At 38.8% G+C, this 115,343-nt stretch carries 105 protein-coding genes and 2 pseudogenes (2 of these 107 cut by a window edge); 41 read left to right on the top strand and 66 right to left on the bottom strand.

Annotated features, from left to right (window positions below):
• Positions 1–37, bottom strand: the beginning of a protein-coding gene (locus J2X69_RS02025; protein ID WP_310097642.1) for a hypothetical protein. The gene continues 1,745 nt to the left of window position 1, outside the view; 37 of the gene's 1,782 nt are visible here — the first part of the coding sequence; it begins with the start codon at positions 35–37; the stop codon falls past the left edge of the window.
• A 1,221-nt stretch (positions 38–1,258) separates the two neighbouring features.
• Between J2X69_RS02025 and J2X69_RS02020 the strand changes: the two genes are divergently transcribed.
• Positions 1,259–1,819, top strand: a complete 561-nt coding sequence (locus J2X69_RS02020; RefSeq protein ID WP_310097639.1) for a helix-turn-helix transcriptional regulator — start codon at positions 1,259–1,261, stop codon at positions 1,817–1,819.
• Here J2X69_RS02020 and J2X69_RS02015 read toward each other — a convergent pair.
• Positions 1,794–2,948: an ATP-binding protein gene (locus J2X69_RS02015; RefSeq protein ID WP_310097634.1), complete on the bottom strand. Its 1,155-nt coding sequence runs from the start codon at positions 2,946–2,948 to the stop codon at positions 1,794–1,796. The genes J2X69_RS02020 and J2X69_RS02015 overlap by 26 nt on opposite strands.
• Before the next feature lie 744 nt (positions 2,949–3,692).
• Here J2X69_RS02015 and J2X69_RS02010 point away from each other — a divergent pair.
• From J2X69_RS02010 to J2X69_RS02000, 4 genes are read left to right on the top strand one after another with little or no spacing between them, the layout of a single operon-like run.
• Complete coding sequence (locus J2X69_RS02010; RefSeq protein ID WP_310097631.1) at positions 3,693–4,706, top strand: CBASS cGAMP-activated phospholipase; 1,014 nt, start codon at positions 3,693–3,695, stop codon at positions 4,704–4,706.
• A 2-nt stretch (positions 4,707–4,708) separates the two neighbouring features.
• Positions 4,709–4,957 (top strand): cyclic GMP-AMP synthase DncV-like nucleotidyltransferase, encoded by a 249-nt coding sequence (locus tag J2X69_RS24830; protein ID WP_409014374.1) that lies wholly within the window; start codon positions 4,709–4,711, stop codon positions 4,955–4,957.
• Complete coding sequence (locus J2X69_RS02005; protein WP_310097627.1) at positions 4,926–5,660, top strand: hypothetical protein; 735 nt, start codon at positions 4,926–4,928, stop codon at positions 5,658–5,660. Before J2X69_RS24830 ends, J2X69_RS02005 begins: the two co-directional genes overlap by 32 nt.
• Positions 5,653–6,312, top strand: a complete 660-nt coding sequence (locus J2X69_RS02000) for an SEC-C metal-binding domain-containing protein (RefSeq protein WP_310097624.1) — start codon at positions 5,653–5,655, stop codon at positions 6,310–6,312. Before J2X69_RS02005 ends, J2X69_RS02000 begins: the two co-directional genes overlap by 8 nt.
• A gap of 124 nt (positions 6,313–6,436) precedes the next feature.
• Here J2X69_RS02000 and J2X69_RS01995 read toward each other — a convergent pair whose 3' ends face one another.
• The 11 genes from J2X69_RS01995 to J2X69_RS01945 form a co-directional block, all read right to left on the bottom strand.
• Positions 6,437–7,387, bottom strand: a complete 951-nt coding sequence (locus tag J2X69_RS01995) for a diguanylate cyclase domain-containing protein (protein ID WP_310097622.1) — start codon at positions 7,385–7,387, stop codon at positions 6,437–6,439.
• Positions 7,388–7,548: 161 nt separating this feature from the next.
• Positions 7,549–7,902, bottom strand: a complete 354-nt coding sequence (locus tag J2X69_RS01990; protein ID WP_310097619.1) for a hypothetical protein — start codon at positions 7,900–7,902, stop codon at positions 7,549–7,551.
• Between the two features lie 253 nt (positions 7,903–8,155).
• Positions 8,156–8,794 carry a hypothetical protein gene (locus J2X69_RS01985; RefSeq protein ID WP_310097616.1) on the bottom strand — a complete coding sequence of 213 codons (639 nt, stop codon included), beginning with the start codon at positions 8,792–8,794 and terminating at the stop codon, positions 8,156–8,158.
• Between the two features lie 271 nt (positions 8,795–9,065).
• Complete coding sequence (locus J2X69_RS01980; RefSeq protein ID WP_310097614.1) at positions 9,066–10,523, bottom strand: P-loop ATPase, Sll1717 family; 1,458 nt, start codon at positions 10,521–10,523, stop codon at positions 9,066–9,068.
• A gap of 643 nt (positions 10,524–11,166) precedes the next feature.
• Entirely contained in the window at positions 11,167–12,498 is a 1,332-nt protein-coding gene (locus tag J2X69_RS01975) for a 5-methylcytosine restriction system specificity protein McrC (RefSeq protein ID WP_310097611.1), read from the bottom strand.
• Entirely contained in the window at positions 12,495–14,471 is a 1,977-nt protein-coding gene (locus J2X69_RS01970; protein WP_310097608.1) for an AAA family ATPase, read from the bottom strand. Before J2X69_RS01970 ends, J2X69_RS01975 begins: the two co-directional genes overlap by 4 nt.
• Before the next feature lie 10 nt (positions 14,472–14,481).
• A complete protein-coding gene (locus J2X69_RS01965) occupies positions 14,482–14,907 on the bottom strand; it encodes a hypothetical protein (RefSeq protein WP_310097605.1) in 426 nt (141 codons plus the stop codon).
• Positions 14,908–14,920: 13 nt separating this feature from the next.
• Positions 14,921–15,190 (bottom strand): hypothetical protein, encoded by a 270-nt coding sequence (locus J2X69_RS01960; protein ID WP_310097602.1) that lies wholly within the window; start codon positions 15,188–15,190, stop codon positions 14,921–14,923.
• A gap of 2 nt (positions 15,191–15,192) precedes the next feature.
• Positions 15,193–17,475 (bottom strand): hypothetical protein, encoded by a 2,283-nt coding sequence (locus tag J2X69_RS01955; protein ID WP_310097599.1) that lies wholly within the window; start codon positions 17,473–17,475, stop codon positions 15,193–15,195.
• A complete protein-coding gene (locus tag J2X69_RS01950) occupies positions 17,453–17,971 on the bottom strand; it encodes a hypothetical protein (protein ID WP_310097596.1) in 519 nt (172 codons plus the stop codon). The genes J2X69_RS01955 and J2X69_RS01950 overlap by 23 nt, the downstream gene beginning before the upstream one ends.
• A gap of 92 nt (positions 17,972–18,063) precedes the next feature.
• On the bottom strand, positions 18,064–19,968 hold the full coding sequence (locus J2X69_RS01945; protein WP_310097593.1) for an SIR2 family protein: 1,905 nt from the start codon (positions 19,966–19,968) through the stop codon (positions 18,064–18,066).
• Positions 19,969–20,579: 611 nt separating this feature from the next.
• On the opposite strand from J2X69_RS01945, the gene J2X69_RS01940 reads away from it, so the two are divergent.
• The gene (locus tag J2X69_RS01940) at positions 20,580–21,617 is read left to right on the top strand and encodes an ATP-binding protein (protein ID WP_310097590.1); all 1,038 of its coding nucleotides are present in this window, start codon (positions 20,580–20,582) and stop codon (positions 21,615–21,617) included.
• On the opposite strand, the gene J2X69_RS01935 is transcribed toward J2X69_RS01940, so the two are convergent.
• The gene (locus J2X69_RS01935) at positions 21,614–24,073 is read right to left on the bottom strand and encodes a S8 family peptidase (RefSeq protein WP_310097586.1); all 2,460 of its coding nucleotides are present in this window, start codon (positions 24,071–24,073) and stop codon (positions 21,614–21,616) included. The two genes, J2X69_RS01940 and J2X69_RS01935, sit on opposite strands and share 4 nt — an antisense overlap.
• A 107-nt stretch (positions 24,074–24,180) precedes the next feature.
• Positions 24,181–24,777 carry a master DNA invertase Mpi family serine-type recombinase gene (locus J2X69_RS01930; protein WP_310097583.1) on the bottom strand — a complete coding sequence of 199 codons (597 nt, stop codon included), beginning with the start codon at positions 24,775–24,777 and terminating at the stop codon, positions 24,181–24,183.
• A gap of 119 nt (positions 24,778–24,896) precedes the next feature.
• Between J2X69_RS01930 and J2X69_RS01925 the strand changes: the two genes are divergently transcribed.
• On the top strand, positions 24,897–25,778 hold the full coding sequence (locus tag J2X69_RS01925) for a TaqI-like C-terminal specificity domain-containing protein (RefSeq protein ID WP_310097580.1): 882 nt from the start codon (positions 24,897–24,899) through the stop codon (positions 25,776–25,778).
• Positions 25,779–25,819: 41 nt separating this feature from the next.
• Here J2X69_RS01925 and J2X69_RS01920 read toward each other — a convergent pair whose 3' ends face one another.
• From J2X69_RS01920 to J2X69_RS01900, 5 genes are all read right to left on the bottom strand, one after another.
• Complete coding sequence (locus J2X69_RS01920) at positions 25,820–29,650, bottom strand: Eco57I restriction-modification methylase domain-containing protein (RefSeq protein ID WP_310097576.1); 3,831 nt, start codon at positions 29,648–29,650, stop codon at positions 25,820–25,822.
• 372 nt (positions 29,651–30,022) lie between these two features.
• Entirely contained in the window at positions 30,023–30,580 is a 558-nt protein-coding gene (locus J2X69_RS01915; RefSeq protein WP_310097573.1) for a DUF1016 N-terminal domain-containing protein, read from the bottom strand.
• A 330-nt stretch (positions 30,581–30,910) separates the two neighbouring features.
• Positions 30,911–31,264, bottom strand: a complete 354-nt coding sequence (locus tag J2X69_RS01910) for a VOC family protein (RefSeq protein WP_310097570.1) — start codon at positions 31,262–31,264, stop codon at positions 30,911–30,913.
• Positions 31,265–31,267: 3 nt separating this feature from the next.
• Positions 31,268–31,873, bottom strand: coding sequence for a DNA alkylation repair protein (locus J2X69_RS01905; protein ID WP_310097568.1), 606 nt, complete (start codon positions 31,871–31,873; stop codon positions 31,268–31,270).
• 324 nt (positions 31,874–32,197) lie between these two features.
• Entirely contained in the window at positions 32,198–33,304 is a 1,107-nt protein-coding gene (locus J2X69_RS01900) for a DUF4932 domain-containing protein (protein WP_310097565.1), read from the bottom strand.
• A 589-nt stretch (positions 33,305–33,893) separates the two neighbouring features.
• On the opposite strand from J2X69_RS01900, the gene J2X69_RS01895 reads away from it, so the two are divergent.
• Positions 33,894–34,637: an SDR family oxidoreductase gene (locus J2X69_RS01895; protein WP_310097562.1), complete on the top strand. Its 744-nt coding sequence runs from the start codon at positions 33,894–33,896 to the stop codon at positions 34,635–34,637.
• Between the two features lie 80 nt (positions 34,638–34,717).
• Here J2X69_RS01895 and J2X69_RS01890 read toward each other — a convergent pair whose 3' ends face one another.
• The 3 genes from J2X69_RS01890 to J2X69_RS01880 all read right to left on the bottom strand — a co-directional run bounded on the left by J2X69_RS01890 (position 34,718) and on the right by J2X69_RS01880 (position 37,502).
• Positions 34,718–35,593: a penicillin-binding transpeptidase domain-containing protein gene (locus tag J2X69_RS01890; RefSeq protein ID WP_409014373.1), complete on the bottom strand. Its 876-nt coding sequence runs from the start codon at positions 35,591–35,593 to the stop codon at positions 34,718–34,720.
• Between the two features lie 276 nt (positions 35,594–35,869).
• Positions 35,870–36,844, bottom strand: coding sequence for a hypothetical protein (locus J2X69_RS01885; protein ID WP_310097555.1), 975 nt, complete (start codon positions 36,842–36,844; stop codon positions 35,870–35,872).
• A 76-nt stretch (positions 36,845–36,920) separates the two neighbouring features.
• Positions 36,921–37,502: a helix-turn-helix transcriptional regulator gene (locus J2X69_RS01880; RefSeq protein ID WP_310097548.1), complete on the bottom strand. Its 582-nt coding sequence runs from the start codon at positions 37,500–37,502 to the stop codon at positions 36,921–36,923.
• A gap of 751 nt (positions 37,503–38,253) precedes the next feature.
• On the opposite strand from J2X69_RS01880, the gene J2X69_RS01875 reads away from it, so the two are divergent.
• The 7 genes from J2X69_RS01875 to J2X69_RS01845 all read left to right on the top strand — a co-directional run bounded on the left by J2X69_RS01875 (position 38,254) and on the right by J2X69_RS01845 (position 43,010).
• A complete protein-coding gene (locus J2X69_RS01875) occupies positions 38,254–38,421 on the top strand; it encodes a type II toxin-antitoxin system HicA family toxin (protein ID WP_310097546.1) in 168 nt (55 codons plus the stop codon).
• A 70-nt stretch (positions 38,422–38,491) separates the two neighbouring features.
• Positions 38,492–38,881, top strand: a complete 390-nt coding sequence (locus J2X69_RS01870; protein WP_146921011.1) for a helix-turn-helix transcriptional regulator — start codon at positions 38,492–38,494, stop codon at positions 38,879–38,881.
• A gap of 1,332 nt (positions 38,882–40,213) precedes the next feature.
• The gene (locus J2X69_RS01865; RefSeq protein ID WP_310097538.1) at positions 40,214–40,444 is read left to right on the top strand and encodes a hypothetical protein; all 231 of its coding nucleotides are present in this window, start codon (positions 40,214–40,216) and stop codon (positions 40,442–40,444) included.
• On the top strand, positions 40,444–40,734 hold the full coding sequence (locus tag J2X69_RS01860; RefSeq protein ID WP_310097535.1) for a type II toxin-antitoxin system RelE/ParE family toxin: 291 nt from the start codon (positions 40,444–40,446) through the stop codon (positions 40,732–40,734). Before J2X69_RS01865 ends, J2X69_RS01860 begins: the two co-directional genes overlap by 1 nt.
• 700 nt (positions 40,735–41,434) lie before the next feature.
• Positions 41,435–41,848, top strand: a complete 414-nt coding sequence (locus J2X69_RS01855) for a hypothetical protein (RefSeq protein WP_310097531.1) — start codon at positions 41,435–41,437, stop codon at positions 41,846–41,848.
• A 36-nt stretch (positions 41,849–41,884) separates the two neighbouring features.
• A complete protein-coding gene (locus J2X69_RS01850; protein WP_310097528.1) occupies positions 41,885–42,388 on the top strand; it encodes a hypothetical protein in 504 nt (167 codons plus the stop codon).
• Positions 42,389–42,500: 112 nt separating this feature from the next.
• The gene (locus tag J2X69_RS01845) at positions 42,501–43,010 is read left to right on the top strand and encodes a hypothetical protein (RefSeq protein WP_310097525.1); all 510 of its coding nucleotides are present in this window, start codon (positions 42,501–42,503) and stop codon (positions 43,008–43,010) included.
• On the opposite strand, the gene J2X69_RS24825 is transcribed toward J2X69_RS01845, so the two are convergent.
• From J2X69_RS24825 to J2X69_RS01835, 3 genes are all read right to left on the bottom strand, one after another.
• On the bottom strand, positions 42,917–43,303 hold the full coding sequence (locus J2X69_RS24825) for a transposase (protein ID WP_409014372.1): 387 nt from the start codon (positions 43,301–43,303) through the stop codon (positions 42,917–42,919). The two genes, J2X69_RS01845 and J2X69_RS24825, sit on opposite strands and share 94 nt — an antisense overlap.
• 23 nt (positions 43,304–43,326) lie before the next feature.
• Entirely contained in the window at positions 43,327–44,424 is a 1,098-nt protein-coding gene (locus J2X69_RS01840) for an MBL fold metallo-hydrolase (RefSeq protein ID WP_310097522.1), read from the bottom strand.
• A gap of 72 nt (positions 44,425–44,496) precedes the next feature.
• Complete coding sequence (locus J2X69_RS01835; RefSeq protein WP_310097519.1) at positions 44,497–44,784, bottom strand: SDR family NAD(P)-dependent oxidoreductase; 288 nt, start codon at positions 44,782–44,784, stop codon at positions 44,497–44,499.
• Between the two features lie 122 nt (positions 44,785–44,906).
• Here J2X69_RS01835 and J2X69_RS01830 point away from each other — a divergent pair, with 122 nt between their 5' ends.
• Positions 44,907–45,254, top strand: a complete 348-nt coding sequence (locus J2X69_RS01830; protein ID WP_255505128.1) for a MerR family DNA-binding protein — start codon at positions 44,907–44,909, stop codon at positions 45,252–45,254.
• A 217-nt stretch (positions 45,255–45,471) separates the two neighbouring features.
• On the opposite strand, the gene J2X69_RS01825 is transcribed toward J2X69_RS01830, so the two are convergent.
• From J2X69_RS01825 to J2X69_RS01815, 3 genes are all read right to left on the bottom strand, one after another.
• Entirely contained in the window at positions 45,472–46,134 is a 663-nt protein-coding gene (locus tag J2X69_RS01825) for an NAD-dependent epimerase/dehydratase family protein (RefSeq protein ID WP_310097512.1), read from the bottom strand.
• A gap of 25 nt (positions 46,135–46,159) precedes the next feature.
• Entirely contained in the window at positions 46,160–46,723 is a 564-nt protein-coding gene (locus J2X69_RS01820; RefSeq protein ID WP_310097509.1) for a TetR/AcrR family transcriptional regulator, read from the bottom strand.
• Positions 46,724–46,802: 79 nt separating this feature from the next.
• Complete coding sequence (locus J2X69_RS01815) at positions 46,803–47,210, bottom strand: nuclear transport factor 2 family protein (RefSeq protein ID WP_310097506.1); 408 nt, start codon at positions 47,208–47,210, stop codon at positions 46,803–46,805.
• 184 nt (positions 47,211–47,394) lie between these two features.
• Between J2X69_RS01815 and J2X69_RS01810 the strand changes: the two genes are divergently transcribed.
• The 3 genes from J2X69_RS01810 (at position 47,395) to J2X69_RS01800 (ending at position 49,052) form a co-directional block, all read left to right on the top strand.
• The gene (locus J2X69_RS01810; protein WP_310097503.1) at positions 47,395–47,646 is read left to right on the top strand and encodes an erythromycin esterase family protein; all 252 of its coding nucleotides are present in this window, start codon (positions 47,395–47,397) and stop codon (positions 47,644–47,646) included.
• Positions 47,647–47,966: 320 nt separating this feature from the next.
• Complete coding sequence (locus tag J2X69_RS01805; protein WP_310097500.1) at positions 47,967–48,542, top strand: Crp/Fnr family transcriptional regulator; 576 nt, start codon at positions 47,967–47,969, stop codon at positions 48,540–48,542.
• A gap of 69 nt (positions 48,543–48,611) precedes the next feature.
• Positions 48,612–49,052 carry a carboxymuconolactone decarboxylase family protein gene (locus J2X69_RS01800; protein ID WP_310097497.1) on the top strand — a complete coding sequence of 147 codons (441 nt, stop codon included), beginning with the start codon at positions 48,612–48,614 and terminating at the stop codon, positions 49,050–49,052.
• Between the two features lie 97 nt (positions 49,053–49,149).
• Here J2X69_RS01800 and J2X69_RS01795 read toward each other — a convergent pair whose 3' ends face one another.
• The 5 genes from J2X69_RS01795 to J2X69_RS01775 form a co-directional block, all read right to left on the bottom strand.
• On the bottom strand, positions 49,150–50,025 hold the full coding sequence (locus tag J2X69_RS01795; protein ID WP_310097494.1) for a YihY/virulence factor BrkB family protein: 876 nt from the start codon (positions 50,023–50,025) through the stop codon (positions 49,150–49,152).
• Between the two features lie 684 nt (positions 50,026–50,709).
• Positions 50,710–51,186 carry a hypothetical protein gene (locus J2X69_RS01790; protein ID WP_310097491.1) on the bottom strand — a complete coding sequence of 159 codons (477 nt, stop codon included), beginning with the start codon at positions 51,184–51,186 and terminating at the stop codon, positions 50,710–50,712.
• A gap of 33 nt (positions 51,187–51,219) precedes the next feature.
• Positions 51,220–52,035, bottom strand: a complete 816-nt coding sequence (locus J2X69_RS01785) for a hypothetical protein (RefSeq protein WP_310097488.1) — start codon at positions 52,033–52,035, stop codon at positions 51,220–51,222.
• An 83-nt stretch (positions 52,036–52,118) separates the two neighbouring features.
• Complete coding sequence (locus J2X69_RS01780; protein WP_310097485.1) at positions 52,119–52,799, bottom strand: hypothetical protein; 681 nt, start codon at positions 52,797–52,799, stop codon at positions 52,119–52,121.
• Between the two features lie 33 nt (positions 52,800–52,832).
• Positions 52,833–53,417 carry a hypothetical protein gene (locus J2X69_RS01775; protein ID WP_310097482.1) on the bottom strand — a complete coding sequence of 195 codons (585 nt, stop codon included), beginning with the start codon at positions 53,415–53,417 and terminating at the stop codon, positions 52,833–52,835.
• A gap of 16 nt (positions 53,418–53,433) precedes the next feature.
• Here J2X69_RS01775 and J2X69_RS01770 point away from each other — a divergent pair, with 16 nt between their 5' ends.
• The gene (locus tag J2X69_RS01770; RefSeq protein ID WP_310097479.1) at positions 53,434–53,646 is read left to right on the top strand and encodes a hypothetical protein; all 213 of its coding nucleotides are present in this window, start codon (positions 53,434–53,436) and stop codon (positions 53,644–53,646) included.
• A gap of 84 nt (positions 53,647–53,730) precedes the next feature.
• Here J2X69_RS01770 and J2X69_RS01765 read toward each other — a convergent pair whose 3' ends face one another.
• Positions 53,731–54,522, bottom strand: a complete 792-nt coding sequence (locus tag J2X69_RS01765) for a hypothetical protein (protein WP_310097477.1) — start codon at positions 54,520–54,522, stop codon at positions 53,731–53,733.
• A gap of 136 nt (positions 54,523–54,658) precedes the next feature.
• Positions 54,659–55,246, bottom strand: a complete 588-nt coding sequence (locus J2X69_RS01760; RefSeq protein ID WP_310097473.1) for an AAA family ATPase — start codon at positions 55,244–55,246, stop codon at positions 54,659–54,661.
• Between the two features lie 935 nt (positions 55,247–56,181).
• Here J2X69_RS01760 and J2X69_RS01755 point away from each other — a divergent pair.
• The gene (locus tag J2X69_RS01755) at positions 56,182–56,409 is read left to right on the top strand and encodes a hypothetical protein (RefSeq protein WP_409014371.1); all 228 of its coding nucleotides are present in this window, start codon (positions 56,182–56,184) and stop codon (positions 56,407–56,409) included.
• Positions 56,410–56,721: 312 nt separating this feature from the next.
• Here the strand turns inward: J2X69_RS01755 and J2X69_RS01750 are convergent, their stop codons facing one another.
• The 4 genes from J2X69_RS01750 to J2X69_RS01735 all read right to left on the bottom strand — a co-directional run bounded on the left by J2X69_RS01750 (position 56,722) and on the right by J2X69_RS01735 (position 60,854).
• Entirely contained in the window at positions 56,722–57,864 is a 1,143-nt protein-coding gene (locus J2X69_RS01750) for an NAD(P)/FAD-dependent oxidoreductase (RefSeq protein WP_310097471.1), read from the bottom strand.
• Between the two features lie 29 nt (positions 57,865–57,893).
• Positions 57,894–58,700 carry an AraC family transcriptional regulator gene (locus J2X69_RS01745; protein ID WP_310097468.1) on the bottom strand — a complete coding sequence of 269 codons (807 nt, stop codon included), beginning with the start codon at positions 58,698–58,700 and terminating at the stop codon, positions 57,894–57,896.
• Positions 58,701–59,082: 382 nt separating this feature from the next.
• Positions 59,083–59,850, bottom strand: a complete 768-nt coding sequence (locus J2X69_RS01740; RefSeq protein WP_310097465.1) for a LytTR family DNA-binding domain-containing protein — start codon at positions 59,848–59,850, stop codon at positions 59,083–59,085.
• On the bottom strand, positions 59,847–60,854 hold the full coding sequence (locus J2X69_RS01735; protein WP_310097462.1) for a histidine kinase: 1,008 nt from the start codon (positions 60,852–60,854) through the stop codon (positions 59,847–59,849). Before J2X69_RS01735 ends, J2X69_RS01740 begins: the two co-directional genes overlap by 4 nt.
• Before the next feature lie 435 nt (positions 60,855–61,289).
• Here J2X69_RS01735 and J2X69_RS01730 point away from each other — a divergent pair, with 435 nt between their 5' ends.
• The 5 genes from J2X69_RS01730 (at position 61,290) to J2X69_RS01710 (ending at position 68,342) form a co-directional block, all read left to right on the top strand.
• The gene (locus J2X69_RS01730; protein ID WP_310097460.1) at positions 61,290–62,618 is read left to right on the top strand and encodes a TolC family protein; all 1,329 of its coding nucleotides are present in this window, start codon (positions 61,290–61,292) and stop codon (positions 62,616–62,618) included.
• Between the two features lie 191 nt (positions 62,619–62,809).
• Positions 62,810–63,913, top strand: coding sequence for an efflux RND transporter periplasmic adaptor subunit (locus tag J2X69_RS01725; protein WP_310097458.1), 1,104 nt, complete (start codon positions 62,810–62,812; stop codon positions 63,911–63,913).
• Positions 63,914–63,915: 2 nt separating this feature from the next.
• Positions 63,916–67,050: an efflux RND transporter permease subunit gene (locus tag J2X69_RS01720; RefSeq protein ID WP_310097456.1), complete on the top strand. Its 3,135-nt coding sequence runs from the start codon at positions 63,916–63,918 to the stop codon at positions 67,048–67,050.
• Between the two features lie 16 nt (positions 67,051–67,066).
• Complete coding sequence (locus tag J2X69_RS01715) at positions 67,067–67,987, top strand: DUF6268 family outer membrane beta-barrel protein (RefSeq protein ID WP_310097454.1); 921 nt, start codon at positions 67,067–67,069, stop codon at positions 67,985–67,987.
• A 16-nt stretch (positions 67,988–68,003) separates the two neighbouring features.
• Positions 68,004–68,342, top strand: a complete 339-nt coding sequence (locus J2X69_RS01710) for a hypothetical protein (protein WP_310097452.1) — start codon at positions 68,004–68,006, stop codon at positions 68,340–68,342.
• A gap of 963 nt (positions 68,343–69,305) precedes the next feature.
• Here the strand turns inward: J2X69_RS01710 and J2X69_RS01705 are convergent.
• The 4 genes and pseudogenes from J2X69_RS01705 to J2X69_RS01695 form a co-directional block, all read right to left on the bottom strand.
• On the bottom strand, positions 69,306–70,436 hold the full coding sequence (locus J2X69_RS01705) for an alpha/beta fold hydrolase (protein WP_310097450.1): 1,131 nt from the start codon (positions 70,434–70,436) through the stop codon (positions 69,306–69,308).
• Positions 70,437–70,582: 146 nt separating this feature from the next.
• Positions 70,583–70,675, bottom strand: a pseudogene (locus tag J2X69_RS24820) (integrase); the annotation flags it as partial.
• Between the two features lie 166 nt (positions 70,676–70,841).
• A complete protein-coding gene (locus J2X69_RS01700) occupies positions 70,842–71,159 on the bottom strand; it encodes a nuclear transport factor 2 family protein (protein WP_310097448.1) in 318 nt (105 codons plus the stop codon).
• A 26-nt stretch (positions 71,160–71,185) separates the two neighbouring features.
• A complete protein-coding gene (locus J2X69_RS01695) occupies positions 71,186–71,998 on the bottom strand; it encodes an SDR family oxidoreductase (RefSeq protein ID WP_409014370.1) in 813 nt (270 codons plus the stop codon).
• A 105-nt stretch (positions 71,999–72,103) separates the two neighbouring features.
• Between J2X69_RS01695 and J2X69_RS01690 the strand changes: the two genes are divergently transcribed.
• From J2X69_RS01690 to J2X69_RS01680, 3 genes are all read left to right on the top strand, one after another.
• Positions 72,104–72,463, top strand: a complete 360-nt coding sequence (locus J2X69_RS01690; RefSeq protein WP_310097446.1) for a helix-turn-helix domain-containing protein — start codon at positions 72,104–72,106, stop codon at positions 72,461–72,463.
• A 99-nt stretch (positions 72,464–72,562) separates the two neighbouring features.
• A complete protein-coding gene (locus J2X69_RS01685; RefSeq protein ID WP_310097444.1) occupies positions 72,563–74,350 on the top strand; it encodes a carbamoyltransferase N-terminal domain-containing protein in 1,788 nt (595 codons plus the stop codon).
• 3 nt (positions 74,351–74,353) lie between these two features.
• On the top strand, positions 74,354–74,503 hold the full coding sequence (locus J2X69_RS01680; protein WP_310097442.1) for a DUF5989 family protein: 150 nt from the start codon (positions 74,354–74,356) through the stop codon (positions 74,501–74,503).
• A gap of 352 nt (positions 74,504–74,855) precedes the next feature.
• On the opposite strand, the gene J2X69_RS01675 is transcribed toward J2X69_RS01680, so the two are convergent.
• The 8 genes from J2X69_RS01675 to J2X69_RS01640 form a co-directional block, all read right to left on the bottom strand.
• Positions 74,856–76,277 (bottom strand): MBOAT family O-acyltransferase, encoded by a 1,422-nt coding sequence (locus tag J2X69_RS01675; RefSeq protein ID WP_310097440.1) that lies wholly within the window; start codon positions 76,275–76,277, stop codon positions 74,856–74,858.
• A 24-nt stretch (positions 76,278–76,301) separates the two neighbouring features.
• Entirely contained in the window at positions 76,302–78,338 is a 2,037-nt protein-coding gene (locus J2X69_RS01670; RefSeq protein ID WP_310097437.1) for a hypothetical protein, read from the bottom strand.
• Positions 78,339–78,341: 3 nt separating this feature from the next.
• Entirely contained in the window at positions 78,342–79,493 is a 1,152-nt protein-coding gene (gene hxsC, locus J2X69_RS01665) for a His-Xaa-Ser system radical SAM maturase HxsC (protein ID WP_310097435.1), read from the bottom strand.
• The gene (gene hxsB / locus J2X69_RS01660) at positions 79,490–80,989 is read right to left on the bottom strand and encodes a His-Xaa-Ser system radical SAM maturase HxsB (RefSeq protein WP_310097433.1); all 1,500 of its coding nucleotides are present in this window, start codon (positions 80,987–80,989) and stop codon (positions 79,490–79,492) included. Before hxsB ends, hxsC begins: the two co-directional genes overlap by 4 nt.
• Before the next feature lie 9 nt (positions 80,990–80,998).
• Positions 80,999–81,373, bottom strand: a complete 375-nt coding sequence (hxsD, locus tag J2X69_RS01655; protein WP_310097431.1) for a His-Xaa-Ser system protein HxsD — start codon at positions 81,371–81,373, stop codon at positions 80,999–81,001.
• Positions 81,374–81,967 carry a peptidoglycan-binding domain-containing protein gene (locus J2X69_RS01650; RefSeq protein WP_310097428.1) on the bottom strand — a complete coding sequence of 198 codons (594 nt, stop codon included), beginning with the start codon at positions 81,965–81,967 and terminating at the stop codon, positions 81,374–81,376.
• A 590-nt stretch (positions 81,968–82,557) separates the two neighbouring features.
• Complete coding sequence (locus tag J2X69_RS01645; RefSeq protein ID WP_310097426.1) at positions 82,558–83,214, bottom strand: ion transporter; 657 nt, start codon at positions 83,212–83,214, stop codon at positions 82,558–82,560.
• 70 nt (positions 83,215–83,284) lie between these two features.
• On the bottom strand, positions 83,285–85,129 hold the full coding sequence (locus J2X69_RS01640; protein ID WP_310097423.1) for a hypothetical protein: 1,845 nt from the start codon (positions 85,127–85,129) through the stop codon (positions 83,285–83,287).
• A gap of 1,370 nt (positions 85,130–86,499) precedes the next feature.
• On the opposite strand from J2X69_RS01640, the gene J2X69_RS01635 reads away from it, so the two are divergent.
• A complete protein-coding gene (locus J2X69_RS01635; RefSeq protein WP_310097421.1) occupies positions 86,500–88,065 on the top strand; it encodes a Fic family protein in 1,566 nt (521 codons plus the stop codon).
• Between the two features lie 971 nt (positions 88,066–89,036).
• Here J2X69_RS01635 and J2X69_RS01630 read toward each other — a convergent pair.
• The 4 genes from J2X69_RS01630 to J2X69_RS01615 form a co-directional block, all read right to left on the bottom strand.
• On the bottom strand, positions 89,037–89,435 hold the full coding sequence (locus J2X69_RS01630; protein ID WP_310097419.1) for a hypothetical protein: 399 nt from the start codon (positions 89,433–89,435) through the stop codon (positions 89,037–89,039).
• A 7-nt stretch (positions 89,436–89,442) separates the two neighbouring features.
• Positions 89,443–90,276 (bottom strand): SDR family NAD(P)-dependent oxidoreductase, encoded by an 834-nt coding sequence (locus tag J2X69_RS01625; RefSeq protein WP_310097417.1) that lies wholly within the window; start codon positions 90,274–90,276, stop codon positions 89,443–89,445.
• Between the two features lie 256 nt (positions 90,277–90,532).
• Positions 90,533–90,901, bottom strand: coding sequence for a nuclear transport factor 2 family protein (locus J2X69_RS01620; RefSeq protein WP_310097415.1), 369 nt, complete (start codon positions 90,899–90,901; stop codon positions 90,533–90,535).
• 59 nt (positions 90,902–90,960) lie between these two features.
• Complete coding sequence (locus J2X69_RS01615) at positions 90,961–91,389, bottom strand: helix-turn-helix domain-containing protein (protein WP_310097413.1); 429 nt, start codon at positions 91,387–91,389, stop codon at positions 90,961–90,963.
• A 137-nt stretch (positions 91,390–91,526) separates the two neighbouring features.
• Between J2X69_RS01615 and J2X69_RS01610 the strand changes: the two genes are divergently transcribed.
• The 4 genes and pseudogenes from J2X69_RS01610 to J2X69_RS01595 all read left to right on the top strand — a co-directional run bounded on the left by J2X69_RS01610 (position 91,527) and on the right by J2X69_RS01595 (position 95,651).
• Positions 91,527–92,396, top strand: a complete 870-nt coding sequence (locus tag J2X69_RS01610; RefSeq protein WP_310097410.1) for an NAD(P)H-binding protein — start codon at positions 91,527–91,529, stop codon at positions 92,394–92,396.
• Positions 92,397–93,057: 661 nt separating this feature from the next.
• Positions 93,058–93,339, top strand: a pseudogene (locus J2X69_RS01605) (IS1595 family transposase); the annotation flags it as partial.
• A gap of 192 nt (positions 93,340–93,531) precedes the next feature.
• The gene (locus J2X69_RS01600; protein ID WP_310097407.1) at positions 93,532–94,548 is read left to right on the top strand and encodes an AraC family transcriptional regulator; all 1,017 of its coding nucleotides are present in this window, start codon (positions 93,532–93,534) and stop codon (positions 94,546–94,548) included.
• Between the two features lie 584 nt (positions 94,549–95,132).
• Positions 95,133–95,651 (top strand): sigma-70 family RNA polymerase sigma factor, encoded by a 519-nt coding sequence (locus J2X69_RS01595; protein ID WP_310097404.1) that lies wholly within the window; start codon positions 95,133–95,135, stop codon positions 95,649–95,651.
• On the opposite strand, the gene J2X69_RS01590 is transcribed toward J2X69_RS01595, so the two are convergent.
• The 3 genes from J2X69_RS01590 to J2X69_RS01580 form a co-directional block, all read right to left on the bottom strand.
• Positions 95,652–97,991, bottom strand: a complete 2,340-nt coding sequence (locus J2X69_RS01590; protein WP_310097401.1) for an outer membrane beta-barrel family protein — start codon at positions 97,989–97,991, stop codon at positions 95,652–95,654.
• Positions 97,992–98,053: 62 nt separating this feature from the next.
• A complete protein-coding gene (locus J2X69_RS01585) occupies positions 98,054–99,307 on the bottom strand; it encodes a HAMP domain-containing sensor histidine kinase (protein WP_310097397.1) in 1,254 nt (417 codons plus the stop codon).
• Positions 99,304–99,987 (bottom strand): response regulator transcription factor, encoded by a 684-nt coding sequence (locus J2X69_RS01580; protein ID WP_310097394.1) that lies wholly within the window; start codon positions 99,985–99,987, stop codon positions 99,304–99,306. The genes J2X69_RS01585 and J2X69_RS01580 overlap by 4 nt, the downstream gene beginning before the upstream one ends.
• A 412-nt stretch (positions 99,988–100,399) precedes the next feature.
• Here J2X69_RS01580 and J2X69_RS01575 point away from each other — a divergent pair, with 412 nt between their 5' ends.
• The 7 genes from J2X69_RS01575 to J2X69_RS01545 all read left to right on the top strand — a co-directional run bounded on the left by J2X69_RS01575 (position 100,400) and on the right by J2X69_RS01545 (position 107,670).
• A complete protein-coding gene (locus J2X69_RS01575) occupies positions 100,400–101,371 on the top strand; it encodes a FecR domain-containing protein (RefSeq protein ID WP_310097390.1) in 972 nt (323 codons plus the stop codon).
• A gap of 87 nt (positions 101,372–101,458) precedes the next feature.
• On the top strand, positions 101,459–104,140 hold the full coding sequence (locus J2X69_RS01570; protein WP_310097387.1) for a TonB-dependent receptor: 2,682 nt from the start codon (positions 101,459–101,461) through the stop codon (positions 104,138–104,140).
• 4 nt (positions 104,141–104,144) lie between these two features.
• Complete coding sequence (locus tag J2X69_RS01565) at positions 104,145–104,984, top strand: DUF4249 family protein (protein ID WP_310097382.1); 840 nt, start codon at positions 104,145–104,147, stop codon at positions 104,982–104,984.
• 115 nt (positions 104,985–105,099) lie between these two features.
• Complete coding sequence (locus J2X69_RS01560; protein ID WP_310097379.1) at positions 105,100–105,693, top strand: phosphatase PAP2 family protein; 594 nt, start codon at positions 105,100–105,102, stop codon at positions 105,691–105,693.
• Positions 105,694–105,728: 35 nt separating this feature from the next.
• Positions 105,729–106,478 (top strand): phosphatase PAP2 family protein, encoded by a 750-nt coding sequence (locus tag J2X69_RS01555; protein ID WP_310097376.1) that lies wholly within the window; start codon positions 105,729–105,731, stop codon positions 106,476–106,478.
• A 44-nt stretch (positions 106,479–106,522) separates the two neighbouring features.
• Entirely contained in the window at positions 106,523–106,855 is a 333-nt protein-coding gene (locus J2X69_RS01550) for a hypothetical protein (protein WP_310097373.1), read from the top strand.
• Positions 106,856–107,088: 233 nt separating this feature from the next.
• On the top strand, positions 107,089–107,670 hold the full coding sequence (locus J2X69_RS01545; protein ID WP_310097367.1) for a YceI family protein: 582 nt from the start codon (positions 107,089–107,091) through the stop codon (positions 107,668–107,670).
• A 487-nt stretch (positions 107,671–108,157) separates the two neighbouring features.
• On the opposite strand, the gene J2X69_RS01540 is transcribed toward J2X69_RS01545, so the two are convergent.
• The 7 genes from J2X69_RS01540 to J2X69_RS01510 all read right to left on the bottom strand — a co-directional run.
• Positions 108,158–108,388 (bottom strand): hypothetical protein, encoded by a 231-nt coding sequence (locus J2X69_RS01540; protein ID WP_310097365.1) that lies wholly within the window; start codon positions 108,386–108,388, stop codon positions 108,158–108,160.
• A 68-nt stretch (positions 108,389–108,456) separates the two neighbouring features.
• Positions 108,457–109,005 carry a YbhB/YbcL family Raf kinase inhibitor-like protein gene (locus tag J2X69_RS01535; RefSeq protein WP_310097362.1) on the bottom strand — a complete coding sequence of 183 codons (549 nt, stop codon included), beginning with the start codon at positions 109,003–109,005 and terminating at the stop codon, positions 108,457–108,459.
• A gap of 87 nt (positions 109,006–109,092) precedes the next feature.
• Complete coding sequence (locus J2X69_RS01530; RefSeq protein ID WP_310097359.1) at positions 109,093–109,929, bottom strand: AraC family transcriptional regulator; 837 nt, start codon at positions 109,927–109,929, stop codon at positions 109,093–109,095.
• A gap of 125 nt (positions 109,930–110,054) precedes the next feature.
• The gene (locus J2X69_RS01525; RefSeq protein ID WP_310097356.1) at positions 110,055–110,234 is read right to left on the bottom strand and encodes a hypothetical protein; all 180 of its coding nucleotides are present in this window, start codon (positions 110,232–110,234) and stop codon (positions 110,055–110,057) included.
• A gap of 157 nt (positions 110,235–110,391) precedes the next feature.
• Positions 110,392–111,513 carry a TlpA disulfide reductase family protein gene (locus tag J2X69_RS01520; protein ID WP_310097352.1) on the bottom strand — a complete coding sequence of 374 codons (1,122 nt, stop codon included), beginning with the start codon at positions 111,511–111,513 and terminating at the stop codon, positions 110,392–110,394.
• A 417-nt stretch (positions 111,514–111,930) separates the two neighbouring features.
• A complete protein-coding gene (locus J2X69_RS01515; protein ID WP_310097350.1) occupies positions 111,931–112,305 on the bottom strand; it encodes a cupin domain-containing protein in 375 nt (124 codons plus the stop codon).
• Between the two features lie 68 nt (positions 112,306–112,373).
• Positions 112,374–115,343, bottom strand: partial view of a M1 family aminopeptidase gene (locus J2X69_RS01510; protein ID WP_310097347.1) — the 3' portion only. 303 nt of this gene lie beyond the right edge of the window; the window shows 2,970 of its 3,273 coding nt (coding positions 304–3,273); the start codon falls outside the window, past its right edge; it ends in the stop codon at positions 112,374–112,376.

The raw sequence follows: 115,343 nt of genomic DNA, 5'->3' as shown, positions 1-115,343 counted from the left end.
GCAGTCCCAGTAAGCAGATGAGTAATGTTTTTTTCATGCTTTTAGTGTTTATGCTGGAAGACGGGAGACGGAAGTGTGTCACGCCCGAACTAAGTCGAAGCGCAGTCTCAGTCGCAGTTTTCAGCAGTCAGTGTTACCGTCACTGCGAGGCGAGGTACGAGCCGCGGCAGTCTCAGTCACTGTAGCCAGTGTTACCCTCACTGCGAGGACGAAGAGCCTGTCCCGATCCGTCATTGCGAGGACGAAGGACGAAGCAATCTCAGTCACAGCCTTCAGTGAGCAGTCGCAGTGAGCAGTAGCCAGTGTTCTGCACTACCGTCACTGCGATCCGCCACAGGCGAGAGAAGCAGTCTCAAGTGTGACCGTCACTGCGAGGCGAGGCACGAGCCGCGGCAGTCTCAAGTGTTACCGTCATTGCGAGGACGAAGGACGAAGCAATCTCAACGTGCTGAGCACATTCTTACGAGATTGCCGCGTCAAGCCACACTCCTATCGTCGTGTGCCTTTCCTCCCTCCTTCGGCGGACAGGCGCAATGACGTTCCACACTAGCCAGGTCTCTTGACTCTAGACTCTACCCTCTTGATACCTGATACTTGCTACTTGCTACTAACAAGACACACCTCTTCTACCCTACTGTCTACCGATAGTCCAGCAATAGTTTTAACCAATAAATAAATGTGTAGTAGCCGATCTGCTCAGAGGCGCGCGCTGCCTCCTTAATCGGCGATGGCCGGAACCCTTAGATAGGATTCTTGGGCTTCAGGGGATATAGGCGATCTACCGCGGCGATGCCCTGCTCCTCTGGTAATGAATAATAGGTAAGAGAACTCTGTGACCCAAAATAAAAATGCGCAGACATATCCTTCTTCCAGAATACTGATCCCGGGAAACAACTTAATCCAGAAAAAATCAAGGTCTGTTCCATTATACTTGGGTTATAACGATAGTCCAAGTTGAGACCAAGCCAAAAGAATAGAGGCAGGTTCTCAAACTGCAAGTTGTAAGGTACGTAGGGAACCTTGCTGACAAATGTCAACTAAAACGCATGCAGAGAGAACCCACCTCTATACTGTAAATATAGAGAGTGGGCTTCTACTCTTTGTCCTGCGTTTTAAGAAATTTCCTACGTTTCTACAACTGGACTCCGACTAGACGCCAGAATTATTAAATTCTATATTCCGCTAATATAAACATTTGTATTCAAAAAAGAAATAAAAACATAAATAATGAGGACAAAAGTTTCTGTGAATTTGCCTGATGGCAATAAAGGAAAAAACAAAGGTTGATTTAAAGCGATTAGCAGAGAATTTACAATCACTTAGAAAGCAAGCCCTAATAACAATCAAGGGAATAGAAGCTTACACAGGAAATGATGGAGGTCATTACCGAAAATATGAGTATCCAGATAATAAAATAACTCCAAACGTTAATACACTTGCTCGATTATCTAAGTTTTACGGAGTAACCATAGATGATCTTTTTAAAACGAAAAACCTAGCTCTAGGATCAGACTTAACGGAATTAGAATTATTCAAAAAGGAATACGGCTCATTTCCGGAATATTTCATGAATTCTTTATCTGTACCTGACTTCATTCGACTAAAGCTATTTCCTCTTCCCGAAATGAAGAGCGGTCTGAAGGTTTCAGAAATTATAGATTTATTCCCTGACGAAGCAATAAGTAGTAAATCCCTCTCCAGAGAGCTATCTCGAATGGTAAATAAAGGAAAACTCGAGCGAGAAGATTCGAGTGGAAAAGGATCTGTCTTTATCTATAAGTTAAAAATGGGCATTACCCAAAAAGACCTAATTGATTAAACTCGATGTCTGGAATAGCCCCAAATTCCCCATTTAGATAATCATTTTTAAAGGATTTATCAGCTCTTGCTCCTTCCTTTAAAATTGAATTTAGTTCAGTCCCCATCTTTGTTCTAGAGATTAATAAAATCTGGTCCCTCCTAAGTAATTTCCTGTCCATAATATCAGTCATTTGATTAATAAAAACCAATTGACTTCCATTGGAATTGAAACTTTCACTACAAAATAGACGAATAATGAATCTGACAAGATGAAAATGCAATCTAGCGTCCATTTCATCAATAATAATTGGATAACCATTTTGTAAGCTATTTATTATTGGGCCAGCAATAGAAAAGAATTTTTGAGTTCCAGCAGATTCTTCCTTCAAATCAAATTCTACTTCATCAACAACTTGTCCATGTAGATCATAAACTTTGTGACTAGTAAATATTTGATATTGTTTGGGAGAATTTTTTCTAACTAATTCTTTTATTTCTGGACTAAAGAACTGCAAGAGATTTTCATCAATATTTACAGCTCTAACTGCAACACCATCGAAATCAAATCCAGCACCCTTGAAGACACTTAGCAAAAAATCATCACTTTTCTTTCTCCCAAAAAGTTGAGCGGTATAACCCGTAAATGAGGGAAAATTAGTTTCGGTAATTACAGTCAGATTATTAAACCAATTAAAAATTTGAGTTGAAATAACTCCGTTTAATTGGGCCAATGTTGAGAGAAATAGAGATTGACTTTTTACAAACTTCTGCTTTCCATACCCCTCTGAAAAATTTGGACTTAGCTCAATTTTTTCCTCAATTCTTTCAAAGTACAATTTTTCAGTAGTCTTAAGGATCAAGTACAAATACTCCCTCCAAACTTTTTTCTTATCAACTGAAAAACCATACTTAAATCGTTGGCCATTTGTAATGAATTCAACTTCAAACTGAGATGGTTCATTTTGAGATTTAACTAAAAGCTTGTAAGGCTCCACTTCAATTTCATTTATTCTGGCATCTTGCTTTGCTGAGTTTAAAACAAAATCTCTAGTAAAGCTTATAGCCTTAATTAAATTAGTTTTGCCACTTGCATTTGCTCCAAATAATGCCAGAGCTTTTAGTAGACTAAGTTTTGGGAAATCTTCCAATTGGATCAAATTTGATTCCTCTAATTGCTTTAAAGACTCGGAAATGAAACTCAGATTAAGTCTCTTGTAAATGGACTTATAGTTTTCTGCAGAGAATTGAATTATCATGATTTCACAGAATTCTGATTTTTTAATGAAATTTCACCCGTTAATTTAAACTTTTTTTTAAAAAAAATCATTAATCTGTAAAATTCGCTTTGAAAATTAAAAGTGAATAAATAACTTTAGATCAATAAGTTAATAGACCAATACTTTATGAGGTAAAAAAAATAATTCAAAAATAAAAACCAGGCAAAAATCACCTGGCTTCATTTTAATTAGGAAATCCACACACAATACTTGTGAAATGGAGGTACGTTTTTATTGGTACTTCAAACTTACCCTCCCTCCTTTTAAAAACCAAGCCTAAAGTGATTTTTTATACACTAGATATATGTGTGTACAAGGCTTTTTATTATTAAAACTTAAGTTCAACTATTTTCCGAACCCTGTCAAAAAAATCGATAAGGATTTAAGGCATTTGCCAATACAACTAAATCCTTTTCGATTCAAAAAAAGCAAGCCATTTGCAGATAATGCAGGTAAAGAAGCAGTGAAGACCATGCCCCAAATTCTTAATCCAAAGAGTTGGCAAGGGATTAAAAGAGGTTTAACAAAAGGGTAATTCATAGAAAAAAGATGGAATACCATTTAAATAAAAGGAGTGAGAAAAAAGAGGGCAAGAAATTTAAATAACCAGCTAATATGTCGAAGCCATTTAAAATACTCTCAATTGACGGAGGAGGTATAAGGGGATTGATCCCAGCTAAAGTACTCATGGAGCTTGAGCGCGAACTACAAAAAACATCTCCAGACAAGAAACTTTATGAACATTTTGATTTAATCTGTGGTACATCGACTGGATCCATTCTCGCTATCGCTATTGCTTTAGGTATTCCCTCTACTGATCTAGTGGCCTTTTACAAGGCATACGCCAATATTATATTTCCAAAATGGTATCTAAAAATTGTTCCTAGGCAAGCCCGGGCTTTCATTACGTCTATCTACAGTAACAAAGCACTACGAAAGAAGCTTGAAGAAATTTTCACTCAAGCGAATGGCGGCAAAGCTCCACTCTTAAATGACCTAAAGACTAGGGTATGCATCCCTGCATTTAACGGGAATGAAGGTCAGATTAATGTTCTAAAAACACGTCACCATGAAGAATATTTAAGAGATTACAAATTACCTGCACATGAAGTAGCACTTGCCAGTGCATCCGCACCAGTATATTTTCCACCACATTCTTTCTCATTCTCGAATGAATTTGGGTCCGGCAAAAACATCAACATGATAGATGGTGGTATTTTTGCCAACAATCCTTCTCTTATCGGCATATTGGAAGCCACGGAGAAGCTGGGGCATTCTTTTTCGGACATTAGTCTATTATCCCTAGGAACAGGAAAGGGAAAACATATTATCAAAACCGGTTGGAAGCCAAAAGACATCTGGTTTTGGCTATTCCCTAAACCAAGACTGCTAGATATAATTCTAGACAGCCAAGCACAAATCACCGAACAATATATCAACTTTTTGAAACGCATCTGTGATAAAACAGATGGTGGTTTTGACTATTTACGGATTCAGTACGATATGGGTGGTGACACTATTGACCTAAATGCATCTGGAAAGAAAGACTTGGACCGACTAGAAGCTATTGGTGATGAATTAGCTAAAAACAATCTCATAAAAATCATTAAACAACTTAAAACAAAGTAAACATGGCAGACTGTCACAATCTATTCGCGGAATATCGAGATGAAATTTCCATTGGATCAACAAAAAAAAACAGAATGATTTCTTCAAAAGACTCACTGCGAAGAAGAATTCGTAAATGGTTCAAGGATAATCATCCCGAGTATGAACCTAAGTTTTACATTCAAGGCTCACATAAGATGAAATCGGGTATCCGTACAAAAGAAGATATCTGTGATCTAGATGACGGAATCTATTTTTTTCAGAAAACCTGATGTAACAGCAACAACTTTGCAAGGTTGGGTTTGGGAAGCGGTGTATGGTTACACTGATACAACACCTGAACACCGCAAGAAATGCGTCCGATCAATTTTTGCAGGAGATTATGAAATTGACCATCCTGTATATTATAAAATTGATGGGGAGAATTACAGAATTGCCATAAAAAATGTTGGCTTTGAAGACAGTGACCCTAAAGAAATGGTCGAATGGTTTCAAAGAAAGAAAGATAAGGAAGGAAAATTGATCAGGCAGGTTATGTACCTTAAAGGATGGGGAGATGACTGTAATCAAAAGATGCCTAGTGGGTTAGCAATGACCATACTAGCCACAAATGCTAAGGAAAAAATCGTGCTTAATGAGCGTGATGATATAACTTTAAGAGACATTCTTAAAGAAATTAAAAAGGAATTGGACAGAGAATTTAAGTGTGTAGTGCCTGCTGTCCCAAACGATAATCTATTTGCCGACTATGATGAAACCCGCAAAAACAATTTCTTAACTTCGCTAAACAGAATCATTGAGGATGCAGATAAAGCACTTCGTGAGGAAAACCAATTGGCTGCAAGTAAACTTTGGAGAAAACATCTTGGTGACCGTTTTCCAGAAGGTAAAGATGAAAAGCAGCAAAACAATTCTCGCCATTCAGCAGCCATTATAGCAGGAGCTTCCACTTCAAATCCATGGGCTTGTGATTAGTGGCTACCATCTCTTCAGAGAAGAGGCCTCTGGCTGCACAAGTAAATACCCAAGTCTACAATATGTAGAGGAAAAGGAAGGTATTCCTACAATTCAAGGGGAATTGATTTTGGAAAGTGATCAGGGCGAGGAAATAGATTCTTATAAAATAAAAATTATTTGTTCGCCTGATTATCCATCAAACTTTCCAATAGTATTTGAAACAGGCGGTAGGATTCCACCAAATATAGAGTGGCATGTACATTCGGATCGACATGCTTGTATTTGCTCTTGGCCAGAAGAATTAATTCTTTGCAGCCAAGGCATAACACTTCTCTCCTTTATTGAAAATCAGGTTACCCCATATTTTTTTAATCAAAAACATCGGGAAGTAAATGGTTTTTTTCTAAGAGAAAGGGCTCACGGAATGCGTGGAAATCTGGATTTTTTTAAGGAAACATTTAGAACAACCAACCTGAGAAAAATTGTAAGCTTCCTTGAATACATTAAGTCAAACCCAGAGCCTAATCGGACAAACGATTGCTTTTGTGGAAGTGGGGATAAATTCAGAAAATGTCATAGAGATGAATTTAGGAAATTCAAGCCTTTGTCGTCAGAGGCAATTGATACATTTATGGGTTTCATAATGACTTGTGAGCTTCACCAAAAGTAAATAAATATAAATTCGGCCATACCCATTTTCCAGACTCAAATTCTCTAAAATACCTAGATTTCTTTAGGAGTAAGTGATGCGACGTAGTTTTGAAATTCATGACCGACCACCATTGCTAGATGTTTTAAATACGAAAAAGTTTATCTGCTTCCTGATATAACCTTAGCCGAAAGTCATTATCATCAAATTTTTTATGTTCATCTAAATACCAATATATTCTTTTTTCATTTTTTTCTTCAGCGGCCAGCACGAAACACTCATGAAGCCTCCGATAGTAAATATCAAAGCTTTCATTTGGATGAATTGGACTAATTGCTGCATGAAAATCCAAGCTTATTTTTTCTCCTACAATTTCCTCAGCCTGTCTAGAAAATTTAGCAAATTCTTTTTTTACCCTATTAATAAATCCAATAGCTTCAAACTGTTCCCCTTTGATGAGAAATATAAACTCATCTCCTTTATTATATTTCCTATAAATCCGTTTCACAAACGAGTCTTGAATTTCTTGCTCCCTTTTATAAATTTCCTCATCACGACGCATGCTATTATATAAACTTTGCGCTATCAATTTCATTATTTTATCTCCTTTGTCATGCCCATATTTCTTATTTATTTTCCCAAAATTATCCAAATCTATTAGAATCAATTGATACAACCTATTACCAAGGTTTTCGATATCCATTCTAAATTTTTTTTCATTAGGTATTCCCGTGTAGACATCGACGACCTCTTTTTTCTTATTATCAGCTAGTAAAAACTCAGCACGATCAAGCTCTTTTTGAGTCATATTACGCTTGTCTTTCTCTCTATAGTAACAAATGTAGACTGTATAAAAAGTAAAAAAATTAGTGACAATTATTAAGAATAAAACAGAATATATATTTAGTATTTCTCCATTAGGGAATAGCTTATTCCACAAATCATCTTTATCAATAATAATAGTAAAAAGTGCAGTAATAACAGTCAATACTATCAGAATATTGGCTATAAGTTTTTTAGGCCCCATATAGTTGTTTAAAGTTATGACTAAAGTTAGTTTAATATCAGCTTTCCATCCCAATACTCTTTTACCCACCTATGCACTGATGAACGAGGTAAAGGTTATCTTTCCAAACGATGGAAGATTTTTCATGAGCGATTTGGGGATTTCAATGTTGAACATCCAGTTTCAGACGCGATGAAGGCTTTTTTAAAGAAGCAGGGTAATTCTAAACTCATCAAATAATCACTACATTTTTAAATTTTCCAAACATTTATTATTTCCTTTACTGATATTCTCTTTTTGATCGTGCCATCCATAGATTTTTCATTGTTCGAAATATAAATGACATGCTTACCTCTATTGATCTCGGAATCACTAGGAAATCTGTATAACCCAAAATCGAGACGCAGCCTTCTAGAAATTATTGGAAATATAATAACAGGACTATTATCCTTACCATGCTCTTTATAATGTGAATTAAAATACTTAATCCACGAAAGTACTCCAATAAACTCGTCATCTGAGATTTCATTTTCTGTTTCATCTTCTAGAGTTATATCATCCGGTAGCCTCTTTCTTATTTCTTTTAAATATGTTTTCTTATTCATTATTTTAATATGTTACTTTTTTTTGTGTGATCATAGTAAATTTTAATACTCCCTTTCTCGACGTAGTGAGTCTATCAGTACAGACACGGCTGATTTTATAAATCCAAACTGGCATTTATTTAATTTTCACTTGAATTCCAGAGGCAATATCCGTAATAATCAAATCAGTTCACCTAAGAGTATAAGAATACTGTGAAACTGAGGTTACATTGATTTTAACGCATACAAAAGAAGACCCTGTTGTGAAATATAGTCAATTAATTCTTTCTTTTTCCTTTTCTTTAGCATTTAGGACTTGTTCAATTTCTTTCGCATCTAAATTTTGTACAAAGGAGGAAAACCCTAAATCAGACATTGTTTCCATCTGATCAAAACAAACAAATCTTATATCAGTTGCAAGTTTTATTTTTTCGCAAGCCACAATTGGATCTACGGATCGATGCTGAACATTATATAGAAGAATATTAAAAGAAATAAGCATATCATGCGGAGCCAAACTTTGTCTTGCCCCAACAACATACGACACATTTGTACAGCAATAGAATAGGCTATATGCAACTTCATTAAGACCACCACGACAACACGAAAGAAAAATAATACAGTCTTCTTCAAGGCATCCTGAACTACATAGTTCAGTTCCGAAATCAAGCCAGTTATAATCGATCTCTCCGTCTTCGCTTCCAAAGCCCTCACGATTACCATGTGAGCTTAGATAGACATAATCGAAAGTAATTCCAGAATATAATATTTTGTCAATTTCTTGATTGCTTTTTGGGCAGTAATCATGGACTTCTATGTCGTAAAGTTCGCATTGAGATTTTATATTGTCACATTCTTGCTTTTCGCCGGCTATACCACAAGCTCGTAGAATAAGTATTCGTTTTCTACTCATAATTAATTATTGATTGTTGTTAATCGGGCCAGTCAAGGGAATTTCACCCTCGCCTTCTCACAGATCCGTGCATGAAACTCTCACCTCACAAGGCTCTTCATGTTTGTAAATCGTTTGGTACTAATAAGTACCTAAGGTTGAACCAATTTCCAATGCTCAAACGAGCTCGATGAGATGAATCACTACAGGCATCCCATCTGCTTCTTGTAGCAGAGTGTTCATATTTCGCGCTACTCACGCGACGAAAATCTAGTTGTTAGCAGCTGCACATTTACATTGAAAGTTGTTCTCTAAGTCCAAGATGAATTACAATTTCTTTATCAAAATCAAGTTCCGCTTTCGTGTCCCTATGAGACCATGTATAATATTCTTTGTTCTTAAACTTGTTGAACCACTTGTTGCCAATAACATTAAATTGAAAAAAGGAAACCATAATTTTTTCTAAGTCTATTCCAGGATAATGCTTTTGTTGACGTTCAAAATAATCTTTTAAATCTTTGAATTTAAAAAAGTGGTGATTGTAATTTTTTAGTAATTTGAATACCAAATCTATTTCGTGCTGCGAAACGTGTCCAAGCATTTCATTGCGAATTTCATCAAATAGATATTCTGAATATTTTGGCTTTAGTTCGATGAGTCCCTTCCACCCAAAATAACTTGAATGCGGATATTTTTCAATAATTAGATTTAGCAAAGTGATAACATCTCTGGGTCTAAACAGAGTTCTTTCTAATACGAATCTAGAGGGTTCTACGCCTTTTACATCTTGAGGGAATAAGGTTTTAAAAACTTCAAAATCCGATTTTTGATTTAAGAATTGGTTTGAACGTTTTGCCTTTTGAACAACTAAATGGATAAGAGGAGAATCAATATTAACTCTGTCTCCCCAATTAATATTAATTGTATTAGTTAATTTAATCTTGTTAAGGTCAGTATCATTAAATAATGAAAAAATATCTGAGCGAATTAGCAAGTTTACTTTTGCATCTATTCTTTTTGACAATAACTCACAGTTTATGGAATCTGTTGTTTTAATTAAACTAATTATTGAATTTTTGTAAAACTCGTCATTTTGAAATCTATCATCTAGTTCATAATATATTAATGTATACTTACTTTTGCTATTATTGAGTAATTTTAATACAACTTTCTCTAGGTCTTCCAAATAAGTTAAGTAACTGCTTTCACTGAACTTGGTTTGTTTATTTAACTCACCACCAATTTGTAAAATCTCTTTCAGGATTGAGCCATTTATTTTTCCTCCCTTGGTTATTTCTATAATTTTCTTTGCATCAATGTCTAGTGAATAATAATTTTCTTTAAAAAAAACTTCAAGCTTTTTTTTATTTTCCAAATCTTGAATTCCATTATCTTCAATAATTACTTTTGCAAAGTCTATCAAAATAATCCATCTCCAAATTGAGGTATATTCATTTGGGGAAATATCATTTGTTTTGAAGTTGATTAATTCGTGAAATCTAAAATCTTTATAAGATTTAATGTCACAAAACCATAACGCATTGTTCTCCGATTGCTTTTTTATGTACTCTGCCAGTATTGTCTTTCCTGCACCTTTTCGCCCAAGTATAATATACTTTTCTGGCTTTAGAATATCGGTATAATTATTATTGTAGTCTACAAAATACTTTTCAAAATCCTGTTTATATAAAGCTTCTTTTTTGCCGTCATTTACACCTAAATAAATGTCTGAAAGTCGTAATTTTGTCATTTGTCTATTTTTTGTGGATCTTTTTTTGTGTTGCTGCTAACATGTTATATCCGCAATTGCGGTTATTTCTTATATGGCCTTACAGACAATATCAACTATAATCTGCCTTCATTCTTTTATTTCCGAAGGTTATCCGACATTAATCGCTTACAAGTAATTACTATCGCTTTATGACTTGATATTATTTACCCACTAAATGATCCTATCTAATCCACATGCCGTCAGCAATAACTACTTCCAGCGGCAGCTTTCCTTGAGCATCTGGATCCGGCTTTGGTGGTGGCTCTGCATTGAGTGGATGCTGTCTGAATCTACCTCACCCCTTCCCTCTCCTAAAGAGAGAGGGCGATCGTGAGCTGTATAATTCAAGCTAGTGCTTCCACTAGATTGAGAGGTTCTCCGGATTTACGCCCGGAAGGATGATAAAAGTTGGCGTAGTTCCCGGATCCTGTCGGTCTCGGTATTTGAGAGCCTCAGGCGATAAAGAACAGTGGCAAGAAAAGGAATAAAATGATAGGAAAACATACCCTGTACTGGGTATTTTTTAAGGAAATGAGAGGAAATGTGAAGGAATTGGAGTGTTTTTTGGTCGATCAGCAGAATTATCACCACCTACTCCGCACCATTCATTAATGATTCAAGATTATTCATTCTTAGTTTTATGCAAGGGCAACTTTACTCCCACTTTCCATACCTTCTCGTATTGTATCACTTCGTTATCCTTTTTTGCCAACTCGCTGAGATCATCGCAGTGTAAATTCAAATCAGGATAAATTATCACGCATCCCAGTAGCAAGTCTTTATCAATGACTTTAAGCCGACTTCGAATCTTCCTTAGTCTTGCATATCCACTTACTTGCCGAATGTCAGTATGCAACCCATGATGACTTTTCCCGATATAGCCAGGCTTATATTTAGCATCAATGACTAAGGAATCTTGATCATCAAAGAATAAGAAATCCAACTCATTCCCATAGGTTCTTTCATGGTAAGTGATTTTAGATCCAAATTCTTTCTTCAACTTCCCCAAAACATACAGCTCAAACAGCTTACTCATATCAATCCAGTAAGGGGGAGTAAGAATAGTATTTTGATCTTGTACAGCATTAAGATTATAGCTGAAACGCTGTAGGATGAGCTTCGCCAACTCAGTAGCTTTTTCGTAGTTCTTATAAAAGGAATTGAGTTTGAAATGCTTTATTTCGTGAAGTTGAATTTCTTCCGAAACCTCTTCAAATGCTGGTTGAATAAAATTGAAGGTCTCCTGAATATATGCTTCTGACTCAAACCCCTTGATTGTTGTAAGATATCGCCTAACGAACGTTAGCGTTTTTTTCAATAGTCGATTATCCAACCCATCTACGCCAAATTCCTCATACTGGCAGAATGTATTTAAGTTTTTGTTCTTGACGAGATTTTGCTTAATCGTTTTACTTACTAATACTTTCCCCTTAACTTTTGCGTAAAGATTTCGCTCAGTTTTGTAATAACTTTTCTTTAGACCTTTTTTGACTATATCCTTTACTTGATTCAGGAATTGGATCATAATCAGTGGAGAAATCAAATCCTGATGCTTCTGCAAAGGTATCCATAGACTTTCAAACTTAATTTCAAATAGCTCTTGTGTATGATCGCGAACTTCTGGTTCTTCAAGTGCCTGGAACAACATTTTTAAAACATCAACACGAAACAACTCCTTCTCTTCCTGCACTGGCTTACACTCTTCACCTGATTCTTGATCAAATTTCGTATTTAGTTTAGATTCAACATACAGCCAATGCTCCCCCTCTTGAGTAGGAATCCAGTCTGCACCAACATAGTAAGAAGTGGATATGTCAATTTTACTCTCCTTTGCCACGAAGGATGCGCATACTCCATCTTTTCTCTTCTTTTTGAATAAGATTTCCTTTGAAAAATCACTTTCAGAAAAATCAAATGATGTAGATATATGCTCTCGTAGAGAAAACGGTTTCATAGCTCATCCAATTCCTGAATCACCTTTTGTACAGGATCATCTGAAATATCTTCATTACTTCTTAAGATCCCATCCTTTACATATTCTTTGAGAAGTGGAAGCACTTCGTACTTCATTTTGATCTTTATCTCATCCACCGCTGTCTGTGAGTCTGCTTTATCAGTCAGGAAGTAACTATGGCCAATCCAAACATCTTCTGGCTTGAAGTCCGCCATTAAGGTTTCTGCTCGCTTCGGAGTTGCTTTATCCGAGATCACCTCAGCATAGTTCGAAACAAACAACTTAGAAACATTTTCAAACATATGCTTCGCTAATGGATTTAAAATTGGATCAGTAGAAGGCAATACATCTACAAACGCAAACCTCCTCCGTATTGCATAATCGATATGCCCTACGCTCCTGTCTGCAGTATTCATTGTTCCTATCACATACAAATTTGGAGGGATAATCATTTTCCTATCGCCATCTACTTCATACATAGATTCTATTGGTTCCCCACGATACTCCAAACCATAGATCAATTCTCCCAAAACGGAAGGAAGGTTTGCTCTGTTGACCTCATCAATGATCAAAACAAAAGGAATCTCATCAATTTTTTGCTGATGATTTACAATGAGCGATTTTCCATTCATAAAAGCTTTGAATAGATCTAAAACCCTCAATGTATAACTTGCGTGTGATCTTGAAAGGGATGAAATGTTGGGATTTGTCGTTACATCTTTTCTGGTTTTCGCATCACTCAAATACAGTATCTTGATATCCGAAAAGAGTAAGCGAAGTCCGACACTGTGCCGCTTCCAGTTTTCTCCTACATATCGCACAGCATCCTCTTCTACCTGAAACAAATAGGTGCTTGTACCTTGCAACATTAACTTTCCTTCTTCTGACTCATCTATCTTTGTAGCCAAGTCCTCTTTAAAGTCATTAAGGTAGTTCTCCAGCAATTTCTCTTTAGACACTTCCTCTGGTTGCTTTTGGGAGTCATTATAATTTTGCAGAGCTACTTCTGCTAATTCCGCAAAAATCTTATTTATTGATCGGTAGGAAGGGTTTCCACCGTCTGTCTCCACAACAATACCTCTTACAAAATCCTCATAGGAATATGCGGGGTGAAATTGAATTAACTTTACATTTCCAATGACGAGATGCTCATTGATAAATTTGGCAATAGCAGCAGCATAAGGATCAGAGCCATTTTTTTGTCCGCCTTCCCAAAGCTTTATCTTATAGGCTCTTTGAATATCTTTGAAAGAGATATAATAATCCCGCCCTTCATTTTTTAACTGTACCTGAACTGCGGAATCAGTAATTGATAAAACAGTATACTCGGTATAGTTTGTTGAGCTAGAAATTACCAAGCCAGGTTTAATTAGCGCTGCAATATTTTCTACAGCTAATTCCTCTTTTCCAGTTAATTCACTTGCTATCCGCTTTGCCAATCTTGTCTTTCCTGTACCAGGAGGGCCCTGAAGAATAATTTGCTTTTTGTATTTGAGAAGAGGGATTAGTGTATTAATATTTCTCATGGCCTTTTCAGGGATTAAGGATTTTAATTTCCTGACTATTTCTAAATCAATAGAATTAGAATCAGGTTTCAATTGATAAATAGCTGGTATCTGGGCTGCTTCTCCGTACGCAGAACCTTTAAAGTTTAGGAAAAGCGAGTCTAATGCGGTTTTTCCTATCACTCGATTTAATTTCCTATAAAAAATACTTCTTGGCGCATTAGGAAATACTTTTTGTTCACAAGGTCCCGCTACTACACCTCCTAAATACAAAGCCTTATTTGCATTCGAGCCTTGAGCGATAAGAATAAAATCTCCTTCCAAAACTTGGCTGGTAAACATCTTTCCAAATTTATTTGATGAATCCCAGCCTATTAAAGCCACTTCTTCTTTTTCAATTAAGGCCTTCCAAAAAGCCTCTTCTTTTGAGCTATTAGAAGCGTTGGGTGAAACAATGTAAAAATTCATAAGTGTTAATTTAATCAATTAAATATTCAGCAATATCCCCAATACACACAAGCCCCATAAGCTTTTCACCAACCTTTCCAGAATGTGTGATGATCATACAATCCAATTGACTTCTCATCTCTTTGAAATTTCTGAGGTAAATCTCCGCTGCTTCATAGACTGAGATTTTCCCGGAAATCAATAAGTAGTTTTCTGCTATTTCTATATATGGAATAAATTCTGAAATATGAACCTCTGGCAAGATGACGTTCTCATTTTTCACCTGATCAAATAAGCATCTGGAGATTGTATTAGTTGAAATTACCTCTATCACTTTTTCCACAAAATCTAAAATTGGTGCTTGAGAAAAAACTTTTTGTTTAATTTCTGAAAGCAGATCAATCAATGGAGTTTTCTCCCTTACCGAAAAAACCTCAAACTGAAATATAGGAATCACCCGCTGAGGACTCTTAGTATTCCGCCAATATCCGCTGTAGCAAGCTGACAGTTTCATCGTAAGGCTCAGCTATTGCTTTTCCTTTTATCGATTGATGAACTATGGCATTTCGCAGATTTCCTAACTGATGCAGATCATCTTTGTACCTTCGCACAACTGGAATTCTTAGAACGAGCTGGCGAACCCTACTGGAAAATAATTCATATTTAATTTGTCCTAAAGCTTTAGCAAAGCTTTGATCCAGCTCATTATATATATCAAGGAATTTTTGTGCATTGGTCATATTTAGTCGCCGTAAGGATTCAACTTGAACCTAAGGATTGAATTTTCATCTTTAATAATGACCTTCGTTTTAGCTACTATCCTTATCCAAAAATGCTTTCTCAATTCCTCATCCACAAGACTGTACCGGTCTGGGAATCCTTTTATCGATTTCACCTTTTTTAAATTTTCTTCATTACTTTCTCCTAAATCAAGCAATTCCCACATAAGTGTATTATCAAGGAATTGAAGATTCTTAAATCGTCCATCATTTACATATCGTACAGACATCGAAGACTTTGGGACTATAATTAATTCAGAATTCCTATCATAGGTATTGTAGCTGAAAGTGAGCGGAAGAGTCAAGTCGTTTTTATCTGACTTAGAGCTTTCACTTTTAATCCAAAAATCAGGATATGCATTTCTAAATACAAACAAATAATTTCTTCCATATTTCTGCGTTAACTGACTGAAAGACTCTCGTTTAAGAATCTGCGCATTTATTGGAATTTGGGCATGGAAAAAATTATAATCGAATTGCATAATCTCCTCCTCAAACAAATAACCACTTATGGATTCAGAAAGCCCATATGCAGGGCTATACCAATCTGGAATTAAATACTTCCGGAGCTGTAAATCAGAAGCTATAACAAGTGTCTTCAATTCCTTTTGGACAATATCCTTCCTGTCGAATGGAGATAGATTTTTAGACAAAAAGTATAGGACGGACTTTTGTTTATATCTGTTTTCTATACCCGATATAAGGTCTTTGAAAACTTTATGGGGTAAGGGGGTTAACGTTTCACTTTTTTGAATTTGAGCTTGAAACCAATTTACCAATAAGTCCCAAAAAATGTAATTTTTTTTCTTCTCAGAGTCATTAATGGAAACACTTTCACCAATTCCTTTAAGAATCTCATCGGAAATACCAGCCATTGAATTTAAAAAAGAAGAATCCAATTGTAACCCTTTCAAGTCCAACAAACGTTTCATTGCTACTTCATCGAACTCGATATCCTTAAAAAGGAAAACTAAAATATCACCCAAATATTTATAACCAAATGAAGGCTCAATAATCCTGAAATTCATTTCACGCTTCAAATCCGAAAAAATAATGATCCACACCAATACATCATACATGGACTTAGGTAAGAATTTCCTATGATTGGACCATTGTTCATTCTTCCTAAGTCTAATTATCGCCTTCCTGAAATATGTTACATCTTTAAAATGTAACACTAAACTTAAATACTCCAAGACAAGACTTTGCATATTCCGAAACTTATACAATTGAATAGCGGTATCTTCTTCTGTTTTCAAAAAGTACTCTACAATATTTTTCGGCAGATATCCCGGAACTTCTATGTTTGAAACAATTTCAAGTAGTTTTTTATATTCTTCAAGATCACTTAAAAGAATAATTTGACTGCCTTTTTTTTTAACACTATCCAAGTGTTTATAGAATTCGGACTCCCGATCCTCATTCTTAAGTAGAGAACGAATATCATATAAATCAATTTCCTTAAAAGATAAATTACTTGTGGTCATGTTTGATAACGAATTCAAAAATTCATCAATCAAATTATCAGCATCAATCGAACTTAGATAAATCCATATATTCAAAAGATATCGTCTTATAAGAGAGACTTTCTGATAACTCAGCAAAGGCAAATAATAAACATAAAAAACAGATAAAAATAAAACCCCTCCGATAAATTCCTCATCTGGATATCCGCTTTCAATTTCCTTTTTAGAGAACAGTCCTTTTAATACTTCATAATAAAAATCACTCAGCAACCCAATAGATTTAAAACCTTCCTTTTCAAAAACACTCACTTTATGAACAGTTGAAGTCACTCTGGATAATACAATATTTTTTGTCCTTTTTAATTCATATTCTGAAGCAGTGGAATATAATTTTTTTAATATCCTGAAATAAATATCTATAACATTGTAATTCTTATAATTCTCGGAATTCAACTCATTTAACTGCCTGTAATAATCAAACTGATTTGGTTTTTCCACTATTAAGCGTGCCCATCTATCTTCTTTACTATTACTAAATTCAATTGTAGAATTTAAAAAATCAGTAAAATCCATTTTATCCAAATCCTCCAACCGATTCTCGTATCTACCATCTCTATTAATATATTCATTGAGGTTTGACCCTTTGAAAAAATCATCAAAAATTTCTGAGAACCAAATCATGTCCTCTGCTATAAGATCTTCCTCAGTGTTGTCAAGTTTAGAAAGCCATACTTTCAAAAGTCTTTCAAAAGAGACTCTAACCTCTCTGATTTTTTCCATTTCTTAAAAGTTTATTAATATTTGATTTCTCTTCATGTCTAACCAATTGTGAAAAATCACTGATTATTTTTTCAAGCTTCCTGAAGAAAAAAAACAAGAATCCTAGCGATCCCGTCATTGCTGAAAGCATTAATATTACAAACCATTTTGGAAGCGGATCCCAAAATGATGCAAAAGTAAGAACTACTAATATTGATAGCACATAGTATAACCCTTTATATTCACACTGTTCAAATACGACTGAAGTCACTTCTTGACTACTAAAATACTTTCCTTTTGCATCTGAAATAATTGAGAGTGAAATTGGGAATAGTAAAGCCACAATTCCAGTTAGCACCTCAAGATAACTTCCTATGTTATCCGCGCTCAAACTCCATACACTCACTTTGTCGACAATTTCAGGAAGCATTACTTTAGAATTAACGGCCCAAATAAGAATGGCCAAAACCAATAGAGATATTGCCAACACAGCCAATACCCCTACTATGACACTCATGATTTTAAGAATGTAGGCCATTGCAGTCCATTAAGCTTAAGTGATGACAATAATTGAAAAACCTTAAAATCTCCACCATTGATCTATTGTAGTTAATCATTTTTATGATCTTTAAATGTCGCTAACCCAAAGGCCTCATAGAAAACAAAATAATTATTGGTTCCTGATTTAATTATCATCTCGTTGGTTTTAGAAGACATGTTTTCAAGAATGGGTTTCTCTATGAATAGTTGACCTTTTCCAAGCTGGATTTCTTGATTTAGTAGTGAAACATTGTTTTGATCACTAAGAAATATTAAAAATCCATCTTTATTTGCCTTGTTAATTAATGGAATTACATCCTTTTCAGGATCATCAGAAATACTTCTTACGGGAAGCCCATTTGCATAATCAGGCTTAAATCTGTTTTCACGAAATAGGTGTAAAAACTCATTAAGTCGCTTAAGTGTACCTTCACTAAAAATTTCCTTCTCTTTTATTTCTGAAAACCTAACCTTAAACTTTTCTTCTATTTCCTTTAAGACCTGAAAGACAAGACGGGTACTCTGAAAACCTTCAGCATTTTTAAAACTACCTCCATTCGCATCCTGATAACCTTTTGGAAGTTCTTTTGAATAAATCTTAAAAGGTTCCCCATTTCCCAAAGCATTAATTGCATCGTACCATTTTAAAAGACCTGAAACAGATTCACAAATCTCTTTTGGTTTAATTGTTCCAGTATACGTGAAATTTGAGGTGCTAATTTTGGGGATAACTATAGTAAAGCAAGCATATTGATCACTTACTATTATTTTCAATCCAGCTTCTCCATATTTATAAGACCTTACATTAAGGTTTTCCAACTCTATTTTAGATTCAAAAAACACAATCCTTACTTTATCATGAATCCTCCCTTGTCTGAAAAACCTGAACTCTGGTATTGTTTCTTGATTTCCAACAACAAAATCACCGATTTTTAAGATTGCTTCATTTATAATTTGTTTCGGTATAAATAAATCATCAGCCCCATAACCTTTTTGCCAATCATTAATTCTTTTGCCAAATTCTTCTTGATCTGAAGTGACAGTTAAATTCCACGCTTTACCTGGCACAGGATTATATGTAAATAACCTTCCTCCTCCAGATTTTATACTGATGGCATCACTTAGTCCTTCATGTTTTAAGGAATTGATCAAGCCATCTGTATCCACTTCATCACTGCCTAAATGCATAAAACCCGTAGTCTTCCATTCTTGATAAAGTCTGGTTAAAAAGTCTATTCCGTTACAATCCAAATATTGAATTCCATAGCTCTCAAGTTTTGCCTTATCAGGATTGGAGAGATTTGGAGCAATTAGGTATTTGGGCTGCTGGTGCCTTTTTAATTTCTTGTGCAGATACTCAAATAGTCCTCGAACATTTAAGTCATTAAATCCATACCCGATAAAAATCACTCCTTTTTCGGTCAGCTCCACACGGACTTTACTCCAAAAAGGGTCTTGCCTTCCATTTCCATACAATTTAGAATAGTCAGACTCAGTTAATACAAGTTGCTTTGGCGAATTTAAATCTCCATGAATCTTGATCAATTTTCGTGAGTTCGCTTTTATTCGGGTAAGATCTTTTGAAGTTTTAAGAACCTCGATATCCAGAATATGCTCTTCAAAAAGTTTGTCGTAGTTTGTGGTAATAATAGTCTTTATGAAGGCCATTTTATTAATTATCTCATGAGAATCAGAAGGCTGAGGTTTTTTATGAAAAATCTCTGTAAGAGTTTTTATTAATTCTTTTCTGCCATTTTCCTGGTGATTCACATAGTAATCTGAAACTTTCAATAGGTCTATTTGTAAATCTTGCTTTTCCGTATCAGACAATCTTTGCCACAGTAATTCAGCCAGCTGCCCACCTGATGGATATCCTGCCTCCATAGATAATCCAGCACCAGCCCATAGGATCAGTTTACCTTTTAAGGCCATCTCCAAAATCTTCTCAAAAAGGTGCTCCTGATCTTCAATCATGTACAATTAAATATATAGAAAAGTGATCCTCGTGTTAATTATAACACTTTTTATATCTCCAATCCAACGAAATCCCTAATTTTCATTAGGACAGATTATGTCATTTACTGCTTTACCCAATCTTCTCGCCTCGGGACAGTAAAGTTGTTGTGTCACTCGGTGAAGATTGTAACTTCACCCTGATATTCAAGACAATTAATAATTGGTTTTTGGCTCGGTTTCTGGATCTAAGCCCAGAAGGATGTTATAAAAGTTGGCTGTTCGTCATCTACTAAAAGGATATTGCAAGAAAAGGGAAAAATTCCAATTTACAATTTCCCCTAATTATAGAAAAAACGAAAAATATCGCTTTTCTATAGTGCTTTCTGATACTATAGATATTCAGCTTCAGCGCAAAAATTGTTTGAGATCGAAAAAAAAACTGTAAATACTTCTATTGACAGATCCTCATCATGCTCGGATCGAACGAAAAATGTCAATTTCTGCCTGTAATGAGCATTTTGCCTTCTTTTTTATCACCAAGAGGCAATTATTCCTTCGTATAGTACGTAATTTGTAAATACAATATTTATATGTTATTTACATATAGGAATTCGCTAATCCCTTAGGAATTGACACAGTTCGACTTTATCAAAGAAATTGCCCGGTTTGGGCTGGAAAATGACCAGGAGAAGCTGAAGGATTCTCTTCAGGATCTGATCGAGCATGCCCGAAAAAGCAAGAAGACCAATCTGGCCATACAGCTGCAGTCCATTCTGAAAGATGCCATACGTCAGCATTCCGCTACCGGAGGATCGAAGGTCAGTTCGGGGATCCGTTTGGAGACTCCCGGACAAAAGGCTGTGGATGACCTGATCCTGGATCAGGTGACCTCAGACTATAGACTTACGGATCTGATCAGCAATGCACAGGTAAAAGAATCACTGGATCATTTTATCCTTGAACATCGCAAAAAATCACTCCTTCAGGCATTGAATCTCCCTGTGGCACACAAGATTCTTTTCTATGGCCCCTCCGGCTGTGGCAAAACACTGGCTTCGTATGTCATAGCAGGAGAATTGGAGAAAATTCTTTTGGTGGTCAATCTGGGAGCCATTGTATCTTCAAAACTCGGAGAAACCAGTAAAAATCTGGCAAAGATCTTCAAAAAAGCAGCAGCCGGGGACTGCATCCTGTTTTTGGATGAGTTTGATTCTCTGGGCAAAGTCCGGGACTACAGCCAAGACCATGGAGAAATGAAGCGGGTAGTCAATACTATCCTACAGCTCTTTGACTATCTCCCCCAGTCTACCATCGTAATCGCAGCCACCAATCAGGTAGGCATGCTGGATGATGCACTGGTGAGAAGATTTGATACACAGGTGGGTTTTGAAATTCCGGGTGAAGAAGAGATCGAGGAACTTATCCAGTTGACACTGAAACGGGGAGTGTTTTCCCTTGGCAGTAAAGCAGGTGTGAAGAAGTTGATCCAGAAGGCCAAAGGCTTATCCTATTACAGTATCCAAAAGACGCTGATCTCTGCCATGAAACGCAGTCTCTATAAACTAGAGACCGATCTGGTTCCAGCCAGAGTGACGATAGACAAGGCAATCTGGGAAAAGCTGATCGAAGCCGAAAAGGCTGCTTTGCTAAGCACAGGAAAGGCTTAAATCCCTCCTTCCACCGAAGATCCTGCCTCCAGATCTGCAATTGCCTGTAGTTCGTTCAATGCTTCGATATCATTGTAAAGCGATCCTGAAAGTTTGGAATTCTTATTTCTGGGGATTTCCCGTAATCCTATCACTAGAGAAAAAGGATGGTTTGATTTCTTCAAATGCCTAAGATCAGCTAGGGGGATAGCTGATTTTCCATAACACCGCATTGCAATGGCTACAGAGGGGTTATCTGCATCTAAGTGATGATTGGAAATATTGAAGCATATTTTCTGAACATTGGAAAAAACCCTATCCTCCACCCCGAAATGGTCTTCTGCCCAAGACACTCCCGATCTTAATTGAAAATTATCCAAATCCTGCTGAGACATGACAGCTATATCCGTTGGTTTGAATATCCCAAAGGAGATATGTAGCGGCAGGTAGGCTAAATGATTATTGGGTATGGGAAGAAATTTGTATACCAGCGTAGCAGTTAACTCAATTTTATTACTGGTGGACAATACCCAATCTGGAAATCTCAGATCGAAAGAATAAAAACCGTCAAAGTTGATGGTATCCTCGATCACAAAAGTGATTGAGTCCATGGTGTTTTCCCTGAATCTATCAGGGTTAGGTCTGCCGTATCCCGTCAGTTTACGGAACAACTTTTTAGTATCTGCTGAATTAAAATGCGTTGGATTTTTTCCAGCGGGCAATTCGGCAGAATTTATCAGGAGTGCTTTTATTGAAGTCATTTTAAGGGCTGGATATTCCTTTACCAGCTGGGCGACCATGGAGGTAATAAGGGGTGTAGCTAAGCTGGTTCCGGCCATTCTAGCAAAGTAGGGAGAGGAATGCAGTGGACTGGAGAGTACTTCCATTCCAGCTTCCAAGCTCAAATAATCCCCACCTTCAAATACCAGATCCGGCTTATTTAGGTGTTTATTATTCTGGGTGCCTTTCAGCTTTACATTATTGATTAGTGCAGAGGTATCCCAGTGTGATTTTCTGGAATAGAAAGCCGGATATTCTTTTGCGGGTGTGATTCCATCCGTTATTGCTTTTTCAAAATTACCCGATAGTGCACCAACTGAAAGGTTATTCATAGACTCTGAAGGCTCCTGAAGATTGGTCAGATCACAGGAATGCCCTTCGATCTCAGGAGTAGTCTGGTAAAAAAATGAGGGATAATGAGCGTTTAAATCCAGTGTTCCTTCACTGACAAAATATTCAAAATCTTCAATCAGGTAATTTCCGACTGAATTGATGATCAAAATATCCAGTTCATAGGCCAGTTTATCCAATTCAAAAGCAAACTTACCAATAGCTCCATTGTAAGGTTTTGCGCCTGGAAGATTTAAGGAAATATTAAAGATTCTGATATCATAACTGAGATAAAGCTCTCGAATGTCCTTGATCAAGGCTACTACATTCAGGTCATCATTTTGTTCATGAATTACCTTGAGCACTGCCAACCGGGCCTTAGCCGGAATTTCCTCAAGTGATAAATCATAAAAATCAGTTCCGAATGCTATGAGACCAGCTACTGCTGTACCATGGCCAACTTCATCCCAAAGAGCAGCTGTCCCAGTGTGGTCAATGGTAATATCCGTCATAAGCTCTGCGAGCGGCTCCACCTGAGCTTGAATCCCAGTATCTATCACGCATACTATGGGCAAGTCCTCTTCCACAGAAACTTCAAACCCATAACTACGGACAGGGGTGGCTACTGTTCCAGGTTTTATCACCGGAACTCTCGCAGAGGTGATCAGTCTGATAATATCAAAGTTCTCAACCAAGATCTTATCCAAGCCTGAAAAGCCATTTTTAAGAAAAAGGAGATTATCTTCCTGAGTGCTGGAAACTTCCACGCCTTCAGACTTTAGATAATCTGTTAAGTAATTCAGCTGCTCTTTTGCTTCAGTATATTCCAAAATATCGCAAATAGTCAAAACATACCCTTCCTGCCCAGAAAGAACACCTTTTCGTTGGGTGTCATCCAAAAGAAAGAAATCGCTGATCAGAGCCAGTCTGGAGAAAGGCTGCTTGCGGTGATCCGCCCCTTGCTTAAGCTTGCTAATTGTCGTGATATCTGTGAAGAAATTTTCAAACAGCTTCTTATCTCTTATGCTGAAGAGAACGTTTTTGTTGAAGTGACATAGTTCTATTGGGTATAAACCATAGGTCTGATAAAAGTGGTTTTCCAGCTTCTTATCGAAGGTTGCATAAAAATCAATCTGAATAATGTCTATGTTCGATGGAATCGGAAGCGTCTTTTTTCTGACCCTTTCAGCCACCGCTGAAGTATAAGCTTTTAGTTTTGTCGCCAGAAAGCGTTTTTTCTGTTCCGAAATGGGAGGATCCGGTTCCGGTTTCTCTTTATCTTTTTCAGAATCACGGCCTCTTGTTCTTTTAAAACCGCTGGTTTTCTTAGGGCTGTTGGTATAAAGTAGATGGGGATATTCAGGCATAAGGTTAAGACTTAAAAATCAAGGATAGAATATAACTAATTGATTTATAAATACTACTATCTGCACCTGGTATTATCCCGGCGTTTTATTACGCCGGGACATTATGCTTAGTCCATTTTCTCCTTTACAAAACTCGCTACGGTCATGCGGTTGACGCCCATCAGTCTGGCGATGGCGCTGTAGGAAACCTTCTTGTCCAGGTAGCGTCTGATTTTCTCCTCCTTTCCCGTAAGTTTCAGCGATTTGGACTTGCTCCCTTTGGGACGGCCCAGTACCTGACCTTCTGCTTTCCTACGGGCCAATGCTTCTTTGGTACGCTGGGAGATAAGGTTGCGCTCGATCTCCGCCGATAAGCCAAATGCAAATGCGAGAACCTTTGAGTTGATGTTATTCCCGAGTTCATATTTCTCTTTGACTGTATAGACCATGATGTCTGTTTCCATGCAATCGTGTAGAATCTTCATTATCTGCATCAAATTCCTACCCATCCTTGAGAGCTCCGACACGATTAATGTATCCCCCTTTTTCATTTTTTTGAGCAACTTGCCGAATTTCCTTACTTCCATCTTTTTGGTGGATGAAATGGTTTCTTCCATCCATTCATCGATTTCCAGCCCTTTTGTTTTTGCGAAATTCAGAATCTCAAAAGACTGATTTTCTGTTGTTTGCTTATCCGTGCTTACACGGATGTACCCATAAATCATAGTGATCAGTTTAATAGTATATAATAAGTAATCAGAAAGCGGGCAATAAGGGGATTCAGCCCTTAAATCCTAGGTATTTTTGATAAGAGATATAGAGCGTTTTTATCGGGCAGAACAGTGTGCCTCAATCTTCCTTCTCTTCTACCTCAGGCTGGGTAATACTTTCAGAGATTGAAGCTAGGATAAAAGCCAAAATCGAAGAGGTTGGCACACCTCTTAAGGATTGGGATGTCCAAATCAACTATGGCATCAAAACAGGCTTTAATGAAGCTTTTATCATTGATCAAAAAACACGGGATCAATTGGTAGAAAAATGCCCTAAAGCTGATCAGATTATACGGCCGATTTTAAGAGGCAGGGATATTTCAAAGTACAGTACAAATTTTGCAAACATATATATATTATATATACCATGGCATTTTCCGCTTCATTTAGATAAATCAGTAGTCGGAAATTCTACATATGCGGATATAAAATTTAAAGAATTATATCCTGAAGTTTATAATCATCTAGAGAAACATAAATCAAACCTTGAAAAGAGAAATAAATCCGAAACTGGAATAAGGTATGAATGGTATGCTTTACAAAGATGGGGAGCAAATTATTGGGAAGACTTTTTTAAATCTAAGATAGTATGGGGAGAAATTTCAGATACTTCTAAATTTGCCTACGTCGAAGATGGTGTTTTTATCGAGGCAACTTCGTTTATGATGACAGGGAAGAATTTAAAGTATTTGCTGGGTATGCTCAATTCCAAGTTAGCTGAATGGTATTTTAATCAAATAGGTACTGCAACTGGTGTCGGAACAAATCGATGGAAGAAATATACCATTGAACAATTACCTATATGTTTGCCTCAATCCAATACAAAAGATTATTTTGAATCACTAGTATCGATAGCGGCAAACAATCCTACACCAATTATTTTAGAAGAAATAGACAGAACTATTTATAAAATGTATGGGCTTGTTGGTGATGAAATTGAATTTTTTAATAAATAGAGATAAGCAGATATTTTGTTAAAATATTGAGTATCAGGTATTTAAACTATTTCTATAAAACCGATAATTTCTCTTTCCTCAGTATCTAAATCGTATAAATCGAAAATCAAACTATCAATTTCTTTCTCATCTTCGATTGTTGGTAGATTTAACGATTTCTTATATTGTATATTTTTCACAAGGGAAGTCAGTAGGGTGTTATAGTGGTTTGTTGGAGCCTTAATTTTAATCTGTTCCATAAAAACCTTCCTTAATTCTCTGGTTCCACCAAGAAGTTCTGGAAAATTATCACTATAGCAATATTTGAAAATTGATGAGTTTAGAAAAGCCGTAAGATATTCTATCATTGACCCTGAAAGAATAAAGCACTTATTATTTACATAGAAATTTTCTTCTTGATCAAAGTAAAAGTTTAAAAACTTGGTTATTTCAGGATATATGACTTTCGGCTTAGAAAAATCCTCCATATAAATACAGCTTCGTAGGTTATAAGGTGTACTTCCTTGATCAGTTCTTGCTATAATTTTTTGAGAAAATTGGTTGAGGTATTCTTTTATTTCTGGATAATCCTCAATATTAATTCTAGGAACCTGAACCCCATTTGGAGTGGTATACCCGTTATGTGTAACGATCAAATACTGGTTTCCCCAATTCCCAAAATATCTCTGAATATCCCTGCCTCTTAAAATCGGCCGTATAATTTCAGCATTTTTAGCTGAAGCCTGCACCAGCCGATCACGCGTTTGCTGATCAATAATAAAGGCCTCATTGTACCCGGTGAGGATTCCTCTATATATGGAAACATCCCAGTCTTTCAATGGAGTGCCCGCTGCTTCTATCTTTTGTTTTATCCGCTCTTCTATGGGTGAGAGGATCACCCATCCGGCACTTTCGGAAAATGATTTTTGAACCGAGAAGTTCTGCCCGATAAAAACGCTCATTTTTTCCAAGCTACCAATGGACTTATTGATCAGGCAGGTTTGCACTGAGCCGGAAAAAGCTTCCTTCTGTGCGATCAGTATATTGGTATCCACCGTAGCAGAGGCAAAGACCTGATACCCACCAAAATCAATCAACTGCAGCGGGTTGGTTTTCTCCAAAAAGAACTTCCTCAGACTCTGCCCGTAACTTGCCCGCATCCACTTGTTGGAGGTAATAAACCCTAGGTAGTAACCCGGCTTCAAAATATTTATACCTAGCTCGTAAAAGAGCGAATAGATATCCCCCGTGCGTACATAGGTCTCGAAACCCATTCTTTGAAGCACATCGGCATCCTCCCCCATCTTCTGCAGTTGGATATAAGGGGGATTCCCAATGACCACCTCAAATCCTTCAAAGTCTCCTTTTGAATCCAAGACCTCGGGAAATTCGATCCTCCATTCAAAGGCATTTTTATAGATTGCATTGCTTTCTACTTCTTCGATTTCCGCTTCGATCTTGGCGATTTTGGCCTCCCATTTTTTGGACTCTGACTTTACGTCCTTTTGGCTTTTTTTCTGACCGAATAAATCAAAGTTATTTTGTAGTAAGGACAACTGCCCCCTGAACTCTGCCAATCGCTTACGCTTTGGATCTCTACGGCTGACCGACTCTCTAAACTGCTCCTTGATTTTTCTGATAAATTGCTTTAAATCCTCCTTAGCTTCCTTATTCGGCGTGTTCTTATAGCTTTCGACTGCATCTTGGTAGATGGCCACGCTGAAATTCTGCTTTCTGAACACCTCAGACAGGTCTTCATTAAGTGGGTATTTGGATAAGAGCGAGTTGCCAGATTTAATATTGATATCGATATTCGGGAGGGTTTCCAGCTCAAGGATTTTGCCCTGCTCTCCGTCTGCTGCCACTTTATAATAGGCGTTCTTCAGCAGTTCAATCCAGAGTCTTAACCTGCATATCTTTGCAGAATTGGGGTTGACGTCCACTCCAAACAAACATCCTTCGATGATCTTGCGCTTCTCATTAAAAATGGTTTCCTGAATTCGTTGGGTGTCACTATCGACCTTCCAGAATCCGGCGGAATCTTTTTTGACCTGATAGTCAAAGAAGTCCTGAGTATTTCTTCGGAGAAGTATAAGCTCGTCATTGGCTATCGTGACCTGAATATCCGAGATTACCCTGCCCGAGCTATCTGCCAAAATCCCCAACTCAGCTTTGATCAGAATCAGCTCATTCAGACTAGATACCAGGAAGTGGCCCGATCCCACTGCAGGATCGATGATTTTGATACTATCCAACAACTTATTGTATTCGAGAATATCCGAGGTCTTTCTTCTATTCCCGATGTAATTATTCAGATCATCCAGATTATCAATATCCCAAGAAAAGGCATCCTTGAATTTTTTAAGCACTGCCCTACGGATAGTCTCCTTGCACATATACATGGTGATGGCACCCGGTGTATAGATAGCTCCATCCCTGTAGCCATTGATCTTTTCGAAAACAAGCCCAAGAACAGCTGCATTGATAATGGATTTATTCTCCTCCTGCACATCTTCTTTTCCTACCGAAGAAAAATCATACGCATCCAAGAATGAGAAAAGATACTCCAGCGGATTCAGCTCCTCTTCAAAATTCTTGATTCTCTTTTTCAAGATTGACGACTTAAACGTCTTCATTTTAAGATTGTCATCCAACGCATTTATGCGAAGGGTTTCCTTTTCAAGTTCTGATATTTCGAAAAGAGAACTGTTTAAATATGGGATATGAGAAAACTTACCCTGAACAAATTCGGACCGATCTGATGCCTGTAATGCAAGCACCTGAAAGAACAACTTATACAGTTCGTCGAAATTGGGAATGGTGCGGAAATTCAAGAACTTAAATTCCTTGTTTTCTTGATGATACCTCAGCAGCTGAGCTTCCAGCAGCTTTAAGAAAAGGATTCTGTTTATCCATGTCAGGCAGAGCGAGAGCGCGATATTGAAAATTCTGTCCTCATTACTTTTACCATACTGCTCGATAGAAGACACAGATCTCCATGTTCCTTCGAGATGAAGTAGACTAATGGTATTTTCCAGCAAAGAGCCTCTTTCCCTATTCTCCAAGGGGAGTCTTCTGATTATTTTTTTGGATTGCTCCTTTGTCTCCTCCAGTCCTACGATATGAAGCAGCTCGGCAAAAAAACCTTTATCCAATGTATTGCTGTCGCTGACAAATGGAAGTTTTAAAAAATGGACCGGTGTGAAGAATTTATATAGGGGAATGAGTTTTTTGTCATTCCGATCACCTTCTGTCTCAATAATCTTCAGGTAATCTCTTAAGTCAAAATGGGTAAAAGCAATTTCCTTGTCCAGTTCCTGTAAAAAAGGCTTGGCAATCTCATTGTAGAACAGGTCTGTCTTAGAGCTTATAGATTGACCTGCATCCCATTCTTTGTAGGCTTTTTGCAATCGGGTGTTTGTGGTAAATATTTTCTCAAAAAGTGTGGCATCAAACACAAACCATTCATAGATGTTTGTAATGATCAAATTTGTCAGGGAGTAATTCTTATTATTTACCCGTTCTCTAAGGAAATAAAGAATCAGCTCATGCATGGCCCGGGTGTTAAGGTTTTCCCGGGTAACCATTTCTGCCTTGTTTGTAGGTTTCTTTACTTCAAAGAGCACTCCCACGGGTGAGCTGGAAGTCTTGTCCAGATGGATAACAAAATCAGCTTTATCCTTGGTAGCGACTAGGTAATCTGGGTGATAGAAGGTGTTTTTCAAAAAATCCATGAGGAAAATCTTAACATGCTCCTCAGATTCCTTTTCATTTATCTGTGAGATCAGTTGCTTCAAATTAGCTTTAAACCGATCTAAGTCTTGGCGCAGTGGCATGATCAACCGATATGCCTGATCAAGACTGCTTTTAATGTCAAGGATAGAAAATGTCATTCTGGGTATGGATATTTAAAAATCATGTTAGGTGTTAGATTTCCTAAGATAAAAGTTTGTCGGTTAAAAACCCCCTATTTTATTAAGCAGTATGGGATAAATGGCGGGCTATAAAACGGTTAATAACTGACTACCCGATTTGATCTGTTTACAATTTGATTTTTAAAAGACAAATACCCGTTGCCGCCAATATGGATGTCGATGCCTGTGACATGCTTGATTTCAAGAGACAAGAGAGGCATAAACCCTTTACAGTTACATAAGAACCCCAGTGTACAATCCTTTGAGGTACAACTTTAAGAACTCAGTTACATGGCAGTTACATAAAACAAATCCTGTATATTCATTTGTCCGGGTATACTACAAGCTAATTCACTTACTCAGTGCCTTTACAATCCGTTCCTGATTGATCACTACATCCCGAAAGAGCACATGGGGGAATGTCATGTACTTTGAGCTTTTGAATGCTTCATAAATCAACCGCAGGGAAGCCGCCGTCAGCAGGAAGAGGTTCATGTCCACGTCCATCTCACAGTCTGTAGCAGTCCAATTGTTTTTTTCTGCCTCTGCCATGTAAAAGTCTCTTTTATCTTGGTTTTCAATGCGTATGATGGTTCTGTAATGTGTCCAATTGAATTGCGAACGCAGTGCGGACGCAATTGGAAATGTGCGGTAAAACTGCCTGTTCATCTCTAATTGGCGAACTGAAAAACCGCTCCCAAACTGTGGTTGAAAGGTTTCGGAAATGGTTTTAATTAAATATCTCCCATAATCTGCACGGTCTTTCCCCTGTTGCTCTTCTTCAAAAATTATTTTACCGATTTGCCAATACATCAATACACGTTCATTATCAACTGCCCGAATGGCTTTTGATTGAGCATTGGAAACAATGCTTTGAATTTGAATGAATATATCTTTCTTAATCTCCATTTACATAAAGGTTTCGGATAGGCTGATTTTTGGCTGTAAAGGTTCTAAGTCCTTTTTAGCTTGCCACTTTATATTGGACGTGTCTCCAGCGGGTCTGCTGACACCAAATTAAGGATTTCGTCTATCCTGTCAAGCGGGCTTTGGATATTTTTATTGGAAATTGAAATTACTCGAAAACAAGACCTGGGCCTCAATGTATCACAGTATACAAGCCCTGTGCTGTCTGTCCCGAGAATCGGGATAAGGTGATCGGGACCTGTGCGCCGTAGCATAGGCGCACCTCGTCATAGAGATCTGGCGAGGCCGTTTACTCGATTGGCTGCCGGTGTTTTATTGTTTGTCATAATCGGTTATCCCTAATAGATTTCCCGATGGGTCAATAAACTCAACTGCCCATCCTGTCTTTATCTTGAATGGTTCAGATAAAAACTTAACCCCCTTCTTTTGTAAGTCATCATATAAAAGCTTTACATTCTCAACTTCAATCCAAACAGATGGCTGGGCAGTAGGGAATTTGCTTTTATCCTTAATAATTATCGCCGGTTCTTCCTCTCCTACTTTAAATGCAATCATACCGTGTTGGCTAAAATCAAACTTTGTAGATAATCCCAATGTTTCAGAGTAAAACTTTTTACTTGCCTCAAAGTTATCAGACGGAAAAAAGAAATTGTCATAATTTTTCATAATCTATTTAGATTTTGTTACAAATTTATATGTAAACTGAATCTGTTTATTGGATAGATCCCATGTTGATATTTCCTTGTCAACAAGCGCTTTATGTTTTTTAGAAATGTCCCGAAGAGCGTTTCCAACAGATCTTCTAAGATACTCGCTCTCGTGCGCTTTATGCTGACTTATCAGTTGTATCGCTACTTGAGGATTAGTCTTAAAGAATGGACGGCCTGTCCAAATCCTTAATCCCTCTGTAACAGCACGACAAACATTAGGAATTTTGTCGCTTAACCAATCCTTAATGACAGGCAATGATTTTTCATATCCTGTATCCATGCAATATTGGTCAAATGATTTTGCAAGTATCTCTTGAACTTGCCAGCTTTTATCATTGCTTACTTTAGTCCTTAGAATCTGCAATGCTACCGGATCTTTAGACGATATGTATCCCAATAAAAAGACTGCTAAACTGCGAACCTGATAAAAATCGTTTTCTAATAATTCAATCGCTAATTTCATGGAGTCTGAAATTGGCTTTGAAACAACTATTTTTTTTGCTTCAGATTCTATCGGTTTGAATCCATTTTCTATTTTTACTAATCTCTCAATAATATCTTTCATATCGTGTTGTGGGGCTTCTTACACTTGCAGCCAATCGAGGCAGGCCAGATAATTTCAATCTCACCTGACCACAGAACTCCCGAAAAACGGGACAGGCCGTGCATAAGACTCTCATCCGCCGCCGCGGACTCTTCATGCCCGCCTGTCGTCAGACAGGTTTGTAAATCGCTTTGTACTAAAGTACCTAAGGTTGAACCAATTTCCAATGCTCAAACGAGCTCGATGAGATGAACCACTACAGGCACCTCATCTGCTTCTTGTAGCAGAGGGTTCATATTTCGTGCTACGCACGCAACGAAAAACCATGCTGTTATGTCACGTTTTTTATTTCAATTTTTCATTCACAAACTCAGTTGTGTTTTGTCCAAACACCTTTAAAATTTCCGGAATAAAGTCTTTCCACATCGGGTATTTTTCTCTGTCATTCTCAAATTCGATTATTTTATCCTCTAATTGTGGAAGGAAGACAAAGTGTTCTTGGTTTGTGTGGTAGTTGCGTAAATAATTGGCTCTTTCCTTATCATTTTGAATTTCTGCAACTCTAATCTCTCCCAAACGGACAAGGCTTTCGATTACATAAACATTCCAACTTTGAATTCCTTTTGACTCCATTTCTTTTCTTAATTTTTCTGTAAACAGGTAAGAAGAACTTTCAATTTGTTCCTGGTATGGCTCAAGTTCTGAATTGACAAAGGAATGACCGAATTCGTGTACTGTTAATGTTCTTGCTCTTGGCTGATAGTCAAAGCCAAATTGGCGGTAATCATTTTTTGTTGATATCACCGGTATTTGAACATAAGGGCTCATTATTTCATAAACGGTCTTTTTATTGCCCTCTTCAACCATTGCTCCTATTCCACGGCCTTCGTTTTCTTCAATTGGCCAAATCATCATTGGGCTGACCAAAGCGATATATTCATCTCTGCTATCTCCATAATAAGTTTCCATTGCATCCGTAAAACCATCCGGAATGTGCGATTTGACTTCATTTATGGCGCCTTGATAAAAGTCGGCGTTCCTTTCGTAAAAGTCACCAATATTTTCAGTCTGGTAAAAAGTATAAAGGGAATTTAGATAATCTGAAATTATTTTTTCCAAGCGGACTTTTTTATCATTTTCCAGATGTGTTTGCAAAAACTTAAACCCGCTTGGTTTCTTTGAAAGCTTAAATTCAGGCTGATCCAGTAAAATGCCCATCATCAGGTCATTTCCATACCCAAAACTCCCTAAAGTGTCATTTAACGCGGCTGTTTCAATGGCTATGGTATGGGCAGACAAGTCCTGATAATCGGCCAATGCCCTTGCAACGATTGGCTGATATTCTCTGCACGTTTTCAATTTATACTCTTCCCATTGTTTATTTTTGGTTCTATGTTCGATTGAGAGTATTTCAGCAAGAAAGTATGTTTCCACGTTTTCGTTGAAACCCACTCCGAACTTGTCAGTTTGTTCTTTTTTAATACTTGTTTGGCAAGAAAGGAATGAGATCAGTATTCCTAAAATCATAAGTTTTCGCATCACATTGAGTTTTGTATTATATTATTGCAGATGCGATTTTTTGCCAAATGGTTGCCTGATGACCTTTTTTTAAATCTGGCATAACGCCCTTATTTCCCCCTCCGGATGTAGTATCTTCTCTTGGCTGTAGAAGTCTATTATACGCTGGGTGAAGGTTGCAGATCCTACAATCTGGCCCAACGCGATTGATCTTAGTCCAGATGGGCTACAAGATAAGAAGTAGGTTGGTTGTTCCCGAATCACATGCTCTCAGGACCTTCGATTTCAAAAACTAAGTCTATCTGTACGAAAGGGAATAAAATGACAGGAAACCAGCCCGCAGGCTAGCCTCCCAATACGCTTCGCTTTACTGAACAGGATTGGATTCATTTCAAGAGGGTCGTTTGAACACCTCAAGAATTAATTTAACATTTAGAACAATCGAACCATAATACCGCAAGTATCGGGTTTTACAAACTTAAATGACAAAGTAGGTTTGCATTATTAATTTAAAAACAGAAAAATGCAAACACTAAAAAATAAAGTAATCCTGATTACAGGAGCGAATAGAGGAATTGGGGAATCGCTCGTTAAAGCATCATTGGAAAAAGGTGCGAAAAAGATTTATGCAACTTCTCGAAACTCTGGTAAAATGCCAGATTTTGGAGATGAAAGAGTTGTTCCTTTGAAGTTAGATATAACCGATAATACTCAAATTTCAAAAGTGGCAGAAAAAGCAAGAGATGTTGAAGTACTCATTAACAACGCAGGAATTTTAAGCCAAGGCAACATTTTGGAAGGAGAAATTAGTGCGGTAGAAAACGATATGAAAGTCAATTATTATGGCACAATAAACATGATGAGAGCGTTTGCTCCAATTTTGGAGAAAAATGCACCGGCTAAAATCATTAATCTCGTTTCCATAGTAGCTTATTCGCCACTTCCATCAATTGCGGCTTACGCAGTATCAAAAGCTGCTTTATATTCAGCAACGCTATCAGTAAGAATTGAATTAGCCAAAAAAGGAATAACAGTACACGCAATAAACCCGGGAGCAATTGATACTGAAATGAACAAGGGAAGCGATTGGGATATGCCAGAACCAGACGGAATTGCAAAAATAATTTTGGATAAAGTTGAAGCAGGAGAATTGGATATTGTTCCTGACGAAATGGGACTTGGAATGTTCAATGCTTGGAAAGAAGACCCTTCAAAATTAGCTGAAATGTATTCTAATATGTATCACGGAGAAGAGGAAAGGACATAAAGTGTGTGAAAAAGTACGAACACACAGTCGAGTAGGTACCCCAAGGGAGAGACAGAGCAGGCAACAAAAAAAACCAGTTGCTACATGCCGGCATTCTGTTCAATTATCTCTAAATCTTTAAATACTTTTTTGGTAATTTCCTTTCTACAACTACCAAAATCAGACCTATTCATTTTTCTGTCTTGCAAAAGTCTTGTTGCAAAAATGTAGGTACCTTTTTTGGTTTCAATGTATCCTGTCCACCACCCTGTATTGATATTGTTTTCCCGTGTCCAACCTGTCTTTGCTCTTATGGTATAGTTAGCTGTTTGCTCTGCTACCATTACATTTTTGACAATGTCCATGCTCTCCCTGGAAAATGGAAGTCTGTATTCGTATAAAGCATGTAAAAATTCCACCTGGTTTAGAGGTGAGACTGCAAAGTCTCCAAAATTCCAAAAATCGGGATCCTGCTGGGTCAGGTTATTATTACCGTACCTGCACTTGCTGAGGTATTCTTTATAGTTGTCTTTTCCGATTTTCTTTGCAAGCTCCACAAACACCCAGCCCGCTGATGTTTCAAAGGCTTCTTTTACTGACATATCGTGGTAAATTTCAGGTCGATGCCCATATTTAATTGTATCAGTGCTCCCTACCCATTTGATTATTTCGTTCTCGTCACTGATCGTTTTGGTTTCGAGAGCTATTAATAAATTAATAATTTTAAAGGTAGAGGCAGGAAGGGTTTCAACTTTTACTCCTATTGTATCAGAGGTGATCCATTTTTGTTCCTCAATTGCATAAATAGCTATTGACCCTTCCACACCACAGCTGTCAAAGTATTTTTGGATGTTCCCATCCAGTCCATAATCTCCAATACTGAAAACGTCTGGGTTTCTGTCTACGGTTTGGTGTCGTGAACAGCTTACTATAAATGTAAGTGTGATGGATAGTGAAATCAGATATAGGGATTTCATTGTTTGCCTTATGGTTAGTTGCACGCAGTCAACAGTTTGCTGCAAATATAGAACTCTGCATACTAAAAAACAGTCGTAGGATTTGTTTTCTCTACTCCCTTTTGACCGATGTCCGGATCACCTTACCGAGAATAAAATATGCCCGTGTATGGGGATACCAATTACCATATGCACCGGAGGTCATGGCGATGACCATATTTTCTTCAGGAACAACCACTAAATGATTCAATCACCTTTCTTTTGAAATGAAATAAAGTCTCCCCTCCTTCCCGATTCTTATTCCCGCTGATCCCTTCGGGTCACTCCGAATTTTCTGTTCCGGGTATCTAGAACCAGGATACTATCGATAAAAAGCTTGTTACCGGTCATTCCGCCAATACCGATACGCTTCATCTGTGCAACCTGTGCGTCACTCACCCCCTCCATGTAGGTGACGTGTTTCAAGGGAATAGTCTGACCGGCGAATTCAATGCTGTGCGAAGTCCGCAGGGTGTTGGCGATAAGTCGACGATCCCATGACATGATCTCGTTTCTCTCGGGCAGGGTATCGGAAGAAAGGCTTTCTGCAGTCTCGCGATCCGTCAGCAGCTCATAGGCACTGGAGCCTGAATCAAAAAAAACCATAAGCTTCTTCTCACCCAGTTGTGCAGGAAGCAGGACACTCCGGCGTTCGAACATCATGTCGGTCAGCATGAGATGGGGCTTCAGACTGGGCGGAATCTCATTTCCGAGGGAGAGCTTCCCTGCGGGGTAATCTATCACGGCAACACGACCCTCAATAAGGTCTGCGCCGACCGTCCCGATGATTTCAATACTTGTATCTTCTTTCCAGTTGATCTGCGATTGACCGTGTGCAGTCAGTTTGATTTCCTTTGCAAGGACATCCATTCCGCCAAGTAAAAAATGGAAATCGGCAAGTGCCACCGTGTCCCCAGAGGTAATTGTCTGTGGGTACTCCTCCCTGATCTGACGAATCATGTCACTGTAAAGGATGGAATTGGGAGCACCAAGATCGAACTGCAAATAGAATACTTTTGGGCAGTTTCCCAGTTCAACAGGAAGCAACATGGCGGCGTGTGGTTCAAACCGGGTCTGCAGGGTATCGCCCAACCATCGGAAGTCGAGGGTTTTATCCATGGGATCAAATACAAGCCGGTTTGCAGGAAGCGTGGGTGTCTGCTGGCCAGAGGCCAAACCTGAGACCATAACACCTAAGACAGTCAGGAAAATTTGGGATGGAAAATTGCGCATACGTGTGGGGGTTAAGTCCACAAAAGTAGCGAGTCAACGTCCAATGCCCTTGTGACATTCACACGTCGTTTGGACGTCAAATTGCTGTTTTGAAGCTGATGACAGCCTTAATGCGAAAAAAATTGCCGGAAACAATAATAAGGTTGAAGATGTAAGCCACAAAAACGATCCAAAAATAATTGACGATAATCACGCCGCTGCTGTAGTTGACGAGGAAGAAATTCATCGCAAGAGTCACCAAAAGCCCAAGGTGAAAAAGAACAACCCACCAAATCTGCGTTCTGATTATGTAACGGGCAAAGGACAGTGCAGCCCCATTGAGTCGTTTTTCCTTTCGCAACAGGTACTGAGCTACCATGAAATGGACATAGGGAATAACCAGATAGCTGAAACATGACAGGCAAAGAATCCGCAAAAAGTGGGATACTTCCGACTGATTCATTGGGTTCTGGACCTTTTCCCGGGATTTCGTATCGATTTCGCTATAAGCAAGATCGAGTGCATCGGCGATAGCGCGCAGCGTAAACATCCGCGGAATACTCTGTCCGTTCTCGATCCGCTGGACTGTCCGGATAGACAGTTGAGCTTTTTGTGCAAGTTCTTCCTGCGTAAGTCCCCGGGTGCGGCGGGCATTGATGATTTTTTCGGGCAGCGTCATGGCAAAGGTGAAAATACGGGAAATGCGAGGTCATTCCAAGTGTGCCTTCATCCCTTAAGCTTCGCCTTAAAAGGCATACGAAACAGAAACACGTGCCCATAAAAGCACTTACCCAAACCTGAAGACAAATCGGCCAAGTCAACTTTGAAAAAGAAGTTCATTTCTATCTTGCTGCTTTAGTTTGGTCAATACTAATGGAAAAAAGGTATCGAGATCCAATTACCCAGATTCTTCCCTTATCTTATCTAGAAAGAACCGGGGAAGGTGGAGTTACAGCGGTTACATCATCCGTGCTACCGCGTAACTAAAACCTAGTTGTAATGGGGCGTAATTTTCAGCTAGGTAATTGATAGTTAGCGGTGATCGAAAATGTCTGCTAAAAAACCAAGACCATCGATCAGAGGGGGCAATATGCTCCGGAATCTCAACCTTAGGGGGTCAACATCCTCCGGAATATCACCGAAAATCTATCTTAAAGGGGCCAATATGTGCCGGAATGTCAGTCGAATCCTGCCTGTAAAGGCACTTTCATAACTTAAAACTCTCCGGACTGGAGGGGTCAGTATGCTCTGGAATATCCAGTTGTTATTGAAAAATAGTAATAAAATGTAAAAAGCCAGAAAACCATTACGAAAAAGCTATTCAATACAGGAGAAAATGAACATATTAAAAATAAGTAGCAAAAAAGTTACTTTTTCATCTGCATAGAAAGTAACATATTTGTTACCTTTGACGTATAAAAGTAAAAGAGTTGCAAAAGTTACTTCATAAAGATGGCTGGTACAAAAAAGAACAGAAGGGAAGCCATCTTCAATTAATTCACCCGACGAAGTCGGGAAAAGTAACAATCCCCATCCATGGCGGGGACATACCGATCGGAACCTTAAATTCCATTCTGAAACAGGCGGGGCTAAAATAGCCCCCACCCGGTTCGGAAAATACAGATAACGACAGATTACAAACAAAACGACAACACAACAACATCATCCATGCAAATCGTAAAAATCCCTCTAACCATCGAAAGACAAGATGGCAAAGAACTGTGGGGAAGAATTGAGTACAATGACAACTTAATCACAGACTTTGCAAACACAGTAGATGAACTTGAATCAAAAATCAAAGCCTTATTATGGGACTTTGAAGAATTGGATCCACAATGCGTAGAATTTATCCCTCAATATGACATCTATGCATTGTTTCAGAAGTTTGACTTCTTGAAAATTTCAACTGTTGCAGAACATGCGGGTATGAACCCCGGACTCCTAAGGCAATATGTGTCAGGAGCGAAAAGCCCCTCTCTTGAACAGGCTAAAAAAATAGAGAAAACGCTCCATATGTTAGCAATTGAGCTGCAAGAAGCGACAATCATCACTTCCTAAAACAAAAAGTCCTGAGTTTTCAGGACTTTTTGTTTACAATCAATGTCTCATCCTGAATTCTCGCATCTTCCCCTCCGGGTTAGTCATATCGCTAGTGGTGACTAGGTGAGGTTTGTAATTCCACTTCCAAATGATTACTATTTGTAATTGGCCATTTATTTCATGATCCATTAAATCTGAACTTGATCCCCGTAAGAACCTAGTTAGTTCTCTCGAAAAAATCGGGGCAGGCAATGCAAAAGCGGTTTCAATATTCGTGCTATGCACGCGCCTAATACCTAGTTGTAGTTGATAGTTTATTTCTCATCAATTAGTCTATTAAACTCTTCACTATTCAAAATTCCTTTGCCATTTAGATTCTTTCTAACGGTCATTAAAATATATTTTTCAATTATTTTATTTCTTCTAAATGAAGGGAGAACTATTATTGAATCATATTCATTATTAAATAATACAACGTGTGATCCAGTAATTATTTTTTCAATAAATCCTATTTTATGTAATTTATTAATCTAAATGATTTTCACTGACATCTGCTATTATGTGACCCCTTGTTCTTTTTTTCTTCTTGCCAATTTTGTGTTTTTTTATTAATTACAACCCTTGTGCTTAGAACATTCCCAAGCCCTATTGATTCTCTATCGCCATTCTCCACAGGTCTTCGGCTTCTGAGTAGAGCAAGTTAATAAATTACCTCACCATTTTCTTACAGAAAGAGGCGCATATTTAGCATACTCATTTTATTTTCTGTTTAAAAGGTGCTTGATGATTTCCAGATTTAAGCCCGGATAGCTGTTCTACCTCACCCCTCCCTTCCCGATATCGCTTTGCTCATCGGGACAGGCTCTCCTTGAAGAGGAGGAGATTGATCCAGCTCCAGACGTGGATCAGAGATAAGAAGTAGGTTGGTTGTTCCCGAATCGCTTCTGCTCCCGAATCACTTTGTTCTCGGGATCTTCGATTTCAATAATTAAAAGGCTTGTGCAATAAAGGGAATAAAATGGTACTGTTCCAGATCTGTGATGCGGGTGATTTGTTTGGCTCTATTTTCTACTTGTGAAGGAGTGTCATTTACTTTATATCACTCCACTAAAACAGGGCCCCAGGGCATGTCCTTTGCTTTTTTAGGGAACTAACAATCCCAAAAGATCAAATAAACTTGTTATAAAATAAAGTTGACCAGATAGTCTGTACCTAACCTGTCTTACTATAAGTACACAGTATTACCCAGACAGACCCGCTTTCATCAACAAGGGAAAAGAAACTAAAATTTGCATTGGAACTTTGATTCTGCCAGTTCGTTTGTTAGCTTAACATTACAAACATTTAGCCATGTCAACTGTCGAACTAAAATCCAATATCATCAAGTTGGTGGAAGATATCCAAAATGATGAATTCTTAGAATCGTTATTGGAATTTCTTTCCAAACGAAAGGATTCTGCTTCCGGAGACATGTGGAGCGATCTCACCCCGGCACAAAAACAAGAAGTTCTTGATGCCTATCAGGAATCTGAAGAGGAGAAAAATCTAGTAGCGAAAGATCAGCTGTTTCGTTTGCTCTAATGAAGGTAGTAGTATCCAAGACTGCCCTTAAAAACTTCCATCAGATTGTAGATTACCTAATAGAAACTTGGGGAACAAGTGTAGGGATCCAATTTGAGAAGCGTACTAAAAGTTTTTTAGACCTATTGGCTGATTTCCCTGAAATAGGCATAACTGTGGATCCGGAAAAGAAAATCCGTGCATTCCAACTCACCAAGCAGAACAGAATTTATTACCGTATCATGAAGGATAGGGTCGTAATACTTACCTTTTTTGATGTTCGTCAAAATCCGGATATGTTGAATTACTGATTAGGTTGTAAATCGGTTAAGTCATCTTTGCCAGTCATAATAGGAATTTCCAGCATTTGGTTTCCCCCTCTAAATGTAGTCAAACGCTCGTGGTGACTGGGTGGAGTTTGCCTGCCCTGCAAGCTGGCTCTTCGCTAGATTAATCCACTGGATTAATCCTAAACGCTCAGCCCTCCTACAAACTGGCCTCCCGATATCGCTTTGCTCACCGGGACAGGCTTTCGCTAGATTAGTCCACCAGACTAATCCTAAACGCTCAGTCCTCCTACAAGCTGGCCCATGGCTACCCTCCCTGCATGCTGGCTCCTAGCAAAATCTTTTCAATGGAAAGATTCTTCACGCTAGGCCCTCCTCTGGAAGATTTCTTCACGCCCTGTCCTACCCTGATATTTTTGACAATTTGCAATTGACTTCTCTACCTCATCCCATCCTTCCCGAAACGCTTCGCTTCGGGACAGGCTCTCCTTGAAGAGAAGGCGATTGTGAGTTGTATTATTCAGGCTAGCGCTTCCACTAGATTGAAAGGTTCTCCGAATTTATGCCCGGATGGGTGATAAAAGTTTTCTTTTAGTCCTCTCATAGGGACTTTTTCCATCCAGATGGAATTGAAAAAATATACTGGTTTTCGGGTATGTTCTTCCCTTTTCCGAGGATTTAACTTTGTGGGGACGAAACATTTTAAACCACTAAACCAATTATTATGAAAAACCAACATTTCTTTCTTCTCATAATTCTGTTTGCAGCTTTTGCTTGCGCTGACAATGAAGACAATGAACCTGCCATTGATCCACTGATTGGAACTTGGAGTATCGAAGGAATTGAACAAGACGGACAAACCTTTGATGTCAAAGAAGAACCCTGTATCCAAGACAGTAAGTTGATTGTTGACGAGGGAAACCTGACTTTAAACATTTCGGCACCGGCGGAGTCAGGAACCGCAACCTGTCAAACGGAGATACTTTCATCCGGATGGGAAAATGACAATGGAACCTACTACACCATAGAAAATAATGATAGGCAACCTGCCAATTTTTCCTTCAGTGAAAACAACACACGATTAAGGATAACTATTAAAGCAGGTAATACACCACTAACCTTACTATTTAGAAAATAATACACACAGGAATTTAACTACTAAAAAGACAAACGGATGAAAAATTTCAAAATAAAAATCGCGCTGCAGGTACTATTCTTCCTGGCGGCTATAGGAATTGGATCAGGCTCTGTAAATGCGCAGACTTACAAAACCGGAGTGGGTTTACTGATTGATGTAGGAGATGGAGGAACACTAGTGGGACCTCATATAAAGCATTTCTTCCAACCAAATCATGCCGGTGAAGCCTCTTTGCAATTTGGAACCGGACTCACTGTTTTACAGGCAATGTATCAATATCATCAACCAATTTCAGGAGCCGAGGGGCTTCAATGGTATTTAGGCCTTGGAGGAGCGTTATTTTTCCCGAACAATTCAGGAAGCACCCATTTTGGAATAGTTCCTGCCGCCGGAATTGACTACAAAATAAGCTCAGCACCAATTTCACTGTTTGCCGATTGGAGACCCAAATTCCTGATATCAGATGGACAGAATGAATTTCTGGCAGCAAGATTTGGCTTGGGACTTCGTTTTAATCTTAACGCCGGAAGTAATCCATAAAAAAGATTCTACAATGGCTTACAAAGCAATTTTGCTCTATAAATTAGCTATATAAATTCAAAGCCGATTCGTTGCGCCGTGCATATGAATCGGCTATTTCATTGCTGTTTAAATGAAAAAACTACTTTTTTGCCCACTTTATTTTCTTTTTGGATTTCATGCCTTTGGACAAGGTAATTATGAAATTTTCTATACAGACAGTCTTTTAAATCAAGCAGAAAATGTGAATTCTGATTCCGAAAAAATTATACTTTACTTTCAGTTAAGTGATTTTTGGTCCGAGCGGGACACTTCAAAAGCCTTTTCTTATTTAAAATTAGCCAAACAGCATTTCCCAAAACATAACGGGTATTTCCAAGGTCTATTTCACTTTTATAATGCGGGGATCTATTTTGACCGGGAGATCAATAAGGGAATGGAGGAATATATGGAGGCTGAAAAATACCTGAAAAGAATTCATTCAAAAACAGCCTATACCTATAGGTCCAAGTTATGGAATGGAACTGCAACTAAAAATGAGAGACTTTTTTATGCTGCATATCTTTCTTTTCTCAACAGCATTTCTTCCATTTGCTTAGGTGTTTTGCAACCTAAAGCCGAATGGGTTCTTTTGGTATTATAAAAACCTTCAATATATCCGAACACCCCTAATTTAGCGGACTGCTGATCCATAAATCTTCTGTGATAGACCATTTCAGCCTTTAGTGATTTGAAGAAGCTTTCAGCTACCGCATTATCCCAACAGTTCGCTTTCCTACTCATACTCTGGATTATGTTATTATGGCTGAGTATCGCTTTAAATTCATCACAAGCATACTGGATCCCTCTGTCTGAGTGAAAGATCAGTCCATTTTTGACGGCCCTGTTCCTAACAGCCATTTTTATGGCGGCTACAGTGGTGCTTCCTGCTGTCATATCAGTACTTAAAGACCATCCTATCAATTCAGTCCTGCCCACCATTGCTTGTATTGTTGCGTGGTGTCATTCAGATTTACAATTTCCCCAATTATTGGTGTCACCAATGGTATGTTATACGATTTATTCCATTCAGTTATTTTAATCAGAGACTCGTCCCAAGGGTGAAAAGCCAATTTGAACTTAGAGGAATGAACGGGAAATAGTCGTTTTGATTTTAGGTCTTGCGTTGCTTTTAACACTTCTTCGGGCAACATGTGTAATTCTTGCCAGGCTGTGTTGTATTGTCCATTATCAAGTATTGCCAAGTCAAAGCCGCCAAATTTTTCTCCTAATTCTGCAAAGTGTGTATCGTAACCACTATCACCACCAAGATACATTTTGAAACCGGGTGTTTCTAAAACATAAGAAAGCCAAAGTGTATTGCTCCTGGTAAATCCACGGCCTGAAAAATGACGGGCAGTAGCTGTATGTAAGGTTATAGTATCATCAATTACTACTTTGTCATTCCAATCTTTTTCAATGATTTTTGAAGTGTCAAATTTCCAATGCTCAAAATGAGAACCTACCCCCAGACCACAGACTATATGCTTGATTTTAGACTTCAATTTCATTATAGTTTCATAATCCAAATGGTCATAATGATCGTGGCTGATGAGTAAATAATCAATATCAGGCATATCATCAACCGAATAAATATCGGTTCCTAAAAATGATTTATTTGAATAAGGTATAGGGGAAGCATTCCCGCTAAACACAGGGTCAATTAAAAATCGCATTCCGTTAAGCTGGATAAAATACGATGAATGCCCGAACCACACCAATACATTTTCAGTAATCGGTATAGTTTTTAAATCAGTCTTTATGGAAGGGATAGTATCGGTTGGATTTGTTCGTGAAAACTTTGTAAAAGCGAAGTCATAGGCTACGCTTGTCAGAGAATATCCTTCGGTAACATACGGTGTAAAGTGGATATTTTGAAATTTTCCGTCTTTGAAATTGGGTGATTGTTTTATCAATTCAAGTCGCTTGCCACTGGGTGCTTTTCCAAATTTCGGATGTTGCATATAGGCAATGGTTGTTATTATCAGCAGCAATACTACACTTAGTAATACTATCATCGTAGTTTTTATAAGTTTCTTAATTCGATTCATTTGGGGTAATGTGCCTTAGTACTTCGGGCTAAAATTTTATCAAGCACTCTGTCGGGCAAAATCCAATTTAAAAATCTGACCATAGCCGCATCCCGTCCAATTGTGTAGCGTGCACGTGGTCGCTTCATTGGTAATGTCCAACATGACAGGCTCTATATTCTTACCTCGGATAGCATCGGCATCAATTTCACGCCTTACACCTGCAAGCACATGGAAACCACAGCTGGCGAGTTCTTTTGCAGTTGCGTTGCCAATACCTGTAGAGGTGCCTGTGACTACAATAATCCCGTTTTGCAGGGTTTCAGTTTTGTTCCCTGATTGCATCATTTTTCGAAGATGTATTTTAATGTGCAAGAATACGTCGTAAGTTTGCAACCTACAAGTATAGAGTATACTCTATGGTATAAATATATTTTCAACAATATAACTGAGCGATGTTAATTAATGAATTGTCAAAGCTAACAGGGGTTTCCATCCATACATTACGCTACTATGAAAATTATGGATTGATAACAGGCATGTCGGATGATTCTGTCAAATCCAATAATTACAAACAGTATGATGAGCTTGTTGCCGAAAAAGTCGAATGGATAGTCCAGGCTAAAAAAGCTGGGTTCACTTTGTCAGAAATAAAAAAATCACTGAATGATTGGTTTAGCAATAAACTGTCGGCAAGTGAGAAGATTGAAATAGTACAAAATAAAATCCGTGATGTAGATACAAAAATCCGTGAGCTGAAGCAAGTCCGAAATTTCTTAGTCTCCTCATTAAAGGATGTTGAGAATGGGGATTGTTGAGTTGCCTTTTCGTGTTATTCTTTCGGTTAACCTGGCACGGGGCATCAGGACACGGTGGTGGGAGACCTGTATGCGGTGGCGAAGGCGCGCCCAGTGAACTTATAAATTAGCGGGGCCGTCTACACGATTAGCTGTTGTATTGTTGGTTCAGGCTCCTTGCTATCCTGAATCCTAAATCATCTATTTTAAATCTCACGGGATGACTATCCCCTAAATTTTATTCCTCGAGCTCAGCCTGTTTGGCAATCAATTTTAAATCCTTTATTTCTAAAATAGTTGCGCTGTACCCAAGTGTCAGTATTCGAATTAATGCAGTTGCGATTTCATCATAAGTCAAGGTTTTATTGGGAAAAACAAAAGGATAGATAAGATTAAGTCCTTTATAAATCCACCTCACATTTTTTTGTGCTTTCATCGGAATAATAAAACCTGGCCGAAAGCTGTAAACAGCTTTAAAATGCAGCTCATTTAATGCGTTCTCCGTTTTGCCTTTTATCCTTGCCCACATTATTTTCCCCTTTTCCGAACTGTCGGCATAAACTCCCGATAAGTAAAAGAAAACCATATCCGCATTCAAATAGGCAAGTTCCTTTGCAAACAGTAGTGTGGTATAAAAAGTGATGTGGTTGTATTTATCCTCATCCATGCCAAAGGAACTTATCCCTGCGCAATAGAAACAGCCATCGTAGCCGGTTAGTTGGTCGCTATGGGCAGCTAGATCTGTAAAATCTTTTACAATCAGTTCAGAAAGTTTGGGATGCGTCAACGGTGAAGCTCTTCTATTCACCATCAATATGCCGGTAATATCGGGATGATCAAGAGAAGCCAGTAAAACGCCTTCCCCAATCATTCCTGTGGCTCCTGTTATTATTATTTTCATTTTCTTATTTCTATTCCGCTTCCCATCAGCGTTCAATCATTTTCCAAAACATAGAGAATGTATCCTCAATGATGCGGTGTTGTTCTTTTTTGGTGAATTGATTTGAAGAAAGGTATTGATTCACACCAACTACCTGATTACTGATCAAAGCGTACAATAAATTCACATCATTATCAGCGATCTGTTGCTCCTTGATAGCCGAACTGAAAAGCTGTAACACAGGTGCTATCTGAGCCGAAATTTCTTCAGCCCCAATTTTTTTCAGATAGGGTGAATTGGAAAACTGTGCCAGAAACAAAAACTCCTTGGGATTACGAAGCGACCATTTGAGTGATTCTTCATAGTAAGTTTTGATGACTTCCTTTGTCGATTTAGCTTCCGCCAATACAACCTGAATACTTTCTGCTGCCTGTCCCTTTAATTTCAGGTAAAGTGAAATGATCAACTCATCTTTAGTTGGAAAAAAGTAAAACAAAGTCCCTGTTGCTATACCTGCCTCTTTTGCAATTTTGCTTGTAGGTGTATCGTTAAATCCCTGTGACACAAATAATTCCAATGCAGTTTGAAGTAGTTTTTCCTTTTTATCCATGGATTAAGATTAATTTTTGAAGGCAATTGAAGTATAAAAGCACTTATATACCCCGCTCCCATTCTAATGTGATTAACTATTACTTTATATCATCCATCGGGCCACAGAATAATTCATTCACCATAATAGTATCCAAATATTCATAAAGCCCACTGATTAAGCCATCCTTAAAGGTCAAAAGCAACATCACATTGTTTTCGTAAATACGACCATCCTTTCGCGTGCCCCGGATATGAACATAAAGCACTGCCCGCTCACCATCTGCAGTAATAGATTTAAGCGTCATTTTCATCCCTTCTGGGAATCGTTCTGCCACTGTGCCCCATAATTTTGCCTGGTTTTCCGGTGATTGGTAACCTCCAAACGGCCAGGATCCCTCACCACTCAGCCAATAAACACAATCAGGCGTTTTTAAGCCGGTCATTTCACCGAAGTTCCCGGCCACCATTGCATTGAAATATTTTTCTGCGGTTTCTTTTGTTTGCATAGCTGATAATTTAGTGACTGTTTAGTCAGTCATACAAATGTACACTAATTTATTTGCCCACAAAATCTGTAATGCTTTTAAAAAACTTGTAACGCGGGAATTGAAAAGAGAATTCTTCCGATAGAGTCGATTCCCTGTACAGTTTTTTTGACCGGGGTGAAAAGAAGCTTTTACCCGGTTCATTTTGTCTCAGGCTATGAGAAGTTTAAAAGGCTTTACTTATTCCGCACTTGATTCTACTGAGAGTAATAATGCAAGGGATGACCAAATGAGTGACAACTTTTTATGGCTGAAGAATAATATTTTCCCTAAGGAAAAAATAATTGTCTGGGCGAGTAATTCCCATTTGTTTAAGGAGTATCGAAATTTAATCTATCCTATAGAAGAAATGTACCCCTGTTCAGATGTGCAGAATATTGATCAGTATGCGATGTAAATCCATACGCACTGGCATGGTAGACCTGTCAGTCATTATGGTCATTTATCACTTGGCCTGATAATCCTGTTCATTTCTACTCCCCCATTTCCTTTACCCTTTTCTACCATGAACTTTTGATATGGACCGAATAGACGGAAATATTACTTTCTCTCTGCTTTTTGTTGGGGAATGCCAGTGTTTTCTGAATCCTATGATGCATTTATTGTTTTTCTGGAAGAAAAGCGGATATACATATAAAAAAAACAGAATACCGAAACAGTTATCTGCCTATTTTGGAATCTGATGGTTGCTTTCTAAATTCCCAAAAAGCTTTTTCCATGTCCAAAGTCCTTCTCGAGCATATCCGAAAATTTATCTCTTTAACACCAGTCCTTACCCTACAAATCCCGGGATACTTCGAGCGTTTGGAAGTTGGCAAAAAAGAAATTCTTCTACCCGCCAACCACCTCTGTGACCACTTGTTTTTTGTGGAAAGAGGTTGTATCCACGCTTTTTTCGTCGATCAACGCGGCGTTGAAAAATCCATTCAATTTGCCCTGGAGAATTGGTGGATCAGCGATTACCAAGCTTTTTACAAAAAGAAGGTGACCGATGCAACGATCCAGACTGTTGAAGATTCGGTAGTGTGGAGTATTTCACGGGAGAAATACACTGCCTTGCTGAAAGATCATCCGGAAATGGAGTCCTACTTTCGCCAAATGTATGAGATCGGCTATGGAGCCGTGATTACCCGGCTAAAATACCTTTTCAATTATTCCAAGGAGGAAATCTTCTACAACTTCAGTGAGCAGTTCCCCTACTTTGTGCAGCGTGTACCACAGTATATCCTCGCCACCTACCTGGGGCTGACACCTGAATATCTCAGTAAACTACGAGCGAAAAGACGATCTTAATCCAGTTCAAGTTTTTTCGGATTTGAGGCGAATACCTTTAGCCTATATTTCAACAAAACCGATAAAAACATGGAAACCAGACTGCAAATCGACCAAGTAGAACCGAAAGGCTATCAATCACTTTTCGGAATGGAGAAGTATCTCCAGCAATCCGAACTTACTTCCACTCATAAGGAACTGATCAAAATCCGGGCTTCCCAGATCAACAAATGTGCATTCTGTATCGACATGCACACGAAAGATGCTTTGAAGCAGGGCGAAAAAATCCAACGGATTCTATTGCTGAATGCCTGGAGAGAAACTGACCTTTTCACTCCCGAGGAAAAAATACTTCTCCAGATCACCGAGGAAGTCACGCTGATCAGCGAAAAGGGACTGAGTGAAGAGAGCTACAATCAAGCGTTGAAGGCTTTTGGAGAAAACTACCTTGCCCAGGTAATCTTGGCGATAATCGCCATCAATGCATGGAATCGGCTGTCTGTCAGCACCAACAAGCCCATCCCCAACTAATCGCTCTGACCTTGGTTGAAAAGGCTGGATTTACCTTTGCGGAATCTGGCCTTTTGCTTGCTGTGGCTGAAAAGGATTAGGGTATTAAACCTCAATTTTAACCATGGTCCGACTCCCCCATAGCATGTCGTTCTATTTCGTAATTCAATTCAGCACCTAAGAGAACTATAAAAGTGCTGATAAAAAGCCACAACATAAGAAAAATAACTGCCGAAAGAGACCCATAGATTTCACCTAAATTCCAGAAGTTACGGATGTAAAATGAAAATCCCCAGGAAGCCAGAAGCCACAAAGAGGTGGCTAAAACAGCACCCGGGATGACCCAGCTAAACCCGGGTCGCCTTCTTTTTGGTCCAAAATTATAAATCAGACCAATACTCCCCACCAGAATAACACCCATGACTAGCCACCGCGACCAACTTATAAGGTTTTCAATGTGATCGGGTAAACCTATTTTCTCAATGATTGCCGGGAATGCCACGATCAAGGCGGCACTTAGAATGATTAGTAGGATAGCACCAAAAGTGAATAATAATGTAAGCCCGTTGTTTTTTATGATCCCCCTTTTATTTTCGGTTTCATAGGCAATATTTACTCCCATAAACAAAGATTTTGTCCCAAGATTGCCAATCCAAATGCCCAGCAGAATTCCGAAAAAAGTTCCCCAGCCAAGGGATTCCCCCTCGGGTTTGATAAAGTTATCCACCCGGGATTGAAGGATTTCATGGGTTTGCTCCGGCATCATAGAACTGATTTTGGATACCTGTTCCTCAATTTGCTGAGGATCCATTACAAACCCATAGATGGAAATGAGTGCCATAATTGCAGGAAAAATGGCTAAAAAACCAAAAAAACCCACTCCGGCCGAAACAATTACCACATTATTTTCGCCTATACGTTCTTTTACCTTTATAAAAATGCTCTTCCATTCAGAGAATGATAGTTTAGAAATGGATTGAACCGTTTTGTACATAATTCTAGCTTCGGTGAAATCGTCACTCAAGATACAGAATGCTTTTTTCTGCTTTTAACTAATCCCAACTATCTTTATTGACAAAGGAATAAATACTTTTCCAAGTCAGTAAAAAAAGAATGGTAAAGTCCATGCCTGCTAAGTATGATTATCTGCTTTATCTGACTCATAGGTCTAGGTTTTTCAGCCGAGGGATCATTGCTCGCGGTTATCGAACTTCTGAAAGTACCAATCGCTAAGTTCACAATTGCAAAAGGGGTCAAAATCAAACCCCAATCGCAACCCAGAACTTAAAAATGGCTGAGCAGTACAAATACCTAGTCTCTTTTATTGATGCCCAACGGGGCAGAGGGAAAATACAGCTTAACTACCAATGGCCTTCATTTAGAATTTGGTATTTCAGAAATTCATCCTGCACAAAACGAGCCGAAAACGACTCGTCTATACCGGCACAGTGTGAACAAAAAAGGTGGCGCAATGAGACCGAAAAGAGTGGCACAAATCAAACCGCTATATCCAATAACCCCTCCTCGGAGTAGTCAAATCGCTCGTGTCGACTGGGTGGGATTTGTAATTCCACCTGAATATTCATAATAATATACAATTGGTGTAGAATCCTACGATCACACACCGGTATATCCACCAGGACTTCAGAATATACAAACTACTAAAATGAAATCTCATCTATGCCTCTTTTTTCAAGGACATTTTCTTTAAGCAATCTTCAAATTCTGCTTTTTCTTTATAAGTCAGCAAAAGATTTAAAACCAGACGTTCGCCAGTGAACTCCATCGTAAAAGTCCAGACTGTCTGAATGTCCACTGAAACCTTATTCTTGTCCTCTAAGCTGTAGTGGAGCATTTCATCAAGCATGTAAACTGTTCCCCGGTGATGAACTCTTTCTTCTTCAAAATCAAAAAATGTAGAAGTGAATTTTGGTTCAGCAAGGAAACTCACTATCATTAAAATAAAGGACACAATAAATAATACTATAAAAAACGGATAGAGATACGGCGGTAAACCAAATTTTTGAATCCAATTAAATGTATTATGAGGGAATTTAAAGGGAAAACCATATAAGAATAATGTACTCAGCACAAGTAAGTACGGAGCCCTTTTACTGACAAAGAACTTTATTGGGTCAAAATTTTTTATTTCCATTGCTAAATCCCACGAGCTTGATTGGTAATCCGGTCACCCTGCCCCATTCAAAAGCTGTTCTTTTTTTCTCATTGTAAAATCTCCTGTTCCAGGTGTTATCCAATAAGGAATAATGCCTTTCCATACCAACACTTTCTTTTTGAATCTCCAAACACCCGAAATGGTTTTCTTATCCCTCGAGAATTCTCCAACATACATTATAGTTGGATGTAGCTTATTCTTATCAAGAACATGTTCTTTATTGCTACTCATTTCAGCATAAATTGGCATGTTCTTATTAAAAGATACTTCGGAATCAGAATACTTTCCGGAAATTCTTCCAATTCCCGGTGTACCGCCTGTTGACAGATTATCCTCAACACTCCCCTCAAATTTCTTTCCTTTTACTGATGTGATGTTTATAGTAAATTCAACTTCCTTAGTTTTTTCATCCTTAAAATCATCCGTTATGTTGTATCTATATGTCCCAATCCATGTACCGGGTAAATTCACTTTACCTTCATCAGTTAGTGGATTTAAAATTGAAGAATCCAAGTTAACAGGAGAGTCAGAGATAGCAATTAATTCTTCTTCTACTAGACTATAAAGCTCCTCTAGAATTGCTTTATCCAAATTTATAGGAATTCCAGTTCTAGGATATTTTGAAGCTATCAAATGAATGAATTCAGCAACTGTCCTTTGGCCTTTTGCTTCTAAATATATCTTTTGAGGCCAATAATCCATTGTTATGAATCTTGGTGACTTACTATCTACCACATGGATCATGTCGGGAGTTAACCAATCCCATCTTTCTAATCTATAAAAATATTTATTCTTGAGTTCAGATGATTCTAGTGTTTGAAATTTCATTTAGTGTATCTTTATATAGAGCATATCGGTTTGAATAAATCCAGGGTAGCTTCGTCGGTGGTTTTTAAAGGAACAAAATGATTCTATGTCAACCGTAAAGCCCCAACCGTAGTGCGATTAAAGCCAACTTGAGTTATTTTTTGTAGTACGTTTTTCTTTTTTCCTAGTCCATCTTCCCGATTTGAAAGCCAGTCTCCATATTTATTTCTTAGTTGATCTCGGATCTTCGTCGATTGGACGATTATGTCAACTCCACCGTCATAGGGGGCAATCACACAATTTCGAGAAGGGCAGATAAACATTGCTCTAATTTCATCGTCCGCAATTTTCTTTAGCAGCTCATTCCTTTTATTCCTTCGCCAGGTATCGGCTTTGAGAAAAATATCGAGGTACAATTCGTCTTGTTGTTCCTCTGGACGTTCCTTTTGAAGATCAATTGTCATTATTTTTTGAAATTCCACGAAGTCGCTCATTTCCCTATAGTTGAGGTTAATTAGGTCGTCATCTACGTAAAGTCCGAAGGCTAACATTATTTCAGTTCCTTCTCCGATCAAGTCGGTGATCAACTGATTCTGCCTTTCAAAAATTATTTGATATTCAATTTCGTCTTCAGCATATCTTTTTGATTCGGGAAGACTATGAATTCTAAACCATCTGTCAGGATATACCCATTTAAGTTCATGTCCTATCAGATACGCTTCTGGGTATACTCTTTTCCAATAATCTATAAATTCGGATTCTGTCATTTTAAATGCGCAGGACATACACTAGACCTAGTTGTTGTTGGCAAGCGTTTCTTATTCTATCGATATTATAATTTTTTCTGGAATTTCTATTACCTCAGGTCCTTCTATAGGCATGGGTGATATCGGGTTTAAAATTGTGTCATTTTCAAAGAACGCGAGTAATTGCTCATCTAGCGTGTAAACAGTGTCGTTTCCGCTAATCAGGAAATCTAACATATTTTTTTTCTGCGAATGACCAGGAAATTCTGCTACTATCCCATATTCAGGGCTGTAGATATAAATCTGGTTCCAAGGCCAATCATTGTGGTAGATGCTAATCTTTGAAAATTTTATTTCCTTACCAGATAAGTTAAATGAAGAGTGCCTTCCTATTGAAATCTCAAATTCGCCTATAAGAAACTCCTTTGGATCATTTAAATGATATGCATTTTTAGACTTTAACATGGAGTCAATCTCGATCAAAAACTCAAGAGTCGAATTATTATAAGGAAATCTACCTAGGGTATCGACAATCGCTAAATGTCCATCATGATATTCTTCTATAGTTTTCCATCCAACAATCGTTGGCTTCTCGCTTTTTTCACATGAAAAAAGTATCATAAGAAATGCTGGAAAAAAAATGTATTTATCTTTCATATTGATTTGCCAACACATGTGGTTACCACTTCCCTATTGCCTCTATATAGCCATTGTACACAAGTCTTTCGGACGCTGCCGATACCAAATTAAGAATTTCGTCTATCCTGTCAAGCAGGCTTTGGATGTTTTTATTGGAATTGAAATTACCCGAAAACAAGACCCGGGCTTCAATGTGTCACAGTATACAAGCCTTGTGCTGCCTGTCCTGAGAATCGGGGTACGGTGATGTGAAACTTGTGCGTCGAGGAGTAGGCGCACCTCGTCAGCTTAACAGTTGGCGAGGCCGTCTACTTGATTGGCAACTGGCTTTTTATTCCCACCATTCTTTCTGTTTTTTAGCTTTATCATTTGGTTTAATTGCTAAATTCGGCGACTTATTTTTTAAAGCAATATCCAACCAACCTTTATTCCAATATTTCTCAGACACATTAAATTCACCAACCCCAATATCAAAATCTTTATTTGCATTGGGTACTCTATAATCAGCCCAATTACAAATCTTTTTTTTACTCCCTGTTAAATAACTTTCCCAAATCCCAACAAAAGCATTGTTAAAACAACCATCTGAAATGAATTCAATATTATCATATTCTATCTGATTCTTTGAATTCAAATACCATTTGGTGTAAAGTTTACCTTTAAAAGTTCCACTGTGATCTTGTTCCTTATTCTCTTTAAATTCGTAGTTAGCAATTAATACCCCTTGTGAGTTAATTCCCTTGTCTGCAAATTCATCGTCAACTCCATAATGGAGTTCCTTAACTTCATAAATTTCTACCAAGCTAATTGTTCCTTGAAAATGACAGATTGTTTCATTAACATTTGACTTCCCAAAAATTAAATATTCATTTTGATTTTCTAGCTTTTTCTTAACCGTTAACAGCTTTATTCTTATTCTTTGGTGATCATCTCCGATTATTCCATAGATATCGCTATTTTCCGTTTTCAGCCAAATATTTGAAAAATCAAACTGAATGTATTTATCGATAACATTTTCTGTTTGTAATTCACTGCCAAGCATAAAGTCAATCAGAAACTTTTCCCTTGATTGAGCAAACAAAACATTCGTTATAAATAGTAATATGATGATTGTTCGTTTCATTTTTAAGTTTGATGCCAACGTTTTGCTATATGCAGTCAGGGATTTTAACCACTGAAGTTCCTACGAAGAACTGAACTTCAAATTTAGCACTTTTCTGTCCTACGAAGCACGAAACGCTGCTTGCGTGTAGGTGCTGTTAGCGTGTCGTGCTTTTCTTTCTATTTAGTTCGATAAATTCCAAGACAAAATCCGCTCTTTTACTTACAGATATTTTTGGTAATTCGATAATTCTATAACCGTAGTTTTTGTACGTTTCGCTCATTCTTTCAAATGTTAAAACCGCTTCTTTCCAATCTTGTTTTCGCTCGTTATCAGTTTCGTAAATCTCTTGCCAAGGTGGAAGCATAAATACATTTTTATTATACCTCCAACTTTCTGCATAGGATTTCATTGGTTCACTTATTTCCGATTCAATTAATTCTGCGTAGCAAACTGTGTCTAAGAATCCACGGTCAAAAAAAATCGGATTTTCTTTATTCGCGTTTTTGTCAATTTCCTCAAAACTGCTTATCGAACGGTCAAACATCATTTCTTTATACAAGTTCTTGTTTTCCCAAGGCAAAGCTTTTCCGTTGTCTTTTTGCTGTTCTTTTATTAATTCACGAGCGATTTCAGGAACGATTTCATAATTTCTCCTTTTTAGTTCTTCCAATAAAGTCGTTTTCCCTACTCCTGGACCTCCTGTTATGACATAGAAATTATTATTTTCCTTTAGTTCAATCATTGTTGATTTCGATTCGTTTTATATGACGCACAATGGGGTCAGGCAAGGGTATTTCACCCTCACCTTCCCACAGAACCGTGTGTGAGACTCTCATCCGTCGCGGCGGACTCTTCATGCCTGCCGGCAGACAGGTTTGTAAATCGCTTGGTACTAAAAGTACTTAAGGTTGGACCAATTTCCAATGCTTAAACAAGCCTGGAGAAGTCTTATACTGGCGCTTCAGCCATCTGACTGCCGCCATTTTATAAAGTCCTTTCTCCCATTTTACCCATTTGAGCAAACGATGATTGAGTTGATTCCATACTTCGTACATAGACTCTCCCCCTCTAGGTGTAGTCAAAACTTTCGTGGTGACTGGGTGAAGTTTGCCCGCCCTACAAGCTGGCCCAAGGCCAAAATCTTCCTCTGGAAGATTTCTTGACACCTTTTCCTACCCTGATATCCGAGCCAATTTACAATTAGCATTCCTTCCTCCTCCCATCCTTCCCGATATCGCTTTGCTCATCGGGACAGGCTCCCCTTGAAGAGAAGGCGATCGTAAGATGGTATTTTTGAAGCTAGTGCTTCCACTAGATTGAAAGATTCTCCGGAATTTAAGCCCGGATAGGTGCTAAAAGTTGGTTGTTCTACCTCACCCCTTCCCTCTCCTAAAGAGAGAGGGCGATCGTGAGTTGTATTATTCAAGCTAGTACCTCCACTAGATTGTAAGGTTTCCCGGATTTAAGTCCGGAAGGATGATAAAAGTTGGCTGTGCTTTCTGCTGATAAAGATCAGTGGTAAGAAAGGGAATAAAATGATAGGAAACCAGCCCGCAGGCTGGCTACATCGCTAAATCCTTCGCTACAAGCTGGCCCTTCGCTAGATTAATCCACTGGATTTACGATAGAGAAGGGACTGAAGGTTTTGCTAAACAAGAGAGAAAAACCAAACCGCCGATGGCCAAAAGAACCAAAAAGCCACAGACTAACGAAGAGAAGCTATTGGAGGAGCTAGCCTCGCTGAGAGCAGAAAATGCGTATTTAAAAAAGCTGTATGCCTTAATTCAAGCCGACAAAGAGAAAGAAGAAAGCGGAACTCATCCAGGAATTAAGGCAATCCCATGCACCCTCTTACTTATTGAAGCATGCGGGAATGGCCAGAAGCACGTTTTATTATCACTTTAAACCCGGATTTTGCATTAGGTTTCGTTATAGCCTGTCCCGATTTTTATCGGGAAGGACATTAATTGCAAGAAAATCAGGCTGTTTGGAGACTGAGTCCGCCGCAGCGGATATGGTGAAGTCGAAAATTGCAACGCAGTGACTGATTTTGAAGCAATTATTGGTCGCAATAGAAATGCATAATGCGGGTTAAACAATCTAGAAAGCCCGATAAGCATGTAGAGGCCAAGGTGATTTGAGTGTTCCTATTCTACTCATCAACATAGAAAAGCAGAATAGTACACTACAAATGATTGGTGTTGTCCCCATCCTTTATTAGTTAAAACTGTCAAACATATCCACGATATATTTCAAACCATCTGGTTTGTGAAGTTCTACCGTATTTTGTATTGTAATAGCTGTAACTTCTTTTGCTCTTTCAAACATTCTGGTTTCGTAGTTTTCAAAAGCTGATTTTATATTTTCTGAATGAAGTAGCGCTTCGCTTAATTCCAACGCATCAAGCATGGCCATATTTACACCTTCGCCTGCATAGGGTGGCATCCGATGGGCTGCATCGCCAATGATGGTTAGATTGCTTTGAGTTGTCCAATGTTGGTCTGAATTATAATGATACAATGGTCTTGGCACAGTAGTCATTTTACTTGTTGCAAATAGTTCGTGATAAATTGAATTCCAATTTGAAAAATTTGTCTCGAACCATTTTTTAACATCTGCTAAATTTTCAAAATTGATTCCGCATTCCTTCACCCAATTTTTATTTACTTTTTCGCCCGTATAAAAGGCAATACTTCCATCGCCTTTGGTGCTTAAAATAATTGATTGTTCATTTCCAAACGCAAATATTTTTCCACCTTTAAGCAGTTTGAAAATGTTCGGTGTGTTTTTCTCTGCATCATAAATATTGCCTTCAATAATAGTAACACCTGAATAAACTGGTTTTATGTCACTTAAGTAAGGTCTGATTTTGGAATTAGCGCCATCTGCTCCGATTACAATATCTGCATAATAATGATTGTCATTTTTGAAAAGAAGCTGCCAACCATCATTTTCCTTTTCCATTGAGACAAATTGACTATCCCAAACAACGGTGTTGGGTTGTAAGGATTCCAATAAAATTTTTCTTAAAGGACCTCTGTCAATTTCAGGACGGTGCTCTGCACCATACTCTTCGGTATGGTCATCCATATGGATATTTCCATTATTGTCCATTATTCTTAGCTTCCCCGCATCAGGTAAATAATGAGCGTAAAATGCATCTAAAAGATTCGCTTTTTTAAGTGCTGCTAAACCCGATTCTTCGTGTAAGTCAAGATTGGCGCCTTGAACCCGGGCATCTTTGTTGATGTCCCGTTCGTACACCGTTACGTTACAACCACCTTGTTGTAAAAGTCTTGCCAATGTTAAGCCCCCGGGGCCTCCACCCACAAGAGCAATTTTTTTGTCTTTGATATTCATTACCGTAAAGTTTTAATTACGGCACAAAATTACTTCTCAGGTAAGGTTGAAAATTGTATAAATCGGTCGTTTTGGTTTTTGGATAATTGTTTAGGGTTTACTCCCGCCAACTTTTTTACTTCTTTTATAAAATGGGCTTGGTCAGCAAAATTTTGCTCTGGGAAAAGTTTGCCCTCTTTGATATGTTGAAATGAAGCTCTGAACCGGAGAATATTGCAGTAGGCTTTTAAGGGAATGCCATATTGATGATTGAAATAACGATTGATTTGTCTACTGCTCCAAAAAACCTTTTCAGAAAGTTCCTCCACTGTCATTGCTCCGTTTGAATTGTATATCAATTCAAATAATTTTTGTTTTTTGCTGTCTAATTCTTTTGGTAATAGTGATTTGATTTTTTGCGTTGCTTTTTGGCAGAATAATTCAAAATCTAAAAGATCTGATGAGCTAAAATCCCAAAAGTCATCAGATACATTTTTCCCCTTGTTCAATAAGTCTGAAATATTCTCTTTCAATAAATATTCTGTCGCAAGTGGTTTAAAACTTATTGCAAAGGTTATTCTATTGGCTTTAATTGTAGAATGTTCAGGGTTTGTCCCTATTCCTAGAAGTGTAATATGAAAAGGTTCGATTGCTGATTGTGTAAAAAACAGATCTACTCTTCCGTCAGGTAAAATGATAACTTGCTTGTCGCTGTCATTTGGGTTATGTAACATCCAAAAACTCTCTACAAAGTCGGATAGTGATTTGTCAGGTTTTACAGATTTGTATTCTATATCTCTACTATTCAATTTTTGCCGTTGTTGATGGTTGGTGGGGTGTCGCTCTAAACTTGCCACTAATCGGGTCAGGCACGGGAATTTCACCCTCACCTTCCCACAGAACTCCCGCAAAACGGGTCAGGCTGTGCGTGAGACTCACATCCGCCGGATGTATACGCTTCATTTCGTCAAGTCTATCTTATAAGGATTTAAGCCTCCTATGTGCATACATGTCTTTAGTCCTTAGAGGATAGTTGGGATTATTTCTTTTTAAGGTCAAGGTGATCAAAATGAAAATCACTGCTTGGTAAATTAAATTTAAAACTATTTATAGCTTGGTCAGCCCCCCATTCAAATATAAGTTCACTTGCTGAAATGAATGTGTCATTGAAAATTATTTTAAGCGTGTCCCTGCTTACATAATAAGGTGGCAGAATAGTACTTCTTAATGTAGAAGTATCTAGTTATTAAGGCCTTCGATCCACCTCAGAAATTCGCTGGCCTTCGCTTTACTGACCACAATAGCTTCGGGGGTATCCACGCTAAGCTTTGTAACGAGTTTGCGCGAAAAATGCCGTTCAATACTCACAACGAATTGCTTGTTAATGAGGAATTGGCGGTTGGCTCGGTAAAATAGCTCTGGGTCAAGTACCCGTTCTACTTCATCAAGGCTGGAAGCAAAAAAGAAACGCTGGTTTGTCCGGGTAGTGATTTTAACTATTGTTTTGTCCAGATAGAAATAAGCGATATCCTTCACTCGCAGAGGGATAATCTTTTCCTTATATTCTACGAGTATTGTTGATTTGAACACTTTTGTCAGCTGCGAGGATATCTGTCCAAGGGTTCGCGCCGCATTTGCCGGCTCAAATGCTGTCTTCATCTGATGATATTGGGCCAGTGCAGTTGCGCCCTTTTCACTGGTGACCGGTTTAAGCAAGTAACTGACCGCGTTCGTATCAAATGCCTCCATCATGTATTCGTCGAAAGCGGTGCAAAATATGATTGGGCTGCTTATCGTTACCTGATTGTAAATTTCAAAGCACATTCCATCGGCAAGTTGAATATCGGAAAATATCAGGTCAACAGGCGGCTCTTTCGAAAGATAGGACACGCCCTGCTCAACCGAGTCAAGGATGGCAACAACAGAGAGTTTACCATCGATTTCAAGCAAAATTCGTTCTAGCTCTTTGGCAGCCTTCTGTTCATCTTCTATAATTAAGATGTTCATAGTGTGTTAATAGGAAGTTTTACGCTGAATGATTGCCCGGTTTTCTCGATGATAATGTCCTTGTCAAAAAGCAGGCGATAACGTTGTATTACATTGCCGAGGCCTACCCCGGTCGAAAATGGTGAGAGCGACTTGGGTTGATAGTTGTTGGAAACAACCAGATCCCGGCTTCCTTCATTATAAATGCTGATGTTCAGTGGCCGGGAAACCGAGGCAACGTTGTGCTTGATCGCATTTTCAATTAGGAGTTGCAGTGTGAGCGGGGGCAAAAGGCTTGACAGCAGTTGACTATCCACTTGTATCACTATCTCCAAAGCGGACTCCATTCTTGCTTTTATGATATACAAATACGATTCAATGAAGGTGAGTTCCTGCTCCAGTGTCGCTGAATCCGCCTTTTTGTAGGTCAGTAAATAGCGGTAAACATTTGCCAGTTCCGAGATATACTCCTTTACTTCCTTTTCACGCGTGATCGAACTAAGGGTATTTAGCGTATTAAAAAGAAAGTGGGGACTTAGTTGCTCTTTTAGAGAAGAGATGTTAGCAGCAAGTTGTACCTGTTTCAGCCGTTCGATCTCAAGACTGTGTTTTTGCTTTTCAGACAGGACGTGCAGATAATAAGCGAGAAAATAATAAAACGAGCTAAGCAGAAAAGCTCTGAAAAACATGATGAAATATCTTTTGATGCCGGGTTCGGCTGCTTGTTGGAGCACGTAGACAGTGAAGTGGTTGAAAGCCCAATCTTCGATAATACCCAACAAAGCGGTGACGGCGATGCATGCAGCAATAAGAATCTTCGATTCCAAGAACCACATTCTTTTGGTGTTGTTCAGCAATGCATTCATGACCACCCATATTGAGATATTATAGACAAAGGCATATACAAGGCTAAGCGCATGTAAATACCATCTCACATCAGTCGTGAGCGTAATTCGAAAAGAAAGGGTAATCAGCGACAGTGCAGCGGCAATACCGAAACCAAATTTCCAATTGATATTTTTCACAAGGGCAAATTTAAACCATTACATAACAGATCAATCAGGAAAAGTTCGTAAGGCGGGCAGGTTGGCTTCCGAAGCGGGCATTTCTGATTTGTAAAAATGGCATAGTCTAGTTAGGCTGTACTTTATTAGTGGGTTTCAATTGGACTTGCAAAGTGACAGTTTAGGGAATCTGCCCGTCTCCCCTTGTGTTTTGCCCGCTTCATGCAAAATGTACTTTTAGCCTTGCGGGCATCTCCGCTGCTTTGCACAGTCAAAGTCAGAACAGGGCCAACAATTCTTCTTTCCGGAACCTCGGAGCCGTTGTTCAAAAAAAAATTGCAGATGAAATCGAGCATGAGGAAAACCTCACACACTGGGATGATTATAACCTTGCGAGATTCTCCCGATGAAAAATCGGGACAGGCTATATGGCCTTTAAGAAAAAAATATAATCATATGAAATATAAAATCCTTTTCACTCTACTTGCAGGTTGGATAAGTGATAGTCAAGGACAAGACCATTTCTCACTCCGGCAAAGCATAGACTATACCTTGAAGCATCATCCTTCTCAGACGGTGTACACTAACAATATTGGTATTGCAGAGGCGAATAGCGTTCAAACGATGGCAGGTTATCTGCCACAGGTTTCCGGTTCAGCAACATTCACCGATAACCTGAAGTTGCAAACTAACGTGTTGCCCGCTGGGATATTCGGCCCCGAACCGGAAGAAATACAGTTGGGGACCAAGTACAACAGTAACCTGGGAATCGATGTAAGCCAAACACTTTACGACCCGGGGAAAATCGCCGGAATCAGGGGGAACAAACCCTATATAGCCATATCACGCCTACAACAAGAACAAAATGAGGAGGATATCGCTTACAACACAGCAAACGCCTATTTCCAGGTGTTGATCTATGAAGAGCAAATAGCCATACAGACAGCGAATAAGATCAAGTACGAAGAAATGGTTAAAACCCTGCAGTACCAATTTGAAAAAGGCACTGTGCTTGAAAAGGATGTCGATCGGGTTAGGGTTAACCTGAATGCTGCAAACTATCAACTGGAAGACGCTAAGACAAGACATCACTTAGCTATCAATACTTTAAAAAATGCTATGGGCCTGCCGATTGATGCTAACCTGGCAATAATAGATTCGATCAACTATGAGCAGTTTGCTGAACGCAATGAGGACGACGCTTTTGAATTGGGGGCTTTAACAGAGGTAAAGATCGGCGAAAAGTCGATCGAGCTTCAGCAGGTGAACCTGCTGACAAAGCAGGCCGGTTACCTACCTTCCGTCAGCTTTTTCAGTAAAATCGCAGCACAGTCGCTTGCCAATGATTTTTCGGATGCTTTCTCGTCATGGAAGAGTTTTTCCTATGTGGGACTATCGGTCAGCGTGCCGATTTTCAGTGGGTTCCGCCGCCAGAGCCAAGTTAAAGAAGAACGGCTAAAGCTTGAAAATGAAAAGCATAATCTCCAGATCCGGGAACAGTCCTACAATCTGCGGTTTGAGAACGCAAAAACCTCGGTAGGTACAGCATATGGCAATTATCAAAGTAATAAGGACAATATGGCCTTAGCCCTAAAATTGCGAAAAGTTACGGAGTATCAATATCAGCGTGGTGTAGCTACATTAACTGATTTTCTCAACGATGACACGGCCTACAAATCTGCCCAAAGTAATTATATCAATAGTCTTTACAACCTGATTGTAAGTCAACTTGAGTTTCAAAAATCCAGGGGAAATCTTTTCCCTTTTTTAAATAGCCTTCAGTAAAATTGTTGTCATCCCATCTGCCAAACGTGCTAGCGTAATTCTGTTTGGTCCGACATCCTTCAAATGATAGATATAATGAAATCGAGCATGTCGTAAGCGACACACAGCGTGATGTTTATTCATCGTGCGAGATTCTCCCGATGAAAAATCGGGACAGGCTATATGACCGCTAAAAAACAAATTATAAACACATGAAAAAATTAATTGTGCCCATCGGAATATCTGCCGCGGTAATACTGTCTATTATCCTGGTCCTTTCCGCTAACAAAAAGAAGATAGACCAAAAGAACCAGCCGGTAGACAGGTCAAACATCCCGGTTGCCGTAGGGGTTGCGAAGGTGGAAAAAGGTTCGCTGGATGCAATCGTACAATACCCGGCATTAGTGGAGCCTATAGAGGAAGCAGGTGTGTTTTCCCACGCAAGCGGCATTATTTCGCAATTGGATATTTTCTTAGGCAAACAGGTACATAAAGGTCAGATTATCGGAAAGCTGGATACAAGGATTCAACAAATCAATCTAAAATCGGCAGAAATCAACCTAAGTTCGACGTCCATTTCCCGCGACAAAGCACTCAGCGACTACCAGAGAGCAAAAGACCTTTACGAACATAATGCCGGGCTGGAAATGGATATGCTCTCGGCTAAAAGCAATTATGAAAGCACATTAGCCAATTTCGAAAACGCACAGGTACAAATTGATCTTATCAAACAGCAAATTGCCAATTCAGCCATTGTTTCACCTGTGACAGGGACCGTTTCCCAACACAAAATCAAAGAAGGTGAATTTGTTGTTACAGGAACAGCCATTGCCAACATCAGTAACATAAGTAGCGTAAAGGCTACGGTTTATGTGAACCAGCAGGTCAGCTACCGGCTTGAGACCAATCAGAAAGCCACGATTACTTCCCCGGTTTTTCCGGGAAAAACTTTTGCGGGACGCATCGTTTTTATTAGTCCTGTGGCCGATGAAAACCATAATTACCAAGTTGACCTGCTGATCGAAAATTCAGATGATATCGCTTTAAAGGGTGGAACCGATGTGTTGGTTTCCTTCATTACGCTGTCAAGGACGGATATCTTACGCATCCCCCAATCTGCACTAGTAACTGGCTCGTCAAATCCAACTGTCTTTGTCGCCGAAAATAAAAAGGCAATTGAAAGACCGGTCACTACCGGCCATCGGCAAAACGACATGGTTGAGATCATATCAGGTCTACGTCAAGGCGAAACGGTAATTACCAGCGGATTAATCAACGTGAAATCAGGCAGCCCGATAGCTATCATAACTAATTAAACATGAGCTTAACTGAATTATCCATCAAGCGGCCACTGCTGATCACAACTGTCTTTATAGGCCTGATTTTATTTGGCATTATTGGCTATACTAATCTTAATTACAACTTATTGCCAAGCTTCTCGGCAGGTGTGGTGACGATCAATACTGTATTTCCCGGTGCATCTCCGAGCGAAGTGCAAAGCAAGCTTACAAAACCTATTGAGGAGGCAATTAGCACCGTGGAAGGCATCGATTTGGTTACTTCCAGCTCGCTGTTGAATGTTTCGTCCATACAGGTGAATCTAAAGCCGGATGTTTCGGATATTCTCGCTCAGCAGGATATCGAGCGTAAGATCAACCAGATCAAGTCAACACTGCCTGAGGGCGTAGAGGAGCCTGCCGTAAACCGTGTGAATACCGACAACTTTGCTATTCTGAATCTTTCTGCGACCGCAAATATTGCAGACAAAGAGTTGTATGAGCTGATTGATAGGGACATCAAGCCTAAAATAAGTGGGGTAAAGGGTGTAGGCCAAATCAATATTATCGGAGGGCAGTCCAAGGAAATAAAGATTGAACTTGACAATACCAAACTCCAGATGTATCAGTTATCTGCCAAGCAGGTTTTCCAGGTAGTACTAGCCAACACCATCTCGATCCCAGGGGGCAATATTACCAATGAACAGGAAAATCTTTCGATCACTATTGACGCAGGTTACTCCGGCATTGACCTTTTGCCACAACTGATAGTGAAAGATAAAGGCAACGGAAGCCGGGTATTGCTTTCTGACGTTGCAACTGTCAGCGATGGCCAGGAGAAAGTCGCTACGCTCAATAGAATAAATGGAAAGCCCGGGATCGGTATACAGATTTTCAAGACAAACGACGCCAACGCGGTTGAAGTCAGCAGAGAAGTGAAGCAGAAATTGGCCGAGTTAGTTACGGCACACAAGTCCGTCGGGTTTCAATTTGAAATCGCTTCCGACCAGTCAGTGTACACGCTGGAATCCGCCAACTCGGTTATACACGACTTAATGCTGGCTGTGCTGATCGTTGGTTTTGTCATGCTGCTATTTCTACACAGCTTACGTAGTGCATTTTTTGTACTGATAGCCATTCCGGCTGCCATGATACCCACCTTTATTGTCATGTATGTTTTGGGGTTTTCCCTTAACCTGATGACGTTGCTCGCGCTGTCCCTGGTAGTTGGTATACTGGTTGATGACAGCATCGTGGTTCTCGAGAATATTTTCCGCCACATGGAAATGGGAAAAAATAAGGAGAAGGCGGCACTGGAGGGACGTAATGAGATCGGATTTACAGCCCTAGCCATTACGCTTGTCGATGTGGTGGTATTCTTACCTATGGCATTAGCCGGTGGGTTGATCGGCAATCTTCTTCGTGAGTTTGCGACGGTCGTGGTTGTCTCTACGCTGATGAGCCTTTTGGTTGCATTTACCCTCACTCCATTGATGGCATCGCGTTTTGCCAGATTGGAGCATCTTTCTGCGGGTAGCTTTTGGGGCAGGGTGATCCTGTCGTTTGAAAGCTATCTGAATAAATTGGCGGATGCCTATGGTCATTTGCTCCATTGGATACTGCACCGCAAAAGATATTTCTTTATCCTAGTTATTTTGCTGCTGGTAGGTTCTATCTCCCTTGTTCCTGCAGGATTTATCGGGGGCTCTTTCGCAGGCCAATCCGACAGGGGCGAACTTGCTATCCAGCTAGAAACTGCCTCAGATATGCCGATCCGCCAAACTAACCTCTTGGTCGCCGAAGCAGAGAAAATGATGCTCCGGCATCCTGAAGTGAAGACGGTCTATAGCCTCCTGGGAACGCAGACGGGTGCCAAGGGCAGTGCGGAAAACCTGGCTGAGCTTTCAGTAACGCTTATAGACAAGAAGAAGCGTGAGCTTACTTCCGACGAGTTTGGCCTGATTGCCCGCAACGAAATAGAAAAAATTCCAGGCATTCAGGTTACAGTTATCCCTACTAGCATCACGGGAACAGTGATTTCCCCGATCCAGATTTCCGTGAAAGGGAAAGACCCGGACAGCCTGTTTAAAGCCGCATCAATAGTCAGGGCTATCGTAGCCGGGACAGCCGGGTCGGATTATGTACGTTTCAGCACCAAAGGCGCGGTAAAGCAAATACAAATTATCCCCGACAGGGAAAAAATCGCGATGCTTGGATTGTCATTGGCAGAAGTAACTCAAAGCATCCAGCTGGCCTTTAACGGTAATAATAAGATTGAATTTGGAAGTGGAGACAATACCTACAATGTGAATGTAGCAATCAATGATGCTGACAAACGGAGTATGGAGGCAGTCAGGAATCTATCCGTTAATGGCAGTGGAGGCAAATTAGTCAAGCTTGGGCAGGTTGCTGATGTTAAGGAGGTTGTCGGACAATCCATTTTACAAAGGACCGACCGGGAGAATTCGATTACTATCACTTCAGCTGCTGTCGGGCGTCCATCGGGTACGATTGTGGATGATATCCAAAAGGAGCTGCAGTCCACCCGCTTGCCAGCCGATACGGAAATCAGTTACCAGGGTGATGCGAAAAATCAGACTAATGCTTTCGGGAGCCTCGGTTTTGCCTTGGTTATTGCCATTATCCTGGTCTACATGGTCTTGGTATGCCTGTATGAAAGCGTTGTGTATCCTTTTGTGGTGATTTTTTCCGTCCCTGTTGCGTTAATAGGCGCATTGCTGGCAATCGCATTAACGATGAACGAGCTTACCGTTTTTACCATTATTGGGATCATTATGTTACTTGGGCTTGTAACCAAGAATGGTATACTGATCGTAGACTTTGCGAATCAGTTGAAAAGTGGGGGGAAGGGTACTGTAGAGGCGTTAATTCTGGCGGGAAAGGAACGTCTACGTCCCATTATTATGACCACATTTTCCATGATACTGGGCATGCTTCCACTTGCATTATCACAAAGCCCAGGCTCAGAATTCAAAAATGGGATGGCCTGGGTCTTGATCGGTGGGCTGACCAGTTCATTCCTCCTTACCCTATTCCTTGTCCCCTCAGTCTACTTGGTTGTAGATACAATTCAAGCAAAGATTTCGCGATCAAAATATAAGATAGGTTCATCCTGGCAACCCACAGTTCCCTCACTAGAAGACACGAATCAATAATAGTCTCAATACCATTATGTATACAAAATTTAAGTATTTACTCCCCCTGGCACTACTAGCAACAATGACAGAAGTTTCAGCCCAGGTTTTAAAATTGGCGGGCGTAGACTATTTATACTACCCGAAAGTCAGACTCAATGACGACGGCAGTAGTCTGCAGGTATCTTTCCAGGAATTCAATAGTTATATCAACGTCCCCATGAAACTCAAAAACGAAAGGACCTTCCTAGTAAACGGGTTACAATTCAGTTTATTAGAGGCGACATCATTCTCAGATATTAGTACTACTGAGCATAAGCAAAAATTTTATAAGATCTCCTATTCCTTTATGGTCATTCATCGCCTTACCGAAAAATGGATGCTGATAAGCCGCCTCTCACCTACACTGGCTAGTGACTTTGGTGACAAACTGAACAGCGATGACTTCCTGATGCAGGGATTCCTCGTGGCTAACAAACAAATTAATCAAAAGCTTATGGCCGGAGGAGGGTTGATTTATACCACACGTCTTGGAAAACCAATGTTATTACCGGGCTTGCAGCTAAAATATGAACAGAGCAGGCATCAATTCTTTACATTTCTACCTGCAACCATTGAGTACAACTACAGGCTAACCCAGGAGGAGAAACTCTGGATTGGCTTCAAGTCGGTGCTGAACGGAGATAACTTTAATTCAAGCATTGACAATTTTTCCGGATCGGTTCAGGTGGACAGATTAAACTATGTTGTCGCAAACTTTGGCCCGACCGCACGCTATCGTTTTGCTAAAATAGTACAACTCGAAATCTTTGCCGGTCTTAACGCCATGCGAAGATACCACTTTGAGGACGCGCATAGGAAGCTGCATACATACAGTTCACAAATTAGCAGCTATTTTAGTGTGGGTTTGACAATTGTTCCTCCAACAAGAAAACCCGCGGCACAAAATCAAGAATAGCATCAAACAAAAAAATATGAAAAAGAGAATCATGATTTCTATAATGCTGATGATGGTATCCGTACTTAGCTTCAGCCAAAAAATTACAGACGATTTTTCAGGAAAATGGAAAACATCGGAAGGGAAGGTCATCCTCATAACAAAATCCGGTAATGCATTTACCGGTGCGATCGAAGAATCAAAAGAGACAATAATTGAGAATGTTCACTTTACCGATGGTCAATGGAAGGGAAAAATATTCAAACCAGGCAGCAGCACAAAAGCTGATTGCGAGTTGGTAATGCAAGACAACAAACTAACAATCACCGCCCGGAAAATGACGTTTTCAAAAACAATTGTGTGGATCAAATTGTGAATTCAGCAACGCAGAAAGCCCAGATCGTGAACTGACCAACTCAGGTTTCTCTACCTCAAGTCATTAAATTAAGGGTGGTAAAGAAACATAACCCAATAATAGTTTAATTAACACGACTGCGATTTCAAGACGGAATCTTGTAGGTACCACTTGAAAAATTATAGATTAATTGGCAATAAAAGAAGTCCCATTTATCTGATTATAATTTGATTTTTAAAGGACAGATGGAATCTCGCTGGGTTTATAATCATCCCTCTCCCGAAGCAAGTTCGGGACAAGTTGTGTGTCGTCTTCGACATGCTCGATTTCATCTGATTCCATTTTACCATGTTTTCAGGGATAATGCGGATTTATCATATCATTTTCAGACTAGTCTATATGCCTTAGGCAAATCCCCATTCCTTATGACCGCCTGCGGAAAGGCAAGGAAATTTATGACTCATTTGTGACTGCTTGAAAATGCCGCAAACAGGTTCCAGTGAGTTGGAAACAATACTTTGTAGTTCTATGATAGACTGTTCTCTAAAATCAAAGATTTCCTTGGGGCACCCGGAACAGTTGAACCCCTTTTTGGTTGGATTCAATGAATTAAGTCTTTTTGGACAGACAAATTCTAATTCGATATTTTTGATTTTGCTCATGTCTTAATGGCTCTCAACACTTGTGGTTACAGCATTCCCTCTGCCTCATTTTGTGTAAATTGCAATTGTCCATAGGTATTCGGGGCTCTATTCAGAGTAAATTAAGGATTTCGTCTATCCTGTCAAGCAGACTCTGGATGTTTTTATTGGAAATTGAAATTACCCGAAAACAAGACCCGGGCTTCAAAGTGTCCCCTTATACAAGCCCTGTGTTGCCTGTCTCTAAAATCGGGATACTTTGGAGTGAGACCTGTGCGTCGTGGAGTTGGCGCACCTCGTCAGAGAAATTTAGCGAGGCCGTCTACTTGATTTAGCCAACGTATTACTCTACTTGCTTTAAAATCCAATCTGCCATTTCCTTTAATGCTATGGGTGAAAATGTTTCCTCAATCTTTGCATACTCAGCAGGGGATCCCGTTTCACAGTTCTGGAAAAGATGATTAAGATTTGGCAACTCCTTGACAGTCATATTTGTATTACCCCCCTTCGTTAGTGCGTTACTAATTCCTGATAAATTCTCTTTAGCCGTCACCACCAAATCCTTTTCTCCATTTAAGGCTAGAACGGGACAAGTGACCTTTTCTAGTATTGATGCAGGATCGTACTTCAGGAAATTTCTAAACCATTCCGATGACCACTTATCTGATTGAGTTGATACAACCTGCTCCCTGGTCATATTTGATGAAATTAGGTTAGTAGGAGTACTATCATAGGTTTCTTCGATAAGTCTAGCTAAGTCAGTTTTCAATATACGACCATCTGTAGACATTGATATCATTCGATATGCCTTCTTATGTACTGGTAGTATAAATTCTTTTATGTCAGATTCCGAAATACCATCTGCCCTTGAAATTGATTCCTGCTGCATCAGAAGGACTTTCATTATTTCAATTCCAGGACCAGCAAGCAGAACAATGAAACTTACATCTTTAGAATTAGATGCAACCATAGGCGCAATTAAACCTCCCTCACTATGTCCAATAAGCCCAATTTTATCTCTATCTATCTCAACCCTTGTTTTTAGAAATTCTACAGCACTGGCAACGTCCGATGCAAAATCGGCAGTTGTTGCTGCTTTGAAGTTACCCGTGGATTTCGCAACACCCCTGTCGTCATACCTTAAAACGGCTATTCCATGTTTTGTTAAATGGTCTGCAATGATCAGGAAAGGTTTATGTCCGGAAATTTCTTCATCTCTGTTTTGGGCACCGCTTCCGGAAATCAAAATAACGGCCGGATAGTTTCCTGCTGCAGAGGGTAATGTTAGTGTTCCGGCTAAGGTGACGTGGGCTTGGATGTTTTCAAAAGTAACTTCTTCTGTGTAGTATGGATATGGCTTTGATGGTTCCTGCGGTCTATTTATGGAAGTTTTGTAGGAAAAAAATACAATTAGTCCAATTGCCAATACTCCGAAAGAAATCCCAATACTGACTGCTATTCTTTTTGTTTTCATAATGGGCTTAGATGTTGGCTAACACTTGTGGTTACAGCATTCCCCCTATCCTATTACGTCTATATCGCCATTGTCCACAGGTCTTCGGAGTGCTGCTGTGACCAAATTAAGGATTTCGGCTATACCGTCAAGCGGCGTTGGATATTTTAGTTCGATATGGAAAGTACATGTGTATAGATTTCTGTGGTTTTACTGCTTCCGTAGCCCAGCAATGCCTGTCCGTATCGGAGATTTGTTCCCTCTCGGTATATTCAGATCGTTCGTGTGGAATGGGCGGGATTTGCCTGCCCCGCCGCATCCCAGCCTCCCGAATTGTTTCATTCCCAATTCGCATTCTTACCTCATCCTGAAGTTTTTCAGCGGCATAGATTCGCCCTAAAACCCTTTTATAATCCACGGCAATGACTAAGTAATTTTTAGCGTATGGATTTCTTCTCCTTTGATATCAAACTGATAAGTTAACACCAGAGGACTTCCCGGGAAACTTCCCGAGATTTCGGCTTTTAATGTCTGGTTGTCTGCCAAATATTCAATGGGTTGCATTAAGGTTTTATAGGTATTATTTGCCTCCTCAATCCAGTCTTTAATTTCTTTTCTCCCCTTGTGCGTTTTTCCTTCGTCAAAGACAATGGCTGTTTCAGCAAAACAATGGGAATATGCGATACTGTCAAAATTGTTTTGCGCAGCTATTAGGTCTGCCACTACTTTTGGTAAATGATTCATAATCTGATTTTTATAAGTTAATAAAATTAAATTGTGGGAATGGTTCCTCCGTCAATTACGAATTCTGTTCCGGTGAGATAATTGGCTCTTGGTGACACCAAAAAACCTACGAACTCAGCAACTTCAGCGGGATCTGCCGGGCGGCCGATAGGTATTCCTCCCAGCGCTTGCATGACACTTTCTGTCGCCTCCTCTATGGTGATGCCGGAACTTTCAGAAATCCGCTCCATCATTCTTGAGGACGACTCAGTCATTATCCATCCCGGCGAGACCGTTAATACCCTTATTCCCTTTGGCGAAACTTCCTTTGAAAGCCCTTTGCTGTAATTGATCAATCCTGCTTTTGCAGCGGCATAAGCTAAAGTGGAATCGTGTAATGGCAATCTCCCTTGAATAGAGGCAATATGTAGGATCACTCCATTGTGTTGATTCAGCATTCGTGGTAAGAACGCCCTGTCCAACCGTACAGGTGCCAGTAGATTCATATGGATTGTTTTTTCCCAATCCTCATCGGTCAACACAGAAAAACCACCGCCTTTTGTTTCAGAACCTCCCAGTGAATTAATGAGAATATCCAGCTTTCCGAAGGTGGATAAAACTTCTTCAGCCACCTTTTGGGCACCATCCGGTCTGGACAGATCAGCAGAAATAAAATATTGATTCTTAACCTCATATTCAGGTCTGTTACGGGCGGTTATGATTACGGTCGCCCCTGCACGTTGAAGCCGTGCCGCTATGGCATATCCAGTGCCTTTTGTCCCTCCGGTGACCAAGGCTATTTTACCCGACAATTCGTTGTTGAAATTAAACTGCTCATCCATTTCTTTTCTTTTGGACAAATTTCAGACATATGTACAGCTTGCACAAGTACGGGAAATACGATTCATATAGGGATAAATTTTTCCCCTATGGTTCTTATAATAACATAGGCTTATTTTTGCCCTATGTACGAAAGAAAAATTATCCCAAACCTGTCCTGCGGTCTGGATTTGATCGGGGAAGTACTTTACGGCAAATGGAAAATCCGCCTGTTGTGGTTCATCAATGAAGGACACATGCGCCCCAGCGAATTGCAGCGTAAGATTCCGGATGCGAGCAGAAGGGTATTAAACATCCAGTTAAAAGAGCTGGAAGAGCAGGAACTAATAGCAAAGAAAATTTATGCCGTAGTTCCTCCGAAGGTGGAATATTCATTAACGGATTTTGGACAAACACTTATCCCTGTTATTTCTGCTTTGGGTCAATGGGGTGATAAGAATGAAGAAAAACTTCGTGAAGTAATAATGAAACGCTTTGAAAAATAGCCTTCAGGGTTATGCCATCGCCAGCGTGAGTGTAGGTGCTGAAATATTCCTTTAATTGCAGGCTGAACACATCTATTTATCAGCTGACTCACCGACTTGATGCTCATTCTAGGAATTTCATGCTATTATCACGATTCAGCTGCTTGCTTACTCTCTAATGGAACGATAGTCGCAGCTGCTCAGGAGGAGCGATTTACGCGAATTAAAAACGACTCTAATTTCCCCTACCATGCCATTATTTATTGCCTTAAAGAAGGCGAAATTCTGCTCCAAGAATTAGATGCCATCGTGTATTATGAAAAACCCTATCTCAAACTGGAACGGATTCTTGAGCGCTTTTTAGTTTCCTCTCCCTTCGGATTCCGGTCTTTTGCATATGCCATGCCCAAATGGGTCAGGGAAAAATTGTTCTTTAAAAGAAAGCTAAGAAAGGACTTCAAGAGAATCTCAAATGAAAGGCTGAAAGTAAATCTCTTTTTTTCGGAGCATCATCTGTCCCATGCTGCGCAAGCATTCTTTTTATCTCCCTTTGAAAATGCCACCGTACTTACTATAGATGCCGTTGGCGAGTGGGAAACGCTCACGGTCTATAAGGCAAAAGGAAATAACTTAACTAAAACAGTTTCAATGCTCTATCCGGAGTCATTGGGACTGTTTTATTCTGCATTTACTTATTTCCTAGGATTTCAGGTCAATGACGGGGAATATAAATTAATGGGACTTGCTGCTTATGGTGCCCCGGACAGTTCCCAATTCCGCATTTATTATGATAAGATAACTCAGATCTTACTAACCAACTATAAGGGCGGATCATTTAGATTAAATTCTGAATATTTCCGGTTTGAACACGATCTCAAGCTTATCAATGAGAAGAAATGGGAAGACTTATTTAATTTAACAAAGAGACTTCCTGAATCTCAAATGGCACAAGTCCATGCAGATTTGGCTTTGGCTGCACAGCAGGTACTTGAGAATACGCTTATAAAAATAGTAGAGCTTAGTAAAAGTGTAGGTAAATCGGACCATCTATGCTTTGCAGGTGGAGTCTCTTTAAATGGAGCTGCCCTAGGTAAAATTTCAAAGCTTGGTGTGCATCAGAATTGCTTTGTTCCTTTCGCCCCCGGGGATTCCGGAGCAGCCATCGGTGCTGCTCTGGCTTATTATCACTGCGGATTAGGTTTTCCACGTGTGCCGAGCACTTCTCCCACCAATCCATTTTTAGGCCCTTCTTTTTCTGACAATGAAGTACAAGACATCCTAGTACAGGAAAAATTACCATTTATAAAACTGAGTAATGGTGATTTATATCTAAGAATAGCTAATGAAATAGCATCGGGGAAAATTGTCGGTTGGTTCCAGGGTAAAGCTGAATTTGGTCCACGTGCTTTGGGAAACAGAAGTATTTTAGCTGATTCAAGAAGTTTGGAAATTCAGGATCGAATCAATTCCCAAGTTAAATTCAGAGAAGAATTCCGCCCATTTGCGCCTGCAATTTTAGAAGAAGAAGTCTCAAATTTCTTTGATAGCCAAGCACTCTCCCCTTATATGCAATATGTTTGGGAATTGAAAAAGGAGTTCAGAATCCCATACTCACCTGACCAACTCCCCACTTTAAAGGAAAAACAAAAATTTGCCAAATCTTCCTTTCCTGCTGTCACCCATGTAGATTACACTGCCAGAGTCCAGACTGTTTCGTCAGCCTTCAATGCAAGATTCTATAATTTACTGCTACGATTCCACGGATTAACGGGTTGCCCCATGGTTTTAAACACTAGCTTCAACAAACGTGGAGAACCTATAGTGAACAGCCCAAAAGAGGCCATAGTCTGTTTTAAAACCAGTGAAATAGATATATTGGTAATCAATAATTTCATTATACTTAAATAAACTATGGAATTTATCCGCGATCTGACTCAGTTTATCATCCAGAGGAAAAAGTACCTCCTTATCCCGGTTATTACAGCCCTGACACTTGCGGGCTTGATCCTGCTGGCAGCAGGCAACAGCTATATGGCGCCCTTTATTTATTCCCTCTTCTGATGTCTGTCAAGAGCAAATATTCATGTTCCCTCTTATTGATCCTGTTGATTTTTCTGGTTTTGAAATGGTATTACCCAGCCACAATCGTTTCATGTCTCCTGCTTCTAGGAATTGGGATCAAACGTATTAGAGACTTTCAAATCCAGCTCTTCCATAAGATACTTTATTACCTCTCGATAGTAAAAACTTATATTTTGCTATTGATCATATATTTTTTGGTACTTGTCCCTACATCCTTTGTTTTCAAGGCCAGAAATTGGATCCGTCGCCAAAAAAATGATCCGTCGGGTTCGTTGAATTACTTTTCTCCTCAGGAGAAATCTCTAAGGGATTTTGAAGAGCTATGGTAATATCAAAATCTAAAATATAAAAATTCTTGCCCACTTAGCCCCCCAAATAGAATCAACAATAACCCGCATATTGTGAATCCGGCGCCATGCATTCCATATTGAAATGCATTCTCAGGAACCTCGTCTAACCATTGATCTAATCTTCCCCACTGCTCTATAGCCAAGATCATCATAAATAAAAGCAAATAGAACAGATGATTTGGAAGAAATAACAATTGCTGAATATCTGTAAAGGTCCAATCAGATACAGAAAATATCTTCTTTATCATATCGCCGAGAGTCTGCATATCGGCTGTTCGGAAAATCAGCCAAGTCATGGATAGGGTCAGAAAAAAAATAGGCCAACGGACAAAACTCAACAAGCTAGTAAGTAAGGTGTTTTTAGGAAGATGCATCTTGTCAAGAATAAAGCCTTCTAAAACCAATAATAATCCATGAACTGCACCCCACAGAAGAAAATTAGTTGCGAAACCGTGCCATAAACCACTTACTATGAATGTGGCAAGTATGGTTAAAGTCCAGCGGAGATATCCCCTCCGATTTCCTCCTAATGGGATATAAACATAATCCCGAAACCATGTGGAAAGGGAAATATGCCACCTCCTCCAAAACTCCTTGAAACTTATACTGCGGTAAGGATGCCTAAAATTGACTTTGACTTTAATCCCTAATATCCTACCCAAACCAATGGCAATCAAAGAATATCCGTAGAAATCAAAATAAATCTGGAAAGCATAAAATCCAGAGCCGACTAATAGTGTCAGCCCGTTGGATTTTTCAGGGTTGTCCAAAAAAAGTCCTGCCAGAATAGCCAATTTATCTCCCGCAATAAGTTTGCAGACATAACCCCACACCAAATATTTGACACCTATGAATATATTACTTGGCTGAAAACCGGAAGCCGTATGAATCAGTTGTGGTATCAATTCCTGCTGTCTATGTATAGGACCTGCCATAGATTGAGGCAGAAAACCTAGAAATAAAAGGACATCCCGGAATCTCCATGAATGTGGAAATGCACTCGAACGTGGATCCAAAATCACTCCCAAAAGCTGAAGTGAATAAAATGATATACCCACAGGGTGCAAAAGCCAACCGTCCAAATTATATTCTATTAAGTCAAATGGGCTTGCAATCGCTAAAGTGTCTCCTAAATATTTATATCCCCACCATGTTGCAAGAATTACGAAAACTGACAAAACGCGCCATCTGCTACTTAATTGTTGTTTTTGCAGATTCTGGATAAAAATGTATCCAAGACCGGAGATAGACAGTAAAGCCAGAATACTGACTAGTCCAAAAGATAAAAAATATACCAGACTAAAGAACAAAAGAACGGTATGACGAAATCTAAGAGGAGCTGAATAAAAGAAAATCGTCAAGATCAAGAAAAAAGCAATAAATGGAAGAGAATTGAAAGGCATGTCCCGAGCGGATTATACAATGAATTATTCTTCCCGAAGTTGAAGCTTATAAATCCCGTTGGTTAGTCCGGATTCAGCTGCAAAGTAAAGTTCCCTCCCATCTGCGGAAAAAACAGGGTCCCATTCGTCACGGATCGTTTCTGTAAGTTGTAAGATTGACTGATCAGCAAAACGGTAAAGAAATAAATCCCAGTTTGCTTTCGCCCGAGCAGAAAATGCCAAATATCGCCCATCAGGAGAAATTGTAGGATCCCAAATATCGTAACCCATATCGATCAACAATTTTTCCTCTCCGCCTTTCACCGAATTTTCATATACTTTGAATATTTCTGACTCCCGCTTACTGATATAGTAAACTTTTTCTCCATTTGGAGAAAATACAGGTCTCCAACTCTCGTAATTGTCCTCAGTTAGTTGATGTTGATTCCCATTTTCCAGATTTAAAACCCTGATAACCGGATTACTTTGATTGTTTGTCTTAGCATGCTGAAACCATGAAGCAAATGCCAAGTATCTCTCATCCTTACTAAAAAACGGAATAGCACCATGTGCGGACTCACCGATTGTGACATACTCCCTAGTCCCTAGAGTCAAGTCTTGAAGAACCACATTCGTCTTACCTGTTTCTTGATTACCCTCAGTATAGGTCAGAAGATTCCTGCGGGAGGCTACCATCGGGTGGATCTCGTCTACCGAGTTGAATGTAAGCCGCCTCCTAGTCTGAAAAGCTGAATCAGTGATAAACAACTCCATGTTTCCGTCCCGTAACGACTGGTAAGTAAACACCTTATAATCTGTAGATGGGGAAGGGTATCTATCCCATAAATTGTCAACACTAATCTTACTAATCCGTGGTTTTTCTATACCTGAAAGTTTAGAAGCAATATGTTCAGCCATCACTGTATGGCCTGCAGGTGTAAGATGCTCATCAAAATCAAAAAACACAGGAACCTCACTTCTCTGGAATGCTTCCAGCATCGAAATATATTCCAATCCCAATTCCTCACACCAACTAGAGAGTAGACGATCCGGGTAATCCATATCCAGCTTCTTAACATCCAGCCGGAACCCATCAACCACTTCTTGAAAAAAGTGAAAGTAGGTTTGCTCCTTAGTCGGTATCTGCACTATAACCAACTCAGCCCCTGAATCCTTCACCTCCTTCGAAAGCCGGGATAAGTAGTGTTTGAATTGAGTCAAATCTTTAGCCTTTTGTTCTGATGAGGATGTATGAAATACGTTGAGTCTTTCATTTTCTTCTTCAGCGGGATAAAATGGCTCTGTCCAGCGTCCAAGGGGAAGTTCTGCGGGATTTGCATACCGAAACCCATAGAGTAGAAATCTGGCAAAGTTGGAATACTGCATAAGGTAATCAATGAATTTCGCCTCGCGTTTTTCCACTAACATGAAATCATTAAAATTACATACCTGCAAAAAAACCTTCTTTGGAGAATAATTCACCCCCTCTTTTGCATAAAAAAAGTACTCATCCGGGATTCCAAAGCCGCTAATTCCTGCATTCAAAATAATCTTTTCAGGAAAATAATGCTCCAATTGTCTAGTATAAAGCTCTTCAAATTGAACTTGAGCTCCCTGGGTATAGGAATCACCCAAAAATAGCCAATCGACTTTCTCAACAGATAATTCGGGGTTGTCTTCTTCACCAATCCGAAACCCTTGGCTGTTGGTTACATAATTTACGCTATACTCCTTATCTTCAAAGACCTTATTCAAATAAGGTTTATTAAAGTAAAAGTTCGATTCAAAACGGTATAGATCCTCAATTATATATTCCGGAAAAACGGTATTGAATAGTAGTTCTGCATGTAATAGAAGTGAAAAAATAAATAAAAGATTCAGAAACAAAAGCTGTAAGTACTTTAGTACTGGCTTGGAAAACAGAACCAATGAGGTAATACCTACTCCCAAGAATATCAACAAACTGAATAGCAGATTTTTTGTAACCGAATACAGGACTATTGGATTACCTAAAATCGTAACGGTCAGAGCAATTGCGAAATTTCTATAAAGATTTGGCTCTGACTTTTTACTTTCAACCATACTTTACCGGGAAATTGATTTTATTCGATTACTCAGTTTCTTTGAAGTACCAAAGACTCCTCCACACTTCTCCAAAACTCCACAAGTTTGGCACTCTTCCACATAATCGCGCTTCCAATCTGAAATTGAATTTCTACTAAAACGCCATAAGACAGGTCTTAGAAGACATAATGGAAGATTATAGATTGAGACATCCATCCCCATGGAATCTAAAAACAGGACAGCCTCCTCCAATTGGCCCATATAATCCTCAGGCTCTATCCAGAGTAAATCCCTATTGGTGATCGAATATCCAACAAACTCCAGCCCCATAAAGGCTATATGTTCCACAAAAGGAAGATTCCTGAATATATACTTAGCCAGCTGAGGCAATCTATCAAAGGATTGTTGATGAAGAACAACTCTAATTTCAACCCGTTGATTATATCGCTCAAGATTATAAAGTCCTAGCATGGTCTGATCGAATGCATCCTTAGCCTGAACTATGTAGTCATGGGTAGCATAATAGTCCGAGTAAAGTGGGATACCAAAAACCACTTTTTGATTCTCTACAAGCGAAAGAGCCTCGACGAAATTCTTCCATGCAAAGCTGCGGCCGTTTGTCAAAACATGAACACCGGTCATAGGCAATTCCATCTTCAACAGAGCCAGCAACTCTACAAATCTTTTACCCAAAAGTGTCGGTTCACCTCCGGTTATTCCAAGAACTTGAGTTTCTTTAGGAATGAGAGCTACAAGCCGAGTATTAATCTCCCAAAAGTGATCTAGGTCGTCACGATTTCGGGGAGGTTGTGAGCACATAATGCAGTTACTGTTACATCGGTCAGTAATGAAGAGAGAGTTATGTTGAGAATTCTCTCTAAATAAAGTAGATATCTCTCCTTTAGTGCCAATACGGATAATGTCGCCGGTGGAAAGATGCTCAGTATTTAGATTATTCACTTGGGTATAATCCGAAAAATCTTGTCTCAGCTCTTCATTTAAATTCGAATCAAAAAGAAGAATTGCTGATTTATCAAGTTGCTTAATTCTACCCAAATCCGAATAATCCCTGATTAAAAAAAGTTTACCTACATTCTGATGTAATTCACCTATCCTGGCAATGACAGGCTCTTGTATATTTCCGGAGATTCCCTTAGTAAATAATTGAATCATACTTGTCTGCTTAAACTATGCTTTATCCATGATGAAAAAATCGGAAAAACTTCATCATACCTTGTATCCAAAAGAGTAAACAAATAAAGAAAGACACCCATATTCCTCTTGCAAAATTCGGATAAAGGCCGGATACCTTCCATGTCCCCAAATACAGCATGATGGTACACAGGATCTGCGCCACAATAAGTCTGAAATGCACAATCCGAGCAGCCTGCAAGCCCTTCGATGACGCTATGATCTGTTATTTTTCTAGCCTTCTCACCATAAAAAATTGAATGATAAGTATCTCTAACATGCCCTAATCTAAATGTAAAATCATTACTCTCTGCCAGCATTCTTGATTCATCAGATGCATATACGTACCCGTCATAGTTATATACTATCACACTGTTGATTAGTCCTGCGGGCGACTGAAGATCAACATACCCTACAGGGAACACAGTGAAGATTTTTTGAAGTAAGATTACCGTAAAGTCCTCAGTAAAAAAGACTCCTTTTTTATTCAATTCAATGATGTATTCTAAACCTGATTTATAGAAGTCAAGAAACCGGTCTGTCTCATATTCATTCTTTCTATAATTTTTCAAAGCAAATCCATAGGGGCTAATTGGCCTCAAAAAAATATTTGAAAACCCATATTCAAGGTAGGTATCGATTATCTCCTTAGGATAATCCAGACTTTTCACTGTTGTGGTCATTAAGCAGGAAACCCGATCTTTACCTAGAATCTCCCTAAAGCGGTTAATTCCCTCAATAACCAACTTGAAGCTCTGCGCTCCTGTTTTTGGCCTGTTCGCATTATGAAGAGATTCGGGTCCATCCAACGAAGTAGAAATTAGTATTTCATGGATTTTAAGAAAATCTGCTATATCATCAGTGATCACAGTACTATTTGTACATATTACAAAATTCAAGCTCTTTTTATGCTGCTTATTAAGTTCTTTTGCCCTAAGAATCGCAAATTCAACTTTCTCAAAAGCCAAAAGTGGCTCTCCTCCCTGAAACTCCATTGTCAAATGTGGCGAGGGCGAACGAAACATATGTTGGATACCTAATTCAAGATTTTCGAAGGAAATATCATACTCAAGTTTGGAGCCTGTTACCCTAGATACCTGACAATAATGGCAAGAATGATTACATCTTAATGAAACCACAAAAATGTGGAGTGATGTAAATCCCTCTAGAAATGATTTTCGCGTTCTATACTTTGTTGCCATAACATCAATGAGACTAGGTATGGGGGTCTCAGATATAAAATGGCCGGCTATCAAATCCATATACAGATCCGAAGCGGGGTCTATATTCTTCACTACAATTTTTTCAACAGTCCCGTAAGGAACTATTAAAAAGTCACCAAGGTCATTGACTACCAATTCCTTATTTTCTGAAAGCTGAATAAACCGAAAAGGGAGTAAATAGAATTCAGAGGTACTCTTCGAAAAATAATCTGCTTTCTTAAATGACCGGAATTCTTTGATAGAGTTACTTCGCATTACCCACGATCAGTTAAATTTATTCTCATCAACGGTATCTCTCAAAGTACCCGGAGGTATTTCATCAAATTCGTCTGAGTTGGAAAAAGCTTTGGCTATAATTAAGTCTCTAACATTCTTGGTTTCTAGGTGGATTCTGTTTCTGAGCGTAAAATCAAACAAATCCTGCTTCATCCTAATGATAAGGTTCTCTATATCCGAATTGGTAAGAGGAACCTCCAATTTTTGAAGGACAATCTGAATATTATTCTCCGGGATTGGTTTAACCGTAACAGCATAATCTTTCAAATACCAATAAAAAGTCTTTTGTACCACCCCTAAATCATAAAGGTTTGCGTCAATCAAAACCTTAATTGTTGACTCATCCATTCTTGATACGTCCATTTACTTTTCAGATTTTAAAAGATAAAGCGTGCTTGGTCCTACTATCCCATCAGGTTTTTGATTATTATCTGTCTGAAATTGCTTTACGGCATCTTCTATAATTTTATCGAATGTCAGTATTCCACTAACTGATATTGATCCGTCTTCCATAACAAGATATTTCTTTTTCAATAATAGATTAATCAACTGTGTGACATCTGCTCCAACATCTCCTAACTTCAAAGACCTACTTCCCAGAACGCTATTAGTGGGTGTGGCCGATCTAATACCCAGTGAACTCGAGGAAGAACTTGAAGATGACGTTGAGGATCCTGATGAACTTGACCCCGATGAACTTGAGGAATAATGTGATCTATGGGAACTATGTGATCTATGGCTTCTATGGGAATTAATGCTCCAAGAATCATTACCTTTAAATTTCAGTAGAAGCTTAGGTTGGTTTTCATTTTCATTATTGAAAGCTAACCCATTAAAATTTTGATTATTATTTAGATCATCTTCCAGATTAAGATCCCCTCCAAGCGCTAAGCTTGATGAAGACGCTGCAACTGAACTTAACACCACTTTCCTTATAAGGCTTTGAAGAAATTTCATATAAACTACGTATGATATAACATTAATATAATAATGGGTTTACTTAATTAAGCAAACCGTATTAAACCCTTCTACATCAGTATTTTTAGTTTTAATAAACTGCACGAGATTCACTTTCACATCTAAATCTTTCACAGAGGTTGTGTAGAAACAGGGAATCAGTAGTAATACAGGACAAATTCACTAAACTAGCTCCAGATTCAAGCCTGGAAGAACACTGCAACAGTTGGTTTTTCTATCTCCTCCCATTCTCCCGAATCGCTGCACTTCTTAGGAAAGACTAACCGAATGGTGATTTCAGAACAGGTATTAAAAAGGAGGAATAGGTTCTGGTATCATTGAACTATCAAATCAAATACTCCTTAGATTCTGGGGGTATATCCAGAAAGATGATAAAAGTTGGCTAGTTGTTTTCTACAATTAAATGGCATCTGCAAGAAAGACAATAAAATGGAAGAATCCCAGTCAATGCTGGGCTCAGGATACATTTAGGCATTGCATGAAAAGAAGTGTCTTAAACTTGTAAAAAGCCAGAAAATCACTGACAAATCTCATTTAAGCCTGTCATCTTCCTTAGGCACCTCAATTTCTCACTCTTTCACAAACCAGCTAGCCACAAATGCAGTAAATGTCCCAAATAAACCCACACCCGTAGTCATTAAAATAACAGCGACTAATCTCCCTTCGAGGGTAACCGGATAAAGATCCCCATATCCTACTGTGGTAATGGTGACAAACGCCCACCATAGTGCATCCCCTGCTGTAGTGATATTACTACTTGGGTCATTCTCTACCTGCAAAATGACAATGGATGAAAATATGACCATCATACACGCTATAATCAAAGCTGAATTCAGAGTTCCCTCTGCCTTATTCACAAAGAAGCTATCCATAAAAGCCTTGATACTTTTGAAGGCCTTGATAATTCTCAGTATTCTGATCACTCTGACTAATCTGCCCATCCTCAAAAAGTCAACCATGGGAATACTGGCGACTAGATCCACCCAGCCCCATTTCATAAACTTCAGCTTGTTCTCTGCCTGATAAAACCGGATACAAAAATCAAGAAAAAACACTGCACAAATCACAAAGTCAAAAATCTGCAGCAGTGATGATGTCTCCGGTGGAAGGTGAAAAAACACATCGACCAGCAGCGCACCCAATAAATAGATGGATAAAAAAATCACCAAGACATCCAAAAAACGGACTTTAGCGGGTAGGTTTTTTAACCTAAAGTTTTTTGCCATTTTATCAATCAATTAGAACTGCCATCATAGCAGAATCACAAATTCCTAAAAATTTATACTACAAGCCAATTCACTTACTCAGTGCCTTTACAATTCGCTCCTGATTAATCACTACGTCCCGAAAGAGCACATGGGGGAAGGTCATGTACTTTGAGCTTTTGAATGCTTCATAAATCGACCGCAGGGAAGCCGCCGTCAGCAGGGAGAGGTTCATGTCCACGTCCATCTCACAGTCTGTGACAAAATCATCGCTGAACTCGGGAGCCACCAGCAGGATTTTTACGATTCTGAGGTTGTTTTTCAGTGCTATATTCTGATAAGATTTCAGTTGGCGGGACACTGTACTGAACTTATTGTATCCACTTTCCTTACTGGTCTTGCACTCGACGATGATCACTTCCCCGTTGCCCAGATTGATCAGTATATCCATAAGGTCTTTCTGGGTGTTCAGCTCCTGCCGGTACTTCTCATCCACATTGAAACCCAAACCTTTAAAAATCACTTTGGTCAATTCTTCGAATTTCACCCCCAGCTCACTCTCCCGGATCTGAATCCCGTTTTCTTTCAGCTGATTGTAGTTGCGGTAGCCTACATTTTCGTAATTCTCCAAGTAGAGGTTCTCGACGTCCTTGTAATGCTCCAGAATATTAAGAATATCATCACCCCGCTGCTTTACCCCATGGTCCTTCTTGAACTTGTCGAGGTCGGTCTTCTCTATCAAGTCGAGTATATCCCGGGGCTTGATATTGTAGTCCAATAAAAATTCCGCATCCAGTACGTATTCATCCTGAAGTTCGAAGTGCTCCTTTATCGCTTTGTTCAGGACTGGAATGGACTGATGGAGGTCAGTCAAAAGCTTGTCATATCCATCCACGGAGATGCCTACTTTTTCGTCTTTTTCCACTCCCTCAAAATACTGGATCAGACTGTCTATTTTTTCCTGAAGGGTACTCCCTCTCAGGTTTGGGATCTGTAGCCCTTTCTCACATAATTCATTGAGCGTCTTTTTCTTTTCGGTCAACGTGGTGCCGTCCTTATATATATCATTCAGCAGCAACTCTGTAAAGGAGATACCTGCTTGGGTAATGCCTTCGATTTTCTGTGAATAGGAAAGCTTTCTGTCAAGATTATGGTTTTTGGCGATGGAATTGATGACAGGTTCACGAAGAAGCTTCAGGGTACGTCTATAGAACTTATCCGCAACTTCTTTGTTACGGACCTTTCGTAACAGACGTACCATTTCATCTGCAACAAACAGGGTATTTTCTTTCTTGGAATAGAAAACAACTCCGATATTTTTAAGGTTGGTGATTACCTCCTGCACATCCCTTTTTTTCACTCCAAGGATGGAATAATTAATCAGTTTGATTTCTTCCTGGGACAAGCCCAGTTCCTTGGAGAGTGTAAGAATGATGGTGAGTTCATCAGCCGTAATTTTGGCCTCTCTGTTATTGGCCACATCGTTAAAAAAAGCCGTGGACAAACAGGCCTGATAGATTCTGTAATCCCTTTTACGCTCAGCAGTCAGTTCCGACTTGTTGTCTTTAAAATCTTCGGACAAGGTTTTGATTTTCGTATTGAGCACTTTGATCTCGGCTTCATAGAGCCGTGAAAACCAATCCTGCCGCATGATACAGTTGCCATCCCGGATAATAATATCGATGAGGATATCGAGCTGGGAGTTTACTTCCTGAAACTCGCATTGTACATATTCAGTAAACTCATCCGCAGTCAGGTCAAAAATTTTCGAGATATTTTGGTTGTCCGCAGTCTTGAGTCCTTTGTTGGCCGGTGCGAGGATTTTCTCAATCTCTTTACTCTTGTCCTTGCTTTTGGAGATGATGTTGTCAATGATTTTGATAAAGGAGTTTTTCTCGATGGAACTGAGCTTATCCAGGATTTTTTCAAGTTTCATAACTTGGAGGTTCTAAGGGTTTAAAAATGAGCTTTCCACTAAAAGAATGGATCCAAGACAAGAGCGGATCAAAACTTAAGAAGTTGCAGTTTGGTAAACTTGCGGAGACTGCCCGGATTTAAGCCCGGACGGGTGCTATAAAAGTTGGCTGTTCTACCTCCTCCCATCCTTCCCGATATCGCTTTGCTCATCGGGACAGGCTCTTCTTAAAGAGGAGGCAATTGTAAGGTATATTAATAAAGCTAGTACTTCCACTAGCTTGAGAGATTCTCCGGATTTATGCCCGGATGGGCGCTAAAAGTTGGCTGTGCTTTCTGGTAATAAAGAATAAGAGCAAGAAAGGGAATAAAATGATAGGAAACCAGCGCGCAGGCTGGCTCCTTCGCTAAATATCTTCACCGAAGAGATTTTTAACGCTCGTCCCTCCTCCCCTGCAGGCTGGCTCCTCCTTAAAAATGTCCACAGGACATTTTCTTAACAGTCGGCCCTAGGGTATTTTTCATGAAAACGAAAAAAAAGTGAAATAAATGCAGTGTTTTTCAGGTGGTTTACAGAATTATCTGTATTCCACTGTGGCCATTTTCCCAAAAAACGAAACAGGTAGTTCTATTCACCGCATGTCTTTGTTGTGATTTGCTTTCCAAATCGACCATCAGGAGATTCATGAACTCCTTAGAAAAAATCATAAACAAGTGAATAAATCAGTACTTTACTAGTAGAATCACAGCACGCGAGTTCGAATCTCGACAGCTCCACGGAATAACCTCTAATTTCTTGATTAACAATTGCATAATCACCCGGGACCAAGATCAAGGGGAACTATAAAAGAAGGCAAATGATTTGGTTCTTTTCCTTTCAATGGAATGTGAAACACTAAGTCAGGCACGAAAAATTGAACTTCATATAAAAAAAATGAAATCAAAAAAGTATTTAAAAGACCTTTCTCTATTTCCCGAAATGAAAACAAAATTTACTTGTGAGTTTCAAAATCAACTGACTTTCCAGCCGGTCCAATTTTTGGGGCACACCAAATCCTGAAGGCTTTTTTCTTACCTGCTTTCAACTATCTATTAAGCCTATAGTGAACATTACTCCAATTATTCACCTTATTTTTACCTACCGGGGATACAAACAGGCGATCGTATCTCCACCTCTCCAATTTGGTTTGTTGATTCCCAAATTTCATTCCTAACAAGGCTGCAACTCCAATATTCCGGAATAATCATCTTCATATACTAAAATTGACACATCCGCATTTGCTAATTTTAGCACAATTATGTTTACTAATTTCAGTACATTTGATTTTACTAAGATTACCACATTAAGAAAAGCTAAGTATAGTCCGCATAATTTCAGAAATGAGAAAAATTATGGCAACCCCAAGAGAACGATTCGTTGAAGCGCTGACCTTACTGAAGGGATTACAGAACAAAGGAGTAGTGGGTATTCATACAGAAGACATTCCCAAAGCAAAACACCGCCAGCTACTAGTGAAAAATGGCTTTATCAGAGAGGTAGCAAAGGGATGGTATATAGTAACTTCCCCAAATGAAAAAGATGGAGAAACAACCGCTTGGTACAGCTCATATTGGGAGTTTATTGCTCAGTTTCTAGATCGAAAATATGGCAAAAACTGGTGCCTCACTGCTGACCAATCCTTGTTTTTCCATGCCGGAAACCGAACAGTTCCCAAGCAATTGCTTATAAGATCTACTGATGGTAACAACAAACCAACGCCTTTGCCCTACAATACCTCAATATTTAACCTTAAGACCAAATTACCTCCATCAGATCAGATGGTCAGTGAAAAAAACATTCGAATGTATAATCTACCGTCTTCATTAATATATGCAGGAGCTTCACTATATACCACACATGCCATAGATGCCCGGACGGGACTATCAATGATAAGGGATGCCTCGGAACTGTTGCCCATACTGTTGGACAACGGACATACCACACTTGCCGGGCGACTCACAGGTGCTTTTCGAAACATTGGAAGAGATAAGATAGCCGATCAGATCATGGAAACATTTAAACAAGCGGACTATGATATCCGGGAGGATGACCCATTTGAATTCAAGCTAAATTTAAAACTTTCCTCAAGAGAACGTTCCCCTTATGCCAACCGTATTCGTTTGATGTGGCAACAGATGCGTGAAGTAGTCATAACAAACTTCCCAAAGGCACCGGGCATCAAAGTGGACGATAAAGAATTTATGAAGGATATAGAAGACATCTATGTAACAGATGCCTACCATTCCCTATCGATTGAACGTTACAGGGTAAGTCCTGAACTTATTGAAAAAGTCAGCTCTGGCCAGTGGAACTCAAAGGAAAATAGCGAAGACCGCAAACAAGTCGATGCAATGGCCGCAAGAGGATATTATCTGGCCTTCCAATCCGTTAAGGCAAGCATCAATGCTATACTGGCGGGGGCCAATGCCGGAACACAGGCAGATATGGACCATTCAAAATGGTTCCGGCAATTATTTGATCCGAGCGTAGCTGCAGGTCTACTGAAAGAATCCGATTTGTCCGGTTATCGTAACTATCAGGTTTATATAGGCAACTCCAAGCATGTTCCCCCTAGTGCGGATGCCATGAGGGATGCTATGCCCATAGTATTTGAACTATTGGAAGAAGAGTCTGAAGCTTCAGTTCGTGCAGTTTTAGGGCATTTTGTGTTTGTCTTCATTCACCCATACATGGATGGAAATGGCCGAATAGGACGCTTCCTAATGAATGTCATGTTGGCATCGGGAGGATATCCATGGACGGTTATTCCGGTAGAACGGCGAGAGGAATATATGCAGGCCCTTGAAAAGGCCAGCGTGGATCAGGATATAGAGACATTTGCAAGGTTTATTGCAGTTTTGGTGGAAGACAGGCTTCAAGGTAATCACCAGGCACAAATACCTGACAAAACCAGTTAGCAACACTAACGGTGGCCAACTATTTCTTTAATGTCTTAAAGTGGCACTATTTGAACCGTAATAAACCAAAATAATAAGATACAGTTGAGTTATTTCAGAAGGTAGATCCAACGTGGCATCATTCGAACCGTATTATCCATCCACTGGGAGAAATCAAATTATCCGCCTTGACTGGATAGGATTTGCAATTCCATCCTACTATACTTTTCAATTTGTAATTGATCAGAATCTCAATCCAAATTCCTTTTCAAAATCTAATTTCATTTTCTGTTGAATAATAGAGCCTGCGATAAAATTGATTCCTGTTTGCCAGAGCAATGGACTTATAAAAATTCCCAGTTAGTTATTTCAAGAACCATGGTCTGAAATTTGGTTAGATAGATTTATTCAGTTGAAAAAGATGATTAAAGGTGCCTGAACAGCCTAACCAACAGTTCTAAATCCTCCTCAAAATGTTTCGACTTCTGTATCGCCAGCTCCACCTGACGGCACAAATCCAATTTTGAGGGATTTGTGCCTTTATTTTTATCGGGCTAATCCTACTTATTATCTGGTTGCTAATCCCACCCTGCTATCATTTCCAATTTGCAATTGGGTTTACTGCCTCATCTCATTCTACTCTTGGAAGAGGAGGCGATTGGTTCTGCTATCATTTTACTATCGGATTCAGTATTAAATGGATTTCCTAACTTAAGCCCGGATGGGTTCTAAAAATTGGCTGTCCGTTCTCCCCCATCCTTTCAATCGCGGGACAAGTCTACTAAAAGGTCATTACAAGAAAGGGAGAAAACCGGAAGAATCTGTTCTATGAACTACCTCTATTTTAGGAAAAGGGGAGAAAAGGGGAGAAAATGTGAAGGAAATGTAGTGTATACCAGTCGGCCTACAAAACTACCCATCATTATCAAGTGATTTACCTGCCTCCCCCGAAGATTCACGTCCTATCTTATTCTTTTACTAATTCAATCCGGTCAATATTTCATCAATGTCATCGTATTTTTAGCATACTGCGTACAATGTCCCAAATACCCCTTCTCGGATGTGAAGAAACTTCGGTCTTTAGGCTCTGAATGAATTCTGTTTTTGGCATATCCAATAGAAGTAATCCAGTGGACTAATTCATTAAAATAATGTCCATTGGATTGAGATCTGTGCCCCTGACCTTGCTTGATGATTCCAGATAGGTGTCCGGGAATGTCTCTCGGATTATCACCGAAACAATAGAAAAAGCTGCTCCAAATTTTGTTAGTATCGAATTTCAGAAGCTCAAAATCAATCACGCTTATCAACGGATGATGGGGTTTTGGCAGGCCGAATAATCGGTGAAGTCCAGATATAGACTCAATTCTATATGGAGCAGCTTTCTTCACAATTTAATTATTCAAAATCGGTAGATAAAGATAAGGATTTCCATTCTTCCATTTCTTTTGCTTCATTTTTGCGCACTTCTAAAATAGCGTTATAACTATCTGAACCTAATGGAAGATGTAAAGGCGGATTAGACATTTCAGTAATCTTAAGTAATACTTCTGCTAATTTTTCAGGATCACCTAATTGTTTGCCATCAAATCCCGTAAATTGTTCAACCTGTTTATCTAAATTATAGGCGTCAATTTTATTTTTAGCAACATTCAGACTGTCCTCGCTCATAAAGTTTGTCCGAAATGTTCCCGGTGCAAGAATCGTTACTTTTATCCCAAAAGGCGCGACTTCTTGGGCTAGAGCCTCTGATAGTCCGATAACAGCAAATTTTGATGCATTATAGCTTCCATTGCCGGCATAACCCATATAGCCCATCATAGATGCAGTATTGATGATATGTCCGGATTTTTGCCTACGTAAATGTGGCAAGACTTTCCTAATGATACTGGCCATTGCAAAAACATTTACGTTCATTGTTTTCCTAAACTCGGTATCACTTAGTTCTTCGATATTTCCTAATAGGTTATAGCCTGCGTTATTGACCAAGACATCTATTTGACCAAATGTTTCTATGCCTTTCGAAATAGCATCTTCAACATCTTTTTCATTGGTGATGTCCAACATTACAGGAAGTAGATTACCGTTAAAACCCATGATTTTTTCTAAAAACGTATCCTTATTTCTGGAAGTTGCAATTACTTTCCCTCCGTTGTTTAAAACTGCTTTTGTAATTTCAAGCCCCATGCCTTTGGACGCTCCTGTAATAAACCATACTTTCTCTTTATTCATAATATTTGTTTTTTACAAAACTACAGGGCACATAGATTTATAAAGTTTTCAAATCAAGGATAAACGTATTTAAATTCAGGTTTACAGTTGATTTTATGACCGCTAGCGGGGTGCACAGCCACTGGCCATATCCGGGCACCTCAGTATTTCCTTTACCCTTTCCTGATTTGCCACAATAAACATACATACTGACTCATTTTTGCCGGCAATTTCTTTGTTTTGAGCAGACCAACACTTGCTTAAAAGTCCTGCTTATTTATTTGTGGTCTTTCAGATCCTTGTCCCCGATTACAAAAGCCATTAGCTCAGCCATTTTTCCGTCACGAAATCTCCATACATCACAGTAAGAGTATCTAATGCTTTCTCCGTTTTCGTTCATCACTGCGATTTGACCAATTGCCGTAAGATAATCATTCTCGGCAATCAAATTTTTAACCTCATTTTGTGGCGGTTCAATATATTCATTAGACATCCATTTTCGGACCGCTTCTTTTCCATTTAGAATCTGGTCACCTACAAATATCCATTTGGTATCATCGGTGCAGTATTGAAGAAATTCTTCATAATTACCTTTAGAAACAGCTTCATTTGCTTTCTGTAGAATTATTTTATTGGTTTCTGTCATAAGTAGTATTCTGCATTTACGATTAAGGCTTTCCTAAAATAGTAAAATTAACAACCAGCTTAATCGATATTCGCCTCATCATTAGCCAATAGGTCATCCATGATCTTTTTCAGAAATTTTGTTTTGTTCTTTTTAACTTCTTTGAGAAAAGGCGAAGATTCATCCGAGTCGGCTAAATACTTCCCTCCCCAAAGAGCTAGTTCAATTAAAGCAGGTATTAAATCAACCCCTTTTGGGCTAAGCCTATACAGTCCTTTTACCTTATTGTCCGGATATGGCGCTTTGATAATTATTCCATTGTTCTCCAGCACCTGTAATCTATTCGCTAATATATTCGTTGCTATTTTTTCCGAAGATTTTGTAAAATCTCCATAAGTTCTTGATTTATATAGCATTAGATCCCTCACTATCAATAATGACCATCTGTCTCCGAAAATATCCAATGATGAACTTATTGGGCAATCGGATCGCATTTCAGTTGCTTTCATAAATTTTATATTTTTTTTACTTGCATATTAAAAGTGACTAAGTAATTTTACACTTGCGTTTTGCAAGTAATTAATCTTATTTTTACTTGCAAATGAAAAGCAAATTTAATCATTTGAGATAAGAAAAATAGTACATCATGACAAAAATTTTAGTGACTGGAACTACAGGAGTAGTCGGAAAAAGTACAGTTGAGCATTTGTTAAAGAAAGGTATTCCTGCAAGTCAACTTATCGGTCTCTCCAGGAAAAAAGAAAGCCTGGAAGACTTAACGGCGAAAGGCGTAGAAGTTCGTGTAGGTGATTATTTTGATTATAATTCCTTACTACATGCATTTGAAGGTGTTGACAAAGTCATGCTAACGAGTGCCATTGCTTTTACAGACCGATCTACCCAACATTATAATGCAATTACCGCTGCCCGTCAAGCTGGTGTTAAGCACGTGGTGTATATGTCGATTATGCGTAAAGAAGGTTCGGGACGTATTATGCCCGAAGTTACGGAGTCGGACCTTTTTACAGAACAGGTACTTAAATCCTCAGGACTTGATTACACTATTTTATACCACCCGCCTTTTGCCGACCTTTTATCCTTCTACTATGGTCCCAATCCTTATGAAAGTGGAATAAAAGTTCCGGCAAACCATGGAAAAATGGCACCTGCAACAAGAGATGAATTGGCGGAAGCCCACGCTGAAATACTTTCTACTCCGGGACACGAAAATAAAACCTATTCATTGGGTGGCTCCCATGCTGTTTCGTTTTCCGACATAGCGAATATTCTTACGGAAATAAAAGGACAATCTGTTTCTTTTACCGCCATTAGAGCAGAAGAATATATTGATGGGATAGTTGCCCAAGGAGTCGCTCGCCACGTGGCTGAATTTATAACGGGTTGGGTACTGGCAATTGAAGGAGGTGAATTCGAATATCAATCAGGTGATTTGGAGCGGTTATTAGGTAGAAAGACAAAAACTTTCAGAGAGCTCATGGAAACAACTTTAGCTTAGGATATTTACAAGTTATAATAGTCTAAGCGGCAGAGAATATATGTTTTCAGCTACTTCGATTTAAACGTGTCAGCTTTATTTCAGAGGACTACCCCCCTGCCAATGAAACCGTTGGGGAAAATAATAAAAGACTTAGGATTTAAGGTGGTTGACCTTGGCAATTTGGAACAGGCGGGTCGGATAACCGATGTTGGGAAAGCATTATCTGAACTGAACTTATTTAGTTACACAATTTAATATCTAATACCATTTTTTATGAAGGCATTGGTTTATCGTCAGAAAAGCACCTTAAACCCGAAATATGCATTAGCAATTCTATTACAGCCATTAATTGCTTCAAAATCAGCCATTACATTGCTGTTTTCAACTTCACCATAGCGGTGCTATGACTCAGTCTCCAAACAGCCTGATTTTCTTGCAATTAATATCTTCATAACGAAACCTAATGCATAATTCGGGTTAAATGACTTTGGAATAAGGTTAGAAGAAGTTGTAGATCCGAAAATCAGCGAAACCGATATTTTAGTCCGTATCAAAGACAAATGAAAAATCGAGCTTTGGCGGATTTGCGGGCCTAATATATCAATCTGAAAATTGTGTCAATACTTTCACAGAGTTAGTCACCTAAATTCATAAATTTATCTATTCAAAAACGGAATAAATGGACATTTTTAAAGGACAGAACATTGTAGAGTTTGCTGGACGCTTCCAAAGCGACTTGCATTGCAAAAAATATCTGAGTGAAGTGAAATGGACTTCTGGTTATACTTTTAGAAAATGTGGTCATCACAGCAGTCAGATCCGCAAGGGTTTTTCAAGGACTTGTAACAAGTGTAATGATACAGAATCTCCCGGTGCTTATACCCTGTTTCACAAGGTGATGAAGTTTGGGCTTCTAAGGGCCTTTCCTATCTGTTTTGAAATCGAAGATTCGACGGAGTCAAATGGCTACAACCACCATGGGAATGTCAGCCCTTCAGGCAGGAAGGAGATATGGCAGAACTTTAAAGCGTTGCACACAGCAATCCACTAGGTTAAATCCTGTATCAGGACAACATTTTCTTGGGTAAGTTCTGATAAAATGTACATCAAAAGTCTAGTGTAAACCTAAGCGAAAACCTCTATTCTGTTATTTATGTTAGAAATAATTCAAATAATCGCCCTTATTCAGGGCTTGTTTCTTTTAAGTGTTCTGATCGTTAAACAAGAAAGTTACAAGCGGGTAAATTTCTTACTGCTTCTAGGGTCAATTATTGCATTGCTTTTGAACATTGTCGGAGATGATGATTTTAACCTGTTTTTTTCCAATGCTAATTGGTATTTTTTCCAATCTCCATTGATCATTACACTGTTCTTTTTGCTTATAAAGTATCACAATTCTAAACAAGATAAATTTCAACTTAGAGATTTTCTTTATTTTATTCCGTATTTATTTTTTATTACTCTTCAAATCGCAGAAGACATCTTAGGTAAGAACATATGGTTAATGATTGGAGAAATTTTGGCAGGCGTAACGCTATTAGTTTATTTAGGTTATACCATCTATGATATCATCAAAAACAAAAAGGAAAAATGGATGCTATTTTTTATAGTACCTTATGCTTTAATGAACTTAATTGAGGAAATTTCATTTATTAAAATAAAAAACTATGATTATTTTCCCTTCCTAGAAACCTATGGCATTATTGGATTATCAGCAATACTTCTCTACATGATTTTATTTAAGCTTGTTGTATCACCAAAATCTATACTGCCAAAGGCTGATACCATGGCTTATAAAACTTCAAGTCTTAGTAAATCCAAAGCAGAGGTATATAAAAGGGAGTTTTTAAGGCTCATGGATAAAGAGAAGCTTTTTACTAATAGCAATATAACGGTTAACCAAGTAGCTCAAAAGATGGGTATTCCAAGACAGCACTTATCTGAAGTCTTGAATGTGTACTTAAAATCCAATTTTCAGGACTACATGAACAAATGCAGGGCTGAAGAATTTGTAGCATGTTTCAAGGATGAAAAGTTCAAGAATTATTCTATTATGGGCATTGCCAACGAAGTTGGTTTCAAATCCAAATCCTCTTTCAACACTACCTTTAAAAAAATATACGGGGTTACCCCTAGCGAGTTTAAAAAGGCATTACCTTCAGTAGTTTAGAAATGACCTTTTCTCCTTATTCTTCATAGAAGAATTATGTTCCAAATCCGCTTTCAGAAAACTTCTTAGAATTAAGGAAGCCTTCACTTTTCTGATGAAAATCGGATTATTTCCTTAAATACAATTGCCAAATATTGATATTATGGCAGTATTCATTAGGGCTATTTGGAATCGATAGCCTCAAATAGTATTGCCCAATCTGCAACGATTTTTTTGGATTACCGGAGCTTTTAAGCTAAAACTGACAAATCCTCACACACCTCTGAAAACAAAAAAAAGCCACAAATTCTACAGTTGGCGGCTTTCTAAGTGCGGGAAGCGCATTTAGAACCTTTAAAACCATACAATCAATAAAATTTAATGATCTAATATTCAGAATATTAAAATCACTCTTGCAACAAACTGGTACTGAAAGCGGATTTGGAACCTACTTCATTCTGATCTCAATGGAGGCAAGTCTAATTTTACCCCGGTTGAATGAAACAATTAAGAATTTCTAGTAATTATGACAAAATCGGATGGTGAATGAAGACAAATTATATACTCAAAATTTTATAGGAGTCTAAGCATTCACCTCTAAAAACTTGAATACCCCCCCCACATACAGTTTAGATCAAGAGGCGCAGTTCTCCATTCTGTTTGATAAGCATTATCAAAGGTTATACAACTATGCGTATAAACTATTAAATGACATCTATACCTCTGAGGAATTTGTTCAAGAAACATTTATAAAGCTTTGGGAACATTACCATAAAATAGATAAATCACATCGTGCTATCGAATCGTTTTTAATTGTAACACTCAAAAATAAAATAATTGACCATTTTCGAAAAAATCAAACTAGAGAAAAGCACAATAATTTATATAGTTTATATTCAGATATTCTCACAGAAACTAATACACAATGGGATTTGCTACAACAAATTGATATTATCTATGAGAATCTTGAACAAAAAACAAGAGATATTTTTCAACTATCCAGAAATGAAGGATTGACCTATAAAGAGATTTCCGTAAAAAAAAATATTTCCATAAAGACTGTAGAGCTTCATATTTCGACGGCCCTAATAGCTTTCCGAAAAGGTTTAAAGGAATATTTATAATCAAAAGTTAAACCTCGCTGTGGTCAAGAGAATCCGTGTTTCCCTTTTAACATAGAAATCCTGCGAAAAGGAATTTGTCAAGGCATTGCCGGCAAATCTCATCGTATCGAAAACGTCCCTTAAACTCAGCGATAAATTCCCCTTGTCCCCGAAAAATGACCTTTGAAGACTCGCATCCATATAGTACTGGGCAAGATCTTTTCCCTGCGCTTCTATTTCCGGAGAATCATAATTCGCAACCAATTGGAAATTCAATCCCCAAATAAGCTTAAAATCCTGAGTCAGTTTTGCGCTCCAAGAAAATCCCGAATTGGTAAACTCTTCGCTGATATTGGATCCATCTACTGCTATCCTAAAAACAGTAACCCCACCGTTAACCGCATACCAATCATTGACCTCACTCGTTCCGATGAACTCCAATCCATAAGAGCTTGAAGAAAGGAGATTTTCAGGTTGAGTATAGGAGATACCATCTTTCAAAAACGTGATGAAATCCAACTGGCCGTTAACTTTTCTATAAAATAAATTCGTCGATAGGCTTGATTTTTCATAGTTTGCCAAGTGACCAAATTCAAAGGAATTGATCATCTCAGGTTGTAGCTTTGGATTTCCTCTTTGGATATTCAGGGAATCGGTAATGTCAGGGAAAGGATTCAAGCTCCAGGCTTTCGGTCTGTCAATTCTTCGGCTATAAGTGAATTTCAGGGAATGCTTCTCGTTGAGGTTATACATCGTCTGTAGGCTTGGGAAAAGATTAAAATAGTCCTGGCGATTTTCTTCGTCTGTATTTTCCAAATAGGTATCCACCTGAGTAAATTCACCCCTTAACCCCAATCCATATTCAAACTTTGGCCTTTTCGCCGAAAGCACCACGTAACCTGCATGAATCTGATCCTTGTAAAGAAAACGATTGCTTATCGTAGGATCCTCTATAAATTCCTGTGAGCTTTCATCCTTTCGCAAATAGATATAATCATTATCAAACTTTCGGATGTTGGACTTCAAGCCTGTTTCAAATTTCCCGTTTCCAAATGGTTTGATGTAGTCAAACTGGAATACTGAAATATTTCTTACTTCATCTGTATAGGCTCTTTCCTGTCCTGTAAGATTTTCGGGAGAAGGATTTAGCGCGTTTCCAAAAATTTCAATACGTTGGGTTTTATACTGATTTTGGTATGAATTACTGGCTGTGAAGCGAAGCAAATGTCCTTTATCTTTGAAATTATGCTCATAGATCAGTGCATTGTCTATGACTTCATTTGTATTGTCTTCTTTATTTCTTCGCACATAGTCAAATTCATCCTCCTCCCCAGCTTCGCTCATTCGATGCAGTACTGCATATAGCGTATTGGTCTGGGAATTTTGCCCATATTGATAGATTCCTTCATAGCTAAGGATATTATTTCCAAAATAATAATCAGCTCCATAGTTCATATTATGCCCCTTGTCGCGACCAGTGTTGTCTGTATTCTGAGTCAGAGTTTCTTTCTCTTCAAAAATTACCCGATTTGATCTTTGAGTTCCCACATCTTTCCAATCCCTATAATTATACCCGCCAAAAACATTAAAATTGGCTCCTCTGTGATTTAATCTTGCCCCAACATTTGATCTGTTTCTAGTTCCGTAAGTACCTTCCACTCCGCCGTGGGTTCCTAGGTCCTGACCTTTTTTCAAAATAATATCTATCACACCACTTTCAGCTTCCGCATCAAATCTTGCATTTGGATTGTTGATTACCCGAACTTCTTCGATTGTACTCGCCGGCAATTGATCAAGATTTTGGGTAAGGGAGGAGTTTCGCCCATTAATCAAAATATTGGTTCCGGTACTTCCCCTGAGAGCAATCGTACCATCTACATTTACAGAAATAGACGGAGTATTTCGAAGAATATCCAGAAGAGTACCTCCGGTATTTGCGATGTTATTTTCAGGTGTAATAACAATCCCTTCCAATCCTGTTCTGACGGGCATTCTTGAAGTCCGCACGATCACTTCTTCAAGATTCTTACTTTCACTTTGCATCAGAATATCTCCCAGTTCTACATTTCCGGAGACTTTTACATCTTGGATTATCTGATCCTGAAAACCCAGGAAGAACGCTTTAAATATATATGTACCTTGAGGTGCTTCCAAAGAAAAATTCCCTTCTTCATCCGAATCAGAGAAGACTACGGGGTTTGTTTCATCTCCTTCGGCAAAAAGAGCTACCTGCACAAAAGCTAAAACTTCTTTGTTCTGTTCATCTTTTAAAGTACCCGAAACTTGATATGTTTGAGCGAAAACAAGCATTGGAAATGCAAGAAAGAAGAATATAAAAGGAAATGATACGGTGATTTTCATCGGATTACCAGTTAGTTTATGTACAAGTATATCCTCCAAATTTGTATCAATTTTGAAGTTGGTTACCTGTATTGAATCCGAATCACATGTAAATTATTTTCGTAATAAAAGGAAAGTTTGAACCCATATTTTTTGCAGATCTGATGGACAATAGCCAATCCCAACCCTACGGATTCTTGATGGTCACTTCTTTTCTTAAACCGTTCAAAATATTGCTCAGGATCTGCATGTGGTGCAATACCTGTGTTTTCAATCTTTAAAAATTCTGAGTTAAGTTCGAGATTGATCAGACCGTGATCCACATTATGTTTGATGGCATTCCCGATCAGGTTATTTAAGAGGACCTCCAATACAAACGGATGGATTTCCAGCATAACCTTCGGATCGATTTGAATAGTGAGTTTGATGGATCTCATCTCTATTAATTCCTCGAATCCATGAAGAATTCTTCCCGTAAAAGAACTCAAATTGAGTGGTTCAGGAACTTGGAATTCTTCATTTTCAAGCTTTGCCAACATGGCCAACGACCTCACTATCCGAGTAATTCGCTCATTGTTTTGATATGCTGAGCTGATCAGTTGAGATTGATCTTCGGTGATTTCTTCATTCATCAAAAGTTCCAGTTTCCCGCGGATGACAGCGGATGGAGTTTGAATTTCGTGTGAAATATTCTCCGAAAATTCCTTGATTTGCCGATAGTCTTTCAGGAGCTTTTTAGACATCCGTTCGAGAAAATCATTAAGCTTTTCAAACTCTGTAATGCCGTTTTTTGAAAATACCAACGGTTCGTTTTTCTGAAAGTTAAAAGCCTGAACAGCCTCAAGACTTTCGTGAAAAGGGCGAAGGATTTTTTTGGAAATATATCTGAAAAACAATCCTATAAAAACCAGTTGAATCACAAAAACGGTCAACATCGTGATTACAACTGTTTCTGTAATGTCTTCCGCTTCTACAACCAGGTTGTAATAAGAAATCCGGTAATGTTTGCCGTTTATTTTGTAGGATTTGCTCGCCTTCAGCTGTTCCTCATTTTGATTCATAGGATCGTTATAAGCTAAAGTATCACTGAGTTGAAGTTCTTCTATCGGTAGGTCAAAGGGAATCTCTTCTATTTGCAGTTTGTCATATTGAAGTGCCTCTGCCGGCACACCATTTTCAATTCTGGCGGCGAATGCATCGATCTGTCGGGTGAGCTGCAAACCCAGCTCAAAATCAATTTCTAATTCAAGTTTATTGTAAATGAATAAAGTTCCGACAAGAAGTGCCGCAAGGGTGATCCCCAAATACCAATAAGTAATGGCGTTTACAAGTTTCATGGTGCCAGGGAATCAAATTTATAACCGATGCCATAAACTGTTCTGATGTAATCTTTTCCTCCTGCGGCGGTTATTTTCTTTCGCAGATTTTTGACATGTTGATAGACAAAGTCAAAATTGGCCATATCGTCTGTATAGTCTCCCCAGAGATGCTGCGCAATTGCCTGCTTGCCCAAAACCCTGTTTTTGTTTGTGATAAAGAAAAGCAGAAGGTCAAATTCCTTCTTTGTCAAGTCAAAAACCTGCCCGTTTACTTTGGCTAAAAGTTGGTTGATTTCGATTGTAATTTCATTGAAAATGACCTCATTAAATCCTCCCAACTTTGATCTGCGGAAAATGGCCCGAAGCCTCGCCAATAATTCGGAAAGGTGAAAAGGTTTTGGCAGATAGTCGTCAGCACCTTTGTCCAAACCGTCCAATTTGTCATTCAAGGAATCCTTTGCAGAAATTATCAGAACGTTTGAATTGATTTTTTGAGATTTGATCATATCGAGAAGTTCGAGACCATTTCCGTCAGGAAGCATTAGATCTAGCAAAATACAATCGTAGTCGAAAGACAAAATTTTATCCTGGGCAATAAAGAGGTTTGACGCGACTTCGCAAAGAATACCCTCCGTAGAAAGGTAGTTGACCACATTTTGTGTGAGTTCGGGGTTGTCCTCTACGAGCAGTATTTTCATTTGAGCATCAGATTTAACAAGTCTGTGTACGATTAAGGTAGTGGAGAAAAAGAAACTTCTGACAAAATCTACGACAAAACCTTGAAGGAATTCTGAAGTTGGGAAATATCCCTATCAGATTAATTTTTCGAGTTTAGTTAGGAATGAATAATGCAATAGGTTCAACTTTGATAATTTGAAATTCAAGTTTATCCTAACTGACTTTCCCAATTTGTGTGAACTATCCAGAAATGAAGGATTGACCTATTGGGAAATTTCCATAAAAAAAATCCATAAAGACCGTAGAGCTTCATATTTCGACGGCCTTAATAGCTTTTCGAAAAGGTTTAAAGGATTATTTTTCAAGAAAATCAAATTTTTAATAGGGTGTCACTACTTGGCATACGTCATATAAGCAGTAAACCCCTTAATGATGGATAAATCGCATATTTCAAAGGCAGATCTTTGGGCATACATTTCAAAAACTGCTGATCAGGACACAATTCGGAAAGTAGAATTATGGAAGGACTCTTCAGAATACGACAAGGAGTTGTTTTCCCAAATCACTTCAATCTATCTAAATACCAAGGAATATCCCGTATCAGTTGAAGATGCGAAAAATCGCTTTCTACGTTACTCCAGAAATACTAAACAAAAAAGAGTATCCAGAGCTGTTACGCTATTAAAATATGCTGCAATGATCGCTGTAATTGTTACCGTTGGATATACATACCAACAGTTTTCAGAGAGTACTAGTCAATTAATTGTAGAGGAAACTTCTTTTGGAGAAAACAAACAGCTTAAACTCCCCGATGGCTCAATAGTCTGGTTAAACGCTTCCACTCAGCTCTCCTACGAAAGCAACACACCCCGCACCATAAGTTTGGAGGGAGAAGCATTTTTTGAAGTGGCCAAAGATACAGCACATCCATTCACTGTAACCACTTCCGATGGCTTGAAAATAGAAGCCTTGGGAACAAGCTTCAATGTCAAATCATATTCAAATACTCCCATTGTAGAAACAAAATTACTTACAGGAAAAGTTGCAATTACCTCTGATAAATATCTGAACGAAAGGATTTTACTGCTTCCTGATGAAAAGGTGATTTTTGATAGAAACAGTAAACAGTTTTCTAAGCAGGATATGGTTGAAAGAGAAGGGAGAATCGCCTGGAGAGAAGGAAAAATCGAATTTTCAAATCAGTCATTCAGGGAAATCGCCAATGACCTATATGTACAATATCAAGTAAAACTGGTATTTAAAAATAATGAAATAGCAAACTCAAAATTCACTGGTGTATTTGATAAAAATACACCAGTGAGGGAAATTTTAGAAATCCTTAAAACCTCCAAAGATTTCGATTATCATCTAATTACAGAGACGGATGAGTGGGTGATAAAATAAAAAAAGTGGGAAAATTCCAGTTTTCCCACTCTAAAATGTTAATGAATTCCAATCGCAATAATCAGTATCACTTAACACATCAAATTTATGAAATTAATACATTTCACGGGCATATTATGGCCAAAAATTTTATCCAAACCATCTATTTTAATGAAACTACCTTTCTTCTTTTTTGTTTTCAGTAGCTTTCAACTCTTTGCTATCAATAGTTTTTCCCAAGATAAAGTAAGCTTAAATATCCAGAAGGGCTCATTAGAGTCAATCATGTCAACTATTGAAGGACAGACACCATACAGGTTCGTATTCAATAATGATGAGTTAAACATTAAAGATAAGTTTGATATCAACGTAAAAGACGAAAAAATTGATAGAACATTGAAATTACTTTTTCACTCTACTCCTATTACGTACACCATTAAGAATAATTATATAGTTCTTTCCAAAGCTAAAGATCAGAATGCAAAGTTTACAATCAGTGGTGTAGTCAAGGATGCTGTCAACGGTGAAACACTCTTGGGGGCAACCGTCCATTTAAAAGGCACTTCAATTGGAAGCACGACCAACGAATATGGTTTTTATTCTATTACAGCGCCTGAAGGTAATTATACCCTAATCATTTCCTATATAGGATTTACACCTTTTGAAAGGGAAATTGACCTTCGCTCTAATCAAAAGCTCGACATTGAGCTCAAAGAGGATGCCGCTCAATTGGATGAAGTAGTCATCACAGCTGAAGAATCAAAGAAAGTTGACCTTAGCACACCACAAATGAGTGTGGCAAAACTTTCAACTAGGGATATCAAACAGATACCTGTTGTTTTGGGTGAGGTGGATTTGGTCAAGGCCATTCAATTGCTGCCGGGTGTTGCCAACGCCGGCGAAGGTGCATCGGGCTTCAATGTACGCGGTGGTGCAGAAGACCAAAACCTAATTCTTTTGGATGAAGCAATTATTTACAACGCTTCCCATGTGTTTGGTTTCTTCTCAGTATTCAATGCTGATGCTATTAAGGATGTTAAACTTTATAAAGGAGGCATTCCTGCACGTTTTGGAGGGCGGGCTTCTTCGGTACTGGATATACGTCAAAAAGACGGAAATAGTAAAGAATTTGGACTCACTGGGGGTATTGGTTCGGTTTCCAGTCGTTTGGCGGCAGAAGGACCACTATTTAAAGACAAAGGTTCGTTTCTAATGGCCGGTAGAGCTTCTTATGTAGATATATTTTTAGCCTTAGCTAACCAAAGCAGTAGAGCCGGATTTTACGATTTTAATCTGAAAACAAATTATGAAATTGATGGGAAGAACAGATTATATCTATCTGGTTATTTAGGTCATGATAACTTTAACGTGGCAGGAGCAGGATTTACTAATTCATACGGAAACCTCTCAGGAAACTTGCGATGGAATCATATTTTTAATAACAAGTTATTCTCCAATGCATCCTTAATATACAGTCGATATAATTATAACCTAGAACTTGAGGGAATGGATTGGACCTCAGATATCAGCAATTATAATATGCGCTATGACTTTGAGTATTATGCAAGCGATAAATTAACATTTGATTTTGGAGTAAATGGTATTTACTACAAGTTTAATCCAGGAAGAATCAACCCACTAGATGCAACTTCGTATGTTAATCCAGAGAAATTAGACAACAAATTTGCTTTAGAAGCCGGAGCATATGCAGGCTTAGAACATAAAATTTCCGGTAAGCTCACCGCTCAATATGGCTTGCGTTTTAGTTACTTTAATCGACTGGGAAAGCAAACCTTAAACAATTACGCCAATAATCTACCGGTGGTTTACAACGAAGAATTAGGGATTTATGAGCGTGCCGAACCTATTTCCAACACCAACTACGGTAAGGGAAAAAGCATAGCTACCTTCAATAATTTAGAACCTCGGTTTGCACTTTCATATCAGCTTAACGAGAAGTCTTCTTTTAAAGCAAGTTATAACCGAATGGCTCAATACCTGCATTTAATTTCCAACACCGCATCAGCCACTCCATTAGATGTTTGGGCACCCAGCGGAAAGTTTATTGACCCACAAATTGCAGATCAATATGCTGTAGGCTACTTCAGAAATTTGAAGGAAAATAAGTTTTCTATTGAAACCGAAGCCTATTACAAAACTATCGATAATAGGGTAGATTATATCAATGGAGCAGAACTTGTAACACAAAACACCATTGAAACCGAAATTTTAACAGGTGAAGCCCGTGCATATGGAGTAGAATTTTTATTGCGAAAAAACGAAGGCGATTTTACAGGTTGGCTGGCATATACGTGGTCAAAATCGCAACAACGCACACCCGGCGGAGCAGCAGGCGGATTAGGCATTAACAACGGGAAATGGTATAACTCTAACTGGGACAGAACCCACGACTTTTCGTTTACCGGAAGTTACAAATTCAACGAAAAATGGCGATTTGGGGCTAATATGGTATTCCAAACAGGACGGCCTGTTACCTATCCAAACGGACAGTTTATATACAACGGACTATCCATAGCGACTTATTCTGAAAGGAATGCAGACCGATTGCCAGCCTACCACAGACTAGACCTTTCTGCAACATTAACACCTCGAAAAAATAAAAACAGGAAATGGCAAGATGAATGGGTATTTGGTATATACAACGCTTATAATCGAAAAAATGCAGCCTCTATTTCTTTTGGTCAAAATCAAAAGACAGGGGTAACAGAAGCCACTCGTACTGCCATATTTGGCATTGTTCCTTCAGTAACATACAACTTTAAATTTTAAAACAATGAAAAATATAAATATATATAACAAATTAGGGGTACTTCTTATAATAATAGGATTACTAAACTCGTGTACCGATGTCATAGATGTTAATGTCCCAAACGGCGGCGCACGATTGGTGGTCGATGCGTCTATTAAATGGCAAAAAGGTACATCAGGAGAAACACAAACCATTAATCTAAGAGAATCAACCGCTTTTTTTGATATCAATCCAGATGTCCCTGTTAAGGGTGCTTCAGTAACTGTAACCAAAGAAAACGACGGATCAATATTTGTGTTTTCCGACCAGAATAATGGTAGTTACACTGCAACAGATTTTGTTCCGGAATTAAATGCATCATACACTTTGGAAATCCTTTACAACGGCTACTCCTACACAGCAACCGAAACCTTAATTGCAGGACCTGTTATTAATCGAGTTGAGCAAATCACTGAAAAAGCTAATGGTGACACAGAAATTGAGCTTCAAGTATTTTTTGATGACCCCCGAGGTGTAAAAAATTATTATTTAGGCGAATTTACTCCCTCTAATTTACCAATGCCGTCTCTTGCAGTTATTAGTGATGAATTTACAGACGGCAACGAAAATTTTATCGAAAACGATAATGACAGCTATGTTGCTGAAGTAACTGTAGGTATTAACGTGTATGGTATTTCGCGAAGATATTATGACTATATAAAAATATTGGTTCAACAATCATCTGGAAGTGAAGAAGGTGGGCCTTTTCCAACTACCCCTGTACCGTTAAAAGGAAACGTTACTAATGTCAATGATTCTAATGAAGAAGTATTGGGATATTTTAGGCTAAGTGAATTTGATACTACATCATATACAATTAATTAGCAATAGGATACGAGGGAAGTATTGTCCTAAAAACCAATAAGGTGGAAATCGATAAGTTGATAGTAACTGTTGAAAATGTGCTTTATCCAGACCTAAATACTTCAGCTTAAAAATTATGTGTAACATCACAATTGTACCGAGAAGTATGTGCGGTTTTAGAGTGCTGGTTGTGCTTTTATTTTTGAGTTCGTCACTAACATATGGGCAGGTGACTCCTCTGACTTCGTCTCAAAATACCCATAAGATTGCAGGAGATGTTTTACGTGGTGCAATGCCAGCTTTGGCTTTGAGTTCTACTTTCATTTGGAAAGATCGTCAAAAAGGAACCTATCAATTCTCCAAAGCCCTAGCTGGCACTTTTGCTTTGATGTATGGTTTAAAACTAATTACAAACAAAGAGCGGCCGAATGGTGAAAACAATAATAGTTTTCCGTCTGGTCATACTTCTGTTGCATTTGCCAGTGCTGCATTTGTGCAAAAAAGATACGGTTGGGAATTTGGAATTCCCGCTTACCTCTTAGCAGGATATGTTGGATATACAAGGATCGAAGCAAACAAGCACGATAGCGTGGATGTGCTAGCGGGTGCTGCGATAGGTGTTGGAATAAGTTATTTGTTCACCAAACGGTATGATGAGGAAAAAAAGTTAGGAATTTCTTCAGGCTTTATTGAAAACACACCTATAATAGGTTTAACCTACAAATTTTAATACCTATTGAGAAAGATTACTTTAAATAAACTAAAATGAATAAAATAATAATTGTGCTTTTTCTGTTTTCATCTGTATTAAAGGTTAATGGGCAAAATGATTCAATTAACTCAACAAATACTAATGAAAATATTCAATCCAAATACAAATCGCTCATAATCCCAACTGTTTTAATCGGATATGGAGTTGTTGGTCTTACAAGTCCTACTTTAAAAAATATTAATATCAGTGCAAAAACTGATTTAAGAGGGTATGATGATAAGAAATTAAACATCGATGATTTTTCTCAGTACAGTCCGTTTTTATCTGTATATGCCTTAAATGCGCTGGGCATACAGGGAAAAAATAATTTTAAAGATAGAACCATTGTTTTGGGAACGGCATATATCATTATGGGTAGCTCTGTAAGCATCCTAAAAAAGACTACAAAAGTTACCAGACCAGATGGCTCATCCTCAACCTCGTTTCCTTCGGGGCATACAGCTACGGCTTTTATGGCTGCCGAATTTTTATATCAAGAATATAAAGATGTATCGGTTTGGTATGGCATTACCGGTTATGTGATCGCTACTGGCACAGGTCTTTTTAGAATATACAACGACAAGCATTGGCTTACCGATGTCGCCGCAGGTGCGGGAATAGGAATTTTAAGTACCAAGATTGCTTATTGGATCCATCCACTAATTAATAAAACAATTTTCAAAGACAAGGATAAGATAAATGGAATTGCTATGCCTTTTTATAATGGAAGAGAATATGGGTTGGGATTATCAATGACATTCTGAAAAGGATCTAACCATTTGAAGACATTAGGGTCAGTGAAGTTACTTTGATCGGCGAAATTGAATACAATCTGATCTCTAAATACATCAAGCCAATTGAAACGGGCAATAAGTACCAATTTATTTTAGCCACAAACGATACTCTTGTCAAACAACATTTTGTCCAAAACGATGACAGAGAAAATGGAATAGAAAACACCAGGAGGTTAGAGATAAACTACGATGATTTATTGGTGGAGCTAGGAGATACGGCCATAATTAAAATGCAGTGCATCGATGCTTTGGTCTCATCCTATTATACAGCACTGGCACAAATGGGAGACAGTGGACCAAGGGGCGGAACTACTCCAAACAGCCCTCCTACTAATATTTCCAACTGAGCTTTGGGTGTATTTTCTGCTCACAGGGTTGAGATTAAATCTGTTCAGATCAAATAAAAAGAGATTAGTAATTCGCTGTACTTTTAAATAACGTAAAAATCCTTCTCTTGTAGTTGTTAACTAGGCAAAGCTAGGGAAATAAAGGTAGTCCTATAAGTAAAAATCACCCTTTGGTCTATAATTATTAAGATAGGTAAGAATTAGGAATCTTGGGATAAATAAACTTAAACATAATGGATATAACTTATCGTTCTTCTGTGTTCAAAACCGCAAATAAACAGAAATCAAAAATATATTTGAAGGTTCCCGGAACCACAAGCAAGCCAATTAAGGCAGCAATTTCAGATTTTGAAGCCACCATGGTTTTAATGGGGAATGACCCTTTTGACCTCGCTTTTGTGTTGACAATTAACACGGCGAGTATGCGAGATGAAACGAACGGAATTGAAAACCACCTGTACGGAGTTGATGATAGAAATGCGGTTGGTTATCCCCTGATCAGTTTTATCAGTACTGATATAGCAGTTTGGGACTACAAAAAATATAAGCTGTTTGGGACCTTAATGATTCAGGAAGTTTCCAGAATTATGGTAATTGATGCTATTGATAGAAGTAACTACGATGACAATGCGAAAATGACTTTTCCAAGATTTGAATTCAGGGGGAAAATTTACTCCTCTGTTTTCGAGGAGCAGATTAACATACCTCAAAATAAAGCAGGAAACGAAATAGAACTGTATGCTGACATTCAATTTGAAACGTGGAATGCACATGAAATGGGAGAAAACGACTACTATAACTTAGACCTATGCTAGGATTTATAAAGTGAGTTAGGCAATCAAAATCACCTCAAACTATATTTGGTGTTTTCCATAGTATATAAGATCAAACGAAAATATACTTACAATAGAGCAGAGTTCGGAAAAGTAATTGAGGTGCAATCAAATTTCTTGTATTATCACTTTAGGACTTCTGATTATATCGTCATAAATCCCTCAAACTTATTACACAGAAGTACTTACTACACTATTGTAAAATTATGTTCTAAAGAGACTTAAACAACCTAGTCAAACGCTCCAAATCCTCCACAAAAGAGTTAGACTTCTGTATAGCCAGCTCCACTAGTTGTGAATTGCTTTCAAATCAGCACTTTACTAGTAGAATCACAGCTAAAATAAACGCCGGAGATCAAATCCCCCCTCTAGGTGTAGTCAGATCACTTGTGGAGACTGGGTGGGCTCCACGACAATTGACTGGAGTAATTCCATCTGGATATCCTTGACAATTTGCAATTGGCTTCCACTACCTCACCCCATCCTCCTTAGTGAAGCCGAAAACTACAACGAAGTTACTGATTTTGAAGCAATTATTGGCCGAAATAACTTGTGCGCCGTGGCGTAGAAATGCTAATGCATAATGCGGGTCTAAGCTAGCCTCAGTCCTACCATCTTCTGCGTTGGCCGCATTCGAGGTATACCCATACATCTTCACTTGGCCGCCTTGAAGCTGGCTTACCTGAGACTTTTTCAGCAAGCCCTAGTTAGCAGGGCAATAAAAAACGGATTGAAATTTCACGCTCAATCCGTTGTTCTTTTTGGTTTTTATCGCTTGTAATAGGCTACTATACTTGCTTTGGCTAATGTCTGATTCCAAAGGTTAAAACCAACTATTGCAGGATTTATGTTTTCGTCAAGTCCCAAGTTATCGGTTTTTAAAGCATAGACTGTTATAATGTATTGGTGAAATCCGTGTCCTTCGGGAGGACATGGACCTCCAAATCCATTAATTCCATAGTCCGTTATACTTTGTATGGCTCCTTTTGGGGCTAAATTGAGTTTAACGTTTCCTGCGTCAGTTACCAGTTCGTTTACATTAGCAGGAATATCAAATACAACCCAATGCCAAAATCCACTTCCTGTGGGTGCATCCGGGTCATACATTGTGATGGCAAAACTCTTTGCTCCTTCAGGTGCATTTTTCCAAAACAGGTGGGGCGATTGGTTGTCTCCGGAACAACCAAATCCGTTGAACTCTTGTGTTTTATCGGCTTCTCCGCCTAAATCCTTACTTGACAAAGTAAATGTTTTTTGTCCGAAAAGTGCTGTGGAGAAAGTCAAGAACAACACTAAAATCAAATTTGCTTTTTTCATTTTATTACGATTTAAAATTACAAGCAAAATTAGGTTGGACGATACCAAATAAATTTAGGGGAATGTTCAAAAACTGTTGCTATAAGTTCAATTTTTATGGTGTTGCTTGGGTGTAATTCCGTATTTCGATTTATAAGCCTGGATAAAACTCGACAAATTCCCGTAACCGACTTCAAAGTAAATTTCGGACGAGCTTTTTTGCTCCTGGTTCAGTAAATAATTAGCGTGTTCCAATCTTTTGTTTTGAAACCATTTGATAGGTGATTCAGAATAATGTTTTTCAAATTCTCTCTTGAATGTGGATACACTCATACCACACAAAAATGCCAATTCCTTTAATGTAAGCTTGCCCAACTGATTACGCTCAATAGTACGAATGAATTTTTGAGTACTGTCGTCACTCTTCGCTGTTAGCGAATGCAGAAATTCAGTTCCGTATATTTCTGTCAGATAGAACATAATCTCTTCAAATTTAACCTCAAGTAACTTCTTTTGTATGCCTTTTGAAAGTTTGGAAATATCCAACAGACTTTTCACAAAGCGTTGGATAAATTCATCGTACCTGAATGAGTAAACGGATTTATACTCGGTTGATTCGGCTTTATCCGGTTCAGCTTTTCTGATAAATTTCAATAAGGTCTCGTTCGTAAAAAACAGAAGCACACTTCTATAATTTCTGATGTCTGAAAGTTTTTCGGTCATCAAACAATGTCCTGATTTCATCACAAGAAACTTAGAATTGTCGATTGATAAAGCCGAATTATCAAACATCACTTCTTTGGTTCCTTCGGTCAGGAAACTAAATGTGTTTTGATTTAGGATGATTTGTTGTCTGGCAATTTCCTGTGAGCTACGATAGTGGAAAACCTGAACGGATTGCGAATTTTCTAAATTTAGTCCGTCAGGAAGGGTAATTATCTTCATTTAGTTTCTTGCTTTTTTATGCACGGTCGGTCATTGGAAGTATTTCCCACAAACCTATTTATTGTCGCCACTGTATATAGCGCTTATTCGAATTATTACCTTGACAAATCGCAACTGGCTTATAGTTAGGGCTTGATATCCGGATCTAAGCCCGGAAGGATGATCAAAGTTGGCTGTTCTACCTCCTCCCCTTTCCCGATACGCTGCGCTATCGGGAGCGATCGGCTCTGCTCCAGATGTGGATCAAGCATAAGAAGTGGCTTGGTCGTTCCCGAATTGCTTAAGCTCGGGATTTTCGATTTCAATACCTAAAAGGCTTGTGCAAGAAAGGAGATAAAATGATACTTTCCCAGCACACAAGCTCGTTCCCGAATCGTTTCGCTATACGGGACAGGCAGTGCAGCTGCGATTTCATTGTTTCCAGCAGTGCCGGGCAGGCAGTGACTCGCACGCAACGGAAACCTAGTTGTAAATAATCGCCTTTTCAATCTGTTCAGATAAGTCTTCCTGATAGCCGTTAAACAGTTGTACTAATTTCCCATTTGGGTCAAACAAATAAAATGTCGGTGTCCCAAAAACTTTATATTTAGCATAAGTATCGCTTAAACGTCCTTCTTTGTCCCATAAAACATTCCATTTTTCATTGTGTTTTAGTACTAACTCCTCAAATCCTTTTTCGTTCTTGTCAACATAAAAAGTTACGATTTCCAATTTTTCGCCTTGAATATTTTCAATCTTTTCAAGATCAGAAATCGCTTTTAGGCACCACCCACAATAAACAGTAGAAAAATCCAACAATACATATTTGTCACTAAAATAATCCGAAAACAATCTTCTTTTCCCAGTTTTATCTAAAGCCGGAAAATCGTAATATTTATCTCCGATTTTTAAATCGGGATTTTTCAAGTGAGAATTAATTGATTTTGCATATGCAGTATTTTTCAGCTCTTGACTAAGGTTGTCGAAATAATTTTGAAGTTTTGATTTAGGAATTTCAGTTTTATAAACTCCTATAAGATATAAACCATAATATGAATTGAAATTTTCATCAATAAACTCATCTCTGATTTTATCCAATTGATTATCTATATTTCTTATTTTTCCCAAAGGTTCAGATTTGTTCCAATAAGCATTTTGCAAGCTGTCATTCCACTTTCCTTGTTCTCTTAGTGAAAACATTTCGTTAAGGAATATTTTTCGCCGAGTATTCAGGCTTTCTTCCAGTTGGTTATAGTCATATCTTAAATGGTCATATTCGGATCCGTTTGTTTTTACATCATAAGGAAAATCCTTACTATTGGCATTGATCGTTATATTTTCATTCCCAATGAATAAAGAGGTGTAAACAACATCTTCTCCATTTTCAATTGTAAGATATGCGGGTGTTGGAGATTGCTCAAAAGACCCGTTCAATTGAAATTTTCCATTTTTTAGGTAACAACTGTCCAAAATGATATTTTCCCTTTCAATTTTCACAAGTGCATTTTCTTCAAAGCCATTTAGTTTTCCTGAAATTTTAAAATCATTTTGGGCATTTGCAGTTGTGCAAAAAAGCATGAGCCCTGCTATTAATAGTTTGTGCATTTTCGTTTTATCATTTTAAGAGTTACGCTTACAGAAAACATTAGTATTTCTACCGTCCTGCGTTTTCGAAGCCGCTTCCTATGCCACGAACCCAAACGTGGAACGAAGATAAAAGCTTATAGCATACACCACATACCATTGCAGAAAGATTTGGTAGCTGTAACATCCTTGCCCACCCTTCATTCGAACCGTGCCTTTGTCTCCCGTTAATGTTATAGCCCTTTTCATAGTCAACAGTACGTGGGGAATTTTTCATTTGACTTTATCGGCGACTTGCACAAAACTGTGCATACTTGTTCACTGGATTTGGATGAGGGGATACGCGCCGCTCGGTACGCTGTGCATGGCATGGGGTTGCCCCGTTGCAAAAGTTTATATGGGCAAACCGATGTCAGCATTTCGTTGTTTTAACCTTAGTTAAATCCACCCTATTTCTTTTACCGTCAACTCACTTTCTACATTGCCGGTATGCTGCGTTGCTTTCGGCTCAAAGAGTAGATTAAATACAATTTCTCCATTGGTATGTGGTCTATGTTCGACACCTCTGGGAACAATTAAAATTTCGCCTTCCTTGACTTCAACTGTTCGCCCATCCCGAAAGTCCATCAGTAATGTCCCTTTAAACACCATAAAAAGCTCGTCTTCATTTTCGTGGCTATGCCAGACAAAGTTGTCTTTAAGCTTGCAAAGCTTCACATATTGCCCATTGAGTTCTCCGATAATATGAGGGGTCCATTGCTTTTCGAACAATGAAAATTTCTCCATGACGTTGATTGAATTGATTTCTTGCATATTATTTTGATTTTAGGCAATTGAGTTCAGTGTGTTGATGTCGCTCTACTAATTCGCTTACACCTGTTTTACTTGATACTATTTGTCCGTTCCAACAAATCGGTAATGGTACCTTGTAGCGAATCAGGCGCTACTTCCCGAAAATAGTGAATTAAATCCACCGTTGTTGAATAGCGGGTTGGCTTTTGGGGATTGTGGAAAGAACGCCAATCATTCAGGAAATTCTGTAAAGCCCTATTCAGGTTTTTTTCGCCCATACGATTTTGTAATTCGTACATAGCAAGTGCTCCTTTATTATAGTAGATGTGTTCTTCATTCCCAACCAACGCTAATGGTAACTCTTGCTCTTTTGATTTTAAATTCGCTTCCCGGTAGGTGTCCGATTGAAGTTTCAGGAATTGCTGAACTTTTTCATCAGCATATTTCTCTCTAAACACCATCATGGCAGAATACTGTGCCAGCGTTTCCAAAATCATCTTTTGCCCCTGTACATTTGCTGCTTCCAGTTGCAATCCCCACCATTGGTGGGCTACTTCATGCGCAGTAACGTAAAAGGCCATATCCACATCCTTTGCATCATCAATGTCCATCACAAAACCGATAGCCTCTGAAAATGGAATGATGCCTGGCAGCGATTGGGCAAAGCTGCGATATCTGGGAAATTCCACTATACGAAGTTGCTTGTATGGGTATGGACTGAAGTGAGTGCTGTAATAGTCTAAGGACATCTTCATGGACTCCATCATACGGGTCAGATTGTACTCATGCCCATCCTGATAATAGATTTCCAAGTCAACAAGCTCTCCTGCTGTATCTCCTGAGAGAACAAAACTATCGCTAAACACTTCATAATGGGCTGAAACAACGGGATAAAAGTGAATAATCTGCTTATTGGTCTTGTAATGAAAATAATTGCGACCACCCGTATTCCATTTTGCAACTAAATCGCCTGACGTCAACGCTGTTTGTGGAGCTTCTGTGCTGATTATCAGTTCTAACCTGACACCCTCCGAATCACTTCCGCTACGTGAATTCAGCAATTCCCGCGCATCATCACGGCTGGATTTTCCTAAACGTGGAGCTAGGTTGAAATCTTTTCGATCATCTTCATCCTGCAACTCATATTTATTCTGATAACCAAAACCCGGCAACACAGCATTGTCAAAAAACGTCCCGTTATATACCACATCCGGATCGGAATCGTCAACCTCAAAACCCAAGGGTTGTAAGCTCTGTCTAAAGGTCATTTTCAGGGTATCACCGGGTGCTAACGGTTGGTCCAACCCGTAAATAGTATAGTGATATTTTTCATGCGTGTTGTCAGAAGTCACGCCGCGATCAAAGGCTACATCCTTTACTTCCACATTTGAAGCTATCTTTTTTTGTAAGTGAATTTCACGAATGGGTACTTGCGATGTATTGGTTACCCTATAATAGCCTGCTATGTCATAGGCCCGTTGTGAGGGGAATAGATCAATTGTTAAGTTGACGTCTATTATTTTCGGTTGGGGAATATATTCAAATTGTTTCAGCGTTTTTTCATAATCAGCTCTGAAACTAGCTTGTTCACCCTTAGTCCAGAATTCATTCAGTACATTGGTATTGTAAAAAATATAGCCTCCAATACCGATAAAGAGCGTGAAGCATCCCAAACTAAAAACAGCCAATGTCCCTTTAAGCTGGTTTCGTCCTCTTATCCATCGTTTTCTCAACCCCGTTTCACTGCCTCTTACCATAAGGATGCCGGCAAAGATTAAGAGCAGGGTTGCAAACAACGCCCAATAGAGTTTCACCCAAAGGTAGGGTGTAAGGAAGTGACCGTAACCGTTCATATCCGAATACGCAGGCAGCATATGCCCACCGAAGTTGAGCAACACATGCTCCAAGCCAAACATCTTAATAGCTACATTGATGATCGCAAATACGATGGTGACCAGCATGCCCATAAACTTGTTCCCGGTAAGTGCTTGAAAGAACAAGGCGGCAAGCGTATACAACGCAAGGAATGGGAGCAGCTCTAGAAAAAATCCAAAGAAATAGACATCCAATTCGTAGCGATAGTAACTATTCAATGTCTGAAACAGCATGCCTGAAGCAATAAGAGAACCCATTATTATTGAATAAATGAGCAGCAATGCCAGAAATCTGCTACATAGATTAACAAAGCTATCAAGCGGCAGGGCGTCATGGATGAGGTCAAGCTTTGCATCTCTTTCCTTCCACATGATTTCGCCTGAATAAAACGTCAAAAGGATCATAAAGAAGTAAAGGGACATTTCCCGCAATTCTTCTATTATTAGATAAGTGGTAGGATAGCTATCTACTCCATGAGAAGTGCCTAAGCTAACAGAGTTAACCAGTATAACAATGAAGCAGCAGCTAACGATCGCCCAAAAAGAGGCGAGCCTCAAAATGGACACACTATGAAACCACGTATTTAAAAGCAGTTGCGCAAGCTTTGCTTTAAAATGAAAAACAGGAGTAACCGGAGGTAAGTTTTCATCGAAACGATCCGTTGAGACCTGGATGTTTCGTTTTTTACTCCTGGTGGTTTTCTCGGGCAGAACCATCAATTTAAACTTACTATAGCCCACTATAAGGACAGAAATTCCCAGTGCTATCCAGAAGAACTTGTTAAGCAGCATGATACCGGACATAGGGATGAGTAAAGAGTTCCTATCCACCACAGTCCAGTCTTTACTTGCAAGGGTTAATGTGGAAAGCGAAAAGGGATCTAGTAACGCTTGAAATGTCTCATTGGAAATAGCTTTAGCTATGATGAACAACACAAAGATCACCACACCCTGTGTGTACACCACCATCAGACTTTTACTGAGTGCGCCTGTGACAAAAAACACGGCAGCGCAAAAAAACAAGATGGGCAATACAACCCAGAGAAAAGGTTGAAGGTAATGAATAATTTGAAACGACAAAAATTCGTTTGGATCATGCCAAGGCATAAACTCTCCAACCATCATTCCCCATAGGACACCGCTGAAAATGAAAAGCAACACAACAAATGAACCTAAAAAGTGACC

The sequence above is a fragment of the Algoriphagus sp. 4150 genome (assembly GCF_031457395.1).
Classification (GTDB): Bacteria; Bacteroidota; Bacteroidia; order Cytophagales; family Cyclobacteriaceae; genus Algoriphagus.
Note: the sequence above shows the minus strand (reverse complement) of the source record. Positions and strands in the feature narration are given on the sequence as shown.

What these genes read in the sequence shown, in the direction of transcription:
- J2X69_RS02020 (WP_310097639.1), top strand. Translation starts at nt 1,259, where the DNA reads ATGGCAATAAAGGAAAAAACAAAGGTTGATTTAAAGCGATTAGCAGAG.
- J2X69_RS02010 (WP_310097631.1), top strand. Translation starts at nt 3,693, where the DNA reads ATGTCGAAGCCATTTAAAATACTCTCAATTGACGGAGGAGGTATAAGG.
- J2X69_RS24830 (WP_409014374.1), top strand. Translation starts at nt 4,709, where the DNA reads ATGGCAGACTGTCACAATCTATTCGCGGAATATCGAGATGAAATTTCC.
- J2X69_RS02005 (WP_310097627.1), top strand. Translation starts at nt 4,926, where the DNA reads ATGACGGAATCTATTTTTTTCAGAAAACCTGATGTAACAGCAACAACT.
- J2X69_RS01990 (WP_310097619.1), bottom strand. Translation starts at nt 7,902, where the DNA reads ATGAATAAGAAAACATATTTAAAAGAAATAAGAAAGAGGCTACCGGAT.
- J2X69_RS01985 (WP_310097616.1), bottom strand. Translation starts at nt 8,794, where the DNA reads ATGAGTAGAAAACGAATACTTATTCTACGAGCTTGTGGTATAGCCGGC.
- J2X69_RS01980 (WP_310097614.1), bottom strand. Translation starts at nt 10,523, where the DNA reads ATGACAAAATTACGACTTTCAGACATTTATTTAGGTGTAAATGACGGC.
- J2X69_RS01975 (WP_310097611.1), bottom strand. Translation starts at nt 12,498, where the DNA reads ATGAAACCGTTTTCTCTACGAGAGCATATATCTACATCATTTGATTTT.
- J2X69_RS01970 (WP_310097608.1), bottom strand. Translation starts at nt 14,471, where the DNA reads ATGAATTTTTACATTGTTTCACCCAACGCTTCTAATAGCTCAAAAGAA.
- J2X69_RS01960 (WP_310097602.1), bottom strand. Translation starts at nt 15,190, where the DNA reads ATGACCAATGCACAAAAATTCCTTGATATATATAATGAGCTGGATCAA.
- J2X69_RS01955 (WP_310097599.1), bottom strand. Translation starts at nt 17,475, where the DNA reads ATGGAAAAAATCAGAGAGGTTAGAGTCTCTTTTGAAAGACTTTTGAAA.
- J2X69_RS01950 (WP_310097596.1), bottom strand. Translation starts at nt 17,971, where the DNA reads ATGAGTGTCATAGTAGGGGTATTGGCTGTGTTGGCAATATCTCTATTG.
- J2X69_RS01945 (WP_310097593.1), bottom strand. Translation starts at nt 19,968, where the DNA reads ATGATTGAAGATCAGGAGCACCTTTTTGAGAAGATTTTGGAGATGGCC.
- J2X69_RS01935 (WP_310097586.1), bottom strand. Translation starts at nt 24,073, where the DNA reads ATGCCTGAATATCCCCATCTACTTTATACCAACAGCCCTAAGAAAACC.
- J2X69_RS01930 (WP_310097583.1), bottom strand. Translation starts at nt 24,777, where the DNA reads ATGATTTATGGGTACATCCGTGTAAGCACGGATAAGCAAACAACAGAA.
- J2X69_RS01920 (WP_310097576.1), bottom strand. Translation starts at nt 29,650, where the DNA reads ATGACATTTTCTATCCTTGACATTAAAAGCAGTCTTGATCAGGCATAT.
- J2X69_RS01915 (WP_310097573.1), bottom strand. Translation starts at nt 30,580, where the DNA reads ATGGAGATTAAGAAAGATATATTCATTCAAATTCAAAGCATTGTTTCC.
- J2X69_RS01910 (WP_310097570.1), bottom strand. Translation starts at nt 31,264, where the DNA reads ATGAAAAATTATGACAATTTCTTTTTTCCGTCTGATAACTTTGAGGCA.
- J2X69_RS01905 (WP_310097568.1), bottom strand. Translation starts at nt 31,873, where the DNA reads ATGAAAGATATTATTGAGAGATTAGTAAAAATAGAAAATGGATTCAAA.
- J2X69_RS01895 (WP_310097562.1), top strand. Translation starts at nt 33,894, where the DNA reads ATGCAAACACTAAAAAATAAAGTAATCCTGATTACAGGAGCGAATAGA.
- J2X69_RS01890 (WP_409014373.1), bottom strand. Translation starts at nt 35,593, where the DNA reads ATGAAATCCCTATATCTGATTTCACTATCCATCACACTTACATTTATA.
- J2X69_RS01885 (WP_310097555.1), bottom strand. Translation starts at nt 36,844, where the DNA reads ATGCGCAATTTTCCATCCCAAATTTTCCTGACTGTCTTAGGTGTTATG.
- J2X69_RS01880 (WP_310097548.1), bottom strand. Translation starts at nt 37,502, where the DNA reads ATGACGCTGCCCGAAAAAATCATCAATGCCCGCCGCACCCGGGGACTT.
- J2X69_RS01870 (WP_146921011.1), top strand. Translation starts at nt 38,492, where the DNA reads ATGCAAATCGTAAAAATCCCTCTAACCATCGAAAGACAAGATGGCAAA.
- J2X69_RS01865 (WP_310097538.1), top strand. Translation starts at nt 40,214, where the DNA reads ATGTCAACTGTCGAACTAAAATCCAATATCATCAAGTTGGTGGAAGAT.
- J2X69_RS01860 (WP_310097535.1), top strand. Translation starts at nt 40,444, where the DNA reads ATGAAGGTAGTAGTATCCAAGACTGCCCTTAAAAACTTCCATCAGATT.
- J2X69_RS01855 (WP_310097531.1), top strand. Translation starts at nt 41,435, where the DNA reads ATGAAAAACCAACATTTCTTTCTTCTCATAATTCTGTTTGCAGCTTTT.
- J2X69_RS01850 (WP_310097528.1), top strand. Translation starts at nt 41,885, where the DNA reads ATGAAAAATTTCAAAATAAAAATCGCGCTGCAGGTACTATTCTTCCTG.
- J2X69_RS01845 (WP_310097525.1), top strand. Translation starts at nt 42,501, where the DNA reads ATGAAAAAACTACTTTTTTGCCCACTTTATTTTCTTTTTGGATTTCAT.
- J2X69_RS24825 (WP_409014372.1), bottom strand. Translation starts at nt 43,303, where the DNA reads ATGACAGCAGGAAGCACCACTGTAGCCGCCATAAAAATGGCTGTTAGG.
- J2X69_RS01840 (WP_310097522.1), bottom strand. Translation starts at nt 44,424, where the DNA reads ATGATAGTATTACTAAGTGTAGTATTGCTGCTGATAATAACAACCATT.
- J2X69_RS01835 (WP_310097519.1), bottom strand. Translation starts at nt 44,784, where the DNA reads ATGATGCAATCAGGGAACAAAACTGAAACCCTGCAAAACGGGATTATT.
- J2X69_RS01825 (WP_310097512.1), bottom strand. Translation starts at nt 46,134, where the DNA reads ATGAAAATAATAATAACAGGAGCCACAGGAATGATTGGGGAAGGCGTT.
- J2X69_RS01820 (WP_310097509.1), bottom strand. Translation starts at nt 46,723, where the DNA reads ATGGATAAAAAGGAAAAACTACTTCAAACTGCATTGGAATTATTTGTG.
- J2X69_RS01815 (WP_310097506.1), bottom strand. Translation starts at nt 47,210, where the DNA reads ATGCAAACAAAAGAAACCGCAGAAAAATATTTCAATGCAATGGTGGCC.
- J2X69_RS01805 (WP_310097500.1), top strand. Translation starts at nt 47,967, where the DNA reads ATGTCCAAAGTCCTTCTCGAGCATATCCGAAAATTTATCTCTTTAACA.
- J2X69_RS01800 (WP_310097497.1), top strand. Translation starts at nt 48,612, where the DNA reads ATGGAAACCAGACTGCAAATCGACCAAGTAGAACCGAAAGGCTATCAA.
- J2X69_RS01795 (WP_310097494.1), bottom strand. Translation starts at nt 50,025, where the DNA reads ATGTACAAAACGGTTCAATCCATTTCTAAACTATCATTCTCTGAATGG.
- J2X69_RS01790 (WP_310097491.1), bottom strand. Translation starts at nt 51,186, where the DNA reads ATGGAAATAAAAAATTTTGACCCAATAAAGTTCTTTGTCAGTAAAAGG.
- J2X69_RS01785 (WP_310097488.1), bottom strand. Translation starts at nt 52,035, where the DNA reads ATGAAATTTCAAACACTAGAATCATCTGAACTCAAGAATAAATATTTT.
- J2X69_RS01780 (WP_310097485.1), bottom strand. Translation starts at nt 52,799, where the DNA reads ATGTCCTGCGCATTTAAAATGACAGAATCCGAATTTATAGATTATTGG.
- J2X69_RS01775 (WP_310097482.1), bottom strand. Translation starts at nt 53,417, where the DNA reads ATGAAAGATAAATACATTTTTTTTCCAGCATTTCTTATGATACTTTTT.
- J2X69_RS01770 (WP_310097479.1), top strand. Translation starts at nt 53,434, where the DNA reads ATGTGGTTACCACTTCCCTATTGCCTCTATATAGCCATTGTACACAAG.
- J2X69_RS01765 (WP_310097477.1), bottom strand. Translation starts at nt 54,522, where the DNA reads ATGAAACGAACAATCATCATATTACTATTTATAACGAATGTTTTGTTT.
- J2X69_RS01760 (WP_310097473.1), bottom strand. Translation starts at nt 55,246, where the DNA reads ATGATTGAACTAAAGGAAAATAATAATTTCTATGTCATAACAGGAGGT.
- J2X69_RS01755 (WP_409014371.1), top strand. Translation starts at nt 56,182, where the DNA reads ATGGCCAAAAGAACCAAAAAGCCACAGACTAACGAAGAGAAGCTATTG.
- J2X69_RS01750 (WP_310097471.1), bottom strand. Translation starts at nt 57,864, where the DNA reads ATGAATATCAAAGACAAAAAAATTGCTCTTGTGGGTGGAGGCCCCGGG.
- J2X69_RS01740 (WP_310097465.1), bottom strand. Translation starts at nt 59,850, where the DNA reads ATGAACATCTTAATTATAGAAGATGAACAGAAGGCTGCCAAAGAGCTA.
- J2X69_RS01730 (WP_310097460.1), top strand. Translation starts at nt 61,290, where the DNA reads ATGAAATATAAAATCCTTTTCACTCTACTTGCAGGTTGGATAAGTGAT.
- J2X69_RS01725 (WP_310097458.1), top strand. Translation starts at nt 62,810, where the DNA reads ATGAAAAAATTAATTGTGCCCATCGGAATATCTGCCGCGGTAATACTG.
- J2X69_RS01720 (WP_310097456.1), top strand. Translation starts at nt 63,916, where the DNA reads ATGAGCTTAACTGAATTATCCATCAAGCGGCCACTGCTGATCACAACT.
- J2X69_RS01715 (WP_310097454.1), top strand. Translation starts at nt 67,067, where the DNA reads ATGTATACAAAATTTAAGTATTTACTCCCCCTGGCACTACTAGCAACA.
- J2X69_RS01710 (WP_310097452.1), top strand. Translation starts at nt 68,004, where the DNA reads ATGAAAAAGAGAATCATGATTTCTATAATGCTGATGATGGTATCCGTA.
- J2X69_RS01705 (WP_310097450.1), bottom strand. Translation starts at nt 70,436, where the DNA reads ATGAAAACAAAAAGAATAGCAGTCAGTATTGGGATTTCTTTCGGAGTA.
- J2X69_RS01700 (WP_310097448.1), bottom strand. Translation starts at nt 71,159, where the DNA reads ATGAATCATTTACCAAAAGTAGTGGCAGACCTAATAGCTGCGCAAAAC.
- J2X69_RS01690 (WP_310097446.1), top strand. Translation starts at nt 72,104, where the DNA reads ATGTACGAAAGAAAAATTATCCCAAACCTGTCCTGCGGTCTGGATTTG.
- J2X69_RS01685 (WP_310097444.1), top strand. Translation starts at nt 72,563, where the DNA reads ATGCTCATTCTAGGAATTTCATGCTATTATCACGATTCAGCTGCTTGC.
- J2X69_RS01680 (WP_310097442.1), top strand. Translation starts at nt 74,354, where the DNA reads ATGGAATTTATCCGCGATCTGACTCAGTTTATCATCCAGAGGAAAAAG.
- J2X69_RS01675 (WP_310097440.1), bottom strand. Translation starts at nt 76,277, where the DNA reads ATGCCTTTCAATTCTCTTCCATTTATTGCTTTTTTCTTGATCTTGACG.
- J2X69_RS01670 (WP_310097437.1), bottom strand. Translation starts at nt 78,338, where the DNA reads ATGGTTGAAAGTAAAAAGTCAGAGCCAAATCTTTATAGAAATTTCGCA.
- hxsC (WP_310097435.1), bottom strand. Translation starts at nt 79,493, where the DNA reads ATGATTCAATTATTTACTAAGGGAATCTCCGGAAATATACAAGAGCCT.
- hxsB (WP_310097433.1), bottom strand. Translation starts at nt 80,989, where the DNA reads ATGCGAAGTAACTCTATCAAAGAATTCCGGTCATTTAAGAAAGCAGAT.
- hxsD (WP_310097431.1), bottom strand. Translation starts at nt 81,373, where the DNA reads ATGGACGTATCAAGAATGGATGAGTCAACAATTAAGGTTTTGATTGAC.
- J2X69_RS01650 (WP_310097428.1), bottom strand. Translation starts at nt 81,967, where the DNA reads ATGAAATTTCTTCAAAGCCTTATAAGGAAAGTGGTGTTAAGTTCAGTT.
- J2X69_RS01645 (WP_310097426.1), bottom strand. Translation starts at nt 83,214, where the DNA reads ATGGCAAAAAACTTTAGGTTAAAAAACCTACCCGCTAAAGTCCGTTTT.
- J2X69_RS01640 (WP_310097423.1), bottom strand. Translation starts at nt 85,129, where the DNA reads ATGAAACTTGAAAAAATCCTGGATAAGCTCAGTTCCATCGAGAAAAAC.
- J2X69_RS01635 (WP_310097421.1), top strand. Translation starts at nt 86,500, where the DNA reads ATGGCAACCCCAAGAGAACGATTCGTTGAAGCGCTGACCTTACTGAAG.
- J2X69_RS01625 (WP_310097417.1), bottom strand. Translation starts at nt 90,276, where the DNA reads ATGAATAAAGAGAAAGTATGGTTTATTACAGGAGCGTCCAAAGGCATG.
- J2X69_RS01620 (WP_310097415.1), bottom strand. Translation starts at nt 90,901, where the DNA reads ATGACAGAAACCAATAAAATAATTCTACAGAAAGCAAATGAAGCTGTT.
- J2X69_RS01615 (WP_310097413.1), bottom strand. Translation starts at nt 91,389, where the DNA reads ATGAAAGCAACTGAAATGCGATCCGATTGCCCAATAAGTTCATCATTG.
- J2X69_RS01610 (WP_310097410.1), top strand. Translation starts at nt 91,527, where the DNA reads ATGACAAAAATTTTAGTGACTGGAACTACAGGAGTAGTCGGAAAAAGT.
- J2X69_RS01600 (WP_310097407.1), top strand. Translation starts at nt 93,532, where the DNA reads ATGTTAGAAATAATTCAAATAATCGCCCTTATTCAGGGCTTGTTTCTT.
- J2X69_RS01590 (WP_310097401.1), bottom strand. Translation starts at nt 97,991, where the DNA reads ATGAAAATCACCGTATCATTTCCTTTTATATTCTTCTTTCTTGCATTT.
- J2X69_RS01585 (WP_310097397.1), bottom strand. Translation starts at nt 99,307, where the DNA reads ATGAAACTTGTAAACGCCATTACTTATTGGTATTTGGGGATCACCCTT.
- J2X69_RS01580 (WP_310097394.1), bottom strand. Translation starts at nt 99,987, where the DNA reads ATGAAAATACTGCTCGTAGAGGACAACCCCGAACTCACACAAAATGTG.
- J2X69_RS01575 (WP_310097390.1), top strand. Translation starts at nt 100,400, where the DNA reads ATGGATAAATCGCATATTTCAAAGGCAGATCTTTGGGCATACATTTCA.
- J2X69_RS01570 (WP_310097387.1), top strand. Translation starts at nt 101,459, where the DNA reads ATGAAATTAATACATTTCACGGGCATATTATGGCCAAAAATTTTATCC.
- J2X69_RS01565 (WP_310097382.1), top strand. Translation starts at nt 104,145, where the DNA reads ATGAAAAATATAAATATATATAACAAATTAGGGGTACTTCTTATAATA.
- J2X69_RS01560 (WP_310097379.1), top strand. Translation starts at nt 105,100, where the DNA reads ATGTGTAACATCACAATTGTACCGAGAAGTATGTGCGGTTTTAGAGTG.
- J2X69_RS01555 (WP_310097376.1), top strand. Translation starts at nt 105,729, where the DNA reads ATGAATAAAATAATAATTGTGCTTTTTCTGTTTTCATCTGTATTAAAG.
- J2X69_RS01545 (WP_310097367.1), top strand. Translation starts at nt 107,089, where the DNA reads ATGGATATAACTTATCGTTCTTCTGTGTTCAAAACCGCAAATAAACAG.
- J2X69_RS01535 (WP_310097362.1), bottom strand. Translation starts at nt 109,005, where the DNA reads ATGAAAAAAGCAAATTTGATTTTAGTGTTGTTCTTGACTTTCTCCACA.
- J2X69_RS01530 (WP_310097359.1), bottom strand. Translation starts at nt 109,929, where the DNA reads ATGAAGATAATTACCCTTCCTGACGGACTAAATTTAGAAAATTCGCAA.
- J2X69_RS01520 (WP_310097352.1), bottom strand. Translation starts at nt 111,513, where the DNA reads ATGCACAAACTATTAATAGCAGGGCTCATGCTTTTTTGCACAACTGCA.
- J2X69_RS01515 (WP_310097350.1), bottom strand. Translation starts at nt 112,305, where the DNA reads ATGCAAGAAATCAATTCAATCAACGTCATGGAGAAATTTTCATTGTTC.